Below are 112,344 nucleotides of genomic sequence, written 5' to 3'. Positions count from 1 at the left end.
CGCGCACATCACCATGAAGATTTCTTTTCTGCTCCACAACGCCTATGGCATCGGCGGAACCATCCGGTCGACCTTCAATGTGGCCGGGGCGCTCGCCGCCCACCACACCGTGGAGATCGTCTCCCTGATCCGCACCATCGAGACCCCGAACCTCCCCCTCCACCCCGCCGTGCGGCTCAGACCCCTGATCGACCTGCGCCCCCACGAGGACCCGCCCCGCGCCGGGCGCCGCGCCGCCGACCTCGGCCATCCGCTGCTGACCCGGCCCAGCGCCCACATCCCCGCCGCCGAGGCCAGGGGCACCACCAACTTCAACGCGCTCACCGACGAGCGCGTCGCCGAGTACCTCGGCCGCACCGACGCCGATGTCGTCATCGCCACCCGCCCCGGCCTGGTCATCTACCTCGCCGCGCTCGGCCGCGCCGGCCGCTTCCTGCGGATCGGCCAGGAGCACCGCCTCCACGGCACCCACCGCGCCGAGATCCGCGCCGCCTGCGACGCCGCCATCCCCCACCTCGACGCGTACACCTCCGTCTCCGAGGCCGACGCGGCCACCCACCGGGCCCACCTCCCCGGTGTCACCACCCGGCTGACCGCCCTGCCCAACGGGGTACCCGCCACTGGGATCGAACCCTCCGACGGCCGCGCCAAACTCGTCGTGGCCGCGGGTCGGCTGATCCCCGTCAAGCGCTACGACCTGCTGGTGGCCGCCTGGGAGACGGTGGCCGCCAAACACCCCGACTGGCGGTTGCGCATCTACGGCCGCGGCCCCCAACTCCCCGCGCTGCGCCGCCAGATCGACGAGCTCGGGCTGGCCGGCCAGATCACCCTGATGGGCGCCCACTCCCCCATCGAGACCGAGTGGGCCAAGGGCGCGATCGCCGCCGTCACCTCCCGCGAGGAGTCGTTCGGCATGACGATCGTCGAGGCGATGCACTGCGGGGTGCCCGTGGTCGCCACCGACTGCCCGCACGGTCCTGGCGAGATCATCACCGATGGCCGGGACGGTCTGCTGGTGCCGGTGGGCGACGCGGACGGGATCGCCAAGGGGCTGCTGACCCTGATCGAGGACGACGAACTGCGCCGCTCGATGGGCGCGGCGGCGCGGATCGCGGCGGAGCGGTACGCGCCCGAGCGCGTGGCGGCCAGCTACGAGCGGCTCATCGAGGAGCTCCACACCGCCCGCTCCACCGCCGCCCCGGCCCACCGGCGCCGTACGGCCGCGCCGCTACGGGGCCGGCCGGCCGGAGCGCCGCTGGCCGGCACCCTCAAGGACGCGGTCAAGCAGCTGATCCGCAAGCCCCTGCGGCCCGTCGCGTCCTGCCGGGTCACCGCCGAGGGCGATCTGTCGGTGCTGGTGGAGCCCGAGGGTCTGCACGGCGGGCAGCTCGGACTGACCGTCACCCGCCGCAAGAGCGACGAGCCCCCCATCCACGTACCGCTGCTGCCCCCGGCCGGCGCCGCGCCGTCCGCGCCCTGGACGGCCACCCTCGACCGCGCCACGCTCGATCTCGACGAGGGCCGCTGGGACCTGCATGTGGTCCGCCCCTCCGACGGCGTCCGCCGCCGGGTCGGCTGCCGCTTCGCCGAGGGGCGCGGGCTACTGGACCTGGAGCCGCTGCCCGGCTCCCCGTTCACCTGGTGGATCCCCTACTCCACCGTCGACGGCTATCTCGCGCTGCGCGCCTGGCGGCGCCCGGCCCACGCCGAGGCCCGGGTGATCCGCCTGGACGCCGAGGGGCTCGCCGTCGAAGGCACCCTGCACGGCGCGCGCTTCGGGCCCGACGCCACCCCGACCGCGGTGGCCACCCCGTCCAAGGGTCCGGCCCGGCCGTTCCTCACCGGGGTCACGGCGCTCGACGGCGGACGGTTCCGCTTCACCGTTCCGTACGAGCGGATCCGGGAGGCCCGGGACGGCGAAGAGGGCTCCGCGGGCTGGACCCTGACGCTCCATAAGTCCGCCCGGGGCGGGACCCCGATCCGGATCGGACGCATCGTCGGCGACATCGTGGACCGCGACAAAACGGACCTCTTTCCGATCACCCACGGTGTCCGACCCCACCTCACCCGCACCAATGACCTCGCCATCATCTCCGTCGCCACAGGGAATTGAGGGACTCGGCCCAAAGGTGCCGTGTTTGCCGCCGAGATCACCGGTAACACTCGGTGATACCAGCCTCGAGCGAGGAAAATCTCTGCGGAAGGCACGACGATGTCAACAGTCACGCTCATCATCCTGCTGGTGGCACTGGCCGCCATGGCCGGCCTTGTGATCGCCCCCTCGGTGCGGCAGGGCCGCAAGGGCGAACTGCCGGTCCGAAGCCTGCCCTCGGAAGCGAGGGAGCAGTACGCGGCGCGGTGGGCGGGCCTTCAGGAGCGGTTCGTGGACTCCCCCGGATGGGCCCTGCGCGAAGCCGACCGGCTGCTGGGCGCCTTGGCCGTGGACCGCGGCTATCCGGCCGAGTCCGAGGAGAAGCGGATGGACGCGCTGTCCGTCCGCCACCCCGGGGAGATCGACGGCTACCGCCGGCTGCACGCCATGGCGGCGCGGACGCACGAGGGCGAGACGGCCACCGAGCGGATGCGGGAAGCGCTGGTCGCGGCGCGTCCCCTGTTCGAGCAGCTGGTCCGTGCCCAGCCGCACGACGAGCGCCCGCTCCCGCCCCCGGTCCCCCGTCAGCGGGACCTCCGGCGGGGCCGTGTCCCGCGGCAGCGCCTCGGCCCGGCCGCCGATCACTGACCGGTGAGCCGCACCGCCAGCGCGAGGGTGTCATCCGGATGCAGGATCACCGTGTGCATATCCTCCGCGATGGCGCCGGGGACCTCCTCCGTCGGGCTCTGCAGATGCTTGTGCGCGGCCTCGATCAGGCGCTTCTCGCCCTCGATCGGGTCCCGGCGGCTCTCGGTGAGACCGTCGGTGTAGAGCAGGAGAAGGTCCCCGGGGGCCAGCCGCTCGGTCAGCGGGGTCTCGCTGCCGGGCAGCGGAAAGCCGATCCCGCGCCCCCGGGCCTCCAGATACCGGGCCGTCCCGTCGCGGCGCAGCAGCAGCGCGGGCGGATGGCTCCCATTGGCCAGCCACAGCTCACCGGTGGCCGGATCGATCCGGGCGAGCTGCACGGTGGCCATCACGGACCGGTCGAAGGGGCGCAGGATCTCGTCGGTACGGCCCACGATCGACTCGAGCCGATGGCCCTCCAGGGCCAGGGTGCGCACCGCGTGGGTGACGTTGAGCGCGCTGCGCGTACTGGTCACCCCATGGCCCAGGGCGTCCACGATGGTGATGTGGACGGTGCCGTCGGGCAGCACGAACCAGTCGTACAGATCCCCGCCGGTCGGCGCGTCGGTGCCGGCCGGTTCGTAGTGCACGGCGAGTTCCAGACCGTCGGCCTTGATGGGCGCCGGGCGCAGCGCGTCCTCCAGCTCCCGCAGGGTCTGGCCGTGCGCGGTGCGCAACTGCTTGTCCCGCTCGTCGAGCTGGACGTAGAGCGCGAGCACCCCGCTGTTGGTCTCCGCGAGTTCGTCCTTGAGACGGCGGTGCTCGGAGGTGAGCGCGTCGGTGGCGGCCACGACCGCGCGCAGCTCCTCCGCGGCGAGGGCGTTCTCGTCGGACGCCTCGTCCGCGGTGCCGGATGGGGGTGACGCCGGGAGGCGCCAGACCACCTCGCCCTCGGTCACCTCGTCGGGGGCCATCGGGAGATCCGCCACCACCGGACCCGTATCGCCCGCCGCCCCCGGACCCGTATCGCCCGGGGTCCGCAGCGCCACCGTGAGCAGTCCCTCGGCCGGGTCGTACGCCCACGCGAGGCCCGTCTCCCGCCCGGCGCGCAGCGCCGCCCCGGCGGCCTCGGCGGCGGACAGCACAAGGCGCGCCCGGACCGCGGGGTCCAGGGCGTGCTCCCGGGCCAGCGCCCGAACGGCCCGGCTGAGCCCCGCCGTCGTGGCGCAGCGGAGGTTCCTCGTCGTCATGGAAGCCTTAAGGGGGACCTGGCCGCGAGCACCGTGGCGTCGTCGCGGACGCGGCGATGGCCATGGGCGAGTGCGGCGGACAGCAGGGGCGGCGGGAGGCGGAGCACGGACGGGGGCGGGTCGAGCGACCAGCGGGCGTCGATACCGTCGCTGTGCAGCACCGCCGTACCGCCCTGGGGCAACGGGAAGTCGTGGACGCGGGGGGTGGGCATCCCCCAGCCGACGATACCGGGCTGCCCGGTCAGCCGGTGCCGAACCCTGTCGTGGGTCAGGGCGAGGGCGCGGATGTTGCCGACACCGCAGTAGTCGGCGTGCTCGGCGTGCAGCCGCAATACGCCCACGGCGGTCCCCCGGGTGTGCCGCAGGGCCCGGTTCATCCGGTTGAGCACCTCGGGCAGCGGCCGGTCGGGGTCGGCGTGGAAGGTCCGCAGCGCCGCCTGGGCCGCCTCGGCGGCGGGCTGACCGTGGCCCAGACCGTCCAGGACGACCGCGGTGCGGGCGGAGTCCGTGTCGACGACCGCGCAGGCGTCGCCGCAGTCCTCCTCCCCCTCGGCGGGCAGACAGACCGCCCCCACCCCCTGCCACTCCGGCCGCTGCTCGCCCGGCGCGGTGAGCCGGGCGCAGGCCCAGGTGCCCGCGTGGGTGCCGTCGGCGCTGCGCATCTGGAAGTGGGTCGCCATCCGTTTGACGGCGCCGAGCCCGACCCCCAGGGTTCCGGAAGTGGTGTAGCCGTCCGTCAGGCAACGCTCGGGGTCGTGCATCCCGGGGCCGCGGTCGGCGGCGAGGATCTCCACCCCGTGGCCCAGCGGCAGCGGCTGGACGTAGAGGGTGCCGTCGCTGGCGTGCTTGTCCAGGTTGGTCGCCAGCTCCGAGGCGATCACGGCCGCCTGGTCGGGCAGCGCCCCCGGCAGCTCGCACTCCCGGGCCACCGCACGCGCCGCCTCGGCGGCCAGGTGCACGGCGCTGTGATGGTCGACGCGCACCTGGACGGTGGGCGCCGTGAACGTATGGGTCACCGGACCGTCCAGCGGGTGGCGACCACCACCGTGCCCTCACCCGGGCCGGTGCGCACCGAGAACTCGTCCATCAGCCGCCGGGCGCCGCCCAGCCCGTGACCCAGGCCCGAGCCGGTGGTGAAGCCGTCGGTGAGCGCCGCGTCGAGGTCGGCGATGCCCGGCCCCTCGTCCTTGACGACCAGCCGCAGCCCTCGGCGTCCGCGGGGGTCGCGCGGGTACTCCAGGGTCACCGTGCCGCCGCCGCCGTGGACAAAGGCGTTACGGGCGAGTTCGCTGGCGGCCGTGACCACGCGGGTCTGGTCCACCAGGCCGAAGCCCACCTCGACGGTGGCCGCGCGCACGGCATGGCGGACCGTCAGCAGGTCCTCCTCCGTGCGCACCGGGTACGTGGCCGGCGCGGGCGGGCGCCGGCCATCCGTCCGTGAGGGCCGCTTGGGACCGCGGGAGGCGAGGGTGAATTCACCGGGCAGTGCCACGTCGGGCCCCTTCCAGGGGCAGTGGGGCCTGGCGCCACCCCAGCGCGGCCAAGCCCTGCTCCGGATTGAGTGCGGTCTCCACGCCGACGAGCTCGATCCCGAGCTCCACCAGGGTGATCGCCACCGGCGGTCGCATCCCGGCCACGATCACCCGCGCCCCCAGCAGCCGGGCCACCGTGGTCAGCTCCATCAGCGTCCGGGCCACGAAGGAGTCGATGACCTCCAGCCGGGAGATGTCGATGAGCACCCCACGGGCGCCCTCGGCCGAGATCCGCTCGGTCAGCTCCTCGGTGAAGGCGATGGCGGCCCGGTCGTCGAGTTCATTGAGCAGGCCGGTGACCAGGACGTCTCCCAGTCGCAGAATCGGAACGCCGGGCTGGCGATGGCCGGTCACCGACCGTCTCCTTCATCGCCGTCGGGACCGGGCCCGTCGATCAGCTTGATCGCGGCGGCCAGCGCGTCGGCCAGCGTCGCCCGCGTGAGGATGGTGGACAGATCGATGCCGAGCTGGGCGATGGTCTGGGCGATCGAGGGGCGCACCCCGCTGATCACACAGTCCGCGCCCATCAGCCGCACCGCGTTCACGGTCTGCATCAGATGCTGGGCGACGGCGGTGTCCACCGTCGGCACACCCGTGATGTCGATGATCGCGACCAGCGCCTCATGGTCCTGGATGGCCTGGAGCAGATTCTCCATCACCACCTGGGTCCGGGCGGTGTCCAGCGTGCCGATCAGCGGCACGGCCAGCACCTGCCGCCACAGCCGCACCACCGGCGTCGACTGCTCCATCAGCTGCTGGCTCTGCCGGCGGATGATCTCCTCCCGGCCCTCCACATACGTCTCGAAGGACAGCGCCCCGGCCACATCGAGCAGCCGGTTCATGAAGACGGCCGAGGCGAAGAGCTCCTCGGCGTCCCGGGTGTCCCGCTGCACCGCCTTCAGCAGCGCCTCCTTGAGGGCCAGCACCGCGAGCGAGGTCGCCGTCGGGGTGGCCCCGGCCCGCGCCCGGCGCAGCGAAAGACCGACCACGGCCTCGTGCAGCCCCGGGCTGGAGGTCACCACGCGGTCCATCGGCGCTCCGGTCTGCAGCCCCGGGACCAGCGCCTCGATCAAGGCGTCGGCCTCCTCGCGGAGTTCGGCCTCCCCGATGTCGGTGTCGAGCAGGGCCTGCTCCATCTGCAGCTCGACCCAGCGATCGGCGATCTCCTCGCCGCGTTCCTGGAGCGCCCTGGTCAGACGCTCTCGTACAGCGGCCTCGCTGGTACTCACGCGGTTCCCTTCGCGGTCGGCGACCGTTGTCGGTTGGCAAATTTTATCGATCTTCCGGGGGCCCCGGAAGCCGCATCATGCCGATCGCCGCCCCGCCGTGACCTGTTCTCGCCCCGCCGTTCGCACACGCCGCCGTTCGCACACGATGCGCGTGGCGAGTACCCCGTGATCGCCCGCCCACACCCACCCACGCGTCAGCAGCAGCCGGAACCGATCGCCGTCGCGCCTGGCAGGGAGCGCTTGTTGCGGGACTCGCGGTTACGGGCCGCGAGTTGGCCGTCGGCCGGGTAGCCGACCTCTTCCAGGGTCAGCCCATGGGGGCGTACGACATGGACGGCGGAGTCGCGCAGCCCCGCGGAGAGCACCTTGGCGGGCCAGTCCGGGGGACGGTGGCCGTCGCCGACGAAGAGCAGCGCGCCCACCAGCGAGCGCACCATGTTGTGGCAGAAGGCGTCCGCCCGCACCGTGGCCGTGATCACGCCATCCGCCCCGCGCAGCCAGTCCAGCCGCTGGAGGGTGCGGATGGTGGTGGCGCCGTCGCGCTTCTTGCAGTACGCGGCGAAGTCGTGCTCGCCCAGGAGCCGTTCGGAGGCCGCGTTCATGGCGTCCACGTCCAGCGGCCAGTCGTGCCACAGCACATGGCCGCGCAGCAGCGGGTCGACCCCGCCGGGGTGGTCGGTGACCCGGTAGGCGTAGCGCCGCCAGATCGCGGAGAAGCGGGCGTTGAACCCGGACGGGGCCTCGGCGACCTTCCAGACCCGTACGTCATGGGGCAGCCGTCCGGCCAGCCGCCGCGGCAGCCTGTCCCGGTGCTCGGCCCACAGCGCCTCGGGCAGATCCACGTGCGCCACCTGGCCGCGGGCGTGGACCCCCGCGTCGGTGCGGCCCGCGACGGTCAGCTCGAAGGTCTCCGCGGAGCGCGTCACCGTCCGCAGCGCGCTCTCCAGCTCGCCCTGTACGGTGCGCCGCTCGCGCTGCTTGGCCCAGCCCGAGAAGTCCTTGCCGTCGTATGCGAGATCCAGCCGGACCCGTACGAAACCGGGCGCCGCTTCGTCACTCACCCAACCGTTCCTCTCCATGCGGAACGGGCCCGCTCCCAGAATCTGGGGGCGGGCCCGTCCGTACGACGAAAGCCGTCGGAACGCCTCAGGCGTCCTTCGACTCCTCGGCCTCGGCCTCGGCCGGAGCCTCGGCGGCCTCGGCGGCCGGGGTCTCCTTCTTGAGGTCCGCGACGGCCTGGTCACCGGCAGCGTCCTTGGCGGTGCGCTTGGTGGCGGCCTCGGCCTCGCCCACGGCCTCCTGCTGCACGGTCAGCGCCTCGACCAGCTCGATGACCGCCATCGGGGCGTTGTCGCCACGACGGTTACCGATCTTGGTGATGCGGGTGTAGCCACCCGGCCGGTTCTCGTAGCGCGGCCCGATCTCGGTGAAGAGGGTGTGCACGACGCTCTTGTCGCGGATGGTCTGGAGCACCAGACGGCGGTTGTGAAGGTCGCCCTTCTTCGCCTTGGTGACCAGCTTCTCCGCGACCGGGCGCAGGCGGCGGGCCTTCGCCTCGGTGGTGGTGATCCGGCCGTGCTCGAACAGCGCGGTGGCGAGGTTCGCCAGCAGGAGCCGCTCGTGCGCAGCGCTGCCGCCCAGACGGGCGCCCTTGGTGGGCTTCGGCATGTGTATCTCCTAGATGTCTGCACCGGCCGTATGAGGTACCGGTGTCAGTGGACAAAATCCAGCCCGTCCGGCGATTGAGGACAAGCCCTCAGCCACAGCGGACCAGCAGGTTCTAGTACTGCTCGGTCTCCACGAAACCCGCGTCCGCGTCGTCGTCGGCGCCGAAGGCGTCCGCCGCGGCGGTCGGGTCGAATCCGGGCGGGCTGTCCTTGAGCGCGAGGCCCATACCGGCCAGCTTCGCCTTGACCTCGTCGATCGACTTGGCGCCGAAGTTCCGGATGTCGAGCAGGTCCGCCTCGGACCGCGCCACGAGCTCACCCACGGAGTGGATACCCTCGCGCTTGAGGCAGTTGTACGAACGAACGGTGAGCTCGAGCTCCTCGATCGGCAGCGCCAGATCGGCGGCCAGGGCGGCGTCCGTCGGGGACGGGCCCATGTCGATGCCCTCGGCGTCCACGTTCAGCTCGCGGGCCAGGCCGAACAGCTCGACCAGGGTCTTACCGGCCGACGCCATGGCGTCACGCGGCCGCATGGCCTGCTTGGTCTCGACGTCGACGATCAGCTTGTCGAAGTCGGTGCGCTGCTCGACACGGGTCGCCTCGACCTTGTACGTGACCTTGAGCACCGGCGAGTAGATCGAGTCGACCGGGATCCGGCCGATCTCCTGGCCGACCTGCTTGTTCTGCACGGCGGAGACATAGCCGCGACCGCGCTCGACGGTCAGCTCCATCTCCAGCTTGCCCTTGCCGTTCAGCGTGGCCAGGACCAGGTCGGGGTTGTGCACCTCGACACCGGCCGGCGGCGCGATGTCGGCGGCGGTGACCAGACCCGGGCCCTGCTTGCGCAGGTACATCACGACCGGCTCGTCGTGCTCCGAGGAGACGACCAGCTGCTTGATGTTGAGGATCAGGTCGGTGACGTCCTCCTTGACGCCCGGCACGGTGGTGAACTCGTGCAGGACCCCGTCGATCCGGATGGACGTGACCGCCGCACCGGGGATCGAGGAGAGGAGCGTACGACGCAGGGAGTTTCCGAGGGTGTAGCCGAAGCCCGGCTCCAGCGGCTCGATCACGAACCGGGAGCGGAATTCGTCGACGACCTCTTCGGTCAACGAGGGACGCTGAGCGATCAGCATGGGCATTGCCTCCAGTCTTCGGCGCCCGCTATTTGACGCCGAACCCTTCAATGGTACGGGCGGTACGTGCCAAACGGCTCCGTACCGCCCGAACCTCACATCAGCCGGCTACGCCGGCGAGCCTCGCTACTACTTGGAGTAGAGCTCGACGATCAGCTGCTCCTGCACCTGGGTGTCGATCACCTGGCGCTCGGGCATGGAGTGCACGAGGATCCGCAGCTGCGACGGAATGGCCTCGAGCCACGCCGGCACGGTGCGCTCGCCCGCCTCGGCCTGAGCCACCTGGAAGGGGGTCATGGTCCGGGACTTCGGACGAACCTCGACGATGTCGTTCACGGTGACCCGAGCCGACGGAATGTCGGTCTTGACGCCGTTCACGACGAAGTGGCCGTGGCGGACCAGCTGACGGGCGTGGTCGCGGGACTTGGCGAAGCCGGCCCGGTAGACCACGTTGTCGAGTCGGGTCTCGAGGATGCGAAGAAGGTTCTCACCGGTCTTGCCGGTCTTCTTGTTCGCCTCCGCGTAGTAACCACGGAACTGCTTCTCAAGGACACCGTAGATGCGGGTCGCCTTCTGCTTCTCACGGAGCTGCAGCAGGTACTCGCTGTCCTTGGTGCGCCCGCGACCGTGCTCACCCGGGGGGTAAGGACGGATCTCGATCGGGCACTTCGCGCTCTCGCACTTGCTCCCCTTGAGGAAGAGCTTCTGCTTCTCCCGACGGCAACGCTTGCAGTCGGCCCCGGTGTAACGCGCCATTGTTTCTGTTGTCTCCTACTTCAGCCGGTCAGACACGCCGACGCTTGGGCGGGCGGCATCCGTTGTGCGGAGTCGGAGTGACGTCCTGGATCGAACCCACCTCCAGGCCGGTGGCCTGGAGCGAACGGATCGCGGTCTCACGGCCGGAGCCCGGACCCTTGACGAACACGTCGACCTTGCGCATGCCGTGCTCCTGCGCGCGGCGGGCGGCCGACTCGGCGGCCATCTGCGCGGCGAACGGAGTGGACTTGCGCGAGCCCTTGAAGCCGACGTGGCCGGCCGAGGCCCAAGAGATCACATTCCCGGTGGGGTCCGTGATCGAGACGATGGTGTTGTTGAACGTGCTCTTGATGTGAGCGTGCCCGTGGGCGACGTTCTTCTTCTCCTTGCGGCGCACCTTCTTGGCGCCCGCCGTCCTGCTCTTCGGAGGCATTCTCGAAATCTCCCGTGGAGGTGGTCGGTCCTACAGCTCGGACCGCTTGTCAGCGTCCGGTGCGGACTACTTCTTGCCCGGCTTCTTCTTACCGGCGATCGCGCGACGCGGGCCCTTGCGGGTGCGGGCGTTGGTCGACGTGCGCTGGCCGTGGACCGGAAGGCCACGGCGGTGGCGCAGACCCTGGTAGCAGCCGATCTCGACCTTGCGGCGGATGTCGGCCTGGATCTCGCGACGGAGGTCACCCTCGGTCTTGATGTTGTTGTCCACGTACTCGCGGATCTTGACCAGGTCCTCTTCGCCCAGGTCCCGAACGCGGGTGTCCGGGCTCACACCGGTGTTGGCGAGCGTCTGCTGGGCAAGGGTGCGACCGATGCCGAAGACGTAGGTGAGGGCGACCTCGACGCGCTTTTCGCGCGGGAGATCAACGCCTGCGAGGCGTGCCATGAATCTGGCTCCAGATGATTGTCGGAGGTCTTCCGCAGCACCATTCCCGGCCGCCGTACGGGACGGCTCCCGGGTCCCCGGCCTCCGACCGGGGGTGTCGTCCCCGCGAGGCGGGAACGGGTGACTGCGTATGTACGAAAAGTTATGACGTCGCGCGAAGATACTGCGAGTGGTGCAGGATTCCGGCCGGTGTGCGTCAGCCCTGGCGCTGCTTGTGGCGCAGGTTGTCGCAAATGACCATGACCCGACCGTGGCGGCGGATCACCTTGCACTTGTCGCAGATCTTCTTGACGCTCGGCTTGACCTTCATGGGTGTGAGGTTCTCCGGGTCGTGAGATCTACTTGTAGCGGTAGACGATCCGTCCGCGCGTGAGGTCGTACGGAGACAGCTCCACGACCACCCGGTCATCGGGCAGGATGCGGATGTAGTGCATACGCATCTTGCCGCTGATGTGCGCGAGGACCTTGTGACCGTTCTGAAGCTCCACCTTGAACATCGCGTTCGGCAGAGACTCGATCACGGTGCCCTCGATTTCGATGGCGCCTTGCTTCTTGGCCATGTCCTGCTTTCGGGATCGGCTACCTTGATCGGCTCGCGACATGCGGGAGGGCATGCGAGAGCCGACGTGTCAGTCTACGTCAGGGCATCCCGAAACACGAATCCGGGGCATGATGCCCCGGAATCGAGATCTTTATGCCCACGGAGATCGTCAAACGGAGATCGTCAGGCCAGCGGGTCGGGCGCGGTCTCCACGCCCAGCTCGGCCAGCTTGGCCTTGCCGCCGTCCACGGCGGTCAGCACCAGCGGGCCCTCCTCGGTCAGCGCGACCGAGTGCTCCCAGTGGCTGGACCAGGTGCCGTCGTCCGTCTTGACCGTCCAGTCGTCGGCCAGCACATGCGTCTTCGCGGTGCCCAGGCTCACCATGGGCTCGATCGCGATGCAGAAGCCGGAGACCAGCCGGGGGCCCTTGCCGCGCTTCTTGGAGACGTAGTTCAGCAGATGCGGGTCCATGTGCATCTGAGTGCCGATGCCGTGGCCGCCGTAGTCCTCGATGATCCCGTACTTGCCGGAGGCCGGGCGGGGCTGGCGGCGGATGTAGCCCTCGATCGCCTTGGAGATGTCGACCAGCCGGTGGCCCTTGCGGACCGCCGCGATCCCGGCCCACATCGACTCCTCGGTGACCCGGCTGAGCTCGTACAGCTCCGGGTCGTGACCGGTGCCCACGAAGGCGGTGAAGGCGGCGTCGCCGTGCCAGCCGTCCACGATCGCGCCCGCGTCGATGGAGATGATGTCGCCGTCCTTGAGGACGGTCTCCCGGTCCGGGATGCCGTGCACCACGATGTCGTTCACCGAGGTGCAGATGGTGGCGGGGAAGCCGCCGTACCCCAGGAAGTTCGACTTGGCGCCATGGTCCGCGATGACCTTACGGGCGACATCGTCCAGATCCTTGGTGCTGGCGCCGGGGACGGCCGCCGCCCGCGTCGCCTCGTGAATGGCGGCGACGACCAGTCCCGCCTCACGCATCTTCGCGATCTGCTCGGGAGTCTTGATCTCCACCATGGGTGCCTTCCGGGTCAGTCTCTGGTGCGGCGGTATGTGCCGTGGCGTATCTGCTCAACAGTACGGCCGCGACGCCCCGGACGGGGCATCGCGGCCGGTGACAGCCTGCGTTCGCTAGGCCGCCTTGGCGGCCAGGGCGTCCATCGCCCGCTGGGTGACCTCGGACACCTTGCCCAGCGCCGAGATCGTCACGACCAGGCCCTTGGTCTTGTAGTAGTCGATGATCGGCTCGGTCTGGGTGTGGTAGACCTCCAGCCGGTCGCGGACCGTCTCCTCGCTGTCGTCCTCGCGCTGGTACAGCTCGCCGCCGCAGACGTCGCACACACCCGGGTCCTTCGACGGCTTGTACTCGACGTGGAAGGTGTGCGAGCTGTCATTGCGGCAGGTACGGCGGCCCGCGATGCGCTTGATCACCTCGGACTCGGGGACCTCCAGGTCCAGCACCGCGTCCAGCGAGACACCGCGCTGCCCCAGGTAGGTGTCCAGGGCCTCGGCCTGGAACTGGTTCCTCGGGAACCCGTCCAGCAGAAAGCCCGGCTGCGCGTCCTCCTGCTCCAGCCGGTCCTCCGCCATGCCGATGGTGACCTCGTCCGGTACCAGTTGTCCGGCCCGCATGTACTCCTGCGCCTGCTTGCCGAGGGGGGTGCCCTGGCTGATGTTCGCGCGGAACAGGTCGCCGGTGGAGATATGCGGGATGGACAGCTTCTCGGCGAGGTACGCGGCCTGCGTACCCTTGCCGGCTCCCGGAGGCCCGACGAGGACGATTCGCATCAGCGGAGGAACCCTTCGTAGTGTCGCTGCTGAAGCTGGCTCTCGATTTGCTTCACAGTCTCCAGGCCGACACCCACGATGATCAGGATGCTCGTGCCGCCGAACGGGAAGTTCTGATTGGCATTGAGCGTCACCAGCGCCACCGTGGGCACCAGGGCGATCAAGCCCAGATAGAGCGCACCGGGCCACGTGATGCGGTTCAGCACGTAGCTCAGATACTCCGCGGTGGGACGACCAGCCCGGATACCCGGGATGAACCCACCATACTTCTTCATGTTGTCGGCAACTTCTTCGGGGTTGAAGCTGATGGCGACATAGAAGAATGCGAAGAAGACGATCAGCAGGAAGTACGTGGCGATGTAGATCGGGTGGTCGCCCTTGACGAAGTTCTGCGAGATCCAGGTCGCCCAGCCGGCCTTCGAATTCGAGAACTGGACGATCAGCGCCGGGATGTACAGCAGCGATGAGGCGAAGATCACGGGGATCACACCCGCCTGGTTCACCTTCATCGGGATGTAAGTGGACGTACCGCCGTACGAGCGACGGCCGATCATGCGTTTGGCGTACTGCACGGGAATCCGGCGCTGGGCCTGCTCGACGAAGACCACCAGGCCGACCATGGCCAGACCACAGAGGATCACCAGGCCGAACTCCAGCCAGCCGTCCATGATCTTGCCCTGCTGCTTGATGCTCCACATCGCGCTCGGGAATCCGGCGGCGATCGAGACGAACATCAGGATCGACATGCCGTTGCCGATGCCGCGGTCGGTGACCAGCTCACCGAGCCACATGATCAGCGCGGTGCCCGCGGTCATCGTGATGACCATCACGGCGGTGGTGAAGATCGAGTCGTCCCGGACGATCTGACCGCCGACCGGGCAGCTCTGGAAGAGCGAGCCGCTGCGGGCGGTGGCCACCAGGCCGGTGCCCTGGAGGATCGCCAGCGCGATCGTCAGATAGCGGGTGTACTGGGTGATCTTTCCTTGACCGGCCTGGCCCTCCTTCTTGAGGGCCTCGAGGCGCGGGATCACCACGGTCAGCAGCTGCAGGATGATGCTCGCCGTGATGTACGGCATGATCCCCAGCGCGAAGATGGTGATCTGGAGCAGTGCGCCACCACTGAACATGTTGACCAGGCCGAACAGCCCCTGCTGGCCCTTGGCGAGGTCCATGCACGTCTGGACGTTCTTGTAGTCGATGCCCGGGATCGGGATATGTTGCCCGAGCCGGAAGAGCACGATGATGCCCAGCGTGAACAGCAGCTTCTTGCGCAGGTCGGGCGTCTTGAACGCCCGGGCGAACGCGGTGAGCACGGTGCCTCCTGCGCCCCCCGCGTCGCTTCGCGAGAGGTGACGGTCTTGAGGATCGACGGATACTTATCAGCCAGGACCCGCGCGGAGACGTACCGCGCGGAAGGTAACAACGCCAGCCACCTTACCGGCGACCCGGCCCCGCTTGGAACGACCAACCGGGGATGCCCCATATCTGGGGCACCCCCGGTCAGAAACGCACCGTGCTCAGACGAGCTCGGTGACGGTGCCACCGGCGGCGGTGATCTTCTCCTTGGCGGAGCCGGAGACGGCGTCGACCGTCACCCGCAGCGCCACGGAGACCTCACCGGAGCCCAGCACCTTGACGAGCTGGTTCTTGCGAACCGCACCCTTGGCGACCAGGTCGGCCACCGTGACCTCGCCACCCTCGGGGTAGAGCGCGGCCAGCTTGTCCAGGTTCACGACCTGGTACTCGGTGCGGAAGGGGTTCTTGAAGCCCTTGAGCTTCGGGAGCCGCATGTGGAGGGGCATCTGCCCACCCTCGAAGCGCTCCGGAACCTGGTAGCGGGCCTTGGTGCCCTTGGTGCCACGACCAGCGGTCTTACCCTTGGACGCCTCACCACGACCGACACGGGTCTTGGCGGTCTTGGCGCCCGGGGCGGGCCGGAGGTTGTGGACCTTCAGCGGGTTGTTCTCCGCCATGTCAGTCGACCTCCTCGACCGTCACGAGGTGCCGCACGGTCTGCGCCATGCCGCGGAACTCGGGGCGGTCCTCCTTGACGACCACGTCGCCGAGCCTCTTCAGCCCGAGCGAACGCAGAGTGTCGCGGTGGTTCTGCTTGCTGCCGATGTACGACTTCGTCTGCGTGATCTTGAGGCGGGCCATGCTCACGCACCCACCCCGGCACGCGCCCGCAGCAGAGCGGCGGGGGCGACGTCCTCGAGCGGCAGACCACGACGGGCGGCGATCTCCTCGGGCCGCTGAAGGCCCTGCAGAGCGGCCCGCGTGGCGTGCACGATGTTGATCGGGTTCGACGAGCCGAGCGACTTGCTCAGCACGTCGTGGATGCCCGCGCACTCCAGCACGGCACGCACCGGGCCACCGGCGATCACACCGGTACCGGGCGACGCCGGCTTCAGCAGCACGACACCCGCGGCCTCCTCACCCTGGATCGGGTGCGGGATGGTGCCGGCGATCCGGGGGACCTTGAAGAAGTGCTTCTTGGCCTCCTCCACGCCCTTGGCGATCGCGGCCGGCACCTCCTTGGCCTTGCCGTAACCGACACCCACGGTGCCGTCACCGTCGCCCACCACGACCAGCGCGGTGAAGCTGAAGCGACGACCACCCTTCACAACCTTGGCGACGCGGTTGATCGCGACAACACGCTCGACGTAAGCGGTCTTCTCGGCGGCAGCGCCACCGTCCCGCCGGTCCTTCCGGTCCCGCCGCTCGCCGCCACCGGCGCCGCCACCGCGGCGCTGGGGTCCAGCCATTGGATTTACCTCTCTCGTTTCCGTGCGTTGGAACCGGGGCTCAGAACTTCAGCCCGGCCTCGCGGGCGGCGTCCGCCAGGGCGGCGATGCGCCCGGCGTACTTGTTGCCACCACGGTCGAACACGACGGCCTCGATGCCCGCGGCCTTCGCCCGCTCGGCCACCAGGGCGCCGACCTGCTGCGCCTGGGCGCTCTTGTCGCCCTCGGCCGCCCGGATGGAGCCGTCCAGCGTCGACGCCGAGGCCAGGGTGTGGCCCGCGATGTCGTCGATGACCTGCGCCACCATGTGACGGTTGGACCGCGTCACCACGAGGCGGGGGCGGACCGGCGTACCGGAGACCCGCTTGCGGACGCGGATGTGACGCCGCTTGACGGCAGCGGCCTTGCGAGCGTTGCCCTTGGCAATCTTCACACCGTATGCCATGGCTTACTTACCAGCCTTTCCGACCTTGCGGCGGATGACCTCGCCCGCGTACTTCACGCCCTTGGCCTTGTACGGGTCGGGCTTGCGCAGCTTGCGGATGTTCGCGGCGACCTCGCCGACCTTCTGCTTGTCGATGCCCTCGACGCTCAGCTTGGTCGGGGACTCCACCTTGAAGGAGATGCCCTCCGGGGCCTCGACCAGGATCGGGTGGCTGTAGCCCAGGGCGAACTCCAGGTTGGAGCCCTTCGCCTGGACGCGGTAACCGACACCGCTGATCTCGAGCGCCTTGCTGTAGCCCTGGGTCACGCCGGTGATCATGTTCGCCACCAGCGTGCGCGACAGGCCGTGCAGGGCCTTGTTCTGACGCTCGTCGTTCGGGCGGGTGACAACGAGGACGTTGTCCTCACCCTTGGCGACCTCGATCGGCGCGGCGACGGTGTGCGAGAGAGAGCCCTTGGGACCCTTCACGGCGACCGTGCGGCCATCGATGGTGACGTCCACACCAGCGGGAACCTGGATGGGCAGCTTGCCAATGCGCGACATGTGCTTCCTCCGTTCCCTGGTTACCAGACGTAGGCGAGGACTTCCCCACCCACGCCCTTCTTGCCGGCCTGCTTGTCGGTGAGGAGCCCGTGCGACGTGGAGATGATCGCCACGCCCAGGCCGCCGAGCACCTTCGGCAGGTTGGTGGACTTTGCGTAGACCCGCAGGCCCGGCTTCGAGATCCGCTTGATGCCGGCGATCGAGCGCTCGCGGTTCGGTCCGAACTTCAGCTCGAGGGTGAGGTTCTTGCCGACCTCGGCGTCCTCGACCTTCCAGCCGGTGATGTAGCCCTCCTGCTGGAGGATCTCCGCGATATGCGACTTGATCTTGCTGTGCGGCATCTCGACGGTGTCGTGGTACGCCGAGTTCGCGTTTCGCAGACGCGTCAGCATGTCTGCGATCGGATCGGTCATGGTCATGATGGCCTTCGGCCTCTCTCGCCGGGGTTTCCTGTATGCGCCATCCCTCTCACCCGCTCAGTGGCGGGCACGGGTGCGGCGCGGGGACCTACGGCGTAGTAAGAATTCTGGGCGGCGAGCGCCCAACCGTTCCACTCTACGCGAGCGGGCGGGTGGGCCTCGCCATCCATTTGCTTACCGAGAGCCCGGTATCAACCCGTAAGGGTCGATTACCAGGAGCTCTTGGTCACGCCCGGCAGCTCACCACGGTGAGCCATCTCACGGAGGCACACGCGGCACAGGCCGAACTTGCGGTACACGGAGTGCGGACGTCCGCAGCGCTGGCAGCGCGTGTACCCACGCACGCCGAACTTGGGCTTGCGGGCGGCCTTGGCAATGAGAGCCTTCTTCGCCACGGCTCACGCCTCCTTGAACGGGAAGCCGAGGTGACGCAGCAGGGCACGGCCCTCTTCGTCGTTGGTCGCCGTGGTCACCACGGTGATGTCCATACCCCGGACGCGGTCGATCTTGTCCTGGTCGATCTCGTGGAACATGACCTGCTCCGTGAGACCGAAGGTGTAGTTGCCCCGGCCGTCGAACTGCTTCGGCGACAGACCGCGGAAGTCGCGGATACGCGGAAGCGCGAGCGACACCAGGCGGTCCAGGAACTCCCACATGCGGTCACCGCGAAGGGTGACGTGGGCACCGATCGGCTGGCCCTCACGCAGCTTGAACTGCGCGATGGACTTACGGGCCTTGGTGACGGCGGGCTTCTGGCCGGTGATCGTGGCGAGGTCGCGGATGGCGCCCTCGATCAGCTTGGAGTCGCGGGCGGCGTCGCCCACACCCATGTTGACCACGACCTTGGTCAGACCCGGGATCTGCATGACGTTCTCGTAGGAGAACTGCTCCTGCAGCTTGCCCTGGATCTCTTCGCGGTAGCGCCCCTTGAGGCGCGGTGCAGTGGTGGTGGCAGTCATCAGATGTCCTCACCGGTCCGCTTGGCAACGCGGATCTTGTTGCCCTCGTCGTCGAAGCGGTACCCGACGCGGGTGACGACCTTGTTACCGTCCTTCTCCACCACGAGCTGCACATTGCTCACGTGGATCGGGGCCTCGGTCGTCACGATGCCGCCGGTCTTCGAACCACGAGCGGTCTGTCCGGCCTTGGTGTGCTTCTTGACCCGGTTGACACCCTCGACCAGGACCCGGTCCTCGCGCGGGAAGGCCGCGATGACCTTGCCCTGCTTGCCCTTGTCCTTACCGGTGATGACCTGGACCAGGTCGCCCTTCTTGATCTTCATCGGTTACAGCACCTCCGGCGCGAGCGAGATGATCTTCATGAACTTCTTCTCGCGCAGCTCACGGCCCACCGGGCCGAAGATACGGGTGCCGCGGGGGTCGCCATCGTTCTTGAGGATGACGGCCGCGTTCTCGTCGAAGCGGATGTACGAACCGTCCGGGCGGCGGCGCTCCTTGACGGTGCGCACGATGACCGCCTTGACGACGTCACCCTTCTTCACGTTGCCACCGGGGATCGCGTCCTTGACGGTGGCGACGATGACGTCACCGATGCCCGCGTAGCGGCGACCGGAGCCACCGAGAACACGGATGCAAAGGATCTCCTTCGCGCCCGTGTTGTCGGCGACGCGCAGTCGCGACTCCTGCTGGATCACGTCTATCTCCTGATCGTCTGCCGGTTCCCGGCAGGGGCTGGATATATCCAGCCCCTGCCGAGCCTGGCGGAACTGGCCTGAGAGCTAATGCCCTCAGGGATTTACTTGGCCTTCTCGAGGATCTCGACGACGCGCCAGCGCTTGGTCGCGGACAGCGGCCGGGTCTCCATCAGGAGGACGCGGTCGCCGACACCCGCGGCGTTCTGCTCGTCGTGCGCCTTGAGCTTGTTGGTACGGCGGATGACCTTGCCGTACAGCGCGTGCTTGACGCGGTCCTCGACTGCGACGACGACGGTCTTGTCCATCTTGTCGCTGACGACCAGACCCTCACGGGTCTTGCGGAAGCCGCGGTTCTGCGTTGCGTTCTCAGTCACATTCGTCTCGCTCATCAGGCGCTCTCCACCGTCTCGATGCCGAGCTCGCGCTCCCGCATCAGGGTGTAGATCCGGGCGATGTCCTTCCGGACGGCCTTCAGCCGGCCGTGGTTCTCGAGCTGTCCGGTCGCCGCCTGGAAGCGGAGGTTGAACAGCTCTTCCTTGGCCTCACGAAGCTTGCCAACGAGGTCCTCGTTGTTCAGCTCACGCAGCTCAGACGCCTTGATACCGGCCGCCATCACGACTCACCTGCCTCGCGCCGAACGATCCGGCACTTCATCGGGAGCTTGTGAGCAGCGCGGGTGAGCGCCTCACGCGCAGTCTTCTCGTTCGGGTAGGACAGCTCGAACATCACCCGACCGGGCTTGACGTTCGCGATCCACCACTCCGGCGAGCCCTTACCGGAACCCATGCGGGTCTCGGCAGGCTTCTTCGTCAGCGGACGGTCCGGGTAGATGTTGATCCAGACCTTGCCGCCACGCTTGATGTGGCGGGTCATCGCGATACGAGCGGCCTCGATCTGACGGTTGGTGACGTACGCCGGGGTGACGGCCTGGATGCCGTACTCGCCGAACGCCAGCTCCGTACCGCCCTTGGCCATGCCGGACCGCTTGGGGTGGTGCTGCTTGCGGTGCTTGACCCTGCGAGGGATCAGCATGGGGTCAGCTCTCCTTTCCGGCAGCGCTGGGCTCGGCCGCGGCGGCGGGCGCCTCGGTCTTGGCGGCCTCGGGGGCGCCTGCCGACTGCTGCGGCTTGCGGCCGCGGCCACCGCGCTCGCCACCACGGCGCTGCGGGCGGTCGCTGCCGCCACCACGCGACGGGCGGTTACCGGCGCGGGCGGCGGCGTTCTCGGCACGGACCTCGGCGATGTTCTTCACGTCGCCCTTGTAGATCCACACCTTGACGCCGATGCGGCCGAAGGTGGTCTTGGCCTCGAAGAAGCCGTAGTCGACGTTCGCGCGGAGCGTGTGCAGGGGCACGCGGCCCTCGCGGTAGAACTCCGAGCGGGACATCTCGGCGCCGCCGAGACGGCCACCACACTGGATCTTGATGCCCTTGGCACCGGCCTTCATCGAGCTCTGCATCGACTTGCGCATCGCACGACGGAAGGAGACGCGGGAGGACAGCTGCTCGGCGACGGCCTGGGCCACCAGCTGAGCGTCCACCTCGGGGTTCTTCACCTCGAGGATGTTGAGCTGCACCTGCTTGCCGGTGAGCTTCTCCAGCTCGCCGCGGATACGGTCGGCCTCCGCGCCGCGGCGGCCGATGACGATGCCCGGCCGGGCGGTGTGGATGTCGACGCGGACGCGGTCACGGGTGCGCTCGATCTCCACCTTGGAGATACCGGCGCGCTCCATGCCCTTCGTCATCATCCGGCGGATGGCGACGTCTTCCTTGACGTAGTCCTTGTACAGCTTGTCGGCGTACCAGCGCGACTTGAAGTCGGTGGTGATGCCGAGCCGGAACCCGTGCGGGTTTACCTTCTGGCCCATTACCGGGTTCCTTCCTTGCTGCTGACGACCACGGTGATGTGGCTGGTCCGCTTGCGGATCCGGTAGGCGCGGCCCTGGGCACGCGGACGGAACCGCTTCAGAGTCGGGCCCTCGTCGACATACGCCTCGGAGATGACGAGGCTGTCGGCGTCGGTGTGGTCGTAGTTGTGCGCGGCGTTGGCGATGGCGCTGTCCAGCACCTTGCCGACCGGCACGCTCGCGGCCTGCGGGGCGAAACGCAGGACCGCCTGGGCCTCCGTGGCACTCATGCCACGGATGAGGTCCACCACGCGGCGGGCCTTCATGGGCGTGACGCGGATGTACCGCGCCTGGGCCCTGGCTTCCATGGTTGTCCCTTCAGTGTCTGTCATGAGTCTTTTCCGCTGATCAGCGACGACGCGACTTGCGGTCGTCCTTCTCATGGCCGCGGAAGGTGCGGGTCGGCGCGAACTCGCCGAGCTTGTGGCCGACCATCGACTCGGTGACGAACACCGGGACGTGCTTGCGGCCGTCGTGCACCGCGATCGTGTGGCCGAGCATGGCCGGGACGATCATCGAGCGGCGGGACCAGGTCTTGATGACGTTCTTGGTGCCTGCTTCGTTCTGCGTGTCCACCTTCTTGATCAGGTGGTCGTCGACGAAGGGCCCCTTCTTGAGACTGCGCGGCATCTAAACCCGCTCCTAGCGCTTCTTGTTCGTCTTGCGGCGGCGGACGATGTACTTGTTGCTGGCCTTCTTCGGCGAGCGCGTACGGCCCTCCTTCTGACCCCACGGCGAGACCGGGTGGCGACCACCGGAGGTCTTGCCCTCACCACCACCGTGCGGGTGGTCGACGGGGTTCATGACCACACCACGAACGGTCGGGCGGACGCCCTTCCAGCGCATGCGGCCGGCCTTGCCCCAGTTGATGTTCGACTGCTCGGCGTTGCCGACCTCGCCGACGGTGGCGCGGCAGCGGACGTCGACCAGGCGGATCTCACCGGACGGCATGCGCAGGTGGGCCATGGAGCCCTCCTTCGCCAGCAGCTGCACGGAGGCACCCGCGGAGCGGGCGAACTTCGCGCCGCCGCCGGGCCGCAGCTCGATGGCGTGGAGCGTGGTACCAACCGGGATGTTGCGCAGCGAGAGGTTGTTACCGGGCTTGATGTCGGCGCCGGGGCCGTTCTCGATCCGGTCGTTCTGCTTCAGGCCACGCGGGGCGAGGATGTAGCGCTTCTCGCCGTCGGCGTAGTGCAGCAGCGCGATGCGCGCGGTGCGGTTGGGGTCGTATTCGATGTGTGCGACCTTCGCCGGGACGCCGTCCTTGTCGTGACGGCGGAAGTCGATCACGCGGTACGCACGCTTGTGACCGCCACCCTGGTGGCGGACCGTGATGCGGCCGGCGTTGTTACGACCACCCTTGCTGTGCAGCGGGCGGACCAGCGACTTCTCCGGCGTGGACCGCGTGATCTCGACGAAGTCGGCGACGCTGGAGCCACGACGGCCCGGGGTCGTCGGCTTGTACTTGCGGATACCCATTTCTCAGTCCTCGGAAGATTCCGGACTTCTGGACGATTCCGGCCCCCGTCAGGAGGTCGGGCCGCCGAAGATGTCGATGCGGTCGCCCTCGGCGAGGGTCACGATGGCGCGCTTGGTGTCCTTGCGCTTGCCGTAGCCGGTCTTGGTCCGCTTGCGCTTACCCTGCCGGTTGATCGTGTTGACCCCGGTGACCTTGACCGAGAAGACCGCCTCGACGGCCTGCTTGATCTGGGTCTTGTTCGCGCGCGGGTCGACGATGAACGTGTACTTGTTCTCGTCCAGCAGCGCGTAGCTCTTCTCCGAGACCACCGGCTTGACGAGAACGTCGCGGGGGTCGGTGAAGGTCTTGCTGGTGACAGCGGTCGCCTCACTCATCAGGCGGCGCTCCCTTCGGTCTTCTCAGCGGCCTTGGGACCAGCCACGAAGGACTCGAAGGCGGCCTTGGTGAAGACCACGTCATCGGAGACGAGCACGTCGTACGTGTTCAGCTGGCCCGGCTCCAGGAGGTGCACCTGGGGCAGGTTGCGGGCGGACAGCCACGCGGCCTCGTCGCTCCGCTCGGCGATCAGGAGCACGTTCTTGCGCTCGCTGACCTTGCCCAGCAGGGCCTTCGCGGCCTTGGTGGAGATCTCGCCGTCCACCACGCCGGTCACGACGTGAATCCGCTCGTGGCGCGCCCGGTCGGAGAGGGCACCGCGGAGCGCGGCGGCCTTCATCTTCTTCGGGGTGCGCTGGCTGTAGTCGCGCGGCACGGGGCCGTGCACGACGCCACCGCCGGCGAACTGCGGCGCGCGGGTCGAGCCCTGGCGCGCGCGGCCGGTGCCCTTCTGGCGGTACGGCTTCTTGCCACCGCCCCGGACCTCACCGCGGGTCTTGGTCTTGTGCGTGCCCTGGCGGGCAGCGGCCAGCTGGGCGACGACGACCTGGTGGATCAGCGGAATGCTGACCTGCGCGTCGAAGATCTCCGCGGGGAGCTCGACGGTCCCGGCCTTGTCGCCTGCCGGCGAAAGGATGTCAATGGTGCTCATCGGTTACCTCAGGCCCCCTTGGCCGCGGTACGGACCAGGACGAGGCCGCCGTTCGGACCAGGAACCGCTCCCTTGATCAGGAGCAGACCCTTCTCCGCGTCAACGGCATGGACGGTCAGGTTCTGGGTGGTGACCCGCTCATTGCCCATGCGGCCGGCCATGCGCAGGCCCTTGAACACGCGGCCCGGGGTGGCGCAGCCACCGATGGAGCCCGGCGAGCGGTGCTTGCGCTGGGTGCCGTGGCCGGCGCCGAGGCCGGCGAAGCCGTGGCGCTTCATGACACCGGCGGTGCCCTTGCCCTTGCTGGTGCCGGTCACGTCGACCTTGACACCGGACTCGAACACCTCGGCCGTGACCTCCTGGCCGAGCGTGTACTCACCGGCGTCGGTGGTACGCAGCTCCACCAGGTGGCGGCGCGGGGTCACGTCCGCCTTGGCGAAGTGGCCCTTGAGCGGCTTGTTCACCTTGCGCGGGTCGATCTCGCCGAAGGCGATCTGGACGGCGTTGTAGCCGTCCGCGTCATCGGTGCGGACCTGGGTCACGACGCAGGGACCGGCCTTGACGACGGTGACCGGGACGACGCGGTTGTTCTCGTCCCACACCTGCGTCATACCGAGCTTCTCGCCCAGGACGCCCTTGATCTGCTTAGCCATCTCGCGCGTCACCTCAGAGCTTGATCTCGATGTCGACGCCGGCCGGCAGGTCGAGACGCATCAGCGAGTCAACCGTCTTCGGCGTGGGGTCGAGGATGTCGATGAGGCGCTTGTGCGTACGCATCTCGAAGTGCTCGCGCGAGTCCTTGTACTTGTGCGGCGACTTGATGACGCAGTACACGTTCTTCTCTGTGGGCAGCGGCACCGGGCCCGCGACCGACGCACCAGTCCGGGTCACCGTCTCGACGATCTTCTTCGCCGAGGAGTCGATGACCTCGTGGTCGTAAGCCTTGAGCCGGATGCGGATCTTCTGTCCCGCCATGGCTACTTCGTAGTCCTGTCTCTCGTAACGCTCTGGGACCCGATGGGATTCATGCCCTCCTCCACCTCACTCCCGACCCACGCGGTCGGGCGTGTCGCAGTCCTTCCCATAAATCTCCGCACGGAGATCCCTGATGAAGGGGGTTGCTGGGGGAGAAAGTCACCCACCGGGCGCCTGGCTGGGGCCCCGCTGACACTTCCCGGAAGATTCCCGTACTTCCGCCCCTGATCAGGGGCGACGAGTACTGTGGGACTCGCTTCCGGTCCTCCCGGCGGGAGGCGCGCAGCATCGGCACTCAACCGAGCAACCTGGCTAGTGTGCCATATCGGCTGCTCCGGACGCCAATCAGGGGCCCGGAAGCGTACCCCTCGCGAGGCGCACTTCAAACTCGGCGCGCACCGGAGGCCGGGGCACGGTGTCACGTGCGGGTGTGAGATGCGGGATGTCACCCAATGTGACGTCACCCAATGTGACCCCGCGCACAACACGGCACAAGCCCCAACCGGTCACCCTCGCCACACGTCTCCCTCCAGGGGAACACCCGACACACTCGCGCTCACTCCGGGGCACCGACATGCTCACGCGGCATGCGCGCGGCTGATTCAGCGGCTGATTCACCCGCCCCGCCGACACCCCCTGGAAGCGCCCCCATGACCTCCACCGCGCAGGCCCCCGGCCCAGCCACCTCACCCCCGGGACGACGGGGGCGCACCACCCGGGGCGCCCGCCCCCGGAAGGTGGCGGTGGCACTGGCCGCCGGAGTGGCCCTGATCGCCGGGGTCGTGTTCGCGTTACGCCACGACGACGGCGGCGGCAAGGACGCGGCCCGCGCCACGGACCCGGCGGCCCTGCCGCCCGACGCCATCTCGGCCACCTCCAGACCCCCTCGCCCGGGCTCCCCCGCCACCGCGAGCGGCGAGTTCGTCACCGCGAAGTCCTCCGGCGCGGTGATCGGCGAGGGAAGCGACCCGCGGCGGTTCAAGGTCATGGTGGAGAAGGGCACCGGCGTCGACGCGAAGCGGGCCGCGGCCGAAATCTCGGCGATCCTCGCCGACAAGCGCGGCTGGACCAACGACGGCAAGCACTCCTTCCAGCTGGTCGCCGACGGCCCCTCCGACTTCGAGGTGAAGATCGCCACCCCGGACACGGTCGACGAGATCTGCGGCGCCGTGGGCCTGGACACCCATGGCGAGGTCAACTGCGACGCCGGCTCCCAGATCATGGTCAACCTCAAACGCTGGAACACCGGCTCACCGGAGTTCTCCGGCCCCATCAGCGGCTACCGGGCACTGATCGTCAACCACGAGGTCGGCCACCGCATCGGCCACGGCCACGAGTCCTGCCCCGGGAAGGGCAAACGGGCGCCGGTGATGATGCAGCAGATATACGGGCTCAAGGGCTGTGTAGCGAACGAGTGGCCCTACAGCGCGAACGGCAGGTACATCGAGGGCCCGGCGGTCCCGTGACGACTACATGTGATCGATCTGGGTCAGGTCGATGTCGATCGTGAAGGGGACGGTCAGCTTCAGCCGCTCGTGATGAATGCCGGTGATCGCGTAGGACTTGGTCACGGGGTCCAGCTCATAGGTGCGCACGGCCGGGCGATCGTTCACCCCCGCGCCACAGGGCACCGGTCGGCGCCGTTCGCCCAGGGCCCGAAGCACCCGGCTCGCTAGCATGACTCGTAAGGCTTCCCGTCGCCCGACGCGGCCGCCGCCCGAGAGAGGAGCGAGCGCCATGACGATCGCCCCGGATCACGCCGACCGTGACGCCCTCCGCTATCAGTCGATGCGGGACATCGTCGAGCAGATACAGGAGAGCGTTCCCGGAAAGCTGGAGATCACCAAGGAAGGGATCGTTCACGACATGATGTCGCCGGGGGGGCCGCACGAGCTGACGGCGGCGCGTATCAGTCGCCGGCTGGAGAAGGTCATGCCGGACGGTCTGCTGGCCCATACCGGCACACCGGACGTCGAGGACCCGAACTCGGGCGTGCTGCGCCACCCCGACGTGATCGTGATCGCCGAGGCGGACATGGAGGTCGAAGGGGCCCTCGACCCGCATGCGCTCCTCGCCGCCATCGAGGTGGTGTCCCGGTCCAATCCGGACAATGACTGGGTGGGCAAGACACGGGATTATCCACAGCTGGGTGTCCCCGTGTACGTGATCTTCGACCCCCGCACGGGTGAGGGTGCCGTGCTGTCCGACATCCACCCCACCCCGCACGGTCCTCGCTACGCGACCCGAAAGGACTTCGTCTACGGGGAGGACATCACGATCGGCGAGTGGACCGTCTCCACCGAGAACCTGCCGCGCTACACATAGCGAAGCACGGCCCTCGGGAGGCACGGTGGTGCGGCGACCGCGCCCACGGTAGGTTCGGCGCGCCGGGACGAGGGGGGATCGGGATGGCCGGGGTGCCGCTGCGGGTGGAGATCTTACGGGCGGGCGAGGAACACGTGGAACAGATCGCCCGGCTCGCCGAGTCACGGAGCCTGAACAGGCCGGACGGCACCCAGGGCGCGGTGGAGGGCGGCTTCCTGGTCTCGGCGTACTCCGAGGCCGACTACCGCGCCCGGCTGGAGACCGCCGAGCACTTCTACGTGGCGGTCAAGGGCGGCAATGTGCTGGCGTTCCTGATGGCCTACAGCTCCGACCGGGTCGAGCCGGACGAATGGCTGAACCGCCGGATCAAGACGGCGCTGGGCAGCTTCCTGGTGATCAAGCAGATCTGCGTGTCCCACGAGGCGGCGCGGAGCGGCATCGCCTCGATGCTCTACTACCACGTCATCGACCAGTGGGACTTCAGCCCCGTGATCGCCGCCGTGGTCAACGATCCCCCCAACGACGCGTCCGCGCGCTTCCACCACAAGCTCGGCTTCCAGGAGCTGACCCGGCTGACGCCGCCGGACGGGCTGCCCCGGGTGGTGTGGGTGTGGCGCAAACCGCGTGAGGCGATGCTGCACGCGCAGTACGGGATCGCGGTGGACCTCTACAAGCACGAGGACAACCTCAACTGGCAGAAGCTGAACAACTTCTTCTACATCACCGCGGGCCTCGCGGCCGCCACCGCCTTCTGCCTCGGCAAGGAGGGTGCGGGCGGCTCCCTCGGCAAGGGGCTGGCGATGATCATCGCGGTCATCGGCATCGGAGTGTCGCTGGGCTTCTCGCTGATGCTGCGGTTCGGGCGCCAGTACCTCCTGGCGCGCAAGGAGGCCGTGATCGAGCTCGAGGAGTACATGGCCTGGCACGGCGGCGAGCGGATAGTGAACCGCCGCACCGACGACCCCGGCGCCGCCTATCTGAAGGTGTCCCCGACCGGCGCGATCATGATGCTGCTGCCGGTGCTGGTCGCGGCCTGCTGGCTCGCGGTGCTCGGGGTGCTGATCGCCGACTGACGTAGCCGGAAGGGCCGCCCGCCCCCGGCGGGATGCGTCGGCCCCGACGGGATGCGTCGGCCCCGTGACGGCGATGTGTCCGATCTGTGACCGATACCTCCCGGCCAACGGACAACCTGTCAAGATCACCAACCGTCCCTTCACTTGGAGCAGCCGGAGACTACGCGCTGCCGAAGTGACAGGGTCACCAAATTGAACAGTCGATGGACATCGCGGGGGGCGCGGACCACCCGCAGGCAGACGCTCGCCGCGCTGGCGGCGCTCACCGCCGGGGGAGCCGTGGGGGTTGCCGGGATCACCGGGATAGCCGGATGCGGGGCCGGGCATTCGCGCGGCGCGGAAGCCGGGCCGGCGCGGGCCAGTGAGCCCGGGGCGGCGGAGCCGTTCACCTCGACGGTGGGCGACAAGCAGGCGCTGATGCTGCAGATCATGGCGCACCCCGACGACGATCTGTACTTCATGAACCCGGACGCCGAGCATGTGCTGCGCTCCGGTGTCCCCGTGGTGTGCGTGTACGTCACGGCCGGTGAGGCCCGGGGGATCAACCATCGGGCGGGGACGCCGATCCCGCACGCCGACAAGGCCGCGTACTCCGCCTCCCGACACCAGGGGCTGCGGCAGGCGTACGCGCAGATGATGGGGCTGAACCAGTTCGCGCCCTGGCAGCGGTCGGTGCTGCGGCTGCCCGGCGGGGTCACGGCGGAGACCAACACCCTCGCCAACGGCACCCGCGGCGCCCGGCTGATCTTCCTCAACATCGCGATGCTGTCGGACGGCGGCGTACGGATCCCCGCGCTGTGGGACACCCTTGGCACCGTGATGCGCACCCTCCCGGCCGCCGGCTCCCCCGTGACGCACCCCAGCTCGTACGGCCATCGGACGCTGGTCGACGTGCTCGCCGGGATCATGGACCGCTATCGGCCCACGCTGATCCACACGCTGGACCCGGACCCCGACTTCCAGGTGCACGACGTGCTGCACCCCAAGGACAACGATCAGCCGGGCTGCTCGGACCACCGCGACCACACGCCGGTCGCGCTGTTCACCTGGAAGGCGATCGCCCAGTGGGTGGCCGCCGCCACGCAGCGCGACAAGCATGCCCCGCGCTTCACCACCACCGCGTTCCGCGGCTACTACAACCAGCGCTGGCCGCACAATCTGCCGCCCGCGGTGCTCGCCCAGAAGGCGCGGGCGATCAAGTCCTACGGCGGTGCGCCGGACTGGGACTGCGGCAACGCGGCCGGCTGCGGCGACTACAGCCAGGGCGGGGTGCGCCCGCTGCGGAACCGCAAGGGCTGGATCCGCTCCACCCACTACCGCTACCCCACCCCGCTGCCCGCCCCCACCACCGACACCCAGGGGCGGCTCGTGGCGTACGGCGTGCTGGGCACCCAGGCCGTGCGGTGGCACGAGACCGGGCCCGGCAGCGGGCGGTTCGGGGCGCCTCAGGGGCTCGGCGGCGGACCGCTCGCCCCGGCGATCGCCGCGGTGCGGGACAGCGCGGGACGGCAGGTGCTGTTCGCCCTGCGGTTCGCGGCGCTGGCCGGGCAGGGCGCGGGCGACCTGCGCGAGATCGTGGTGCTGGAGCAGCGCCGCCCGGACGGCCCGTTCCGCGCCTGGACGGGTCTCGGCACCCCCGAGACCGACCCCGAGCACGGCCGCCGGGTCGGCTGCCCGGCGGCGGTCGCCACCCCGGACGGCCGGGTGCACCTCTTCGTACGGACCGCGGACAAGAGCCTGGCCACCCGGGTACGGGACGCCGACGGCCACTGGGGTCCCTGGCAGCGGCTCGGCGGCGCCGAGATCCAGGACGGGCTGACCACGCTGCTGGACGCGGAGGGGCAGGTCCATGTCCTCGCCCCCGGCCGCGACACCGTCCACCACTGGGCCCAGGAGTGGGCCGGCGGCCCGGTCGCCCTGCGCCCGCCGTCCGGTCTGCCGCGCCCCGGCGGGGATCCGCTGGGCGCCGCGGTGGCGCCCGACGGCACGCTCGCGCTGATCTACCGCACCCCCACGGCCACCGTGCCCGCCGTCCACGGGGAAACCTCCCTCACGGTGCCGCACTTCGAGGGCTACGGGGCGATCGCCGCCCATACCGTGGCCGAACCGTCCGGCCGCCGCGAGGTGAAGACGCTGCTGCTGGCCGGGCGCGACCTGGGCGGAGAGGTCCAGGTCCAGTACGGCACCGGCCCGGACGCCAGACCGCTGCGCTCCCCCGGCCACCTGACCCCGGTGGGCGCCCCGGCCCTCCTGGCGGACGACGGCCACCAGGGCGTCTGCGTGGTGGGCCTGTCCCCCGACGCCACCCCCTGGATCTGGCGCCCCCGCCCCACGAAACGGGCCTGACGGCGCGGCTCACCACGGGGTGAGGCGGAGCCGGGGACACCGTCCCCAGCCCGCGTCATCCGGCCCACGCCCCGCGCCACATCCGGGTGGCGCCGGGTCCCCCTGCCAGGGGCGTCGCCACCGGCCGTCGTCCCCACCGGCCCGGCGGCCGGGCGCCGGGCCCGGCCGCGTCCCCTGCCCCGCCCGATTCGCGTTCGCCGTGCGGTTTCGCCGATGGGCGGGCGGCATGAGCGGGGCCCCACCCGGCGTCTTGCGGCCGGGTGGGGCCTCGTCGGGTCCGGCGGTCGCCGGAGGTGCTCAGCGGCGGGCCGCGGCGGTACGGGGTTCCTCCTCGAGCTCCTCCTCGGACCCCTCCTCGGGCTCCTCATACGCCTCGGCGTCCTCGGGCTCCTCCGGCTCTTCGGCCTCGTCCGGCTCCCCGGCGGCCTCCGGCTCCTCCTCGTACTCCTCGTCGTACTCCTCGGGCTCGGCGCCTTCCGGCTCCTCCTCGTACTCATCCTCAGCCTCAGCCGCCTCGTCCGGCTCATCGGCACCTCCCCCGGTCTCCTCGGCCTCCTCGGCCTCCTCGGCCTCGGCCTGCTCGCGCTCTTCCTCCTCCACGGCCGTCTCGTGGTCCCGCACGACCTCGCCGTCCCGGATCTCGCCGCGCCAGCCGTCCGTGGCCTCGCCGCGCATCATGATGAACTTCCGGTAGAGCTTCAGATCGAGCCGGGCCCGTCGGCCCTGGGCCCGCCAGATGTTGCCGGTCTTCTCGAAGAGGCCCTTGGGGAAGTACTCGAGAACCAGCAGCACCCGGGTGAGGTTGTCGCCGAGCGGGTGAAATGTGACGACGCCCTTGACGGTGCCCTTCGCGCCCTCCGTGGTCCAGCTGATCCGCTCGTCGGCCACCTGCTCGGTGACGTTCGCCCGCCAGCTGCGGGTGGACTTGGCGACCTTCACCTTCCAGTTGCTGCTGGTGTCGTCGGCCTTCTCGACGCTGACGACCCCCTTGGCGAAGGTGCTGAACTCCTGGAACTGGGTCCACTGGTCGTACGCCTCGCGGACCGGCACCCCTACGTCGATGTCCTCGACGACCGTCACGCTCTTGGACTTGCCGCCCCCGCTCCTGGACTTACCACCCTTGCCGAAGACCCCTTTGACCTTCTCCTTCAGCGACTCCTTGAGCGAGTCCTTCAGCTGGGACGTACCGGCCTTCATCAGGGCCTGCCCCGGAGACTTCCCCTCGGAGAGGGACTGCGCGCCCTTGGCGAGGCCCGAGCCGAGGCCGGAGATCGCATGGGTCGCCCGTGCCTGGACATAGTTCCGCAGCTCGTCCTTCAGACGGTCGGTGGCCGGATTCCTGACGATGTCGTCCTTGAGCCTGCCGAGCGTGTCAGCCATTGCGGCCCCCCGCGGTCCTGGCGGTCTTCTTCACCGCGGCCTGCTTCGCGGTGGCCTGCTTCGCGGTGGCCTTCTTCGCGGTGGTCGTCCTGGCCGCGGCCTTCTTCGCCGTGCCCGAACCGGACGCCGCGGCCTTCTTCGCCGGGCGGGCGGGTGCCTCGGCCTCCTCGCCCTCGCCCTCGCCCTCGTCTGCTTCGTCCCCGCCCTCGCCGCGCAGCAGCGCCGTGCGCTCATGCAGCGAGTCGGCGAGGCCGCTCACCCGGTTGGAGACGGCCTTGGTCGCGGCCTGCCGGGTGGCGTCGGCCAGCTCCTTGCGCACTTCCGAGTTGAGGCCGCTCAGCAGCGGCGCCTGGGCCAGGGACTTCTTCAGCTGCTGCGGATCCAGCGAGATCTTCTTGCCGGCCAGCAACATGCCCAGCCCGACAGCGAGTTTCGCCTTCTTCGTACGCCCGAGGAGGTAGCCCCCCACGACCGCGACCGCGATCTTGCCATTTGTCATCATCTGTTCGCTCCCGAAGTCGAACGCGGCTTCGATGTGGACGGCCGGGTACCCACATACGAAAGAGCCCCACCCGCCAAAGGCGAATGGGGCTCTTTGCTCCGGGGAGCGTCAGGTCACTTGTTGATCTTGGTGACCTGACCGGCGCCGACGGTCCGGCCACCCTCACGGATGGCGAACTTCAGGCCCTCCTCCATGGCGACCGGCTGGATCAGCGAGACGGACATCTCGGTGTTGTCGCCCGGCATGACCATCTCGGTGCCCTCGGGGAGGGTCACAACGCCCGTCACGTCCGTGGTACGGAAGTAGAACTGCGGACGGTAGTTGTTGAAGAACGGCGTGTGGCGGCCACCCTCGTCCTTGGACAGGATGTACGCCTGGGCCTCGAACTCGGTGTGCGGAGTGACCGAGCCCGGCTTGATGATGACCTGGCCGCGCTCGACGTCCTCGCGCTTGATGCCGCGGAGCAGCAGACCGACGTTCTCACCGGCCTGGCCCTCGTCGAGCAGCTTGCGGAACATCTCGATGCCGGTGACCGTGGTGGAGGTCTTCTCCTGCTTGATGCCCACGATGTCGACGTTCTCGTTGACCTTCAGCACACCGCGCTCGATACGGCCGGTGACGACCGTACCGCGACCGGTGATCGTGAAGACGTCCTCGATCGGCATCAGGAACGGCTTGTCGACGTCGCGCTCGGGCTGCGGGATCGACTCGTCGACGGCCTTCATCAGGTCGAGGACGGTCTTGCCCCACTCGGCGTCGCCCTCGAGCGCCTTGAGCGCCGAGACCTTGACGACCGGCAGGTCGTCGCCCGGGAAGTCGTACTCGGAGAGCAGCTCACGGACCTCGAGCTCGACGAGCTCCATGATCTCCTCGTCGTCCACCATGTCGGCCTTGTTCAGGGCGACAACGATGTACGGCACGCCGACCTGGCGGGCCAGGAGCACGTGCTCCTTGGTCTGCGGCATCGGGCCGTCGGTGGCGGCGACCACGAGGATGGCGCCATCCATCTGCGCCGCACCGGTGATCATGTTCTTGATGTAGTCCGCGTGACCGGGGCAGTCAACGTGCGCGTAGTGACGCGACTCGGTCTGGTACTCGACGTGCGCGATGGAGATCGTAATACCGCGCTGGCGCTCCTCAGGAGCCTTGTCGATCTGGTCGAAGGCCGAGGCCTCGTTCAGGTCCGGGTACGCGTCGTGCAGCACCTTGGTGATCGCAGCGGTAAGCGTGGTCTTACCGTGGTCGATGTGACCGATGGTGCCGATGTTGACGTGCGGCTTAGTCCGCTCGAACTTCGCCTTCGCCACTGGGGTCCTCCTGTGGAGTGGTTCTGTACGCATCCACGCTTTGCGGATGGGTTCAGGTGGTCTTACCGAACCGGCCAGGACCCCTAGGGGGATGCCCTTCGCCGTATTCGTCTGGGGAAACGGCGCCCGGGGCCCGCCATGGAACACGGTGAACGCGTTCCACGACGGAATGCCCCGATGCCTTGTGCTTCCAGCCTAAAGGGTGAGGAATGCGGATGAACCCGCCTTACTCGCCCTTGGCCTTCGCGATGATCTCCTCGGCGACGTTCCGCGGAACCTCGGCGTAGGAGTCGAACTGCATGGAGTAGCTGGCGCGGCCGGACGTCTTGCTGCGCAGGTCGCCCACGTAGCCGAACATCTCCGACAGCGGAACCAGGCCGGTGACCAGCTTGGCGCCGCTCCGGTCCTCCATGGACTGGATCTGCCCGCGACGGGAGTTGATGTCGCCGATCACGTCACCCATGTAGTCCTCGGGCGTGGTGACCTCGACCTTCATCATCGGCTCGAGCAGGGCCGGGCTGGCCTTGCGGGCGGCCTCCTTGAAGGCCATCGAACCGGCGATCTTGAACGCCATCTCGGACGAGTCGACCTCGTGGTAGCCACCGTCGAGCAGGGTGACCTTCACACCGGTCAGCGGGTAGCCCGCGAGCACGCCGAACTCCATGGCCTCCTGGCAGCCCGCGTCCACCGACGGGATGTACTCCCGCGGGATACGGCCACCGGTGACCTTGTTCTCGAACTCGTAGCCATCGCCCTCGAGCGGCTCCAGCGCGATCTGCACCTTCGCGAACTGGCCGGAACCACCAGTCTGCTTCTTGTGCGTGTAGTCGTACCGCTCGACCGGCTTGCGCAGCGTCTCGCGGTAGGCCACCTGCGGCTTGCCGACGTTGGCCTCGACCTTGAACTCCCGGCGCATGCGGTCGACCAGCACATCGAGGTGCAGCTCGCCCATGCCGGAGATGATCGTCTGGCCGGTCTCCTCGTCGGTCTTGACGCGGAAGGACGGGTCCTCCTCGGCAAGCCGCTGGATCGCGACGGCCAGCTTCTCCTGGTCGCCCTTGGACTTCGGCTCGATGGCCACCTCGATGACCGGGGCCGGGAAGTCCATGGACTCCAGGATCACCGGGTTCGACGAATCGGAGAGGGTCTCACCGGTGGTGGTCTGCTTCAGACCCATGACGGCGACGATGTCACCGGCACCCACCGACTCGATCTCCTCACGCTTGTTCGCGTGCATCCGGTAGATCTTGCCGATGCGCTCCTTCTTGCCCTTGACGGAGTTCAGCACCTGCGTGCCGGCCGTCATACGGCCCGAGTAGACCCGGATGAAGGTGAGCTTGCCGAGGTGCGGGTCGCTCGCGATCTTGAACGCCAGGGCCGACAGCGGCTCATCCTCGGAAGGACGGCGCTTGATGACCTCGTCGGGGTCCTTGACCGAGTGGCCCTCGATCGCCTCGATGTCGATCGGCGACGGCAGGTAGCGGACCACGGCGTCGAGCAGGGGCTGCACGCCCTTGTTCTTGAACGCGGTGCCACAGAACACCGGAGTGACGGTGGTGCCCTCACCCTTGCCGGAAGCGATGGTGATACGGCGGACCGCCGCGTAGAGCTGCTCCACGGTGGGCTCCTCGCCCTCCAGGTACAGCTCCATCATCTCTTCGTCGTTCTCGGCGACGGTCTCGAGCAGCTTGCCGCGCCACTCGTCGGCGGCCTCGGTGTGGGTGTCCGGGATGTCGACGGTGTCGTACATCTCGCCCTTGGTCGCCTCGGCGGACCAGACCAGCGCCTTCATGGTGACGAGGTCGACGACACCCTTGAAGTCGGCCTCGGTGCCGATCGGCAGCTGCATGACGATCGGGACCGCGCCCAGGCGGTCCGTGATCATGTCGACACAGCGGTGGAACTCGGCACCGGTGCGGTCGAGCTTGTTGACGAAGCAGATACGCGGAACGCCGTAGCGGTCCGCCTGACGCCACACCGTCTCGGACTGCGGCTCGACGCCGGCCACGCCGTCGAACACCGTCACGGCACCGTCGAGCACGCGCAGGCTGCGCTCCACCTCAACGGTGAAGTCGACGTGCCCCGGGGTGTCGATGATGTTGATCGTGTGGTCGACGTTCTCGAGCGGCCAGTGACAGGTCGTCGCGGCGGACGTGATGGTGATGCCACGCTCCTGCTCCTGCTCCATCCAGTCCATGGTGGCGGCGCCATCGTGGACTTCACCGATCTTGTAGCTCACGCCGGTGTAGAAGAGGATCCGCTCGGTGGTGGTCGTCTTGCCCGCGTCGATGTGGGCCATGATCCCAATGTTGCGGACCTTGGCCAGGTCAAGTGAAGTGGTGGCCATATGGCTCAGTCTTCTCTCGGTTCTCGATGGGGTAGCGACTACCAGCGGTAGTGCGCGAAGGCCTTGTTGGACTCGGCCATCTTGTGGGTGTCCTCGCGACGCTTGACGGAGGCGCCCAGACCATTGCTGGCATCCAGCAGCTCGTTCATCAGGCGCTCGGTCATGGTCTTCTCACGACGGGCGCGGGAGTAACCGACCAGCCAGCGCAGCGCGAGGGTGGAGGAGCGGCCGGGACGGACCTCGACCGGCACCTGGTAGGTGGCGCCACCGACACGGCGGGAGCGGACCTCGAGGGTCGGCTTGACGTTCTCCAGCGCGCGCTTGAGGGTGATGACCGGGTCGTTGCCGGACTTCTCGCGCAGGCCCTCCATGGCGCCGTAGACAATGCGCTCGGCAGTGGAGCGCTTGCCGTTCAGCAGGACCTTGTTGATGAGGGACGTCACCAGAGGAGAGTTGTAGACCGGGTCGATGATGACCGGACGCTTCGGGGCGGGACCCTTACGAGGCATTCTTACTTCTCCTTCTTGGCGCCGTAGCGGCTGCGAGCCTGCTTGCGGTTCTTGACGCCCTGCGTGTCGAGGGAGCCGCGGATGATCTTGTAACGAACACCCGGCAGGTCCTTCACACGACCGCCACGCACGAGCACGATGGAGTGCTCCTGCAGGTTGTGCCCCTCACCCGGGACGTAGGCGGTGACCTCGATCCCACTGCTCAGCCGGACACGCGCGACCTTGCGGAGCGCCGAGTTCGGCTTCTTCGGCGTCGTGGTGAACACGCGGGTGCATGTACCACGGCGCTGCGGCGACCCCGCGAGGGCGGGGGTCTTGTTCTTCTCGACCTTGTCCTGGCGGCCCTTGCGGACCAGCTGCTGGATCGTAGGCACCGTTTCTCCGGTTTCTGTGTGCCAGTCTCGATAAAGCTAACCTGGAGTTTCGCCGACCCACGCGGTCGGGTGTGTCGCGCACCGCAGCCCTCTGCGAAAGTCAGAGAGTGCAGATTGTTGGTGTCGACACCTCGGGCCCCCGAGCGGTCTGGAAGCGCGCACAGGAGCCCAGGGACACCCCAGGCACAAGGTCAGAGCGTACCTATAGCATCGGCTCCGGTCAAAACAAATGCACACGCGCTGGACACACCAACCCGGAGCATAGCCGCAGGGCGGCCACCCCCGCCATGGGGTGACCGCCCTGTGAACGTTGACCAGCCGTCCGCGGACCTACTGGTTGTACGGACCGTAGTCGTAGTCCTCCAGCGGAACCGCCTGGCCGGAGCCCGTGCCGAAGGGCGAGTAGTCGATGTCGTCGTAGCCGACGGCCGAGTACATCGCGGCCTTCGCCTCCTCGGTCGGCTCGACCCGGATGTTGCGGTAGCGGGACAGGCCCGTACCGGCCGGGATGAGCTTACCGATGATCACGTTCTCCTTGAGGCCGATCAGGGAGTCCGACTTGGCGTTGATCGCCGCGTCGGTGAGCACCCGGGTCGTCTCCTGGAAGGACGCCGCCGACAGCCAGGACTCGGTCGCCAGCGAGGCCTTGGTGATACCCATCAGCTGCGGACGGCCGGAGGCCGGGTGGCCGCCTTCCTGGACCACACGACGGTTCTCACCCTCGAAGCGCGAGCGCTCCACGAGCTCGCCCGGCAGCAGCTCCGCGTCGCCGGACTCGATGATCGTCACACGGCGCAGCATCTGCCGGATGATGATCTCGATGTGCTTGTCGTGGATCGACACACCCTGCGAGTTGTAGACCTTCTGGACCTCGCCCACCAGGTGCACCTGGACGGCGCGCTGGCCGAGGATGCGCAGCACGTCGTGCGGGTTGACGGCACCCACGGTCAGCGGCTGGCCGACCTCGACGTGGTCGCCCTCGCCCACCAGCAGACGGGACCGCTTGGAGACGCCGTAGGCCGTCTCGTCGGAACCGTCGTCCGGGGTGACGACGAGCTTCTTGGTCTTCTCGGTCTCCTCGATCCGGACACGGCCGGCCGCCTCCGAGATCGGGGCGACGCCCTTGGGCGTACGGGCCTCGAAGAGCTCGACGACACGCGGCAGACCCTGGGTGATGTCGTCACCGGCCACACCACCGGTGTGGAAGGTACGCATCGTCAGCTGGGTGCCGGGCTCACCGATGGACTGGGCGGCGATGATGCCGACCGCCTCACCGATGTCCACCAGCTTGCCGGTCGCCAGCGAGCGGCCGTAGCACATGGCGCAGGTGCCGACGGCGGACTCGCAGGTGAGCACCGAGCGGGTCTTGACCGTCTCCACGTTGTGGCGGACCAGCTCGTCGATGAGCACATCGCCCAGGTCGGTACCGGCCGGGGCCAGGACCTTCCCGTCCACGACGATGTCCTCGGCGAGGCAGCGCGCGTACACGCTGGTCTCGACGTCCTCCGTCTTGCGGAGCACGCCGTCCGCACCCTTGGACGCGATCGCCAGCTTGAGGCCGCGGTCGGTGCCGCAGTCCTCCTCGCGGATGATCACGTCCTGCGAGACGTCGACCAGACGACGGGTCAGGTAACCCGAGTCGGCGGTACGCAGGGCGGTGTCGGCGAGACCCTTACGGGCACCGTGGGTGGAGATGAAGTACTCCAGCACGGAGAGACCCTCACGGAACGACGCCTTGATGGGCCGCGGGATGGTCTCGTTCTTCGCGTTGGACACCAGACCACGCATACCGGCGATCTGACGCATCTGCATCATGTTTCCGCGCGCGCCCGAGTTGACCATCATGAAGATCGGGTTGGTCTTCGGGAAGTTCGCGTTCATCGCCTCGGCGACCTCGTTGGTCGCCTTGGTCCAGATCGCGATCAGCTCCTGGGTGCGCTCGTCCTTGGTGATCAGACCGCGCTCGTACTGCTTCTGGACCTTCTCGTCCTGCGCCTCGTAGCCCGTGATGATGTTCTTCTTGGCCTCGGGCACGACGATGTCGGAGATGGCGACGGTGACACCGGAGCGGGTGGCCCAGTGGAAACCGGCCGCCTTCAGGTTGTCCAGCGTCGCCGCGACGATGACCTTGGGGTAGCGCTCGGCGAGGTCGTTGACGATCTCGGAGAGCTGCTTCTTGCCCACCGAGTAGTCGACGAACGGGTAGTCCTCGGGCAGCAGCTCGTTGAAGAGCGCGCGGCCCAGCGTGGTGCGCAGCCGGAAGCTGTCACCGGGCTGCCAGACACCGCCCCCGACGCCGTCGTCCCCTTCCTCCGCCACCGGCGGGGTCCAGCCACGGGGCGGGACGGTGCCGATCGGGAAGCGGATGTCGATCTTCGCCTGGAGCGAGAGCTCCCGGGCGTCGAACGCCATGATCGCCTCGGCGGTGGAGCCGAAGAACCGGTTCTCACCGACGACCTCGCGCTCCTCCTCATCGGTGGTGAGGAAGAACAGGCCCAGCACCATGTCCTGGGTCGGCATGGTCACCGGACGGCCGTCGGCCGGCTTGAGGATGTTGTTCGAGGACAGCATCAGGATGCGGGCCTCGGCCTGCGCCTCCGCGGACAGCGGCAGGTGCACGGCCATCTGGTCACCGTCGAAGTCCGCGTTGAACGCGGTGCAGACGAGCGGGTGAATCTGAATGGCCTTGCCCTCGACCAGCTGCGGCTCGAACGCCTGGATACCGAGGCGGTGCAGGGTCGGCGCACGGTTCAGCAGCACCGGGTGCTCGGCGATGACCTCTTCGAGCACGTCGTACACGACCGTGCGGCCGCGCTCGACCATGCGCTTGGCCGACTTGATGTTCTGCGCGTGGTTCAGGTCCACCAGGCGCTTCATCACGAACGGCTTGAAGAGCTCCAGCGCCATGGCCTTGGGCAGACCGCACTGGTGCAGCTTGAGCTGCGGGCCGACGACGATGACCGAACGGGCCGAGTAGTCGACACGCTTACCGAGCAGGTTCTGACGGAACCGGCCCTGCTTACCCTTCAGCATGTCGCTGAGGGACTTCAGCGGACGGTTACCGGGGCCGGTGACCGGGCGGCCACGGCGGCCGTTGTCGAAGAGGGCGTCAACGGCCTCCTGAAGCATGCGCTTCTCGTTGTTGACGATGATCTCGGGGGCGCCGAGGTCAAGGAGACGCTTGAGGCGGTTGTTCCGGTTGATCACACGGCGGTACAGGTCGTTCAGGTCGGAGGTCGCGAAGCGGCCACCGTCCAGCTGCACCATCGGACGCAGGTCCGGCGGGATCACCGGGATGCAGTCCAGCACCATGCCGTTGGGGCTGTTCCGGGTCTGCAGGAAGGCGGAGACGACCTTCAGGCGCTTGAGCGCACGGGTCTTCTTCTGGCCCTTGCCGGTCCGGATGATCTCGCGGAGCTTCTCGGCCTCCTCGTCGAGGTCGAAGGACTCCAGGCGCTTCTGCAGCGCCGCGGCGCCCATGCCGCCCATGAAGTACGTGCCGAAGCGGTCACGCAGCTCGCGGTAGAGCAGCTCATCGCCCTCCAGGTCCTGGACCTTGAGGTTCTTGAAGCGGTTCCACACCTCGTCGAGACGGTCGATCTCGCGCTGGGCGCGGTCGCGCAGCTGCTTCATCTCGCGCTCGGCGCCCTCGCGCACCTTACGGCGCACATCGGCCTTGGCGCCCTCGGCCTCGAGCTCGGCGAGGTCCGCCTCCAGCTTCTTGGCGCGGGCCTCGAGGTCCGCGTCGCGGCGCTGCTCGATCTGCTGACGCTCGACGGAGACATGGGCCTCCAGCGAGGGCAGGTCGCGCGTGCGGCGCTCCTCGTCCACCCACGTGATCATGTAGGCGGCGAAGTAGATGACCTTCTCGAGGTCCTTCGGGGCGAGGTCGAGCAGGTAGCCCAGACGGCTGGGCACGCCCTTGAAGTACCAGATGTGGGTGACGGGAGCGGCCAGCTCGATGTGGCCCATCCGCTCACGGCGCACCTTGGCGCGGGTGACCTCGACACCGCAGCGCTCACAGATGATGCCCTTGAAGCGGACGCGCTTGTACTTCCCGCAGTAGCACTCCCAGTCCCGGGTCGGACCGAAGATCTTCTCGCAGAAGAGTCCGTCCTTTTCGGGCTTGAGGGTGCGGTAGTTGATGGTTTCCGGCTTCTTGACCTCACCGTGGGACCACTGACGGATGTCATCAGCGGTGGCGAGGCCGATCCGCAGCTCGTCGAAGAAGTTGACGTCGAGCACTTGTCGTCAATCCCTCTTTCAGGGTCGTGTCTTCGGGTCTGACTGGGGGTCCGGGGAGAGGCCGGGACGCTCTGTGGCGAGTGCCCCGGCCAGACCCGTCAGACCTCTTCGACGCTGCTCGGCTCGCGCCGGGACAGGTCGATACCGAGCTCCTCCGCAGCGCGGAAGACGTCCTCGTCGGTGTCGCGCATCTCGATGGACATGCCGTCGGACGACAGCACCTCCACGTTGAGGCACAGGGACTGCATCTCCTTGATGAGCACCTTGAAGGACTCGGGGATGCCGGGCTCGGGAATGTTCTCGCCCTTGACGATGGCCTCGTAGACCTTCACGCGGCCGGTCACGTCGTCGGACTTGATGGTCAGCAGCTCCTGGAGGGCGTACGCGGCGCCGTAAGCCTCCAGCGCCCACACCTCCATCTCGCCGAATCGCTGGCCACCGAACTGAGCCTTACCGCCCAGCGGCTGCTGGGTGATCATCGAGTACGGACCGGTGGACCGGGCGTGCAGCTTGTCGTCCACCAGGTGGTGCAGCTTGAGGATGTACATGTAGCCGACCGAGATCGGGTCCGGGAACGGCTCACCGGAGCGGCCGTCGAACAGCCGGGCCTTACCGGACGACTGGACCAGGCGGTCGCCGTCGCGGTTCGGGATCGTCGAATCGAAGAGACCGGCGATCTCGTCCTCACGGGCGCCGTCGAAGACCGGGGTCGCGACGTTGGTACCGGGCTGGACCTCGTCGGCACCGATCGCCTGCAGCCGCTGCATCCACTCCTCGGAGCCCTCGACCTTCCAGCCCCGGGAGGCCAGCCAGCCGAGGTGGATCTCCAGGACCTGCCCCGGGTTCATCCGGGACGGGACACCCAGCGGGTTGAGGATGATGTCGACCGGGGTGCCGTCCTCCAGGAACGGCATGTCCTCGACCGGAAGGATCTTGGAGATGACGCCCTTGTTGCCGTGGCGGCCGGCGAGCTTGTCACCGTCGGTGATCTTGCGCTTCTGCGCCACGTAGACGCGGACCAGCTGGTTCACGCCCGGCGGGAGCTCGTCGCCCTCCTCGCGGTCGAAGACGCGCACGCCGATGACCTTGCCGATCTCGCCGTGCGGCACCTTCAGCGAGGTGTCACGGACCTCACGGGCCTTCTCACCGAAGATCGCGCGCAGCAGGCGCTCCTCCGGGGTCAGCTCGGTCTCACCCTTCGGGGTGACCTTGCCGACCAGGATGTCCCCGGCCACGACCTCGGCGCCGATGCGGATGATGCCGCGCTCGTCGAGGTCGGCCAGGACCTCCTCGGAGACGTTCGGGATGTCCCGGGTGATCTCCTCCGGGCCCAGCTTGGTGTCCCGGGCGTCGACCTCGTGCTCCTCGATGTGGATCGAGGAGAGGACGTCGTCCTGCACCAGACGCTGGCTGAGGATGATCGCGTCCTCGTAGTTGTGGCCCTCCCACGGCATGAACGCCACCAGGAGGTTCTTGCCGAGCGCCATCTCGCCGTCCTCGGTGGACGGACCGTCGGCCAGCACCTGGCCGGCGACCACCCGGGCGCCCTCGTCCACGACGACCTTCTGGTTGAAGGAGGTGCCCTGGTTGGAGCGGGAGAACTTGGCCACCCGGTAGGTGGTGTAGGTGCCGTCGTCGTTGGCCACCGTCACGTAGTCGGCGGAGACCTCCTGGACGACACCGTCCTTCTCGGCCTTGATGACGTCGCCGGCGTCGACCGCGCAGCGGTACTCCATGCCGGTGCCGACCAGCGGGGACTCCGCCTTGATCAGCGGCACGGCCTGGCGCATCATGTTCGAGCCCATGAGCGCGCGGTTGGCGTCGTCGTGCTCCAGGAACGGGATCATCGCGGTCGCGACCGACACCATCTGGCGCGGCGAGACGTCCATGTAGTCGACGTCGTCACCGGGGATGTAGTCGACCTCACCGCCACGGCGGCGGACCAGGACGCGGTTCTCGGCGAAGTGCAGATCGTCCGTCAGCGGCGCGTTGGCCTGCGCGATGACGAAGCGGTCCTCCTCGTCGGCCGTCAGGTAGTGCACCTCGTCGGTGACGACACCGTCGACCACCTTGCGGTACGGGGTCTCGATGAAACCGAACGCGTTGACCCGGCCGTACGAGGCGAGCGAGCCGATCAGACCGATGTTCGGGCCTTCGGGCGTCTCGATCGGGCACATGCGGCCGTAGTGCGAGGGGTGCACGTCACGGACCTCGAAGCCCGCCCGCTCACGGGAGAGACCACCGGGGCCGAGCGCGTTCAGACGGCGCTTGTGGGTCAGACCCGACAGCGGGTTCGTCTGGTCCATGAACTGCGACAGCTGGCTGGTGCCGAAGAACTCCTTGATGGAGGCGACGACCGGCCGGATGTTGATCAGGGTCTGCGGCGTGATCGCCTCGACGTCCTGAGTGGTCATGCGCTCGCGGACGACGCGCTCCATACGCGCCAGACCCGTGCGGACCTGGTTCTGGATCAGCTCGCCGACGTTACGGATGCGGCGGTTGCCGAAGTGGTCGATGTCGTCGGTCTCGACGACCACGGACTGGCCGTTGTCCCCGACGGTCTCGGTCTCACCGGCGTGCAGCTTCACCAGGTACTTGATCGAGGCGATGACGTCCTCGACCGTCAGGACGCCCGCGTCCAGCGGAGCGGCCGAACCCAGCTTCTTGTTGACCTTGTAACGGCCGACCTTCGCCAGGTCGTAGCGCTTCGGGTTGAAGTAGAGGTTCTCCAGCAGCGTCTGCGCGGCCTCCCGCGTGGGGGGCTCGCCCGGACGCAGCTTGCGGTAGATGTCGAGCAGCGCGTCGTCCTGGCCCTGGGTGTGGTCCTTCTCCAGGGTGGCGCGCATGGACTCGTACTCGCCGAACTCCTCGAGGATCTGCTCGGTGGTCCAGCCGAGCGCCTTCAGGAGGACGGTGACGGACTGCTTGCGCTTGCGGTCGATGCGGACACCGACCATGTCGCGCTTGTCGATCTCCATCTCCAGCCAGGCACCACGGGAGGGGATGACCTTGACCGAGAAGATGTCCTTGTCGGACGTCTTGTCGATGGAGGAGTCGAAGTAGACACCCGGCGAGCGGACCAGCTGCGAGACGACGACACGCTCGGTGCCGTTGATGCAGAAGGTGCCCTTGTCGGTCATGAGCGGGAAGTCGCCCATGAAGACCGTCTGGGACTTGATCTCGCCGGTCTCATTGTTGGTGAACTCGGCCGTGACGAAGAGCGGAGCGGCGTAGGTGAAGTCACGCTCCTTGCACTCGTCGATCGAGTTCTTCGGCGGCTCGAAACGGTGATCACGGAAGGTCAGGGACATCGACCCGGAGAAGTCCTCGATCGGGGAGATCTCCTCGAAGATCTCTTCCAGACCGGACTTGGTGGGGACGTCCTGACCGCTGTCCAGCGCAGCCTCGACGCGAGCCTTCCACGCGGCATTGCCGAGCAGCCAATCGAAGCTCTCGGTCTGCAGCGCGAGGAGGTTCGGAACCTCGAGAGGCTCCTTGATCTTCGCAAAGGAGATGCGCAGCGGGGCGGTGCTGGCGCCATTGTTCGTATTGGCAGTCGAGGCGTTGCGCGAGGCGGCCAAGAGGGGGTCCTTCCGAGGGCTCGGACTCACTACGCGCGTACCGGTCCCACCGAGAGCCCATGGATGAAATCCCTGGTCAGGGAGTGTTCATCGGTAGTGCTCGAAGGTAGGTATGCCCCTGGTGACGGGCAGGGAGCAGCTAACAGGCAGCGCAAAGGGTCAGTGTAGCCACTTGGCACACTGATGTCCAGCGCCGAGTTCCTGAGACCGGCAGTGCCAATCTCTCCCTCCGGTGAGGGGCGCGCCCCTCGTTGTCTTCTCACGCCCTGTCGGCAGCCCGCGCTGTCGATGCGCATATCGATACTGCCCGCTCCGCCGACGATCCATGCCTCGGACTTTCGGATCGGTGTGACGTCGCGTCCTGAGAATTGCGCGCTGCGTGCCGTTCGTCAAGGCCCCCCACTCCGGCGAGATCGTCACAGGGCGTGGCGACGGGCAACGAAGATCACCCTACCTCCACAAACCCATAAGGCAATGTAACCGTCACGGGAACGCCGAAGGGCGACCACCCGAACGGGTGATCGCCCCTGGCGTGGAACCGGGCCGCGCCGCCGGGCGTCCTACGGGCGTGTGGCGGCGGGCCGCGAGGTCATCCGACCTCGAGGGGTCACTTGACCTCGACGGAGGCGCCGGCGCCCTTGAGGGACTCGGCGGCCTTCTCGGCGGCGTCCTTGGCGACCTTCTCGAGAACGGGCTTCGGGGCGCCGTCCACGAGGTCCTTGGCCTCCTTCAGACCCAGGGAGGTCAGCTCACGCACGACCTTGATGACCTGGATCTTCTTGTCGCCGGCGCCGGTGAGGATGACGTCGAACTCGTCCTTCTCCTCCTCGGCCTCGGCACCGGCGCCCGGGGCACCCGGGGCGGCGGCGACGACGGCGGCCGGGGCGGCGGCGGTGACGTCGAACTTCTCCTCGAAGGCCTTCACGAACTCGGAGAGCTCGATGAGGGTCATCTCCTCGAACTGCGCGAGCAGGTCGTCCTGGCTGAGCTTCGCCATGGTGGCGGTCCTTCCACTAATTCGGCAGGTGGTGCCGGATGTACATGTCGGCGGGCTTCCGGGCCCGCTGCGACCGGGGCCTGATTACTCGGCGGCCTCGGCCTCGGCGGGAGCCGGGGTGTCGGCACCGCCCTGCTCGGCCTGCTTCTGCCGGAGCGCCTCGGCGGTCCGGACGAACTTCGACAGCGGGGCCTGGAAGAGCGCGGCAGCCTGGGACTGCTTGGCCTTCATCGCACCCGCCAGCTTGGCGAGCAGCACCTCGCGGGACTCGAGGTCCGCGAGCTTCTTGATCTCGTCGGCGGACAGCGCCTTGCCATCAAGGACACCGCCCTTGATGACGAGAGCGGGGTTGTCCTTGGCGAAGTCACGGAGACCCTTCGCCGCCTCGACCGGGTCACCGGTCACGAAGGCGACGGCCGACGAACCCGCGAACAGGTCGTCGAGCTGGTTGATCCCGGCCTCGTTGGCCGCGATCTTGGTCAGCGTGTTCTTCACCACACGGTACTGAGCGTTCTCACCGAGCGAACGGCGCAGCTCCTTCAGCTGCGCGACGGTGAGACCGGTGTACGCGGTTACGAGAGCCGCGTTGGAGTTGCGGAACTTCTCCCGCATCTCGTCGACGGCTGCGACCTTGTCAGGACTCGCCATGAGCCTCGGCCTCCTTCCGGGTGATGAGGACCGCTTCGGTCTGAAGGAAGGAGACTGAGAGAATGCGAAAACGCCCCGGCGCAGGCGCTCGGGGCGTAACTCGACCGGCACGGACCCACGGCCCGTTCGGGAGTTCAACCTCAATCACCTACGCAGGTCGCCCGCAGCTAGCGGATCCTTCAGCCACCGGATCCCTTGCGGGACACGGCGACAACCAGCGGTCTTTGGCTTCTTAAGGAGATTACGCGAACGGGCCGCGGCCAGGCAAATCGGCTCTACTGCTGGAGCATGTCCTGGAAGTCCACGGTGTCCGAGGAGGACGGCTCGGTGACGGTCACACTGGTGCCGTAGTCCGAGTAGAAGACCGTGGAGTCATAGGCGCCGTTGTTGCTCTGCGCCTGCTCACGCTTCTTGACCAGCAGGTTCTCCCCGTCCACCCACAGGTCGATGGTCTCGGTGTCCATACCGGAGGACTCCAGCTGCTTCTGCAGGGCGTCCAGGTCCGACTGGCTGAGCTCCTTGGACTGCATCTTGGCGATCTCGGAGACCTTGACCGTGCCCGTGTAGTGGGTGGCCTTGACGCCCTTCACGTCCTCGCTGCCCACGGCCTTGACCTTGCCCGTGGCGAGCAGCAGCTCCACCGAGCGCGAGGGGTTGTTGTTCTGCATCTGGTCCTTCAGAAAGGCGCCCGAGGGGCCCGCCTTCTGCGCCAGCACGTCGTAGTCGTACTTCACCCAGTGCTTGCCGCCGCCCGCCTGGGCGGCGAACTGGTCGCCCATGTTCAGGAACATGGCGTCGGGGGTGTACTTGGCGTCCATCGGCTTGCCCGCGATCGGGGAGGAGGCGATGGCGCCACCGTTCTGGGTGATGGACATGTTGGCCCGGATGCCGTTGGCCCAGTCCATGTCGCCGGACATCTGCGAGTTCTGCTCGCCCATCTTGGTGGTGCCCTCGACCTTGGCCGAGTTCTTCTTGTCCGTCTGCTGCGAGGCGAGCTTGAGCGCCGCCAGCGGGCTCATCGCGGACTGCCCGGACTTGTCGCCGCCGGTCTTGTCGCCGGCCTTGTCGTCACCGGACTTCTCGCTCCCGCACGCGGTGAGGCCGACCATCAGGACGAGACTTCCAGCGGCTATCGCCCATCGCGCACCGACATGAGTACCGCGCACGGCTTCCCCCTAGTTTTTATTTCTCTTTTACGTCTTGTGCAGGCTGACTCTAGCGGAGGGGGCCGACAACGGAAGACGCCGGGCCCCCGCACCTTCGACGCGGTGCGGGGGCCCGGCGGTTGCACACCATGGTGCGCTGATCAGGGGCTGCCTCAGATGGCGTCTTCCTCGACCAGCAGGTTGCGGGTGCGGTTGGCGTCCAGCGGGATGCCGGGGCCCATCGTGGTGGTCAGGGTCGCCTTCTTGATGTAGCGGCCCTTCGCGGCGGACGGCTTGAGACGGTTGATCTCCTCGAGCGCCGCGGCGTAGTTCTCCACCAGCTTCGTCTCGTCGAACGAGAGCTTGCCGATGATGAAGTGCAGGTTCGAGTGCTTGTCGACGCGGAACTCGATCTTGCCGCCCTTGATCTCCGTGACGGCCTTGGCCACGTCGGGGGTGACGGTGCCGGTCTTCGGGTTCGGCATCAGACCACGCGGACCGAGCACCCGGCCGAGACGGCCGACCTTGCCCATGAGGTCCGGGGTGGCGACGACGGCGTCGAAGTCCAGGCGGCCCTTGGACACCTCGTCGATGAGCTCGTCGGAGCCGACGATGTCGGCGCCCGCGGCCTCCGCGGCCGCAGCACGGTCACCGGTCGCGAAGACCAGGACCCGGGCGGTCTTACCGGTGCCGTGCGGCAGGTTCACGGTGCCGCGGACCATCTGGTCGGCCTTGCGCGGGTCGACGCCCAGGCGCATGGCGACCTCGACGGTCGCGTCGAACTTGGTGGCGGAGGTGTCCTTCGCCAGACGGACGGCCTCGAGCGGGGCGTATGCGCGCTCCCGGTCGATCTTGGCGTCCGCAGCGCGGAGGGTCTTGCTGCGCTTGCTCACTCTTGCTCCTGATGTCTGTGGAGTGCGTGGTCCGGGCCAGCGCTTGGCCCTGCCACAGGTGGCCGCGGGGGCCGTCGGCCCTCGCGCGTGAGGTGTCAGCCCTCGACCGTGATGCCCATGGAGCGGGCGGTGCCGGCGATGATCTTCTCGGCGGCGTCCAGGTCGTTGGCGTTCAGGTCGGGCATCTTGGTGGTGGCGATCTCACGCACCTGGTCGCGGGTGATCTTGGCGACCTTGGTCTTGTGCGGCTCGCCGGAGCCCTTCTCCACGCCCGCGGCCTTGAGGATCAGCTTGGCGGCCGGCGGGGTCTTGGTCACGAAGGTGAAGGAGCGGTCCTCGTAGACCGTGATCTCCACCGGCACGACCATGCCGCGCTGCGACTCGGTCGCGGCGTTGTAGGCCTTGCAGAACTCCATGATGTTGACGCCGTGCTGGCCCAGCGCGGGGCCGACCGGCGGGGCCGGGTTCGCGGCGCCGGCCTGGATCTGGAGCTTGATCAGCCCCGTGACCTTCTTCTTCTTGGGAGGCATGCTCTCTCCGGGTCCTAGTGAGAGGGTGTTCGCCTCCGAACCGGATCATCCGGATGGAGGCATACCGCACAACGATAACGGGTATAGCTGCGCGCCTTAAAACCGAGCAGGTCAGACCGGCTGCAGAAGCCCGTCTGACCTGTCGGAAGTTCTCGTGAAGAGACTCAGTTCTGAAAAGACTCAGTTCTTCTGGATCTGGTCGAAGCTCAGCTCGACCGGTGTCTCCCGGCCGAAGATCTCCACCAGGCCCTTGACCTTCTTCGAGTCGGCGTTGATCTCGTTGATCGTCGCCTGCAAAGTCGCGAACGGACCGTCGGTGACCGTGACCGAGTCGCCCACCTCGAAGTCCAGCACCTGGACCTCGACCTTGCGGCTCGGCGCCGGCACACCGCTCTCCTCGGCGGCGGCCTTGGCGGCCTTCTCCTCGGCCTCGGGGGCGAGCATCTTGACGATCTCGTCCAGGGTCAGCGGGTACGGGTCGTAGGCGTTGCCCACGAAGCCGGTGACGCCCGGGGTGTTGCGGACGACACCCCACGACTCGTTCGTCAGGTCCATCCGGACGAGCACATAGCCGGGCAGCTTGTTCTGCCGGACGTTCTTGCGCTCACCGTTCTTGATCTGGACGATCTCTTCCTCGGGGACCTCGGCCTGGTAGATGAAGTCCTCGACGTTCAGCGAGACGGCACGCTGCTCCAGGTTGGCCTTCACGCGCTTCTCGTAGCCCGCGTAGGTGTGGATCACGTACCACTCACCGGGCAGCCCGCGCAGCTCCTCGCGGAGCGCCTCGACCGGGTCGACGACCTCGGCCTCGGCCTCAACCTCGGGCTCGACCGCGTCGTCCGCCTGGGCCGCCTCGGTCTCGAGGGCGTCTTCGTCCTCGTCCTCGTCCTCGACGTGCAGCGCCTCCTCCTCGGCGGGAACGCCCGCCGCGGCGTCGGCCGCTTCAGCCTGGTCGGAGTCCGCCGCCTCGACGATGTCGAGCTCGTCCTCACGGGACTCGACGGGCTCGGCGGCGTCGTTCACGTTCGGGTCAGACACTGTGGCTGCTTCTTCCTGGCTTCAAAGGGGTGGAACGTGCGAAAGAGGCGACGCCGGGACAGCGGTCGCCTTTCGCGAGGGTCTCAGCCAAAGACGTACTTGATGGCGTTGTTGAACCCATAGTCAATCACGGTCACGATGCCAATCATGATGACGACGAAAACGATCACCACGCTGGTATACGTCGACAGCTGGTTGCGCGTCGGCCAGACGACCTTCCGCAGCTCAGCGATGATCTGGCGGTAGAAAAGCGCGAGCCGGCCGAAGGGCCCCTTCTTCGCGCGTTTGCCACCACGACGACCCCGCTTGGCCGTCTCCTCATCCTCGGGACGGCCGCTCTCAGGCGTCGCGGTGGAGCCAAGGGCTTCCGTCACTCGTCCTCACCTGAATCCGGGTCGTGGCCGTGCCGCGTCCGGCCCGGCCGCACAGCGGTGCTTGTCCTTGCGTACGCATGCACGCACCCTCATCACAGTGCGTGTAGCAGGGCCGGAGGGACTTGAACCCCCAACCGCTGGTTTTGGAGACCAGTGCTCTACCAATTGAGCTACGACCCTTTGCGGCACTCCCAACCTACCGCATACATCCGGCTGCACGGAGTGTGCGGTCGGATCCGGCTGTTGATCGGCCAACGACGAGTGAGTGTACGTGCTTGACGGCCGGGCGTCGAACGAGAAGCGCGCGAAGTCTCCGCAAACCCGTGTGCCACCCATTTCGCCCGTCTGCGACGATGCATCTATGACCGCTGCTACTCCCCCCGTACAGTCCCCGACCGACCGGCGGGTATCGGCCCGGATCGGCTCGATCTCCGAGTCCGCGACCCTCGCCGTCGACGCCAAGGCCAAGGCCCTCAAGGCCGCGGGCCGTCCGGTGATCGGCTTCGGCGCCGGTGAGCCCGACTTCGCCACGCCCGACTACATCGTCGACGCCGCGGCCGCGGCCTGCCGCGACCCGAAGTACCACCGCTACACCCCGGCCGGCGGCCTCCCCGAGCTCAAGGCCGCGATCGCCGCGAAGACGCTGCGTGACAGCGGGTACGAGGTCGAGGCGGCCCAGATCCTGGTGACCAACGGCGGCAAGCAGGCGATCTACGAGGCGTTCGCCGCGATCCTGGACCCGGGCGACGAGGTCATCGTCCCCGCGCCCTACTGGACCACCTACCCGGAGTCGATCCGGCTGGCCGGCGGTGTCCCGGTGGAGGTCGTCGCCGATGAGACGACCGGCTACCGGGTCTCCGTCGAGCAGCTGGAGGCGGCCCGCACCGAGAACACCAAGGTGCTGCTCTTCGTTTCCCCCTCGAACCCCACCGGCGCGGTCTACAGCCGTGAGCAGGTCGAGGCGATCGGCCGCTGGGCCGCCGACAACGGGCTGTGGGTGCTGACCGACGAGATCTACGAGCACCTGGTCTACGGCGACGCGGAGTTCCACTCGCTGCCGGTCGTGGTGCCCGAGCTGCGCGACAAGTGCATCGTGGTCAACGGTGTCGCCAAGACGTACGCGATGACCGGCTGGCGGGTGGGCTGGGTCATCGGCCCCAAGGACGTCGTCAAGGCCGCGACCAACCTCCAGTCGCACGCCACCTCCAATGTGAGCAATGTCGCTCAGGTCGCCGCCCTGACCGCCGTCTCGGGCGACCTCGACGCGGTGGCCAAGATGCGCGAGGCGTTCGACCGCCGCCGCCGCACCATCGTGCGGATGCTGAACGAGATCGACGGCGTCGAGTGCCCGGAGCCGGAGGGCGCCTTCTACGCCTACCCCTCGGTCAAGGGGCTGCTCGGCAAGGAGATCTGCGGCAAGCGGCCGCGGACCACCGTCGAGCTGGCCGAGATCATCCTGGAGGAGGCCGAGGTCGCGGTGGTGCCGGGCGAGGCGTTCGGCACCCCGGGCTATCTGCGGCTGTCCTACGCGCTGGGCGACGAGGACCTCGTCGAGGGCGTCTCCCGGCTACAGAAGCTGCTGGGCGAGGCGGCCGCGTAAGGCGGCTGGCTTTCGTACGCACGACCCGAACGCGCGATCCGTAAGGACGACGCGGAACGGGCCGGAGTCCGCGGAGGCGGATTCCGGCCCGTTCCGCGTGCGCGCGCCGCCCCGTTCGGGGAAAGCGGTACCGGCGGGTCCGGACGTGCGGCAGTATCTGCAGATGGCACGCGATGTACTCCTGCTCCCCAAAGCGCATCTGCATCTTCACTTCACCGGCTCCATGCGCCCCGCGACCCTCCTGGAACTCGCCGACAAGTACGGCGTCCATCTCCCCGAGGCACTGAGCGGCGGTGAGCCGCCGAAGCTGCGCGCCACCGATGAGCGCGGCTGGTTCCGCTTCCAGCGGCTGTACGACATCGCACGCTCCTGTCTGCGGGAGGCCGACGACATCCGGCGGCTGGTGCGCGAGGCGGCCCAGGAGGACGTGCGGGACGGGGCCCAGTGGCTGGAGATCCAGGTCGACCCCACCTCGTACGCCCCGCGTCTGGGCGGGCTGATCCCGGCGATGGAAGTCATCCTGGACGCCGTCGAGAGCGCCTCCGCGGACACCGGACTGGGGATCAGGGTCCTGGTCGCCGCCAACCGCATGAAGCATCCGCTGGAGGCCCGCACCCTCGCCCGGCTCGCGGTGCGCTACGCGGACCGCGGCGTCGTCGGCTTCGGCCTCTCCAACGACGAACGGCGCGGATTCGCCCGCGACTTCGACCGGGCCTTCGCCATCGCCCGGGAGGGCGGACTGCTGGCGGCGCCGCACGGCGGTGAGCTGTCGGGCCCCGGCAGCGTGCGGGACTGCCTGGACGACCTCGGCGCGGCCCGGGTCGGCCACGGGGTGCGCGCGGCGGAGGACCCGCGGCTGCTCGCCAAGCTCGCCGAGCGCCAGGTGACCTGCGAGGTGTGCCCGTCGTCCAACGTGGCGCTCGGGGTCTACGAGAAGCCGGAGGACGTCCCGCTGCGCACGCTGTACGACGCGGGGGTGCCGATGGCGCTCGGGGCGGACGACCCGCTGCTCTTCGGCTCGCGGCTGGCGGCGCAGTACGAGCTGGTGCGCGAGCACCACGGCTTCACGGACGCCGAACTGGCCGAGCTGGCACGTCAGTCGGTGCGCGGCTCGGCCGCGCCTGAGGAGGTCCGGCGGCGGATGCTGGCGGAGATCGACGACTGGCTGGCGGGCTGAACCACAGCGTCACGTGACACCGTGCCGGTGGGTCTCAGATGCTCACGCCGACCGTCACCGGCTCGTTGACCAGCCGGATCCCGAACGCCTCCTCGACCCCGGCCACCACCTCGCGGGCCAGCGCCAGCAGGTCCTCGGTCGTGGCCCGGCCCCGGTTGGTGAGGGCGAGCGTGTGCTTGGTGGAGATCCGGGCCGGGCCGGTGCCGTAGCCCTTGGTGAAGCCCGCCCTGTCGATCAGCCAGGCCGCGGAGGTCTTGATCAGGCCGTCGCCCGCCGGGAAGGCGGGCGGCACGATGTCCGGGCCCAGGCGTTCGGCGACGCGGGCCCGGAAGGCGGCGTGGGTGTCCTGGTCGAGCACCGGGTTGGTGAAGAACGACCCCGCGGACCAGGTGTCGTGGTCCCCGGGGTCGAGCACCATGCCCTTGCCCGCGCGCAGCCCCAGGACGGTCTCGCGGGCGACGGCGGCCGGCACCCGGTCCCCGACCTCGACGCCGAGCACCCGCGCGGTCTCGGCGTACCGGACGGGTGCGGAGAGCCCGCCCGCGTCCTCCAGCTCGAAGCGGACCCGGAGCACCACATGGCGGTCGGGGTCGGCCTTGAAGCGGCTGTGGCGGTAGGAGAAGGCGCAGTCGGCGTTCGGGATCGTGACGACCTCGTCGGCGCGGCGGTCGTAGGCGATCACCTCGGTGATCGTGGCGGAGACCTCCTGGCCGTAGGCGCCGACGTTCTGTATCGGCGTCGCGCCCGCGGAGCCGGGGATTCCGGCGAGGCATTCGATACCCGCGAGCCCCGCCTGGACCGTACGGGCCACGGCGGCCGACCAGTTCTCGCCCGCGGCGAGCTCCAGGCGGGTGCCGTCGAGCGTGACGCCGCTGGTGGCGATGTGCAGGGCGGTGCCGTCGAACCCCTTGTCGGCGATGACCAGATTGCTGCCGCCGCCGATCACCAGCAGCGGGGTCCCGGCCGCGTCGGCCGCCCGGACCGCGGCGATGACCTCGTCGTCGGTCGTGGCCGTGAGCAGCCGGTTGGCCGGTCCGCCGAGACGGAAGGTGGTGAGGGGCGCGAGAGGGGCGTCGTGGAGTTCCTGCACGCGCTCAAGAGTACGGGGGCGCCCCCTGGGCTCCTGGGGCGGCCGCCCCCGGTGTGGGGAGTCCGGGGGCCGGCGGGCCTGCGGGCCGTAAGAGGCTCGGACGGGCCGCACGCGCTCCGGCGTGCTCTCATCCGCCCGGGGGCCGCATCGGGCGCGGTCGGGGGCTCAGACGAGCCGTACCACGGCGCGGGCCCGGCCCAGCACCTTCTGGCCGGCGCTGGTCGCCGTGATGTCGAGGCGCACCGTACGGGCCTCGTCGTCCAGCTTGGCGGTCACCTTGGCGCCGATCTCGATGACCGCGCCCTTGTCGTCGTTGGGGACCACGACCGGCCGGGTGAAGCGGACGCCGTACTCGACGAGGGCGCCGGGGTCGCCGGCCCACTCGGTCACCACCCGGGCCGCCTGGGCCATGGTGTAGGCGCCGTGCGCGATGACGTCGGGGAGACCGACCTCTCTGGCGAACTTCTCGTTCCAGTGGATCGGGTTGAAGTCGCCCGACGCGCCCGCGTAGCGCACGAGGTCGGCGCGGTTCACCCGGAACTCGCGCGTCGGCACCTCGGTGCCGACCTCCACGGCGTCATACGAGATCTTGGCCGTCATCTGCTCTCCTCCACCTCTGCGTCAGCGGCGCGGGCCACCAGCGTCGTGAACGACGTCGCTACATGATCACCCGCCTCGTCGTGGACCTCGCCGCGGACGGACAGGATGTCGTTCCCGGCCAGCGACTTGATCGAGTCGATGATCGAGGTGACCCTCAGGCGGTCCCCCGCGCGGACCGGGCGGGTGTACTCGAACCGCTGGTCGCCGTGGACCACCCGGCTGTAGTCCAGTCCCAGCTGGGGGTCCTCGACAACCTGCTTCCCGGCCGCCTTGAAGGTGATCGTGAAGATGAACGTCGGCGGAGCGATCACATCGGGGTAGCCGAGGTCCCGGGCCGCCCCGGGGTCGGTGTAGACCGGATTGGTGTCACCGAGGGACTCGGCGAATTCCCGGATCTTCTCCCGGCCGACCTCGTACGCGGCGGTGGGCGGGTAGGTCCGCCCCACGAAGGACTGGTCGAGCGCCATCGGCGCACACCTCCTGCGATTGAATTACCAACGAAACGAGGCCGCCCCCCGCGAGTGGGGGCGGCCTCGAATGAGAGTTTATTGCTATCGCGTCTCACGGTGCGCGGTGTGCGCGTTGCAACGCGGGCAGTGCTTCTTGATCTCAAGACGATCCGGGTCGTTGCGCCGGTTCTTCTTGGTGATGTAGTTCCGCTCCTTGCACTCCACGCAGGCCAGCGTGATCTTCGGGCGGACGTCGGTGGCAGCCACGTGAGTGCTCCTTGACGAACAGGCTAGGGGATGAACGCAGAAAGAGTAGCCGATCGAAGGACCGACCCCACAATCGGCTACTGTCAGTAGCGGTGACCGGACTTGAACCGGTGACACAGCGATTATGAGCCGCTTGCTCTACCGACTGAGCTACACCGCTGTGATGCGAGTGACTCCCCGCTCAACCAGCGTAGCGGAACGAGAAGCCTCACACATCAGAGCCCCAATACGGAATCGAACCGTAGACCTTCTCCTTACCATGGAGACGCTCTGCCGACTGAGCTATTGGGGCGAGCGATGAAGACATTACACGGTCGGCCGCCGAAGGTGAAATCCGTATCGGCCCCTCGTCACCCTGGACTCATGCACCACACCGGTACGACTATTCGGCTCCTCCACGAGGCCGCCCCCACCTCGTCCTAGGCTTCGCTTCGCACCCGCGTGATCTTGGCTGCGCACGCACTCCGACGCGTGCCCGGCGCGTCACCCGTCGCGTGCCCGGCGCGAATCCCAGGAGCGCGATGCCCGAGAGCCAGCAGCAGCCGCAACAGCCGCCCAGGAACGGCGGAGCGGCCCCCGGCGAGCCCACCGCCCTGGTGCTCGGCGGCGTCCGGCTCGCCGACGGGCGCACCGTGGACGTCCGGCTCAGCGGCGGGCGGATCGAGGCCGTGGGCACGGCGGGCAGCCTCGCCCCCGGCACCCGGCTGGACCTCGGCGGCTATCTGCTGCTGCCCGCCCCCGCCGAACCCCACGCCCACTGCGACACCGCCCTTACGGCCGACATGGCGGGGCCGGTCCCGTACGCCCCCGTGGACGTCCAGCGCCGCACCGTCGAGGCCGCCCTGCTCCAGCTCGGCCACGGCGCGACGGCGCTGCGCACCCATGTCCGCATCGGCGGGGTGCACGGACTGCGCTCCCTGGACGCGGTCCTGGAGGCCGGCCGGGCGCTGCGCGGGCTCATGGAGCTGAGCGCGGTGGCGGTGCCCCGGGTGCTGACCGGCACCGCCGGGGCGGACGGTCTGGCGATGCTGCGGGACGCGGTGGGGATGGGCGCGTCGGTCATCGGCGGCTGCCCGGACCTCGACCCGGATCCGACCGGCCACGCCGAGGCCGTCCTCGACCTCGCCGCCCGCCACGGGTGCGCCGTCGATCTGCACACGGACAGTGACGACCCGGCCCGGCTCGCCCGGCTCGCGGCGATGGCCGGGGGCCTGCGGCCGGGCGTCACCGTCGGCCCCTGTGGCGGGCTGTCCCGGCTGCCCGCGGAGATGGCGGGGAGAGTCGCCGAGCGGCTGGCGGCGGCCGGGGTGACCGTCGTCTGCCTCCCCCAGGGCGACTGCGCCGGGCTGGAGCACCAGGGCATGCGGGGAGCGCGCATCCGCGCCTGCGCGCCGGTGCGGCTGCTGCGCGCCGCGGGCGTCCGGGTGGCCGCGGGCAGCGGGGCGCTGCGGGACGCGGTGAACCCCGTAGGACGCGGCGATCCCCTGGAGGCCGCCTTTCTGCTGGCGTCCCGGGGCGAGTCGCGGCCCGAGGAGGCCTACGAGGCGGTGTGCGCGCGGGCGCGGGCCGCGATGGGGCTCGCCGAGGTGCGGGTGGAGGCCGGGTTTCCGGCGGAGCTGCTCGCGGTGCGCGGGGACGGCCTCGCGGGGGTGCTGTCGCTCGCGTACAGCAGGGTCGTGGTGCACCGGGGGCGGGTGGTGGCGCGTACCAGCGCGGTGCGGGAGTACTGCGACTCGGCGGCCGCGGCGGCGCTGGACCTGCCCCGGCAGGCGCGGCCGCAGAGCGGCGGCGAGCAACAGTAGGCCGCACGGCGTACGGTCGGGATCATGCGCATTGTCATCGCTGGTGGACATGGACAGATCGCGCTGCGGCTGGAGCGGCTGCTCACCGCGCGCGGAGACGAAGTGGCGGGCATCGTCCGCAAGCCGGAACAGGCGGGCGACCTGCTGGCGTCGGGCACCGAACCGGTCGTCTGCGACCTGGAGTCGGCCTCGCTGGAGGACGTGGTCAAGCATCTGGAGGACGCGGACGCGGCCGTCTTCGCGGCCGGAGCGGGCCCCGGCAGCGGTGTCGCCCGTAAGGACACCGTCGACCACCGGTCGGCGGTGCTCTTCGCGGACGCGGCCGAACGGGCCGGGGCCCGGCGGTTCCTGATCGTCTCCTCGACGGGCGCCTCCCACGAGCCGCCGCCGGACACCGACCCGGTCTTCGCCGCCTATCTGCGCGCCAAGGCCGCGGCGGACGACGACATCCGCGCCCGGGACGGCCTCGACTGGACCGTGCTGCGCCCGGGCCGGCTGACGAACGACCCGGGCACGGGGCGGGTGAAGCTGGCCGAACGCACCGGCCGCGCCGAGATCACCCGTGACGATGTGGCCGCGGTCCTGGTCGCGCTCCTGGACGAGCCCCGTACGGCGGGCCGCACGCTGGAGCTGATCAACGGCGACACGGCGGTGGCGGACGCGGTGGGGGCGGTCGCCGAGCGGGGGTGAGGGGCCGGTCGCCGAGTGGGGTGAGGGGCCGGGCCGGCACGACCGCCTCGGCGGCCGCGGCGGCGCTGGACCTGCCCTGGCCGAGAGGCCGGGCCGGGCCGACCGCTCAGAAGTCCACCCGGGCCGGGGCGTCGGCCCGGGCCACGGACTCTTGGGCGTACTGGCGCTCGTACGCCGTCCGGATCCGTTCGATCCGCGGGTCCTGTGCCCCCGCCTCGGACACCGGGTAGAGCAGGACCACCTCGTACGAGCGCTCCCGCTCGATCGTCCCGTTCTGGTCCCGCCACTGCCCCCGGCCGTCGTGGATCGTCAGACCGGCGGGGAAGCGCGGGGTGATCCGCCGGTCCACGAAGGCCAGGAACTGCTTCTCGGTGACGGGCGGCCCGCCGTCGGGGCGCTCGGTGCCGAAGAAGAGCCGGGTCTCGACGTACGGCTTGCCCCGGCCCACGGCGCCGGAGGCCGCCGCGGCGGGCGGATCGTCCAGCGCGGCGTACGCGGCGACGGGGGTGGCGGCGGCGAGGGCGAAGGCCGCCCCGACGGCGGCGAGACGGACGCGTGGCTTCATGGTCGGCATCGTCCGATCGTCCCGGCGCCGGGGACCCTCGGGAAGGGCGCCTTACGGTGCACATCCGTGCGAGGCGCGGGGCGCGAGGCGCATTCGCGCGAGGCACGAGGCACAACCGCGCGAGGCACAACCGCGAGACGCGGGGCACATCCGCGCGAGGCGCGAGGCACAACCGCGAGACGCGGGCCGCATCCGTGCGAGGCGCCGGGCGCATCCGCGCAAGGGGCGGGGGCTGGCCCGACCCAGTGTCAGGCGGCAGCGGCCCGGCCCGACCCGGTGTCAGGCGGCAGCGGCCCGGCCCGGGGCCATCCGGCCCACGACGTCGTTCAGACCCTGCGCCACCGGGCCATCGCGAACGAGAACACCCCGAAGAGCGCCAGCCCCAGCGCCACCGCGATCAGCAGCCAGGGCCCCGCCGCCGTTCCGGCGAAGGTCCGCAGGGTGTCGTCGATGCCCTTCACCCTGTCCGGGTCGTAGCGCACCGCCGCCGTGAGCGCGAAGCCGCCCGCCACCGCGAACACCGCCCCGCGGGCCACCCCGCCGCAGATCCCGAGCGCGTCCACGGCCCGCCGCGTCCGCCGGGACATCGCGTTCGCCTTGAGGTGCTTGCGGAAGCCGCACCGGATGGCCCGTACCGCGATCCACACCCCCGCCACGGCCACCGCGGTCCCGGCGGCGGCGACCAGCCACCGGCCGTACGGCAGGTCGAGCGCGCGTGCCGTCACGTCCTTCGACTGCCGGTCGCTGGAGCCGCTGCCCTGTTCGCCGGTGGCGAAGGAGAGCACCGAGTACGCGACGACGCCGTAGAAGACCGCGCGGGCCGCCCCCGCCAGCCGCTTCCGTGCCGCGCCCCCGTCCGGCCCCGCGGCCCCGAAGGCCGCCTCGGACAGCCGCCACAGCGCCATGCAGGCCAGCCCGATGCCGACCGCCCAGACCAGCGCCGCGCCGAACGGCTGCTTGGCGAGGATCTGGAGCGCCCCGCCCCGGTCGGCCTGTTCGCCGTGGTGGCCCGAGGCGATGCGCAGCGCCAGGACGCCGATGAGCAGATAGAGCACGCCCCGGGTGGCCAGCCCCCAGCGGGCCGCCGCCTCGATCGCCCGGGTGCCCGCCCGGCGCGGGGTGCGGGTGCGCGTTGCCGAACCCGATCCGCGTGCGATCGACGATGCGTTCACCGTTTCCTCCCCAGTTGTCGCTCATCGTTTGCCCTGGACGTACACGCGGAAACGGGACTTTCTCTTGTTGGTTGAAGCGATCCGCCCTACGCTGCCGCCACCGAATCTGACGAACCGTCAGATCGAAGGAACGGACAGGAACCACCACGAGGAGACCGGGGAGAGATGGCGAGATGACCGGCGAGACGAACGGCACCACCGAGCTGCCCCTGGTCATCAGCGTCGATGACCACGTGATCGAGCCCGCACACCTCTTCGAGACCTGGCTCCCGGCCAAGTACCGGGACCGCGGCCCCAAGCCCCTTACGGCCGGCATCGGCGAACTGGCCTACATCGGCGGCAAGTACAAGTTCACCACCGACCCGGAAGGCCAGCTGACCGACTGGTGGACTTACGAGGGCGACCTCTTCCCCTACAAGCGGATCATCGCCGCCGTCGGCTTCTCCCGCGACGAGATGACCCTCGACGGCATCACCCGCGAGCAGATGCGCCGCGGCTGCTGGGACCCCAAGGACCGGCTCGCCGACATGGACCTGAACCATGTCGAGGCGTCACTGTGCTTCCCGACCTTCCCCCGCTTCTGCGGCCAGACCTTCGCCGAGGCGAAGGACAAGGAGGTCGGGCTGGCGTGCGTCCGCGCGTACAACGACTGGATGGTCGAGGAGTGGTGCGGCGACAGCGGCGGCCGCCTCATCCCGCTCTGTCTGATCCCCCTGTGGGACGTCGACCTCGCCGTGCAGGAGATCCGCCGCAACGCGGCCCGCGGCGTCCGCGCGGTGACCTTCAGCGAGATCCCCACCTACCTCGGGCTCCCCAGCATCCACAGCGGCTACTGGGACCCGTTCTTCGCCGAGTGCGAGGCCACGGGGACGGTCGTGTGCATGCACATCGGCTCCTCCTCCCAGATGCCCGCCGCCTCCCCCGACGCCCCGCCGGCCGTCCAGGCCGCGCTGAGCTTCAACAACGCCATGGCGTCCATGATGGACTTCCTCTTCAGCGGCGTCCTGGTCTCCTTCCCGCGCCTGAAGCTGGCCTACGCCGAGGGCCAGATGGGCTGGATCCCCTACGCCCTGGAGCGCGCCGACGACGTCTGGGAGGAGCACCGCGCCTGGGGCGGCGTCCGCGACCTCATCCCCGAGCCGCCGTCCACGTACTACTACCGGCAGATCTTCTGCTGCTTCTTCCGCGACAAGCACGGGGTCGCCTCGCTGGACACGGTCGGCGTGGACAACGCCACCTTCGAGACCGACTACCCCCACGTCGACTCCACCTGGCCGCACACCCGCCGCATCGCCGCCGAGCATGTGGCCGACCTCTCCCCCGAGACCACGTACAAGATCCTCCGCGGCAACGCGATCCGCATGCTGGAGCTGGACCTCGACCGGGGGCGGCGACGGACGTAGGCGAGCCGGACGTCGTGGCGTAAAAGTCAGTGTCGGGGAGCTGTGCCGCCTGGCAAGATCCGCTACCGACCATGCGCACACAAGTACGTCCAAGGGGGAACATGAAGTTCAGGTCAGCGGTCATCGCGTGCCTGGCCACGTCGGTGGTCGCAGTCGGCCCGGCGGTGACCGCTCACGCGGACGCCAGTCAGGCGAATGCCGGCTGCACATCGAACATGTGCTACTGGTACGGCGACAACTATCACGGGAACATCGTGTCCTCGGGAGTGAACCGAGGCATTTGCTACCGGCCCAACGACCTGGTGGCATCGGCCAAAATCCGGATGTCCCACAAGGTGAGGTTCTGGGCTCTGCCGGGCTGCCGCGGGCAGCACCGCGATCTGGGGCGGGGCAACTATCCCAACATGGATACGAAGATCGGGTTCTCACCCCAGAGTTACCGCAGGGTCTAGCGCCCTTCGAGGGGCCGGCCGGCGCCGGTTGCCCGAACGCCGACGGCCCCTGGCCTCGCCACCGCGCCCAGGGGCCGTCGCGCGCACGCCGCCCGGCGACACCAGGGCACGGCGGCCAGAGGAATACCGCGGCCCCGGACGGGTGCGGGGTCAGGCGGACGGTGCGGCGCCACCACTCGGGCGCGGCTGGGCCGAGCCGCAGTAGCGGCACTTGCGCGCCGCCTCGGGGATGTCCTCGGCGAGGCACTCAGGGCAGGTCTTGAGCGGGCCCGGCTCCCCGAAGACCTCCGCGCCGCGGCGGCGCTGGGTGTACTTGTACGGCACGACGATCAGGAAGTAGATGACCGCCATGAAGATGATGAAGTAGATCAGGGCGGAGATGAACGACCCGATGTTGACGTAGGTCGAGGTGTTCCCCTGGGCGCCGAGCTGCCAGCCCAGCCCGACCGATTTGCCGCCCTGGAGCCGGGCGATGACCGGGTTGATCACGGAGTCGGTGAACGCCTTGATCAGCGTCGAGAACGCCAGCGCTGTGACCAGGCCGACGGCGACAACGATGACATCACCGCGCATGAGGAAGTTCTTGAAGCCCCTGAGCACGATCCGCCCTCTCTGTCCTGATACGGGGGAATCACCACCCTAGGAGCGCCCTTACGGAGCCCGGGGTACGCCACGACGGACGGCCGCCCGTACGGCGGCAGACCCCCGCGCGCGCACGCGAGCGGAAGGCCGACGGTCCACGGGCCGTGACGCGCACTCCGGGGCAGCACTCTCGGGCGCGGGACCACCCTCGGCGGACGGCTTCCCGAATCACTTAAGCCATGCAATGAAATAAGCCCCGCCGCGAGGATTGACGCCCTTCGTCGGGCCTTGAATCATTTAGTCACCGAACATCGTGACCACACCGGTGCTCCGGCGCGAGATGGCCGTGAACACGCCGGTCACCGGGCTCGCCCTTCCCTCCTCACGGCCGTGACCGCACCGGCCGTTCCTGTCCGCACAGGAAGGCATCGACTCTTATGAAATCTGTCAGGCCCATGACAAGACCCACGCCCCGCTCCACCCTGGTGGGCGCCCTCGCCGCGGTCGCCGTGGCCGTCGGCCCCTGGCTGACCGCTCCAGCGGACGCCCAGGCGACCCACACCGGCCCGGCCTCGGCGGGCGAGACCGTCAACGTCTACCTGACCACCACCTCGGGCTCCGACGGCCGCACCGTCGTCAAGGGCCTGGAGCGGCAGACGCCCGTCACGTTCGCGACTGGCGGCGGGGGCAATGTCACGGTCGACGAGTCCCGGACATACCAGGAGTTCTCGGGCGCAGGCGCATCGTTCACGGACACCGCGGCATGGCTGTTCAACAGCAGCGGCGCGCTGAGCCAGGGCACCCGCGACGAGGTGATGCGCAAGCTCTTCTCCCCCACCGACGGCATCGGCGTGAGCTTCCTGCGCAACCCGATGGGCGCCTCCGACCTCGCCCGCTTCGGCTACACCTTCGACGACGTACCGGCCGGACAGACCGACCCCGGCCTCACCAGATTCTCGATCGACCACGACCTGGCCGACGTCCTGCCGCTGACCCAGCGGGCCAGGCAGCTCAACCCGGCCCTGAAGGTCATGGCCTCGCCGTGGACCGCCCCCGCCTGGATGAAGGACAACGACCAGCTCAACCAGGGTTGGCTGGAGGCGCAGTACTACGGCACCTACGCGGACTACTTCGTGAAGTACCTCCACGAGTACAAGAACCGCGGGGTGCCGATCGACTACGTGACCGTGCAGAACGAGCCCACCTGCTGCGGCGGCTACCCGTCGATGCAGTGGAACGGCTCCGGACTCAACTACTTCACCAGGAGCGAGCTGCTGCCCAAGCTGGCGAACGCGGGCCTGAACACCAAGGTGCTCGCCCTCGACTGGAACTGGGACCAGTGGTCGGGCTACGGCGCGCCCGTCGTGGACGACGCCGCCATCCGCGACCACCCCAACTTCGGCGGCATCGCCTGGCACGGCTACGGCGGCGACGTCCGCCAGCAGACGACCGTCCACAGCCAGTACCCCGGCGTGGACGCCTTCGACACCGAGCACTCCGGTGGCACCTGGATCGCCAACCAGCAGAAAGAGGACATGCACAACCTGATCGACTACACCCGCAACTGGGGCAAGAGCTGGATCAAGTGGAGCCTCGCGGTCGACCAGAACAAGGGCCCCCACAACGGCGGCTGCTCCACCTGCACCGGCCTGGTCACCGTGCACAACGGCGACAGCCAGAGCGGCAAGGTCGACTACACCGTCGAGTACTACACGATGGGCCACCTCACGAAGTTCGTGAAGCCGGGCGCCCGCCGCATCGACTCCACCGCCAGCTCGACGGTCCCGAACGTGGCCTGGAAGAACCCCGACGGCTCCAAGACGCTGATCGCCTACAACGACACCGGCGGCCAGCAGACGCTGAAGGCCAACTGGGGCAACCAGTCCTTCACCTACCAGCTCCCCGCCGGAGCCTCCGCCACCTTCACCTGGACCGGCAACCAGTCGTAAGCGCGGCGCCGGTACCCGGACCCGCTCGCAGGGCGATGGCCCCCGACCGCGCCACCGGCCGTATGCGGGCGACGACCGCCGCGGGAGATGGATCGCCTATGGCGGGCGTGATCCCTATCCGCCGACGAGAACGGCCCCTGGCCGCGTTTCCGCAGCTCAGGGGCCGTTTCCCACGTGTGGCGGCGCCAGGATTCGAACCTGGGTAGGCTAAGCCGACGGATTTACAGTCCGCTCCCATTGGCCACTCGGGCACACCGCCTGGGATGTGGCCAGGTGCCCCGCTCTCGCGGTGCTGCTCCCTGGCAACGACGTAAACAATACCTGATGTGCGGGGGTGCTTCGCCACCCGGTTGATCGCCGCTCGATCATGGCCGAGATCGCTAGGCTGGCCGGAGCGGTCCGCTGGGCCGTGCCACTGACGGATCTACGTACGAGGAGCCAACTCAAGATGGCCGACTCCAGTTTCGACATCGTCTCGAAGGTCGAGCGGCAGGAGGTCGACAACGCTCTGAACCAGGCGAGCCGCGAGATCTCCCAGCGTTACGACTTCAAGAACGTCGGCGCCTCGATCGCGTGGTCGGGCGAGCGGATCGAGATGCGAGCCAACTCCGAGGAGCGGGTCAAGGCGATCCTCGACGTCTTCCAGTCCAAGCTGGTCAAGCGGGGGATCTCGCTGAAGGCCCTGGACGCGGGCGAGCCGCAGGCGTCGGGCAAGGAGTACAAGATCTTCGCCTCGCTGCAGGAGGGGATCTCGCAGGAGAACGCGAAGAAGGTCGCCAAGATCATCCGCGATGAGGGGCCCAAGGGTGTCAAGGCGCAGGTGCAGGGCGAGGAGCTGCGGGTGACGTCCAAGAGCCGGGACGATCTGCAGGCCGTGATCGCCCTGATCAAGGGCAAGGACCTGGACTTCGCGGTGCAGTTCGTCAACTACCGGTAGGCGGCGCCCGGACCGGTACGGCAGGGGCGGTACGGCAGGGGCGGTGCGGCAGGGCCGTGCCGCCCCTGGTGTTGTCGGCGCCCCCGGTCAGCGGTGGGCGAAGGGCTGGTCGGTGGGGACGATGTCGACGCCGAGGGGGGCCAGCGAGATCGGGATGAGCTTGAAGTTGGCCAGGCCCAGCGGGATGCCGATGATCGTGAGGCAGAGGGCGACGCCGGTCACGAGGTGGCCGAGCGCCAGCCACCAGCCCGCGAGGATGAGCCAGAGGACATTGCCGACGCAGGAGGGGGCTCCGGCGTCGCGGCGGGGGACGACGGTGCGGCCGAAGGGCCACAGGGCGAAGCCGGCGATGCGCCAGGAGGCGATCGCGAGGGGGATGCCGATGATCGTGAGGAAGAGCAGGACCCCGGCGAGGAGATAGAGGATCGCCATCCAGATGCCGGAGAAGATCAGCCAGATCAGGTTCAGAAGGATTTTCACGGTCGGCGGCCTCCTGCCATCTGCTCGAGGCGGGCGATGCGCTCCCGCATGGGTGGGTGGGTGGAGAAGAGCTTGGCCATGCCCTCACCGGCGCGGAAAGGGTTGGCGATCATCAGGTGGCCGGCGGTCTCCAGACGGGGCTCGGGCGGCAGCGGAAGCTGCTTGGTGCCCGCTTCCAGCTTGCGCAGGGCGCTGGCGAGGGCCAGGGGGTCACCGGTGAGCTGGGCGCCGGAGGCGTCCGCCTCGTACTCGCGGGAGCGGCTCACGGCGAGCTGGATGATGGCCGCCGCGAGCGGGCCCAGGATCATGATCAGCAGCATGCCGAGGAAGCCGGGGCCATCGTCGTCGTCGGACCGGCCCATGGGGATCAGCCAGGCGAAGTTCACCAGGAACATGACGACGCTGGCGAGCGCGCCCGCGATCGAGGAGATCAGGATGTCGCGGTTGTAGACATGGCTGAGCTCATGGCCGATGACCCCGCGCAGCTCGCGCTCGTCCAGCAGCCGCAGGATGCCGTCGGTGCAGCAGACCGCCGCGTTACGGGGGTTGCGGCCGGTGGCGAAGGCGTTGGGGGCCTCGGTCGGGGAGATGTAGAGCCGGGGCATCGGCTGGCGCGCGGCCGTGGAGAGCTCGCGCACCATCCGGTACAGCCCCGGTGCCTCGAACTCGCTGACGGGGCGGGCGCGCATCGCGCGCAGGGCCAGCTTGTCACTGTTCCAGTAGGCGTACGCGTTGGTCCCGAGCGCGACGATCACCGCGATGATCAGTCCGGTACGGCCGAAGAGGCTGCCGATGACGATGATGAGCGCGGACAGACCACCGAGGAGTACGGCGGTCTTCAGCCCGTTGTGCCGGCGGTGCACGGTGTGCCCTCCCGATGTGCCGCAGGGGAACCCTTTGCCTGGTGTCTCCACCTTCCAGTGGACCCTCCTGAAAAAGTCAACGCCAGGCGAAGGGCACCAGTTCCCTTGTGCACATGGGCGCGGACCCGCGGGGCCCGCGGGGCCCGCGGGGGTGCCTACAGCAGGGTGCTCGAGGCGAACCGGAGGACGAGTTGCGGGGCGCGATGCCGACGAACGCGGCGAGGTCTGGGGCGACCGTAAGGCGCGCGCGGCGCGCGGCGGACCGGGCGCGCGGCGCCCGCGAGTGGGGCGGCGCCCGCGAGTGGGGCGGCGCCCGCGAGGACGGTTACGCCGTACGCGGCTACAGCAGGGTGCTCGAGGCGAACCGGAGGACGAGTTGCGGGGCGCCGGAGAGGGCGATGCCGGCGGCCGCGGTGAGGGCGATGGCGGCCGTAAGGGGGACGGCGCGGGGGCGGGTGATGGCCGGCCCGGCGGCGGGCACGGGCTCCGGCTCCGCGGCGGGCTCCGGGGCGCGGAAGAGCACCGTCGTCCACTGGAGGTAGTAGTACAGCGCCACCACCACGTTCAGCGCCATCACCACCGCGAGCCAGCCCAGCCCCGCGTCCACGGCCGCCGAGAAGACGGTCACCTTGGCGAAGAGGCCGATGACGCCCGGGGGCAGCCCGGCCAGGCACAGCAGGAAGAAGCCGAGGGCCAGGGCGGCGGCCGGGCGGGCCGCGTACAGGCCTCGGTAGTCGGTGAGCCGGTTGGCCGGGCTCGTACGGGCCACCAGGGCGGCCACGGCGAAGGCACCGAGGTTCACGACCGCATACATCAGGGCGTACGCGACCGTGGAGCCGATGGCGCGGGACGCGTCCTGGCCGGAGTCGGCGTAACCGGCCGCGGCGATCGGGACCAGCAGATAGCCCGCCTGCGCGACGGAGGACCAGGCGAGCAGCCGTACGGCGCTGAAGGAGCGCTCCGGGCGCTGGCGCAGCGCCGCGGCGTTCCCCGCGGTCATGGTGAGGGCGGCCAGGACCGCGACGGCCGGGCCCCACACATCGGCGTACGAGGGGAAGGCGAGGACGGTCACCAGGATGAGGCCGGAGAACCCGACCGCCTTACCGACGACGGACAGATACGCCGCGACGGGCACCGGCGCGCCGACGTAGGTGTCGGGCACCCAGAAGTGGAAGGGCACGGCGGCGGTCTTGAAGGCGAAGCCGACCAGGGTGAGCACGGCGCCCGCCTGGGCGAGCGTGTCCAGCCGCGGGTCGACATGGGTCAGGGCGTCGGCGATCCGGGACAGGTGGAGGCTGCCGGTCGCGGCGTAGACGAAGCTGACGCCGAGCAGCATCACGGCGGTCGCGGTGACCGAGGAGAGGAAGAACTTCAGCGCGGCCTCGGAGGAGAGGCGGTCGCCGCGGCGCAGGCCCACGAGGGCGAAGGCCGGGAGCGAGGCCACTTCGAGGGCGATGACCAGGGTGGCCAGATCGCGGGAGGCGGGCAGCAGGGCGGCCCCGGCGGCGGAGGACAGCAGCAGGAACCAGAACTCGCCCGCGGGGAGTTTGAGGTCGTCGAGAGAGCTGAAGGACAACAGCGCGGTGAGCAGCGCCCCGCCGAGCACCAGGAACTGGATGACGAGCGCGAACGTGTCGGCCGTATAGCTGCACGCGTGGGCGCCGCTGGTCAGGCAGAAGGTGGAGCGGTCGCCGTCCAGCAGCGGCAGCAGGGCGAGCGCGGCCAGGGCCAGTCCCGCTATCGCTCCCCAGCCCAGCAGGTGCTTCCTGCGCTCGGGCAGGAAGAGGTCCGCGACGAGGACGGCGAGGCCGGCCAGGGCCGCGATGGTGGGCGGTGCGACGGCGAGCCAGTCGACGGACTGGACGAGGCTCGTGGCGAGGCTCGAGGCGTTCGGAGTCATCGGGTGCCTCCCGCGAGGAGCTGCTGCACGGCCGGGTCGGTGAGGCCGAGGAGGGCCGCGGGCCACAGTCCGGCGAGGACGGTGAGGGCCACCAGGGGGCTCCAGGCGGCGAATTCATGGCCGTGGACGTCGGCCAGGGCGGGCCGCTGGGCCTCGGTCCCGGTGCCGGGCTCGATCGGATGGTCGCCCATGCAGACGCGCCGTACGACGATGAGCATGTAGGCGGCGGTGAGCAGGGTGCCGAAGGCGGCGAACGCCATATAGGTGAGATACGCCGGGCGGCTGAGCCCGTCGGCGGGGTCGAAGGCGCCGAACATGGCGAGCATCTCGCCCCAGAACCCGGCGAGTCCGGGCAGCCCCAGGGAGGCCACGGCGCCGAAGGCGAGCAGTCCGCCCAGGCGCGGCGCCCTGCCGTACAGGGCGGCGCCGCTGGTGCCCGCGAGCTGGTCGAGGTCGGTGGTGCCGGAGCGGTCCTTGAGTGCGCCGACGAGGAAGAAGAGCAGTCCGGTGATCAGGCCGTGGGCGATGTTGGCGAAGAGCGCGCCGTTCACCCCGGTGGGGGTGAGGGTCGCGATGCCCAGCAGCACGAAGCCCATATGGCCGACGGAGGAGTAGGCGATCAGGCGCTTGAGATCGCCCTTGGCGCCGGTGCGGGCCAGAGCCAGGCAGGCGAGGGATCCGTAGATGATGCCGACCACGGCGAACGCGGCGAGGTAGGGCGCGTAGGTGTGGGCCGCGTCGGGGGTCATCGGCAGCACGATCCGGACGAGGCCGTACGTGCCCATCTTGAGCAGCACGCCCGCCAGCAGCACCGAGCCCACGGTGGGGGCGGCGGTGTGGGCGTCGGGCAGCCAGCTGTGCAGCGGCCACATCGGGGCCTTGACGGCGAGTCCGACGATGATGGCGAGGGCCGCGATGAGCTGGGTGGTGTGGCTGAGCTTCGCGCCGTTGTCAGTGGCGAGTGCCACCATGTCGAAGGTGCCGCCCTTGAGCCCGACGAGGAGGAGGCCGAGCAGCATGACGACGGAGCCGAGCAGCGTGTAGAGGATGAACCGCCAGGCGGCGCGCTCTCGTTCGGCGCCTCCCCACCGGTTGATGAGGAAGTACATCGGGATGAGGACCATCTCGAACGCCAGGAAGAACAGCATCAGGTCCAGCACCGCGAAGCTGGCCAGGGTGCCGGACTCCAGGAGGAGCAGCAGCGCGACGAAGGCCTTGGGGGACGGCCCGGAGGGCCGGTTGAAGTAGGCGTAGAGCGCGCTGAGGAAGGTCAGCAGCGCGGTCAGCACGAGCAGCGGCAGCGAGACGCCGTCCACGCCGAGGTGGATGCGGATGTCCAGGGCCGGGATCCAGCCGATGTCGGTCTGGGCCTGCATCCTGGCCGGGTGGTCGTGGTCGAATCCGGCGGCCAGGGCGATGGCGGCGGCGAGCACCACACCGGTGACGGTCACGCCGTGGCGCATGACGGCCTGGTCGGGCCCACGGCCGCGCAGCCCGGGCGGGGCCGGGAGCAGGGCGGCGACGGAGCCGAGCAGGGGGAGCACGACCACGGCGGCGAGGAGGAGTTGCTGGACGGTGTGGTTCACGGGTCAGGCTCCCGCTGCGACGAGGACGGCGGCCACGGCCAGGACGAGCGAGCCCGCGAGCAGCGCGCCGAGGTAGGTCTGCACATTGCCGGTCTGGGCGCGGCGGACGGCCGCGCCGAGCAGCCGGGGCGCACCGCCCGCGCCGCGTACGTACGTCTCCACGACCTCGCGGTCGAGGAAGTGGACGAGCCGGGCGGCGGCCCGCACGGGCCGGACGAACAGAGCGCTGTAGACGGCGTCGAGGTGGAAGCCGACGGCCGCGTGGCGGTGCAGCGGGCCCAGGAGCAGCCGCCCGGGGTCGGCGGGGTCGCTGGCGCCCGCGATGGAACCGTAGGCCGCCTCGTGGGTGGCGATGGCCTCGGCCTCGGAGACGGCGTCGGCGGCCTCGGGGTGGGCCGCCACCGCGCCGAGCGGGACCCGGCGGGCCCGTGCCGAGCCGTGCCGCCAGGCGCCGTACATGACGAGGGCGCCGCCGAGGGCCAGCCCGGTGCCGAGGACGGAGGTGGTGAGGGTCGGGGTGAGGGACTCGCCGTCGAACCAGTCGGGCAGCCTGCCGTAGGCGAGGCCGAGGGCAGCCGTGGGGAGGAACAGCACCCACAGGACGACGTTCATGGCCACCGGCTGCTTGCCGTGGTCGGGGACGGGCTCGCCCTGGCCGCGGAAGGCGAGCAGCCACAGCCGGGCCGCGTATCCGGCGGTCAGGAGCGCGGTGAGCAGTCCGGCGAGGAGCACGGTCCAGCCGACGCCCGCCGGGACGCCGGAGGTGTGGCCGGTGGCGGCGTGCTCGGCCGCGCCGAGGACGGCCTCCTTGGAGAAGAAGCCCGCGAAGGGCGGGATGGCGGCGAGCGCGAGCAGCGCGACCGTCATCGTCCAGAAGGCGTCGGGGATGCGCTGGGCGAGGCCGCTCATCCGGGACATGGCGGCCAGGGAGTTGCTGCCCGCGGCGTGGATCACCACGCCCGCGCCGAGGAAGAGCAGCGCCTTGAACGCGCCGTGGGTGATGAGGTGGAAGACGGCGGCGCCTCGGTCGTCGACGGCCAGCGCGCCCGTCATATAGCCGAGTTGGCCGACGGTCGAGTAGGCGAGGACGCGTTTGATGTCGTCCTGGGCGAGCGCGGCGAGCGCCGAGCCGACCATCGTCACGGCCGCCATGACGGCCAGTACGGCGAGCGCGGCGGCGGAGGAGGCGAAGACGGGCAGCAGCCGGGCCACCACATAGACACCGGCGGCGACCATGGTGGCCGCGTGGATCAGCGCGGAGACCGGGGTGGGACCGGCCATCGCGTCCGGCAGCCAGGTGTGCAGCGGGAACTGCGCGGACTTGCCCGCGACCCCGGCCAGCAGCAGCAGCGCGATCAGGGTGGGGTGGTCCAGCGGCACCCCGGCGGTCTCGGAGGTCAGCCGGGTGTGGATCTCGCTGATGCGGAACGTGCCGGTGTCGCCCGCGAGCGCGAAGATGCCGATCAGGAACGGGACGTCGCCGAGCTTGGTGACCAGGAACGCCTTGAGGGACGCGGAGCGCGCGGCCGCGGTCTCCCAGTAGTGGCCCACCAGGAAGTACGAGCAGATGCCCATGATCTCCCAGCCGACGAGCAGCACGATCAGGTCGTCGGAGTAGACGACGAGGAGCATCGCGGCGGTGAAGAGGGAGACGAGCGCGGCGTAGGAGGGGTATCGGGAGTCGTCCCGCAGATAGGCGGTCGAGTAGATCTGCACACAGCAGGCGACGACGGCGACGAGAACCGCGACCAGGGCGGCGAAGCCGTCGATCTGGACGGCCAGGTCGACGGGGACCGAACCGGTGTCGGCGAGCCGGGTCGCGGCGGTGAGCGGGGCCGTGCCGCCACCCGCCCCGCCGCCCTGCCGTACGGCGACGAGCACGGCGAGCCCGGCCGCGGCGAGGGTCGGCAGCACCGCGAGGGGGCGGACGAAACCGGGGGCGCGGCGGCCGAGCAGAAGCCCGGCGACGGCGCCGAGGAACGGCAGGAGGGGGACGAGAACGGCGGCGGTCGTGGTCGTCACGCGGTCTGCCTCCGGGCGCGTCGTGCCTGGTCGGCGGCGTTGTCAGTGGGGGCTGCCATGCTGTCGTCCATCGGGTCCTGGCCGGCCGACGGGGGGTCGGCCAGGTCCCGCAGCCGGTCGACGTCGGAGGTGCCGCGGTTGCGATACACGAGCAGGACGATGGCGAGGCCGATGCCGATCTCGGCGGCGGCGATGGCGATGGTGAAGAGGGTCAGCGCCTGGCCCGCGTGCAGGGTGTCGCGAAGCCAGACGTCGAAGGCGACGAGGTTGAGGTTGACGGCGTTGAGCATCAGCTCGACCGACATCAGCATCAGGATCGCGTTGCGGCGGGCGAGGACGCCGTACAGACCGGTGCAGAAGAGGAGGACGGCGAGCACGGCGGGGTAGGCGAGGTGCATCAGCGCTTCTCCTTGCCGTGGCCGGCGCGGGGGCCACTGTCGTGGCCGGTTCCGGGGCCGCTGCGGTGTCCGGCGCCAGGGCCGCTGCGGTGGCCGGTGCCCGGGCCGCTGCGGTGGTCGGCGCCCGGGCCGCTGTCGGCGCCGGTCTTGCGGGAGAGGACGATCGCGCCGACGAGCGCGGCGAGGAGCAGCACGGACAGCGCCTCGAACGGCAGCACCCAGTGACGGAAGAGGCTCTCACCGGAGACGGCGGTGGAACCCTGCACGCCCTTGTCGAGCTCGATCCAGGTGGTCCGGAAGGCGTCCACGACCACCCACACCAGGACGCCCGCGGCGGCCACGGCCACGGCGAGCGCGGCGGGGCGGTTGCCCGAATCGGCGTCCGGGGAGCGGCCGATGGGCGCCTTGGTGAGCATCAGACCGAAGAGGAGGAGGACGACGACGGAACCGACGTAGATCAGCACCTGCACCCAGGCGATGAACTCCGCCGTGAGCAGGAGGTACTCCACGGCGAGACCGCCGAGCGCCACCACCAGCCACAGGGCGGCGTGCACCAGCTGTTTGGTGGTGACGGTGACGACGGCCGCGCCGAGGGTCGCGATGCCCACCAGCAGGAAGGCGATCTCGACGCCGGTCGGCGACAGGAACCCGTGGCCGGTGGCGGCCAAGTGGACCGCGGGGCTCACGAGGCGGCTCCGTTCCCGTTCTCGCTGCCGTTCTCAGTCCCGTTCTCGGTCCCGTTCTCGTTGCCGTCGGTCCCGGCGGATCCGCGCTCGGCCTCGGCCTGCGCGGCCTCGGCGGCCTGCGCGGCCTCGGCGGCGGCGAGCTTGTCGGCGGCCTTACGGGCGGCGGCGAACTCCTTGGGCTCCTCGGCGCGCGGGTCGAGCGCGGGCGGCGCGGGCACCGTCCACATCCACTCGCGGAGCTTGTCCCGCTCATGGGTGAGATCGCGGATGTCCTCCTCCGCGTACTCGAACTCCGGCGACCAGAACAGCGCGTCGAAAGGACACACCTCGATGCAGATACCGCAGTACATGCACAGCGCGAAGTCGATCGCGAACCGGTCCAGCACATTGCGGCTGCGCTCGCGCCCGCCCGGGGCGGCCGGGGGCACGGTCTCCTTGTGCGAGTCGATATAGATGCACCAGTCCGGGCATTCGCGGGCGCACAGCATGCAGACCGTGCAGTTCTCCTCGAACAGCCCGATCACCCCGCGGGTGCGGGGCGGCAGCTCGGGCTGCGCGTCCGGATACTGCGCGGTGTGCGACTTCCGGGTCATCGTGCGGAGGGTGACGGCCAGGCCCTTGGCCAGACCGGATCCGGGGATGCCCATCAGGAGATCACCACCTTGACGACGCCGGTGAGGGCGATCTGGGCCAGTGAGAGCGGAATGAGGCAGGTCCAGGCGAACCGCTGGAGCTGGTCCTCGCGCAGCCGCGGATAGCTGACCCGCAGCCAGATCACGACGAAGGCGAGGACGGCCGTCTTCAGCAGGGTCCACAGCCAGCCGAGGCCGTCGGCGGACGGACCGTGCCAGCCACCGAGGAAGAGGACGGTGGTCAGCCCGCACAGGACGACGATGCCCGCGTACTCGGCGAGCAGGAAGAGCGCGAACCGGAGGCCCGTGTACTCGGTGTACGCACCGAAGATGATCTCGGAGTCGGCGATCGGCGCGTCGAACGGCGGGCGCTGGAGCTCGGCGAGACCGGCGGTGAAGAACACCACCCCGCCGACGATCTGCCACGGCACCCACCACCACTCGAACGCGTCGAGGATGCCGGGCAGCGAGACCGTGCCCGCCGCCATCGCCACGGAGGCGGCGGTGAGCAGCATCGGCAGCTCGTACGCCATGAGCTGGGCGGCCGTGCGCAGGCCGCCGAGGAGGGAGAACTTGTTCGCCGAGGCCCAGCCCGCCATCAGCGAACCCAGCACCCCGACGCCCATCACGGCGAGCACGAAGAAGATGCCCGCGTCCACGACCTGGCCGACCGCGCCCTCGGCGGGGCCGATCGGGATCGCGACGAGGACGAGGAGGTACGGCAACAGGGCGACGGCGGGCGCGAGCTGGAAGATCCGCCGGTCGGCCCCGGCCGGTACGACGTCTTCCTTCTGCGCGAACTTCACGCCGTCCGCGACCAGCTGGGCCCATCCGTGGAAGCCGCCCGCGTACATCGGCCCGAGGCGGCCCTGCATATGGGCCATGACCTTGTGCTCGGTCTGCCCCACGACCAGGGGCAGCACGAGGAAGGCGAGCAGGAGGGCGAGCAGTCGCAGCGCGACGTCGAGGACGTCGTTCACGCGGCGCCTCCTGGCTGGTCGTCGGTGTGGTTGCCGTTGTCGGGGGCGGCGTCCGGGTTGGCCGGGGTGCCGGGGGCGTCGGGTGCAGGCTCGGGTTTCGCGCCGGGTCCGTCTCCGGCCGCCTCGGTCTCCGCTTCCGGTTCCAGTTCCGGTTCCGATTCCCGTTCCGGTGCCTGCGGCTCACGCGGGGACTCGGCGTCCTCGTCCCGCGCGGGGCGCGCGTGGCGCCAGGGGGCGTCGGACGAGCGGCGCTGCGGCGCGGGGCGCCGCGGGCGGGCCGGGGCTTCGGGCTCTGTCGGCTCGGCGGAGGCCGCGGCCTGCCCACCGGCGGCCGTGTCCGTGGCCGAGGCTTCGGCCGCGGCCTCCGCACCCGCCGAACGCTGACTCGCCGAGCCCTCGCCCACGCTGCGGGAGCGCCGAGCCGGGCGTTCGGCGGCCGGGGCGGGAGTCTCGCCCACAGTCTCCGCCGGGCGCTGGCTCGCGGAACCTTCGCTCGCGCTGCGGGAGCGCCGTGCCGGGCGCTCGGCCGCAGAGGCGGGCGTCTCCCCCACCGCATCCGCCGTCTCCGCCGCACCCGCCGAACGCTGACTCGCCGAGCCCTCGCCCGCACTGCGGGAGCGCCGTGCCGGGCGTTCGGCCGCAGAGGCGGGGGTCTCCCCCACCGCATCCGCCGTCTCCGCCGCACCCGCCGGGCGCTGGCTCGCGGAACCCTCGCCCGCACTGCGCGCGCGCCGGGCCGGGCGCTCGGCTGCCGGGGTCTGACCCTCCGCAGCCTCCGCCGACGCCTCCGCGCCCGCCGGACGCTGGCTCGCCGAGCCCGCCGTCGCGCTGCGGGTGCGGCGTGCGGGGCGCTCGCCCGCAGCGGCGCCCGCCGCGCGGGCGCCCCGCGCCGGGCGGGCCGGGGCGGGGGGCAGCTGGCCCTTGAGCGGGCCCCACTCGTTGGGGTCGGGGACACCCGGCGGCAGCATCTGGCGCCGCTTGGGGCCGCCGTGTTCGGACTCCCCCGGCTCCTTCGCGCCCGGCCACGCCTTGACGACCCGGGCCGCCAGTACGAAGTCCTTGCGCAGCGGATGCCCCTCGAAGCCGTCGGGGAGCAGCAGCGGCGCGAGACCGGGGTGGCCGGGGAAGCCGATGCCGAACATCTCGTGGGTCTCGCGCTCATGCCAGGCCGCCCCGGCGTAGACGCCGGTCGCGGTCGGCAGCGCGGCCGCCTCGTGCGGCACGGTGGTGCGCAGCAGCAGACCGCGCACCGCGGGCCCGGCCCCGGGCCCGGGTCCAGCCCCAAGCGTGGCCCCGGGGGTTCCCAGGGCGACGACGCGCGCGGCCACCCGGAAGCCGGTGCCCGGCTCGTCGACCGCGCTCAGCCAGTCGAAGTAGGTGCAGCCGAGGGTGTCGCGGGCCGTCTCCAGCGCCGCGATCCAGGAGTCGGCGGGGACGTCGACCGTGAGCAGGCCGTACGACTCCTCCGCCGTGGCGCCCTCGCCGAACAGCTCGGCGGCGGAACGCGGCAGCCAGCCCACGGGCGGCCCTGCCTCTACGGCCGCGGCCTCCGCCTCGGAGACCTCGACCTCCGGGACCTCCGCGCCCTCCGCCGTCCCGCTCGGCCCCGCCGTCTCGTTCCTCGGCTCGTTGGCCTCGTTCCGCTCGGTCATCGCGTGTCTTCCCGCCCCGGAGGCGTGACCAGCCCGCTGCGCAGCGCGGCGGCCGACGGACGGCTCGCGGCCGTGGGCGTGGGCGCCGTGCCGGGCCCGGAATTGCCGTAGCGCTCGCCCAGCGACTCGCGCGCGATCTTCTCCTGCAGTTTGAGGATGCCCTGCAGCAGCGCCTCGGGCCGGGGCGGGCAGCCGGGGACGTAGACGTCGACGGGGATGATCTGGTCGACGCCCTTGGTCACGGCGTACGAGTCCCAGTAGGGGCCGCCGCAGTTCGAGCAGGCCCCGAAGGAGATCACGTACTTCGGCTCCGGCATCTGCTCGTACAGCCGCTTCACCGCGGGCGCCATCTTGTCCGTGACCGTGCCGGAGACGACCATCAGGTCGGCCTGGCGCGGCCCCGGCGCGAAGGGGATCACGCCGAGCCGGATGAAGTCGTGGCGGGCCATCGACGCCGCGATGAATTCGATCGCGCAGCAGGCGAGCCCGAAGTTGAAGACCCACAGGCTGTAGCGGCGGCCCCAGTTCAGGACCACCTTCATCGGCTCGGGGGCCAGCCGGGCCAGCGGGCCGAGACGGCGCGGCTCCGGCAGGTCCACCGGGGCGGGCGCGGGGACCGGCGGTCCGGAGGCCGTCGTCGGCGTCGGGTTCGGTGTCACGTCCACTCCAGGACGCCCTTCTTCCATGCGTACAGCAGACCTACGGCGAGGAACCCGAGGAAGATGAACATCTCCACCAGCGTGGCGGCCCCGAAGCCGGGCGCCGCGAAGACCGTCGCCCACGGGAACAAGAAGATCGAGTCCACCGCGAAAATCACATACAGAAAAGCGTAGACGTAGTAGCGGACCTGGGTGTGGGCCCAGCCCTCGCCCACGGGATCCACTCCGCACTCGTAGGTCAGCAGCTTCTCGGGCGTGGGCACGACGGGCCGCAGCAGCCGCCCGGCCCCGAAGGCCACGGCGACGAAGATCACGCCGATCGCCGCCAGCAGTCCGACCACCGTATAGCCGTGGAAGTAGTCGGCCGCGAGCTGGACGCTGGTGACGCTGGTGGTGCGTACGGTCGTCGCCTCCGGCACGTCCGCCCCTCGCTCCCTGGTCTCGTGGTGCTTGCCCGCTCCTCGTCGACCTCGCGTGTTCGACGATCCGTACGGACGGGAAGTCTAGGCCCTGCCGCCACCCGGCCGGGCGGCCCGTCCGCCATGCGGTGGGGGTAGCCCCATGGCGGAGCCCCCGTGGGGCCGGGCAGTCTTGCTGTCATGACCTCCAGTTCCCCCGTCGACGGGCCCGTCGACGGCCCCGATGGCGGCGGCTACGGCGGCGGCTACGGCGGCGGCTACGGCAGCGGCCGTGCCCGCGCCGACGAGCGGCCGCCGCGTCCGCCGGCCGAGCGGCTGCCGCGTCCGCCCGCGTTCGCCTTTCCCGCGCAGACCTGGAAGGAGATCGCGTATCTCCTGGCCAATCTGCTGGTGGGCATCGTGTGCTTCGTCTTCACCCTGGTCTGGCTGGCCGTGGGCCTGGGACTGGCCGTCACGGTGGTGGGCCTGCCCCTGCTGGCCCTGGGGCTGCGGTTCAGCCGGCTGCTCGGCCGGTTCGAGCGCAACCGCGCCAGGGCGCTGCTCTCGGTGCACATCGACGAGCCCAGCCCGCTGCCGCACCAGCCGGGCAGCAGCTTCCTCGGCAGGCTGTGGACGAGTCTGCGGGACCCGGTCGGCTGGCGGGCCATGCTCTACGCCCTGATCCGGCTGCCGTGGTCGGTGGTCACCTTCGCGATCACCCTGACCTCGCTGTTCGCCGCCTGGCCGGTGCTGCCGTGGATCGCCCGGGGGCTGACGCACGTGGACCGGGCGATGGTGCGCGGGCTGCTGTTCCCCTCCGACGAGCTGGAGCGGCGGATCGCCGAGCTGGAGTCGGACCGGGGCACCGTGGTGGACACCGCCGCCGCCGACCTGCGCCGGATCGAACGCGACCTCCACGACGGCGCCCAGGCCCGGCTGGTCGCCCTCGCCATGGGGCTCGGTCTGGCGAAGGAGAAGCTGGAGGAGGACCCGGAGGCCGCCGCCAAGATGGTCGACGAGGCCCACGGCGAGGTGAAGCTCGCCCTCCAGGAGCTGCGCGACCTCGCCCGCGGCATCCACCCGGCCATCCTCACCGACCGCGGCCTCGGCCCCGCCCTCTCCGCGCTCTCGGCCCGCTGCACGGTGCCCGTGAAGGTGGCGGTCGAGCTGCCCGAACGCCCGGCACCAGCGATCGAGGGCATCGCCTACTTCACCGTCTCCGAGCTGCTCCAGAACATCAGCAAGCACAGCCGCGCCCGCACCGCCGAGGTCGAGCTGTGGCGCACCGAGGACCGGCTGCTGATCCAGGTGCGGGACGACGGGCGCGGCGGGGCGTCCACCGGCGGGGGCACGGGGCTCGCGGGCCTGGCGGAGCGGCTGGGCTCGGTGGACGGGCTGTTCGTGGTGGACTCGCCGTCCGGTGGGCCGACCGCCGTGACCGCCGAGCTGCCCTGGCGCCACCGGACCGGGTCGGCGGCGGGCGCGGCGGTGGCACGGCCCCGGCGAAGGGCCTGAGCACGGCCCCGGCGAAGGGCTTGAAAGCTGACACCGACCCGACACCTGCCCTGACACCGACCTGACACCTGCCCTGACACCGACCCGCCCCTGAACTGCCCCGCCCAGCCCCCGCCCTCACCCCTCGAGGTAGGGCTAACCCCCCGGTGAAGAGGCCGACCCACCCGATGGCCGGGCCGACTCCGCTCCGGGACTCTTGGGGATACGCAGACGCGCGACCGAACAGGCCCCCGGAGGACGGACGAGACGATGGCCACCGCATACCGCCCCTACGAGCCCTACGAGCCGGGGACCGAGCCCCGTGGCCATCTGGTGCCCGCAGTGCTGAAGGCGCCGTTCCAGGGCCGCGTGTGGTGTGAGTTCCTCTACGTCCTGATCAGCCTGCCGATGGCCATCCTCACCTTCGTCTACGCGGTCACGATGATCGCGCTGGGCGCCGGGCTGCTGATCACCTTCCTCGGCGTCCCGGTGCTCGGCGCCGCCCTCGCGGGCTGCCGGGGGTTCGGCGTGGTCGAGCGGGCCCGCGCCCGTGCGCTGCTGGGGCTGGAGGTGGCCGAGCCCGAGCCCGTGCTCGGCCGGAGGGGCGGCCACGGGGGCAGGCGCGGACCGGTCGCCTGGGTGGGCGCGCTGCTCAGGAGCGGCACCTCCTGGCGTCATGTGATCTACGCGCTGATCCATCTGCCGTGGGCGGTGCTCTCCTTCGGCTTCGCGGTGGCGTTCACCTTCTACGGCTGGGGCTTCGCGACCTATCCGCTGTGGCGCTGGGTCTTCCCCCGGTACCTGGACGAGCCGGGTCTGCAGGTCTTCGGGGACGACCGCGGGCACAACTTCTATCTGGACACCCCGTTCGAGATCGCCGTGACCTGCGCCGCCGGAGTGCTGGTCCTGTTCCTGACCCCGTGGCTGATGCGGGGGCTGACCTCGGTCGACCGGATCATGGTGAGCGGGCTGCTCGGCCCGTCCCGGCTGGCGAGCCGGGTCTGGGAGCTGGAGTCGGACCGGGGGACGGTGGTGGACACCGCCGCCGCCGATCTGCGCCGGATCGAACGCGACCTCCACGACGGCGCCCAGGCCCGGCTGGTCGCCCTCGCCATGGATCTGGGCCTGGCGAAGGAGAAGCTGGAGGAGGACCCGGAGGCCGCCGCCAAGATGGTCGACGAGGCCCACGGCGAGGTGAAGCTCGCCCTCCAGGAGCTGCGCGACCTCGCCCGCGGCATCCACCCGGCCATCCTCACCGACCGCGGCCTCGACCCGGCCCTCTCCGCCCTCGCCGCCCGCTGCACCGTGCCGGTGAAGGCGACCGTGGACCTTCCGCAGCGGCCCGCGCCCGCGATCGAGGGCATCGTCTACTTCACCGTCTCCGAGCTGCTGCAGAACATCAGCAAGCACAGCGGCGCCCGCACCGCCGAGGTCGATGTCTGGCGTACCGAGGACCGGCTGCTGGTCCAGATCACGGACGACGGGCGGGGCGGGGCCGACACGTCCACCGGTTCGGGTCTCGCCGGTCTTGCCGAGCGGATCGACGCGGTGGACGGGGTCCTCGTCGTCCACTCCCCGGCGGGCGGCCCGACCACGGTGACCGCCGAGCTCCCCTGGCGCTGACGGCGCACACCCCTCCACTTGTACGCGGCTCGTGCGCGACCGGTTGTGCGCAACTGGACGCGGCCGGTTCTGCGCGACGCGAGCGGCCGAACCCTGGGATGCTGGTCTCGACGAACCGAGTGAAACGGGGGCCGAGCATCGTGGCGGACAGAGTACGGGTGGTCATCGCCGAGGATTCGGTGCTGCTGCGGGAGGGGCTGACCCGGCTGCTGACCGACCGGGGCCATGACGTGGTCGCGGGCGTCGGGGACGCGGAAGCGCTGATCAAGTCGGTGCGGGAGCTGGCCGACGAGGGCGCGCCACCGGATGTGGTGGTGGCCGACGTCCGGATGCCGCCCACGCACACCGACGAGGGGGTGCGGGCGGCCGTCCGGCTGCGCCGCGACCACCCTGGTCTGGCGGTGCTGGTCCTGTCGCAGTACGTGGAGGAGCAGTACGCCACCGAGCTGCTGGCCGGGAACAGCCGGGGCGTGGGCTATCTGCTCAAGGACCGGGTGGCCGAGGTGCGCGAGTTCGTGGACGCGGTGGTGCGGGTCGCCCAGGGCGGCACGGCGCTCGACCCGGAGGTGGTCGCCCAGCTGCTGGGCCGCAGCCGCAAGCAGGATGTGCTGGCCGGGCTCACCCCGAGGGAGCGGGAGGTCCTGGGGCTGATGGCCGAGGGCCGTACCAATTCGGCCATCGCCCGGCAGCTCGTGGTGAGCGACGGCGCGGTCGAGAAGCATGTGAGCAACATCTTCCTGAAGCTCGGTCTGTCGCCGAGTGACGGGGATCACCGTCGGGTGCTCGCCGTCCTCACTTATCTCAATTCCTGAGACTCTCAATTCCTGAAAGCAGGCTCCCGCGCACCAAAGCGGGGCCAAAGGCTGAACGGGGGATCAGCGGAAATGACAGCACGGGGGGAGGGACACGTCGTGCCAAACCAGTACATATATGGTTCTTCTTTCGGCGTCCACCATGTGATCCGGCCAAGGAAGGCCACCCTTACCGACGTACGATGGTCATGGGACAACAACCGGTCGGCACCGACTGTCCAGGAGCGCCGCCTCAAGGGAGGTCCGAAGCAGTGACCAGCCAGGTCAGTAGCCCGGCCGAGCAGGCCGAACCAGCCGATCAGCGGGGCGGGCAGCCGCCCGCCGGGGGGCAGCGATCAGCAGACGGTGGTAAGGAGGTCCGCCGTCTGGACCGGGTGATCATCCGGTTCGCGGGGGACTCCGGTGACGGTATGCAGCTCACGGGTGACCGATTCACCTCGGAGACGGCGTCGTTCGGAAACGACCTGTCGACCCTGCCGAACTTCCCGGCGGAGATCCGCGCCCCCGCCGGCACCCTGCCCGGAGTGTCGAGCTTCCAGCTCCACTTCGCCGATCACGACATCCTCACACCAGGTGACGCGCCGAACGTACTGGTGGCGATGAACCCGGCCGCGCTGAAGGCCAACCTCCCCGATGTACCGCGTGGGGCGGAAATCATCGTCAACACCGACGAGTTCACCAAGCGCCCCATGGCCAAGGTCGGCTATGACCAAAGCCCCCTGGAGGACGGCTCGCTGGACGGCTATCGCGTCCACCCGGTGCCGCTCACCACGCTGACCATCGAGGCGCTGAAGGAATTCGGCCTGTCCCGCAAGGAGGCCGAGCGCAGCAAGAACATGTTCGCGCTCGGGCTGCTGTCGTGGATGTACCACCGTCCGACCGAGAACACCGAGAAGTTCCTGCGCCAGAAGTTCGCCAAGAAGCCGCAGATCGCCGAGGCGAACGTGGCCGCCTTCCGGGCGGGCTGGAACTTCGGCGAGACCACCGAGGACTTCGCCGTCTCGTACGAGGTCGCCCCGGCCAGCACCGCGTTCCCCACCGGCACCTACCGGAACATCTCCGGAAACCTGGCGCTGTCGTACGGGCTGATCGCGGCCTCCCGCCAGGCGGATCTGCCGCTGTTCCTGGGGTCGTACCCGATCACCCCGGCCTCGGACATCCTGCATGAGCTGTCCAAGCACAAGAACTTCGGCGTGCGCAGCTTCCAGGCCGAGGACGAGATCGCCGGGATCGGCGCCGCGCTGGGCGCGGCCTTCGGCGGCTCCCTCGCCGTGACCACCACCTCCGGCCCCGGTGTGGCGCTGAAGTCGGAGACCATCGGGCTCGCGGTGTCGCTGGAGCTGCCGCTGCTGGTGATCGACATCCAGCGCGGCGGCCCCTCCACCGGGCTGCCCACCAAGACCGAGCAGGCGGACCTGCTCCAGGCCATGTACGGGCGCAACGGCGAGGCCCCGGTGCCGATCGTGGCCCCGAAGACCCCGGCCGACTGCTTCGACGCCGCGCTCGAAGCGGCCCGGATCGCCCTGACCTACCGCACCCCCGTGTTCCTGCTGTCGGACGGCTATCTGGCCAACGGCTCGGAGCCCTGGCAGGTGCCGGACGTCGACAAGCTGCCCGATCTGCGCGTCCAGTTCGCGGCCGGCCCCAACCACGTACTGGCCGACGGCACCGAGGTCTTCTGGCCGTACAAGCGCGACCCGGAGACCCTGGCCCGCCCCTGGGCCGTGCCCGGCACGCCCGGTCTGGAGCACCGGATCGGCGGCATCGAGAAGCAGGACGGCACGGGGAACATCTCCTACGACCCGGCCAACCACGACCACATGGTCCGCATCCGCCAGGCCAAGGTGGACGGCATCGCGGTGCCGGACATCGAGGTGGACGACCCGACCGGCGACGCCCGCACCCTGGTCCTGGGGTGGGGTTCCACGTACGGCCCGATCACCGCGGCGGTGCGCCGCGTCCGCACCGCGGGCGACCGGATCGCCCAGGCCCATCTGCGCCATCTCAACCCCTTCCCGGCCAACCTCGGCACGGTGCTGGAGGGTTACGAGAAGGTCGTGGTGCCGGAGATGAACCTGGGTCAGCTGGCGACGCTGCTGCGCGCCCGCTATCTGGTCGACGCCCGCTCCTTCACCCAGGTCCGCGGACTGCCCTTCAAGGCCGAACAGCTCGCCACCGCCCTCAAGGAGGCCATCGATGACTGACACCATCGCCGAGGGCGCGGCATCGGCTCGGCACGCGCTCTCCCTGGTGCCCAAGACCGACACCAAGCAGACGATGAAGGACTTCAAGTCCGACCAGGAGGTCCGCTGGTGCCCCGGCTGCGGTGACTACGCGGTCCTCGCCGCCGTCCAGGGCTTCATGCCCGAACTCGGCCTGGCGAAGGAGAACATCGTCTTCGTCTCCGGCATCGGCTGCTCCTCGCGCTTCCCGTACTACATGAACACCTACGGGATGCACTCCATCCACGGCCGCGCCCCGGCCATCGCCACCGGCCTGGCCGCCTCCCGCCGCGATCTGTCGGTGTGGGTCGTCACCGGTGACGGCGACGCGCTGTCGATCGGCGGCAACCACCTGATCCACGCGCTGCGCCGCAATGTGAACTTGAAGATCCTGCTCTTCAACAACCGCATCTACGGCCTGACCAAGGGGCAGTACAGCCCCACCTCCGAGGTCGGCAAGATCACCAAGTCGACCCCGATGGGCTCCCTGGACGCGCCGTTCAACCCGCTGTCGCTCGCGCTCGGCGCCGAGGCGGGCTTCGTGGCCCGCACCGTCGACTCCGACCGCAAGCACCTGACCGAGGTGCTGCGGCAGGCGGCGGCCCACCCGGGCACCGCGCTGGTGGAGATCTACCAGAACTGCAACATCTTCAACGACGGCGCCTTCGAGGCCCTGAAGGACAAGGATCAGGCCCAGGAGGCCGTGATCCGGCTGGAGCACGGGCAGCCGATCCGCTTCGGCGCCGACCAGTCCAAGGGCGTCGTCCGCGACCAGCGCACCGGCGACCTCGAAGTGGTCACCGTCACCGCCGAGAACGAGCACCAGGTGCTGGTGCACGACGCCCACGCGGCCTCGCCCACCACGGCGTTCGCGCTGACCCGGCTCGCCGACGCCGACACCCTCCACCACACCCCCATCGGGGTGCTGCGCGATGTGGAGCGCCCGGTCTACGACACCCAGATGTCCGACCAGCTCGACAACGCCGTGGAGCTCAAGGGCAAGGGCGACCTCGGCGCGCTGCTCGCGGGCGGCGACACCTGGACCGTCGTGGGCTGACCCCGGTAAGGCGCCCAGCGGGCGCGTTCGTACATACGGGCACAGGCGGGTGCCCGGCCGGAGCGTCTGACCGCGCCCCGGCCGGGCACCCGTTCTGCTATCCGCATGGCCGACACCGCCGCCCCGCTCCAGCCGCCCGACCGCCCCGGCTACCGCCTCAAGCGGCTGCTGCTCGGCCCGCCCCTGGTCACCGAGCGGATCCGGCGCGAGAAGCTGAGCAATCCGGCCGCGCTGGGCGTGCTGGCCTCCGACTGCATCTCCTCGACGGCGTACGGCAGCGAGGAGATGCTGCGGGTGCTGGTGCCGGTCATCGGGGTCGCGGCGTTCACCCTGATCCTCCCGGTGACCGGGGCGATCCTGCTGGTACTGCTGGTGGTCACGCTCTGCTACAGCGATGTGGTGACGATCTACACCCGGGCCGGCGGCTCGTATGTGGTGGCGCGGGAGAACTTCGGCCCGGACATCGCCCAGATCGCGTCCGTGGCACTGCTGGTGGACTACATCGTCACCGTGGCGGTCCAGGTCTCGGCGGGCACCAACGCGATCATCTCGTTCGCCCATCTCGTCGGCGGCACCTGGACCGGTATCGACCATCTCCAACTGCCGCTGAGCGCCCTGGTGATCCTGATCCTCGCCTACGGCAATCTGCGCGGACTGCGGGAGGCCGGGCGGGTCTTCATGGTGCCCGCCTACCTGTTCATCCTCGCCGTCGGCCTGATGCTGGTGGTCGGCGTGATCCGCGGACTCACCGGGACGCTGCCGCACGCCGATGTGCACGCCGCGGGCGCCGTGCCGCTCGGTACTCCGGGCAATGGCTGGCTCTACGGCGCCTCGCTCTTCATCGTGCTGCGCTCGTTCGCCAACGGGGGCTCCTCGCTGACCGGTCTGGAGGCGATCTCCAACAGCGTCTCGGTCTTCCGCGACCCCAAGGGCCGCAACGCCCGCCACACGCTGGTCACGATGAGCTGCGTCCTGGGCACGCTGGTCCTCGGGGTCTCCGCCCTGGCCCACTTCACCCACGCCATCCCGTACCGGGACGGCACCCCGACCGTCCTCGCGCAGGAGGCCCATCTGGTCTTCGGCGGCGGGGTGCTGGGCGCCCTGGGGCTGGCGTTCGTCCAGCTGGCGACCGCGCTCATCCTCTACACGGGCGCCAACACGCCCTTCACCGGCTTCCCGTTCCTGGCCAGCTTCGTGGCCGAGGACCGCTTTCTGCCCCGGCAGCTGACCCGGCGCGGCCACCGGCTGGCCTTCTCCAACGGGATCGTGTCGCTGGCCGTGGTGGCGCTGGCGCTGCTGGTGGTCACCGAGGCCAATGTGGACCGGCTGGTGGCGCTGTACGCGATCGGGGTGTTCACCGCCTTCACCATGGCCGGGTCCGGGATGACCGCCTATCACCTGCGGCGCCGGGAGCCGGGGCGGACGTGGAAGGCCGCGGTGAACCTCATCACCGCGGTGGTCTCCGCGGCCGTGGTGCTGATCTTCGGGATCACCAAGTTCACCGAGGGCGCCTGGCTGGTCGTGGTGGTCTTCCCGCTGGGGGTCTGGGCGCTGATCCGGATCAACCGCGAGTACCGCGCGGAGGCGGCCGCCCTGGAGGCGGTGGAGCGCCCCGGGGACGACGTCCCGCGCTGGCGGCGCCATGTGGTCTTCGTCCTGGCGGACAGCATCGACCTCGCGACGGTCAAGGCGCTGCGGTACGCGCATGAGCTGCGGCCCGACGAGGTCCGCGCGGTGCACTTCATGGTGGACGAGACCCATGCCCGGCGGCTGATGGCGCGGTGGGAGGCCACGGCGGGGGTGACGGTGCCGCTGGAGGTCGTGGAGTGCCCGGACCGGCGGCTGCGCCACGCCGTGATGGAGCTGGCGGCCCGTACCACCGAGGACGGGCGGACCGCGCTGACCCTGCTGGTGCCGCGCCGCACCTACGCCTCCCCACTGGGCAAGCTGCTGCACAGGGGCACGGCGGAGTCGCTGGCCAAGACGCTGGAGCGGCTGCCGGGGGTCGCGGTGACGATCCTGCCGTTCGCGGTCAGCCTCGCGGCACGGGAGCGGGAGCCGCGGGAGGCCGGGGGGCGGGAGGCCCGGGAGCCCGGCGAGCGGGAGCCCCGGGAGCGGCCCGGCCCCGAATGAACACACTTACTTAACCGGAAGTACCTTTCTTTTGGTTAGCGCTTCCCTTATGGTGGGTGTGCCGATCCCGAACCAGGAGAGTCACACATATGAGCATCGTCGTCACCGGAGCCACCGGCCACCTCGGCCGCCTCGTCGTCGAGGGGCTGCTGGAGAAGGTTCCCGCCGACCAGATCACCGCGGTCGTGCGCGACACCGCGAAGGCCGCCGACCTCGCCGACCGCGGGGTGCGGCTGCACGTGGCCGACTACAACCGGCCCGAGACGCTCGCCGGCGCCTTCGCCACCGGCGACAAGGTGCTGCTGATCTCCGGCAGCGAGGTCGGGCAGCGGGTGCCGCAGCACCAGGCCGTGATCGACGCCGCCAAGGAGGCCGGTGTCGCGCTGCTCGCCTACACCAGCATCCTGGGCGGCCCCGCCGCCGACTTCTCCCTGGCCGATGAGCACAAGGTCACCGAGCAGGCGATCACCGGCTCGGGCCTGCCGTACGCGCTGCTGCGCAACGGCTGGTACAACGAGAACTACACCGAGAACCTCTCCACCGTCCTGGAGCACGGCGCCGTCGTGGGCGCCGCGGGCGAGGGCCGGGTCGCCTCCGCCGCGCGCGCCGACTACGCGGCGGCCGCCGTCGCCGTTCTGACCGGTGAGGGCCACGAGGGCAAGGCGTACGAGCTGTCCGGCGACACCGCCTGGGGCTTCGCCGAGTACGCCGAGGTGGTCGCCCGGCAGTCCGGCAAGGAGATCGTCTACGGCGCCGTCTCCCCCGCCGAGTACCAGTCCATCCTCACCGGCGCGGGCGTCCCCGAGCCGTTCGCCGTGATCCTCTCCGATGTGGAGGCGGCCATCGGGCGCGGCCGGCTGGACGCCACCCCGGGTGAGCTGTCCCGGCTCATAGGCCGTCCGACCACCCCCATCGCGGACTCGGTGGCGGTCGCGCTCAAGGGCTGACCCGCCCCGTACGCACCACGGCCCGCCTGTCATCACCGTATTCCGGTACGGGAATGACAGGCGGGCCTCACCGGCGCTACCTTCGGACCCTCGGAACGGGCCCGCCGGGGGCTCGCCATGCCGTCGGGGAGGGTGCCGTGACGCCGCAGGACCAGCAGGACCGCGTCGATCGCGCCGGTCTCCTCTACGGCTTCGCGGCGTACGGCATGTGGGGTCTGGTGCCGCTCTTCTGGCCGCTGCTGGAGCCCGCCGCGGCGGTGGAGATCCTGGCCCACCGGATGGTGTGGTCGCTGGCGGCCGTCGGTCTGGTGCTGCTGGTGCTGCGCCGCTGGAGCTGGATACGGCCGCTGCTCCGGCAGCCCCGGCGGCTGGGCATGATCGCGCTCGCCGCGACCGTGATCTCGGTCAACTGGGGTCTGTACATCTGGGGCGTCAACAGCGGGCATGTGGTGGAGACCGCGCTCGGATACTTCATCAACCCGCTGGTCAGCATCGCCTTCGGGGTGCTGCTGCTGCGTGAGCGGCTGCGGCCCGCACAGTGGGCGGCGGTCGGTGTCGGGGTAGTGGCCGTGGCCGTGCTGACGGTGGGCTACGGCAAGCCGCCGTGGATCGCGCTCACCCTCGCCTTCAGCTTCGCGACGTACGGGCTGGCCAAGAAGCGGGTCGGTCTCGACGGGCTGGAGTCGCTGGCCGCCGAGACCGCCGTGCAGTTCCTGCCCGCGCTCGGCTTCCTGATCTGGCTCGGGGCGGACGGCGGCAGCACGTTCGCGAGCGAGGGCGCCGGGCACGCCGCGCTGCTGGCGAGCTGCGGCTTCGTCACGGCGCTGCCGCTGATCTGCTTCGGGGCCTCGGCGGTGCGGCTGCCGCTGTCGACGATCGGGATGCTCCAGTACGTGGCGCCGACCTTCCAGTTCGCCCTCGGGCTCGCCGTCTTCCACGAGTCGATGCCACCCGAACGGTGGGCGGGCTTCGCCCTCGTCTGGCTCGCGCTCGCGCTGCTGACCTGGGACGCGCTGCGCACCGCCCGGCGGGCGCGGCGGGCGCTGGCCGACGCCGCCGCGCGGGCGGGGGTGCTGTCGGCGACAGTGGAGGCCGATGTGATTCCGGGGGCTGATGTGGTTCCGGAGGCTGTTGTGCCGGAGGCCGTTGTTTCGGAGGCCGTTGTTTCGGAGGCGGTCGTGCCCGAGGCGGTCGTGCCGGAGGCCGTTGTGCCGGAGGGCGCCGCATCGGACGCCGCCGTACCCGATACTCGGCCGGGACCGATATCCGGCGGGTGATGTCCGGTTTCCGCCCTTGACGCGGAGTCAGCCACGCCCCGAGCATCAGCACGTTCACCGCTCCATCGCCCCCACGGGCACGTGCACCACACAGCGTCACGTCATTCCGTCCTGTCCTCGTTCGGAACCGGAGCCCCCCATGTCCTCATGCGCGCAAACCCGCGCCCGAAGATCCCTGATACGGCGTACGGCCGCCATGGCCGCCGCCGGTACGGCGGTCGCCGCCCTGGTCTCGGCCGCCCCCGCGACCTCCGCCGCCGCATCGGCACGGCACCCGGCGGACGCCCGTACCACCCTCGCGGCACCGGACATCTCGGTGGCCAATGTGAAGGCCCATCTGGCCCAGCTGCAGTCCATCGCCACCGCCAACGGCGGCAACCGCGCCCATGGCCGCCCCGGCTACAAGGCGTCGCTCGACTACATCAAGGGCAAGCTGGACGCCGCCGGATACACCACCACCGTGCAGCAGTTCACCTCCGGCGGTGCCACCGGCTACAACCTCATCGCCGACTGGCCCGGCGGCGACACCAACAACGTGGTGTTCTCCGGCGCCCACCTCGACTCCGTCACCGCGGGCCCCGGGATCAACGACAACGGCTCGGGCTCCGCCGGAACCCTGGAGACCGCGCTCACCGTGGCCCGCCAGGGGGCGAAGCCCACCAAGCATCTGCGGTTCGCCTGGTGGGGCGCCGAGGAGCGGGGGATGGTCGGCTCCACCTACTACATCAACAACCTGCCGTCAGCCGAACGGGCGAAGATCGACGGCTATCTCAACTTCGACATGATCGGCTCGCCCAACCCCGGCTACTTCGTGTACGACGACGACCCCGGGATCGAGTCGGTCTTCAAGGCGTTCTTCTCCGCCAAGGGTGTGCCCACCGAGATCGAGACCGAGGGCGACGGCCGCTCCGACCACGCGCCGTTCAAGAACAAGGGCATCCCGGTGGGCGGTCTCTTCAGCGGCGCCGACTACACCAAGACCGCCGCCCAGGCGCAGAAGTGGGGCGGCACCTCCGGTCAGGCGTTCGACCGCTGCTACCACCGCTCCTGCGACACCTCGGCCAACATCGACGACACCGCCCTGGACCGCAACAGCGACGCCATCGCCTACACGGTCTGGACGCTCGGCGGCGCCTGATCCCGGACGGATGACGACGTGCCGTGTTCGGCTCAGGTCGCCCAGGCCGCTCAGGTCACTCCGGTCGCTCAGGCCGTGATGTCCTTCGCGGTGAACCGGGCCCAGGCCGCCGAGCCGAACACGGCCACGTACAGCCCCTGCAGCCCCAGATTCTTGACCAGCTCGTCCCAGTAGACCGGCTCGCGGAGGAGATCGGCGAAGCTGAGCCAGTAGTGCGGGAAGAGGTACGGGTGGATCGCGTGCAGCTGCGGGATGGTGTCGAGGATCTGCGCGGTGATCACCAGCCCCACGGTCGTGGCCATGGCCGCGATCCCGCTGTTGGTGAGGGTGGAGATGAACAGCCCCACCGTGGCGATCCCCACCAGCGACAGGGCCACCAGGGCGGCCACGCCGAGCGCCCGGAGCAGCGCCTCCTCGAACGAGACGGTGATGCCCGAGATCAGCGTGACATCGCCGAGCGGGAACAGCAGCGCCCCCGTCACCAGGCTCGAGAGGGCCACCACCAGGGTCGCGATCAGGCAGAAGGCCATGGTGGTGGTGAATTTGGCCAGCAGCAGACGGGTCCGCCCGGCGGGGGCGACCAGCAGATAGCGCAGCGTCCCGGAGCCCGCCTCACCGGCGATGGCGTCACCGGCGATCACGCCGATCACCATCGGCAGGAAGACCGGCAGGGTCGCCGCCAGTGACGCGAAGACCAGGAAGATCCCGTTGTTGGTGATCTGGGGGAAGAAGGCGGGGCCCGCCCCCTCTCCCCCACGGCCGCCGCCGAAGCTGCCGCCGTCGCTGGTCTCGATCTTCACCGCGACACCGATGAGGATCGGGATCAGCGCGAGCACCCCGAGCAGGGCCAGGGTGCGCCAGCGGCGGAGGGTGGTGGTCAGCTCGGAGCGGAAGAGCGCCAGGGCCCACAGAGGGCTCGGGCGGGGCGGGTTCGCGGCCCTCCCGGCCAGTGCGCCGGTGTCGGCCGTCTTGGGTACGCCGGTGCCGGCCACCCTCGTTTCGTCAGCTCGCGACGTTTCGTCAGCCCGCGACATCGAAGCCCTCCCCGGTTAGCGCGACAAAGGCGTCCTCGAGCGAGGCACGTTCGGCCCCGAAGGCCCGGACCCGCACCCCGGCGCGTACGAGGGCGGCGTTGAGATCGGCCAGCTCCAGCGGTGCGTCGTCCACGCCGGGGCCGGGCACCGGCAGTTCGCCGGAGACACGCTCGTCCAGGACCACCAGATCCGTCACCCCGTGCTCCTTGAGCACCCGGACCGCGTCCACCGGGTCCGGGGTGGTGACGGCCAGCCGGCCGCGGCTGCCCGCCGCCAGCTCGGCCACCGTGCCCTGGGTGATCAGACGGCCCTGGGCCATCACGGCGGCGTGCGTGCACACCTGTTCGATCTCGTCGAGGAGATGGGAGGAGAGGAAGACGGTGGTGCCCTCCTCGGCCAGCTCGCGCACCAGGGCGCGGATCTCGCGCATGCCCTGCGGATCGAGGCCGTTGGTCGGCTCGTCCAGCACCAGCAGCTCTCGGGGCTGGAGCAGCGCGGCGGCCAAGCCCAGGCGCTGCTTCATGCCGAGCGAGTACGCCCGGGCCTTCTTCCCGGCCGCGGCGGCCAGCCCGACCCGGTCCAGGGCGGCCGCCACGCGGGGGGCGCGGGTGCGGGGGTCGGCGGTGGGGTCGGCCGCGTCGTAGCGCAGCAGATTGTCGCGGCCGGTCAGAAAGGGGTACAGGGCGGGGCCCTCGATGAGGGCACCCACCCTGGGCAGCACGCTCCGGGCGGCGCGCGGCATCGGCTCGCCGAGCAGCCTGGCCCCGCCCGAGGTGGGCTCGATCAGGCCCATGAGCATGCGGATGGTCGTCGTCTTCCCCGAGCCATTGGGCCCGAGGAAGCCGAAGACACTGCCCCGCGGCACGGACAGATCCAGCGCGTCGACCGCGAGCTGTCCGCCCCGGTAGCGCTTGGTGAGCCCGCGGGTCTCCACCGCGGCGTCGTCCCCCTCGGTGGACCGCTGCTCCACGGGCTCCCCTTCGTTCTGCGTCGTATCCGCGCCCTACGTCATCCGTCACCGCGCCTTATGCGCCCAGTGGGCTCACTTGGCCGCGTTGGCGGCCTTGACCAGGGCGTCCTTGTCGACCGCGCCGACGAACACCTTGCCGTCGTCGGTGATCAGCGCGTTCACCAGCCGGGTGCTGACCACAGTGCCGGAGCCGAACTTCCCCTTGACCTCCTTGCCGAAGCCGCCGAGGAGGCCGGACGCCGCGCCCGGGCCGCTGTCGCCGCCGGGTGTCGTGGGCGCCGCGGCGCCGCCGGGGGTGTCGAGCCGGGCGACCGAGTCCCAGCCCTCACCGACGACCTTCAGCCCGGACAGGGCGCCCTGGGCGTCCTTGAAGTCCTTGGAACCCTTGAAGTCCTTGAAGTCCTTGGAGTCCTTGAACTTCTTGAAGTCCTTGGAGCCGAAGTCCTTCGGGACGTCCTTGTGGTCGGCCTTGGGCCCTTCGGTGACCTTGGCGCCCTTGGGCGGGTGGAAGTCAAAGGTGCTGGCCTTGGGCTTGCCGAAGTCCACCTTGGTGAAGCCCACGTCGACGATCGCCTTGCCGCCGCTCTTCGGGGAGAGCGTGAACTTCAGCGGGACACCGTTGTCCGCGTCCACCGCGATACGGACGGATCCGATCGTGGAGTCGCTGTTCTGCTTGGGCTTGATCAGCAGGTCGTACGCGTCCCGCCCGGCGACCCGGGAGGTGCCGTCGACCGTCACATCGGTGGTGTCGTCCACGGAGGAGAGCAGCGTCTTGGCCATCTCCTGGGGCGTGGCGTCCCGCAGGTCCTTCGGCATCTCCCGCCGGTGGTCGCCCTTGGCCTTCGCGTCCTTCGGGGCGGTCGCGTGGTAGGCGGAGTTGCTCCCGCTGTCGTACGCCCAGATCTCGTCGCCGTTGTGGACCATGCTGTACTCGGCGGCGTTCTCGACGATCGACACCCGCTGCTTGTCGGGGCCGTCGGTGGCCACCCGCAGGGTGTGGGAGCCGGAGATCAGCTCCATCAGCTTGGACTCGGGAGCGGCGGACGCGTCGCCGCCCTGCGCCCCGCCGAGATCGGCGAGCGAGCCGCCACCGGGGAGCGAGGGGATGCCCAGATCGGTGGTGATCTTCACCGAACCGGACATCTGCTGGGCGTCCGATGCCGCCATCTTGCTGATGAGCTCTTGCGCCGAGATCTTCGGCAGATTGGGGTCGCCGGTGCTGGCGAGCGCCGGGACCAGTCCTATGGTCGCCGCCGCGATGCCCGCGACGGCGACCGGGGCGGCGTACCGGGCGGCCTTCTTCCCTCGTGATGGCCGCTCTTCATCCCAGAAGCCGTCGTCGGCGACCTGTGTCGGTCGGATCCGTGCCATGTGTGCTCTACCTCCGTCGTCGGCGGCGGTTCGTCAGCTTGCACTCGTCCACCTCTCGGGCCATTGTCACCCGATCCCGCCATGTGGTGGTCTTTTCATCCCACCAAATCGTTCGACGTGGCGCGTCAGCCCGCAGGATCACCTCGGCGTAATGCTCGGGTATGACGCCGCTCCACCGGGAGTCAGGGTCCTACTCCCCCGGGAGTCACCGGCGGGCACCCCGGGACCGGGGGCCGGGCGGGGTGGAACGGGCGCCGGGCGGGGGTCATCCGGCCCGGTGGACCACCGCGTCGCACAGCCCCTCGAGGGCCGCCTTCGCCGGGCCCTCGGGCAGCGGCGCCAGCATCGAACGGGCCTCCGCCGCATAGCGGACCGTGACCCGGCGGGCCCGCTCCAGCGCCGGATGGGCGCGCAGCCGCCGCAGCACCTCGGCATGGCGCGCGTCATCGGTGAGATCGCCCGCGAGCAGCTCGCACAGCTCGCGGTCCGCGGCCGAACCGGTTGCCTCGGCCTGCTCCCGCACATAGAGCACGGGCAGGGTGGCCACGCCCTCGCGCAGATCGGTGCCGGGGGTCTTACCGGACTCATGGCTGTCACTCGCGATGTCCAGTACGTCGTCGGCGAGCTGGAAGGCCATGCCGAGCCGCTCGCCGTACTGGGTGAGGATGCTGACGATGCTCTCGTCGGCGCCCGCCATCATCGCGCCGAACCGGCCGGAGACGGCGATCAGCGAGCCCGTCTTGCCGGCCAGCACATCCAGGTAGTGCTCGACCGGAGCACGGCCGTCGCGGGGGCCCGCCGTCTCCAGGATCTGACCGGTGACCAGCCGCTCGAACGCCTCGGCCTGGATCCGCACCGCCTCGGGGCCGAGGTCGGCCAGGATGTGCGAGGCACGGGCGAAGAGGAAGTCGCCGGTGAGGACCGCCACCGAGTTGCCCCAGCGGGCGTTGGCGCTGGAGACGCCGCGCCGCACCTCCGCCTCGTCCATCACATCGTCGTGGTACAGCGTCGCCAGATGGGTGAGTTCGACGACCACCGCCGAGGGCACCACTCCGGGTGCGTGGGGGTCACCGAACTGCGCGGCCAGCAGCACCAGCAGGGGCCGGAACCGCTTCCCCCCGGCCCGCACCAGATGCTGGGCGGCCTCCGTGATGAAGGGCACATCGCTTTTGGTGGCCTCCAGCAGGCCCTCTTCGACCGCCGTCAGCCCGGCCTGGGTGTCGGCTTCCAGAGTCCGGTCCCGCACGCTCAGCCCCAAGGGCCCGACGAAGCTCACGGGGTACTCCTGTCTGCCTACGAATGACGCGAATGTCGATGTGTCGCTGCCTCCACCAACAGGCAGCGTATCCGGTCGGGTATCGATCACTGTTGGCGCCTTCCCGCCTTGTGCGCCTCTCACCGTTCTCTCCCGAACCGACCGCTTCACATCGAAGTACCGCGATCGCAGCAGATCATTCATGCCCCGGACCCCACCCGGCCGCCCGGCCGGATCCCACCCGGCCGCCCGGCCGATCCCACCCGGCGGCCCGGCCGGACCGCCGGACGGTCCGCCGAACCGGCCGCCGAACCGGCCGTCGAGCGGGGCCGGTCACCGGCCGGTGCGGGCCGACGCCCGCGGGCGGGGCCCGCGGGTGGAGCCCGCTCATCCGTGCATGGCGGCCACCGCCTTCGCCAGCCGCGGCGACGCGTACTCCGTACCGCGGACGAACCGCATCACCGGGCCGAAACTCGCCGCCGCGGGCAGCCCGGTGAAGTACAGCCCCGGGACCGAGGAGCCGTAACCGGCATCGGAGCCAGGGGCCCCCGGCTCCGATGACCAACTCGGAGCAGAGCCCGGGCCCGAGGAAGTCCAGCGCCGCGACGCTCATCCGGTAACCGGTCGCGGCCATCACATGGTCGGCGGCCGGCTCACCGACCCGGCCGCCCCCGCGCGGGGTGAGCACCGGCCGGCCGTCGGCCCCCACCGTGACCCGGCTGATCCGCCGCCCCTGGGTGACCCGCACCCGCCCGGCGAACCGGTCCCTCAGCCACCAGGCGCCCTTGGGCCCCAGCACCCTGCGGACCAGATACTCCCGGGCCGGTGCGGGCAGCCGCCGAAAGCCCACGGCGTGGTGCGACAGCGCGTACAGCGACCAGGCGCGGCCGAACGGCGACTCGGGCCGCAGCCTGGACTGGCGGTCCGGCGGGGTGCCGAAGGCGACCGCGCGCGGCCCGCAGGCCACCACCCGCACCGCGGCCGCACCGGCCTCGGCCAGCAGCACCGCACTCTCCAGCGCCGACTGCCCGGCCCCGACGACCACCACCTCACACCCCCGGAGGCGGCCAAGGTCGCGATGGTGCGAACTATGGGAGACGGGGCCGCCCGGAGCGGGTCCGTCCGGTACGCCGGCGGCCGGCTCCCGGGCGAGGTGGGCGAGCCCGCTGAGCCCACTGGCGACGACGACGGCGCGCGCGGTGAACTGCTCCCTCGAGTCCAGCTTCAGCTCGAACCGGCCGCCCCGCCGGTCCACCGCCACCACCCGCACCCGCTCCAGCTCCAGCCCCGGCACCAGCCGCTCCTGGAACCACGGGCCATAGGCCGAGAAGGTCTCCACGGGGATGAGGTCCCCCAAGGTGTCGCGTTCACTTGGCGCGCCACAGCCGGTACAGCTGTGCCGCGCCGGGCCGCAGTGAGCGGGCCAGCATGGTGAGGAACGGCCTCATGTCGTCCCGCGCCGCCCAGGCGAGCTCGGTCCCGCTCGCCCGCGCCGGGGCGTGCGGAGTGGTGTAACCACTGCGGCGGTAGGCGAACAGCGCGGGCAGGTCGATGTTCTCGACCAGGAACCGCCGGGCCGGCCGCTGCCGGGCCCCGGGGACCGCGCGTCCGGTCAGATCGAGATGCTGGGCCCGTACGACATCGATCCGCGCCGCGTTCTCGAAGAGCCGGAACTGGGCGCCCATCCGCGGATTGAAGTCCAGCAGCTTGTACCGTCCGTCACGCCGGTCGAAGCGCCAGTCCAGATCGACGATGCCGCTGAAGCCGATCCGCTGGACGAACCGGGCCGTCATCCGCGCCAGTTCCTCGTTCTCCACCACATAGGCGCACGCCGTCATGCCCGCGTGCGGCGGCCAGGACCGCACCTTGACCCCGGTGAACATCGCCAGCGGTGTGCTCCGGGCGTCGAAGTACGCGTGCACGATCCAGTCCTCGGCCTCCTCTCTCGGCAGATACTCCTGCAGCACCACCCCCGGCCGCGGCCCCCACCGCCGCGCCAGCTCCATCAGCTCCCGCGGGCCCTCGATCCGGGTGGTGCCGCACACCGCGGGCTTCTTCCGCCGCTCGAACGCCTCCCGGTTCTTGGCGACCACCGGAAACCGGGCACTGGCCGCGAACGCCTTGACATCGGCATAGGTGTACGGGAAGACACCCTCGGGCGTGGGCACCCCGTGCTTGGCACACAGCTCGTGCAGCCCCTGCTTGTTCGCCAGCCGTCTGGGCAACTCGGGCTCGGTGCGCGGGAAGAGAAAGCGGCCCTCCCCGGCGAGCCGATCCGCGTGCTCGGCGATCAGCACCGCCGCCTCCTCGTCGGTGGGCAGCAGCACCGTCGGCCGGCCGATCGCCCGCCCCATCCGCAGCAGCCCCTCCACCAGCCGCTCCGGCCGCTCCTCGCCGGTGGTCGGCCAGACGAAGGCCTTCCTCAGATGGCGCGAGAGCGCCGCCGGGGTCCAACGGTCCTCGGTGACCGCGTACATGGGGACACCGAGACGCCCCAGAGACCGGATGGCGCCGACGCCGCCGTGATGCAGCGGATAGTGGCCGATCTTCACGATGAGAGCGGGCACGGAACGGTCCACCGCGAACGGCACGGCACTGCTCGCCACGAGTCCCCCTTGGTCACCGCAGCGCAGTGGCCCCCCCACTGTGCGTGACCCCAATGAAGGACGCTACTTCGGAATCTCCACCTCCAGCAAGGATTTTCCGGACATTGCCATATCTTTAGGGAGTAGCCGACACAACGCCATCTTCCTTTCTTCCCTTCTCTCTCCGCGCCTTAGGGTGTGCTGCGTCCCACAGTGACGAGGAGAAGGCGAGGCAGCCCCGATGCCGCAGCGATCCCCGCTGGACCTGCCCGAAGGCGACCCCTTCGGCCCGCACAACCTCCCCTATGGCGTCTTCACCGCGCCGCACGCTCCTCATCTGCGGAAAATCGGGGTGCGCTACGGAAACCATGTGCTCGACGTGGGCGCCGCCGCGGCCGCCACCGCCTCCCCGCACGCCGAGCCGCTGGGCGCCGGCACCCTCAACCCGCTGATGGCCACGGGCCGCCCGGTCTGGCAGGCCGTCCGCGCCGAGGTGCTCGACTGGCTGACCGACCCGGCGCACCGCTCGACCATCGAGCCCCTGATGCACCCCCTCCCCACGGTGGCGCTCCACCTCCCCTTCGAGGTGGCCGACTACGCCGACTTCTATGCGAGCGAGCACCACGCCACCAATACGGGCAGGATCTTCCGCCCCGACGGCGAGGCGCTCACCCCCAACTGGAAGCACATGCCGATCGGCTACCACGGCCGGGCCGGCACCATCCTCGTCTCGGGCACACCCATCGTCCGCCCGCAGGGCCAGCATCTGCCCCCGGCCGATACCTCCGCACCACACGCTTCCTCCCCCACTCCGGTCTTCGGCCCCTCCCTGCGCCTCGACTTCGAAGCGGAGGTGGCCTTCGTCGTCGGCGCCCCTTCCACTGTTAATACACCGGTGCCGCTCTCCGGGTTCCACGACCACGTCTTCGGCGTCTGTCTGCTCAACGACTGGTCCGCGCGCGACATCCAGGCGTGGGAGTACCGCCCGCTCGGCCCCTTCCTCGGCAAGTCCTTCGCCACCTCGCTCGCCGCCTGGGTCACCCCGCTGGACGCCCTCGCCGCCGCCCGTACCAGCCCTCCCGCCCGCGACGTCCCGCCCCTTCCCTACCTGGACGACAGCGCCGCCGAGCCCGGCGGGCTCGATCTGCGCCTGGAGGTCGCGCTCAACGGCCACACGATCTCCCGCCCGCCCTTCTCCGCCATGTACTGGACCGCCGCCCAGCAACTCGCCCATCTGACGGTGAACGGCGCCTCGCTGCGCACCGGCGACCTCTTCGCCTCCGGAACGGTCAGCGGTCCGCGCCCGGACGAACTCGGCTGTCTCCTCGAACTCACCTGGGGCGGCCGCGAATCCCTGCGGCTCCCCGACGGCACCCGGACCTTCCTGGAGGACGGCGACGAGGTGACCGTCACGGCCTGGGCCCCGGGCCCGCAGGGGACCCGTATCGGCCTGGGCGAGGTGACCGGCCAGGTGGTCCCGGCCACGCCCTGACGCGGCTGCTAATTTGTCGTGCTCCTGCCCTGACGATCCCGGACGACCGAGGAGAAGCACGTGAAGAAGGCAGTGAGCATCGCCGGCACGGCGGTGGCGGCCGCCCTGTTGCTGACCGCATGCGGCAGTGACGGTGGCGACGACAAGAAGGACACTTCCAAGGACCCCTCCTCCGAGTCGAGCGCCCCGGCGGAGGGGGGCGCGGACACGAAGGTCTCCGGCACCTATGTGGCGAAGGCCGGTGAGGGGGCCGTCATCCTGTCCATCAGCGGCAAGAAGGCCGTCCTGATGGCCGACAAGCACATCTGCAACGGCGAGTACGCCGACATGGGCGGGAAGATGCTCATGCTCAAGTGCGCCGACGGCAACACCGACCGCAGCGCGGGCAAGGTCACCGCCGGCGCGGACGGCAAGACCCTCACGGTCGACTGGGACGCGCTCGCCAAGAACGACACGTTCATCAAGACGACCTCGCCCAGCGACCTCCCCTCGGGCCTTCCGACGTCGCTGCCCTCCGGCCTCCCGACCGATATCCCGACCGATCTGGCGACCGGCCTCCCGACCGGCTGAACCACGGCGCCGGACCCCACCGGCGTCCCGGGCCCCTGGCGCGCCCGCGCGCCGGGGGCCCGCCGCGCACAGTGGCAGATCTTGCCGCCGCGGACACGAAACCGCAGGCAGAAGCGGTAGGGAAGCCGCCGTCAGGTGGCGCAATACTTCGGCAACACCATCGGCCCGGCCCCGTCGGTATGGTCCCGATACGACCCCCCGACCAGCACACCCCCGGAGCCGGCCGATGCCAGCCGAACGCCCCCGCGAGCACGCCCCGCCGGTCGCCGCCGCGCGCCGCCGCCGGCTCCGTGCCGACCGGGCACGGCAACTCGCCGATCTGCTCCGCCACCAGGTCCTCACCGGCGGCTTCCCCGGGGGCGTGCTCCCCCTGGAGGACGCGCTCGGCCAGGACTACGGCGCCTCCCGCAACACCGTGCGCCAGGCGCTCGACCTGCTGCGCTCCGAACGCCTGGTGGAGCGGCAGCCGGGAGTGGGCACGGTCGTGGTCGCGGAGAAGTACCCGCACGGCCTGGACCGGCTGATGGGCCTGGCCGAGACCCTCCACGAGCACGGCCGGGTCAGCAATGAGGTGCGCACCGTCGGCCCCGTCCCCGCGCCCGCCTGTGTGGCGGACCGGCTGGGCGTCCCCGCCCGTTCCGACGTCCTCTACGTCGAGCGGCTGCGCCGACTCGGCGGACTCCCGCTCTCCCTCGACCTCACCTACCTCCCGATGGACATCGGCGCCGACCTCATCGGCGCCGACCTGGAGAACACCGATGTCTTCCGGCTGATCGAGAAGATCACCGGACAGCCCCTGGGCACCGCCGAGATCACCCTCGAGGCCGTCAACGCCGACGCCCACTCGGCCGCCGTTCTGCAGGCCCCGCGCGGTGCGGCGGTCCTGATGCTGGAGCGGCTCACCCATCTGTGCGATGGACGCCCGGTGGACCTGGAGTTCATCCGGTTCCGCGGCGACCGGATCACCATGAGCGGCCAGTTGCGCCGCACCGCCTGAGACCCACCCACCACAACACCCTCTGCCCCTTCACGCCCTTCCCTGGAGACAGCCATGCCTCTGGCGCCCCAGCGTGCCGATGTGCCGGTGACGATCGACGAGTCCAAGTGCATCGACGGCTGCACCCTGTGCGTGGACATGTGCCCCCTCGACTCCCTCGCGATCCACCCCGACAGCGGTAAGGCGTACATGCACGTCGACGAGTGCTGGTACTGCGGCCCGTGCGCCGCCCGCTGTCCCACCGGCGCGGTCACGGTCAACATGCCCTATCTCCTGAGGTGAAAGGCCCCTCGATGCAGCGCACGACCCTCCCCGCGGCCCTCGCCGCCGGCGCCCTGCTGCTGTCCCTCACCGGCTGCGGCGGCGACGCGGACGCGGACGGCAAGACCGTGACCGTCACCGTCGGCTACCAGTCCAAGACCATCAACACCGTGACCGCGGGCACCCTGCTGCGCTCGCTCGGCGCCTTCGAACGCGAGCTGCGCGCCCTGGGCCGCCGCGACGGCCATACGTACAAGGTGAAGTGGGAGGACTACGCCACCGGAGCGCCCATCACCGCGCAGATGGTCGCCGGTAAGGTCGACATCGGATCGATGGGCGACTTCCCGCTCCTGATCAACTCCGGTCGCGGCACCCAGCTGAACGCGCCGACCCGCCTCGTCTCCGTCACCGGCTACAACCTGCGCGGTGGCCTCAATACGGTCCTCACCGCGCCCGGTTCCACCCTGCGCGCCCTGTCCGGGCTGCGCGGCAAGAACGTCTCCACCAGCGTCGGCTCCGCCGCGGACGGCACGCTCGTACGCGCCCTGCAGCAGGCGGGCATCGACCCCGAGGGCGGCATCCACAAGCTCAACCAGCAGCCCGCCGTGGGCGCCTCGGCCCTCGAGGCGGGCAGCGCGGACGCCCTCTCGCAGTTCGTGGCCTGGCCGGGGCTGCTCGCCTTCCAGGGCAAGGCCAAGGCGCTGTACGACGGCGCCCGGCTGAACCTCCCCACCTTCCACGGGGTCACCACGCGCAAGGCGTTCGCCGACGAGCACCCGGCCGTCGTCCAGGCGTTCCTCGCCGCCCAGATCGACGCCACCCGCTATCTGCGCGCCCATCCGCTCGACGCCGCCCGTAAGGTCGCCACCGCGACCGGGCTGCCGCCCGAAGTGGTCTACCTCTACAACGGCACCGGGGGCATCGCGACCTTCGACCCGACCCTCAAGCCGCGGCTGACCGCCGCGCTCAAGAAGGACGTCCCGGTGCTGCGTGACGCCAAACTGGTCGGCCCGGTCGACGTGTCGTCCTTTGTCGACGACCGCTATCTCAAACGGGCGTACGGAAGCGCGGACGCCTACGCCAAGGCGCTGCGCGCCACCCCGCCCGCCTCCCCGAACCAGCTCTGGCTCAAGGGCGAGGACCGGCTCCGCACCTTCGCCACCCCCACCGAGCTGCTGCGCTTCGCCGGAAGCCACCGCGACCGCGTCCGGGCCGGCTACGTACCCGACGCGGCCACCGGCACCCGGTGGTTCGCGAACCGGGCGATCTGGGTCCGCGACGGCCGCGATCTGCGCGCCTTCGTCACCCCGGACAACGCCCGCGGCTGGATCGCGGGTCACCCCGGCGCCCGCACCGTCGGCTACCCGGCGGCCCTGGCGGCGGCCCGATGAGCGCGCCCACCGGCCCGATGAGCGCGCCCACCTCGTCCGTACGGTCCCGCCCGGCTCCGGATGCCTCCGGAGCCGGAGCCCGCGCCGCCGCGCCCCGGCCGCTTCGGCGCCGCCCCTGGGTCCGCCACACCCTGCGGGCCGGTTCGCTGCTGGCCGCGCTCGGCCTGTGGCAGCTGCTCACCGCCCTCGACGTCAACCTGTGGCTGCGTTTCGCTCAGTTCCCGTCCGCCACCGATGTGGTCCGGGAGTTCGCCGACCGCCTCGGCACCGGCGCCTACTGGCAGGATCTGACCGATTCCCTCAGCCGCATCCTCACCGGGTTCGTGCTCGCCGCCGTCCTGGGCATGGCGGTCGGCACCGCCATCGCCCGCTCCCCGCTCGTATCCGATCTGCTCGGCCCCGTCCTCGAGGTGTGCCGACCGATCCCGGCCATCGCGCTGGTGCCGGTGGCGATCCTGATGTTCCCCAGCAATGAGCAGGGGATCGTCTTCATCACCTTCACCGCCGCCTTCTTCCCGGTCATGGTGAGCACCCGGCACGCGGTCCGCGCGCTGGCGCCCGTCTGGGAGGAGGCGGTGCTGACCATGGGCGGCGGGCGCGGACGCGTCCTGGTGTCCGTCGTCCTGCCCGGGGCGCTGCCGGGAATCCTCGGCGGGCTCTCCGTCGGCATCGGCGTCTCCTGGATCTGTGTGATCTCCGCCGAAATGATCTCCGGGGCCTACGGCGTCGGCTACCGCACCTGGCAGGACTACACGATCGTCGACTACCCGGGCGTCTTCGTCGGCATGACCACGATCGGCGTGCTCGGCTGGCTCACCTCCACGGCGGTCGAGCTGGCCGGACGGCGACTGACCCGGTGGCTGCCCCGTACGGAGACCACGGGCCGGCCGGCGCCCACGCGCAAGGAGGCGGCCACCCCGTGAGCACATCCGACGTCACCACCACCTCGGCCACCTCGGCCACCCCGGCCACTCCGGCCACCGAAGCCGCCCCGCCGGGCGTGCGGCTGCGCCTGGAGGACGCCGCCCTCGGCCGCCCCGGCGCACCCGTCCTCCACGGCCTCGACCTGGAGGTCCCGCCCGGTGACATCCTTACGGTCGTCGGCCCGTCCGGATGCGGCAAATCCACCCTGCTGCGCACGCTCGCCGGGCTGCTGCCGGCCCTCGGCGGGCGGGTCACCCAGGACGGCACCGCGATCACCCGGCCGCACGCCGACCGGGCGCTGATCTTCCAGGAGGACGCGCTGCTGCCCTGGCGCACCCTGCGCGCCAACGTCGAACTCCCGCTCGCCATACGGGGCGTACCGCGCGCCGAGCGCCGCGGCCGGGCCGAGGCGTGGCTGGAGCGCGTCGGGCTCGCCGAGCACAGCGGGCGGCTGCCGCACCTGGTCTCGGGCGGCCAGCGGCAGCGGGCCCAGCTCGCCCGGGCGCTCGTCGGCGAGCCGCGCGCCGTCCTGATGGACGAGCCGTTCGGCGCGCTCGACGCACAGACCCGCGCCGGGATGCAGCGGCTGCTGGTCCAGGTGCTCCAGGGCACCCGCGCCACCGTCGTCTTCGTCACCCACGACGTGGACGAGGCGCTGTTCCTCGGCGACCGGGTGGCGCTGCTGGGCGGTGCGGAGGGCGGCGGCCGGGTGCTGGACATCCCGCATCCGCGCGAGCGCGCCGCCCATGACGCCGCGGCGACCGTCGCGCTGCGGCGTCAGGTCCTCGAATCCCTCGGCATGTGAAAGGCCCAACTGGCGTGAACAACAGGGAGCGCAGCGAGCACAGGGAGCACCCGGAGAGCGGGGAGCACGTGGAGAAGGGGGAACACGTGGCGGACGGGGAACACATGGCGGACGCCGCGACCGCGGAGATCCCCGCCCTCGCCGCGGCCGAGGAGCTGACCTGCGACGTCCTCGTCATCGGCGGCGGCACGGCCGGCACCATGGCGGCGCTCACCGCCGCCGAGCACGGCTCCTCCGTCCTCCTCCTCGAAAAGGCACACGTCCGCCACTCGGGCGCGCTCGCCATGGGCATGGACGGCGTCAACAACGCCGTCATCCCCGGCCGGGCCGAACCCGATGACTACGTGGCCGAGATCACCCGCGCCAACGACGGCATCGTCGACCAGTCCACCGTGCGGCAGACCGCCACCCGCGGCTTCTCCATGGTCCAGCGGCTGGAGCGGTACGGGGTGAAGTTCGAGAAGGACGAGCACGGCCAGTACGCGGTCCGCCGGGTGCACCGCTCCGGCTCGTACGTACTGCCGATGCCCGAAGGCAAGGACGTCAAGAAGGTCCTCTACCGGCAGTTGCGGCGGCGCGAGATGCGCGAACGGATCCGCATCGAGAACCGGGTGATGCCGGTCCGGGTGCTCACCGCGGGCGGCCGGGCCGTCGGCGCCGCCGGATTCCACACCCGCACCGGCCGGTTCGTCACCGTGCGCGCCGGGGCGGTGATCCTGGCCACCGGCGCCTGCGGGCGGCTCGGACTGCCCGCGAGCGGCTATCTCTACGGGACGTACGAGAACCCCACCAACGCGGGCGACGGCTACGCCATGGCGTATCACGCGGGCGCCGAACTGACCGGGATCGAATGCTTCCAGATCAACCCGCTGATCAAGGACTACAACGGCCCGGCCTGCGCCTATGTCGCCAATCCCTTCGGCGGCTACCAGGTCAACCGGCACGGTGAGCGGTTCGTCGACTCCGACTACTGGTCGGGGCAGATGATGTCGGAGTTCGCGGCGGAGGTGGCGAGCGAGCGCGGCCCGGTCTACCTCAAGCTCAGCCATCTGCCCGAGGAGTCGGTGGCCGCGCTGGAGTCCATCCTGCACTCCACCGAACGCCCCACCCGTGCCACCTTCCACGCCGGGCGCGGCCATGACTACCGCACCCACGACGTGGAGATGCACATCTCCGAGATCGGGCTGTGCGGCGGCCACTCGGCCTCGGGGGTGCGGGTCGACGCCCACGCCCGGACCACGGTCCCCGGGCTGTACGCGGCCGGTGACCTGGCCTGCGTACCGCACAACTACATGATCGGGGCCTTTGTCTTCGGCGACCTGGCGGGCGAGGACGCCTCCCGCCAGTCGGCGTACCAGGGCGAACTGCCCCCGGAGCAGCTCGCCGAGGCGCATGAGCTGATCTACGCCCCGCTGCGGAACCCCGGAGGGCCGCCGCAGCCGCAGGTCGAGTACAAGCTCCGGCGCCTGGTCAACGACTATGTGGCCCCGCCCAAGAGCGGCGCCCGGCTCTCACTTGCCATCGAGGCGTTCGAGCGGATGCGCGGGGACATCGCCGAGATGGGCGCCCACACGCCCCACGAGCTGATGCGCTGCGCCGAGGTGAGCTTCATCCGCGACTGCGCGGAGATGGCCGCGCGCTCCTCGCTGGCCAGGACGGAGAGCCGGTGGGGGCTTTACCACGAGCGCACCGACCATCCGCTGCGCGACGACGAGGGCTGGCTGCACCATCTGGATCTGCGCAAGTCGGCGTCGGGGGCGATGGAGTTCACCGTGCGTCCCGTCGCCCCGTATCTCGTCCCGGTGGCGGAGTACGCACCCGCGGGCGGGCCATCTCGCCCGCTCGGCGAGGTGCGGCCGGAGCAGGTGGCCACGGCGGGGCCGCGTGAGAGTGCGCCGCGGGCGGGGGCGGGGACGAGGGCGGGACGGGCGGATGAGGACCGTAAGGAGGGGACGGGCGTCCCGTCCGCCGGCACGGGCGTCTCTGCCGCCTCTGGCGTCTCTGGTGTCTCTGCCGCCTCTGGCATCTCTGCCGTCTCTCCTGTCTCTGCCGCCTCTCCTCGCATCCTCGAACTGCTCGCCGTCGCCGAGGAGCAGCCCGAACTCGCCGCGCTCCGGCCCTATCTGGCCGACCCCGACCCCGCGGTGCGCCGTGCCGCCGTCGCCGCGCTGACCGAGACCGCGCCACCGGGCACCGGCCCGGCCCTCGCGGCGGCCCTGGCCGACACAGACGCCGACGTACGCGCCGATGCCGCGGCCTCGCTGCGCGAACTGGTCGAGGTGCTGCCCCCGGAGCCCGCTCTGCGCGAACCCCTGGTCGGCGGGTTGGACGTGGCCGATCCGGTGGTGCGGGCGGCGGCGCTGGACGTCCTGCGCGCGCTGGGCCTCGGCGACGCGGAACTGTTCGCGCGGGCGCTGGCGGACGCGGCGATCGCGGTCCGTATCCAGGCCGTACGGGGGCTGGTGTCGGTGGACGCCCTCACCGCGCTGGAGCCGGGTGTCGCGGACGCGTCGCGTGAGGTGAGGGTGGCGACGGCGGGGGCGCTGGGGACCCTGGCGCCCGGTGGCCGGGCGGCGGACGCCCGCCGGCTGCTCGCCCCGCTGCTGCGGGACCCGGACGTCCTTGTCCGGGCCGCCGCCCTGGAGGCCCTGGCCTCGGCCGGATGCCCGGCGCCACTGGACGCCGAGGCGGTGGCGGCGCTGGGCGATGCCGCCTGGCAGGTGCGCAAGGGGGCGGCGACGGCGCTGTCCGCCGCGGCGCCGGGGCTCGGCGTCCCGGCGTTGGCCGGTGCCCTGGGTGACCCGCACGCTGACGTCCGTAAGGCGGCGGTGCTGGCGCTGCTGCCGCTGGCGGAGCGGGAGCCGGGTGCGCGGGAGGCTCTGTCCTCGGTCCGGTCCGACCCGGACGCGGATGTCCGCGCGTACGCGGCCAAGGCGACGGCCTAGCGTCGCGCCTGCGGCGGGCTTGCCCCCGCCCCGCCCCTTCCCGAACCAGGGGGCTCCGCCCCCTGCCCCCGCCGGGGCTCCGCCCCGGACCCCGCTCCTCAATCGCCGGAGGGGCTGGATTGGTGTCCTAGCCAGGGCGGGGTCCAGGGCAGCCCCTGGTTCGGGAAGGGGCGGAGCTGGGGAATGGCTCCGGCCGGGCGCGGGCACCGTGGTGGTGTCCGGGCCCGGCCGGGGTCAGGGGGCGGAGCCCCGTGGGTTCGGGTGGGGGCTGGGTGGGATGGCTAGCGGACGAAGACTCCCGCCTGGCTCGCGAGGTCCAGGAAGTACTGCGGGGCGACGCCCAGGACCAGCGTGACCGCCACGCCGATCGCGATGGCCGACGAGGTCAGCGGGGACGGCACGGCCACGGACGGGCCGTCCGTGCGCGGCTCGCTGAAGAACATCAGCACGATCACCCGGATGTAGAAGAACGCGGCGACCGCCGAGGAGATCACACCGATCACCACCAGCGCGCCCGCCCCACCGTCGGCCGCCGCCTTGAAGACCGCGAACTTCCCGGCGAAGCCGCTGGTCAGCGGGATACCGGCGAAGGCCAGCAGGAAGACCGCGAAGACGGCGGCCACCAGGGGCGAACGGCGGCCGAGACCGGCCCACTTGGACAGGTGGGTGGCCTCGCCGCCCGCGTCCCGCACCAGGGTGACCACCGCGAAGGCGCCGAGGGTCACGAAGGAGTAGGCGGCGAGGTAGAAGAGGACGGAGGAGATGCCCTCGGGCGTGGTGGCGATGACACCGGCGAGGATGAACCCGGCGTGGGCGATCGAGGAGTACGCCAGCAGCCGCTTCACATCGGTCTGGGTGACGGCCACGATCGCGCCGCCCAGCATGGTGACGATGGCGACGCCCCACATCACCGGCCGCCAGTCCCAGCGCAGCCCCGGCAGCACGACGTACAGCAGCCGCAGCAGCGCGCCGAAGGCCGCGACCTTGGTGGCCGCCGCCATGAAGCCGGTCACCGGGGTCGGTGCGCCCTGGTAGACGTCGGGGGTCCACATGTGGAACGGCACGGCGCCGATCTTGAACAGCAGCCCCATGAGCACCATCGCCCCGCCGATCAGCAGCAGCGCGTCATTGCCCATGGTCCCGGCGAGCGCCGGGGTGACGTTCCTGACCTGGCCGTCGACGACGTCCGCGATCCCGGAGTAGGCGACGGTGCCCGCGTAGCCGTACAGCAGGGCGATGCCGAAGAGCAGGAACGCCGAGGAGAAGGCGCCCAGCAGGAAGTACTTGACCGCGGCCTCCTGCGACAGCGCGCGATGGCGCCGGGCCAGCGCGCACAGGATGTACAGCGGCAGGGAGAAGACCTCCAGCGCCACGAAGAGCGTCAGCAGATCGTTGGCGGACGGGAAGACCAGCATGCCGCCGACCGCGAAGAGGACCAGCGGAAAGACCTCGGTGGTGGTGAACCCCGCCTTGACGGCGGCCTTTTCGGCGTCCCCGCCGGGCACGGCGGCGGCCTGGGCCGCGAAGGAGTCGACGCGGTTGCCGTGCACCACCGGATCCAGCCGCCGCTCGGCGAAGGTGAACACCGCCACCAGCGCCACCAGGAGAATGGTCCCCTGTAGGAAGAGGGCCGGTCCGTCGACCGCGATCGCGCCCATGGCCGCGACACGGGCCTTGCTGGTGCCGTAGTCACCGGCGGCGAGGCCGATCACGGCGGCGAAGGCCGCGGCCAGGGCGACCACGGAGACGAACAGCTGCGCCACGTACCGCTGGCGGCGCGGGAGGAACGCCTCGATCAGGACGCCGACGATCGCGGCGCCGAGCACGATCAGCGTGGGCGACAGCTGCCCGTACTCGATATCGGGCGACGGGATCTTGTCGGGCGCCGCCGCCGCTGTTGTCCACAGGCTGTGGACAGTGGCCGCGTGGGTCACTTGGCACCTCCGGAAGGACCGTCGTGGGAAGCACCGTCGGACTTCGGGCTGTAGCTGAACCAGCCCGCGTCGGTGACGGGGTGATCGGGCTTGGGATCCTTCTTGTCCACCACGGACATGGTGTGGTCGACCGCCGGGTTGACGATGTCGGCCAGCGGCTTCGGATAGACCCCGAGGAAGATCAGCAGCGCGATGAGCGGGGCCACGACGACCAGCTCACGCACCCGCAGATCGGGCATGGACCGCACCTCGGCCTTCACCGGACCGGTCATGGTGCGTTGGTAGAGGATCAGCACGTAGAGCGCCGCCAGCACTATTCCGACGGTCGCGATCACGCCGAACGCCGGGTAGCGGCTGAACGTGCCGACCAGGACCAGGAATTCGCTGATGAACGGCGCGAGTCCGGGCAGCGAGAGGGTGGCGAGCCCGCCGATCAGGAAGGTGCCGGCGAGCACCGGGGCGACCTTCTGCACCCCGCCGTAGTCGGCGATGAGCCGCGAACCGCGCCGCGTGATCAGGAACCCGGCCACCAGCATCAGCGCGGCCGTGGAGATGCCGTGGTTGACCATGTAGAGGGTGGCGCCGCCCTGGCCCTGGGTGGTCATCGCGAAGATGCCCAGGATGATGAAGCCGAAGTGGGAGATCGAGGCGTAGGCGATCAGCCGCTTGATGTCCCGCTGGCCGATCGCCAGCAGCGCCCCGTAGATGATGCTGATGAGCGCCAGGATCATGATCGCCGGGGTGGCCCACTTGCTGGCCTCCGGGAAGAGCTGGAGGCAGAAGCGGAGCATCGCGAAGGTGCCGACCTTGTCGACCACCGCGGTGATCAGCACGGCGACCGGGGCGGTGGACTCCCCCATCGCGTTGGGCAGCCAGGTGTGCAGCGGCCACAGCGGCGCCTTCACCGCGAAGGCGAAGAAGAAGCCGAGGAAGAGCAGCCGCTCGGTGCTGGACGCCATGTCCAGATGGCCGCCCGCCCGCGCCTGGACGATCTCCTGGAGCGAGAAGGTGCCGGTGCCGAGCTGATCGGCGGTGACCGCGTACAGACCGACCACCGCGGCGAGCATGATCAGCCCGCCCGCCAGGTTGTAGAGCAGGAACTTCACCGCGGCGTACGAGCGCTGAGTGGCCGTCTCCTCCTCGGAGCGGCCCCCGGCCCGGTCCCCGAAGCCCCCGATGAGGAAGTACATCGGGATCAGCATGGCCTCGAAGAAGATGTAGAAGAGGAAGACATCGGTGGCCTCGAAGGAGATCACCACCATCGCCTCGACCATCAGGATCAGCGCGAAGAAGCCCTGAGTGGGCCGCCAGCGGCTGTTGGGGCGGGCGCCCTCCAGCGGATCGGCGTCATGCCAGCCCGCCAGGATGATGAAGGGGATGAGCACCGCGGTGAGCGCGATCAGCGCGACCGCGATCCCGTCCACGCCCAGTTCGTAGCGGACGCCGAAGTCCTTGATCCAGGCGTGGGATTCGGTGAGCTGGAAGCGGGCGCCGCCGGGGTCGAAGCGGACCAGCACGACCGCGGCGAGGGCGAGCGTGAGCAGGGAGAAGCCCAGCGCCACCCACTTGGCGGCGGCGCGCTGGGCGGCGGGCACGGCGGCGGTGACGACCGCGCCGAGCGCGGGCACCACGGCCGTGGCCGTCAGCAGGGGAAATGACATGACTCAGACCGCCCTCATCAGCAGGGTCGCGGCGATGAGCACCGCCGTACCGCCGAACATCGAGACCGCGTACGTACGGGCATAGCCGTTCTGCAGCTTTCGCAGCCGGCCGGAGAGCCCGCCGACGGAGGCCGCGGTGCCGTTGACCACCCCGTCGACCAGCTTGTGGTCGACATAGACCAGACCGCGGGTCAGGTACTGGCCTGGTTTGACGAGTGCGACATGGTTGAAGTCGTCCTGGAGCAGATCCCGCCGGGCGGCCCGGGTGAGCAGGGATCCGCGGGGGGCGGTGCGCGGCACCGGCCGACGCCCGTACTGCGCCCAGGCGAGGGCGACACCGATCAGCAGCACCACCATCGTCCCGCCGGTGACCGCCGCGGCGCTGAGCGGGGAGTCGCCGTGGCTGTGGCCGGTGACCGGCTCCAGCCACTTCAGGAACGCGTCGTTGACGCTGAACAGCCCGCCCGCGAAGACCGATCCCACGGCCAGGACGATCATGGGGATGGTCATGGACGAGGGCGACTCGTGCGGATGCGGCTCGTGGCCCTCCTCGTCCGGCACCCAGCGCTTCTCGCCGAAGAAGGTCAGCAGCATCACCCGCGTCATGTAGTACGCGGTGATGGCCGCGCCCAGCAGGGCCGCGCCGCCGAGGATCCAGCCCTCGGTGCCGCCCTTGGCGAACGCCGCCTCGATGATCTTGTCCTTGGACCAGAAGCCGGACAGCCCGGGGAAGCCGATGATCGCGAGATAGCCGAGCCCGAAGGTGATGAAGGTGACCGGCATGTACTTCCGCAGACCACCGTACTTGCGCATGTCGACCTCGTCGTTCATGGCGTGCATGACCGAACCGGCCCCGAGGAAGAGCCCCGCCTTGAAGAAGCCGTGGGTCACCAGGTGCATGATCGCGAAGACATAGCCGATCGGGCCGAGCCCGGCGGCCAGGATCATGTAGCCGATCTGGGACATGGTGGACCCGGCCAGGGCCTTCTTGATGTCGTCCTTGGCACAACCGACGATCGCACCGAACAGGAGCGTGACCGCGCCGACCGCGACCACCGCGGCCTGGGCGTCCGGCGCGGCGTTGAAGATCGCGCCGGAGCGGGTGATCAGATACACGCCCGCGGTCACCATGGTCGCCGCGTGGATCAGGGCCGAGACCGGGGTCGGGCCCTCCATCGCGTCCCCGAGCCAGGACTGCAGCGGCACCTGGGCCGACTTGCCGCAGGCCGCGAGGAGCAGCATCAGCCCGATCGCGGTGAGCTTGCCCTCGCTCGCGTGGTCCGCGTTCGTCAGCACTGGGGCGAAGGTGAAGGTGCCGAACGTCGTGAACATCAGCATGATCGCGATCGACAGGCCCACGTCGCCGACGCGGTTGACGATGAACGCCTTCTTCGCCGCCGTGGCCGCGCTGGGCTTGTGCTGCCAGAAGCCGATGAGCAGGTACGAGGCGAGGCCGACGCCCTCCCAGCCGACGTACAGCAGCAGGTAGTTGTCGGCGAGGACGAGCAGCAGCATGGCCGCGAGGAAGAGATTGAGATAGCCGAAGAAGCGGCGGCGGCGCTCGTCGTGCTCCATATAGCCGATCGAGTAGATGTGGATCAGCGTGCCCACACCGGTGATCAGCAGGACGAAGGTCATGGACAGCTGGTCGAGCTGGAAGGCGACGTCCGCGCGGAAGCCGCCCACCGGGATCCAGCTGAAGACCTTGCTGTGCAGGGCCCGGTCGTGCTCGCCGCGGCCGAGCATGTCGGCGAAGAGCACCGCGCCGATGGCGAAGGAGGCGGCGGCGAGCACGGTGCCGATGTAGTGGCCCTTGCCGTCCAGCCGCCGCCCTCCGCACAGCAGCAGGGCCGCGCCGAGCAGCGGGATCGCGACAAGCAATCCGATGAGGTTCTCCACTTGAACGCGACCCCTTCTAGAGCTTCATCAGGCTGGCGTCGTCGACCGAGGCCGAGTGGCGGGAGCGGAAGACGGTCACGATGATCGCGAGACCGACCACAACCTCCGCCGCGGCCACGACCATCGTGAAGAAGGCGATGATCTGGCCGTCGAGATTGCCGTGCAGCCGGGAGAAGGTGACGAACGCCAGGTTGCACGCGTTCAGCATCAGCTCGACGCACATGAAGAGGACGATCGCGTTCCGCCTGATG

At 70.1% G+C, this 112,344-nt stretch carries 112 protein-coding genes, 4 tRNA genes and 1 pseudogene (1 of these 117 cut by a window edge); 31 read left to right on the top strand and 86 right to left on the bottom strand.

Features of this window, described 5'->3' with window-relative positions; translation table 11 throughout:
• The first annotated feature begins 13 nt into the window (after positions 1–13).
• On the top strand, positions 14–2,113 hold the full coding sequence (locus JK364_RS15650) for a glycosyltransferase family 4 protein (protein WP_201851678.1): 2,100 nt from the start codon (positions 14–16) through the stop codon (positions 2,111–2,113).
• A 99-nt stretch (positions 2,114–2,212) separates the two neighbouring features.
• A complete protein-coding gene (locus JK364_RS15645; protein WP_201851677.1) occupies positions 2,213–2,740 on the top strand; it encodes a hypothetical protein in 528 nt (175 codons plus the stop codon).
• On the opposite strand, the gene JK364_RS15640 is transcribed toward JK364_RS15645, so the two are convergent.
• The 37 genes from JK364_RS15640 to rpsJ form a co-directional block, all read right to left on the bottom strand.
• Positions 2,734–3,966: a PP2C family protein-serine/threonine phosphatase gene (locus JK364_RS15640; protein WP_201851676.1), complete on the bottom strand. Its 1,233-nt coding sequence runs from the start codon at positions 3,964–3,966 to the stop codon at positions 2,734–2,736. The two genes, JK364_RS15645 and JK364_RS15640, sit on opposite strands and share 7 nt — an antisense overlap.
• Positions 3,963–4,982 carry a SpoIIE family protein phosphatase gene (locus JK364_RS15635; RefSeq protein ID WP_201851675.1) on the bottom strand — a complete coding sequence of 340 codons (1,020 nt, stop codon included), beginning with the start codon at positions 4,980–4,982 and terminating at the stop codon, positions 3,963–3,965. Before JK364_RS15635 ends, JK364_RS15640 begins: the two co-directional genes overlap by 4 nt.
• Entirely contained in the window at positions 4,979–5,458 is a 480-nt protein-coding gene (locus JK364_RS15630; RefSeq protein WP_201851674.1) for an anti-sigma regulatory factor, read from the bottom strand. The genes JK364_RS15635 and JK364_RS15630 overlap by 4 nt, the downstream gene beginning before the upstream one ends.
• Positions 5,442–5,852 carry an STAS domain-containing protein gene (locus JK364_RS15625; protein ID WP_201851673.1) on the bottom strand — a complete coding sequence of 137 codons (411 nt, stop codon included), beginning with the start codon at positions 5,850–5,852 and terminating at the stop codon, positions 5,442–5,444. Before JK364_RS15625 ends, JK364_RS15630 begins: the two co-directional genes overlap by 17 nt.
• A complete protein-coding gene (locus JK364_RS15620; RefSeq protein WP_201851672.1) occupies positions 5,849–6,727 on the bottom strand; it encodes an STAS domain-containing protein in 879 nt (292 codons plus the stop codon). Before JK364_RS15620 ends, JK364_RS15625 begins: the two co-directional genes overlap by 4 nt.
• Before the next feature lie 194 nt (positions 6,728–6,921).
• Entirely contained in the window at positions 6,922–7,788 is an 867-nt protein-coding gene (truA, locus tag JK364_RS15615) for a tRNA pseudouridine(38-40) synthase TruA (RefSeq protein ID WP_201851671.1), read from the bottom strand.
• Positions 7,789–7,873: 85 nt separating this feature from the next.
• Positions 7,874–8,395, bottom strand: coding sequence for a 50S ribosomal protein L17 (gene rplQ / locus JK364_RS15610; RefSeq protein ID WP_044571643.1), 522 nt, complete (start codon positions 8,393–8,395; stop codon positions 7,874–7,876).
• 112 nt (positions 8,396–8,507) lie between these two features.
• Positions 8,508–9,530: a DNA-directed RNA polymerase subunit alpha gene (locus JK364_RS15605; RefSeq protein ID WP_009715858.1), complete on the bottom strand. Its 1,023-nt coding sequence runs from the start codon at positions 9,528–9,530 to the stop codon at positions 8,508–8,510.
• A gap of 129 nt (positions 9,531–9,659) precedes the next feature.
• On the bottom strand, positions 9,660–10,286 hold the full coding sequence (gene rpsD, locus JK364_RS15600) for a 30S ribosomal protein S4 (RefSeq protein ID WP_201851670.1): 627 nt from the start codon (positions 10,284–10,286) through the stop codon (positions 9,660–9,662).
• Positions 10,287–10,314: 28 nt separating this feature from the next.
• Positions 10,315–10,719, bottom strand: coding sequence for a 30S ribosomal protein S11 (gene rpsK / locus JK364_RS15595; protein WP_009715860.1), 405 nt, complete (start codon positions 10,717–10,719; stop codon positions 10,315–10,317).
• 66 nt (positions 10,720–10,785) lie between these two features.
• Positions 10,786–11,166, bottom strand: a complete 381-nt coding sequence (rpsM, locus tag JK364_RS15590; protein WP_201851669.1) for a 30S ribosomal protein S13 — start codon at positions 11,164–11,166, stop codon at positions 10,786–10,788.
• A gap of 196 nt (positions 11,167–11,362) precedes the next feature.
• Positions 11,363–11,476: a 50S ribosomal protein L36 gene (rpmJ, locus tag JK364_RS15585; RefSeq protein WP_003956441.1), complete on the bottom strand. Its 114-nt coding sequence runs from the start codon at positions 11,474–11,476 to the stop codon at positions 11,363–11,365.
• Positions 11,477–11,504: 28 nt separating this feature from the next.
• On the bottom strand, positions 11,505–11,726 hold the full coding sequence (gene infA / locus JK364_RS15580) for a translation initiation factor IF-1 (protein ID WP_003956442.1): 222 nt from the start codon (positions 11,724–11,726) through the stop codon (positions 11,505–11,507).
• A gap of 164 nt (positions 11,727–11,890) precedes the next feature.
• A complete protein-coding gene (gene map, locus JK364_RS15575; protein ID WP_201851668.1) occupies positions 11,891–12,727 on the bottom strand; it encodes a type I methionyl aminopeptidase in 837 nt (278 codons plus the stop codon).
• Positions 12,728–12,841: 114 nt separating this feature from the next.
• Positions 12,842–13,498, bottom strand: coding sequence for an adenylate kinase (locus JK364_RS15570; protein ID WP_201851667.1), 657 nt, complete (start codon positions 13,496–13,498; stop codon positions 12,842–12,844).
• Positions 13,498–14,811, bottom strand: coding sequence for a preprotein translocase subunit SecY (gene secY / locus JK364_RS15565; RefSeq protein ID WP_020869246.1), 1,314 nt, complete (start codon positions 14,809–14,811; stop codon positions 13,498–13,500). Before secY ends, JK364_RS15570 begins: the two co-directional genes overlap by 1 nt.
• A gap of 204 nt (positions 14,812–15,015) precedes the next feature.
• Positions 15,016–15,471 (bottom strand): 50S ribosomal protein L15, encoded by a 456-nt coding sequence (gene rplO / locus JK364_RS15560; protein ID WP_201851666.1) that lies wholly within the window; start codon positions 15,469–15,471, stop codon positions 15,016–15,018.
• Between the two features lies 1 nt (position 15,472).
• The gene (gene rpmD, locus JK364_RS15555; protein ID WP_044571656.1) at positions 15,473–15,655 is read right to left on the bottom strand and encodes a 50S ribosomal protein L30; all 183 of its coding nucleotides are present in this window, start codon (positions 15,653–15,655) and stop codon (positions 15,473–15,475) included.
• 2 nt (positions 15,656–15,657) lie between these two features.
• The gene (gene rpsE, locus JK364_RS15550; RefSeq protein WP_201851665.1) at positions 15,658–16,263 is read right to left on the bottom strand and encodes a 30S ribosomal protein S5; all 606 of its coding nucleotides are present in this window, start codon (positions 16,261–16,263) and stop codon (positions 15,658–15,660) included.
• A gap of 40 nt (positions 16,264–16,303) precedes the next feature.
• Positions 16,304–16,687: a 50S ribosomal protein L18 gene (gene rplR / locus JK364_RS15545; RefSeq protein WP_201851664.1), complete on the bottom strand. Its 384-nt coding sequence runs from the start codon at positions 16,685–16,687 to the stop codon at positions 16,304–16,306.
• A gap of 3 nt (positions 16,688–16,690) precedes the next feature.
• Positions 16,691–17,230 (bottom strand): 50S ribosomal protein L6, encoded by a 540-nt coding sequence (gene rplF, locus JK364_RS15540; RefSeq protein WP_201851663.1) that lies wholly within the window; start codon positions 17,228–17,230, stop codon positions 16,691–16,693.
• A 20-nt stretch (positions 17,231–17,250) separates the two neighbouring features.
• Positions 17,251–17,649 carry a 30S ribosomal protein S8 gene (rpsH, locus tag JK364_RS15535; RefSeq protein WP_044571663.1) on the bottom strand — a complete coding sequence of 133 codons (399 nt, stop codon included), beginning with the start codon at positions 17,647–17,649 and terminating at the stop codon, positions 17,251–17,253.
• Positions 17,650–17,858: 209 nt separating this feature from the next.
• A complete protein-coding gene (locus JK364_RS15530; protein WP_003948630.1) occupies positions 17,859–18,044 on the bottom strand; it encodes a type Z 30S ribosomal protein S14 in 186 nt (61 codons plus the stop codon).
• Positions 18,045–18,047: 3 nt separating this feature from the next.
• Positions 18,048–18,608 carry a 50S ribosomal protein L5 gene (gene rplE / locus JK364_RS15525; RefSeq protein ID WP_201851662.1) on the bottom strand — a complete coding sequence of 187 codons (561 nt, stop codon included), beginning with the start codon at positions 18,606–18,608 and terminating at the stop codon, positions 18,048–18,050.
• Positions 18,608–18,931, bottom strand: coding sequence for a 50S ribosomal protein L24 (gene rplX, locus JK364_RS15520; protein ID WP_014054173.1), 324 nt, complete (start codon positions 18,929–18,931; stop codon positions 18,608–18,610). Before rplX ends, rplE begins: the two co-directional genes overlap by 1 nt.
• 3 nt (positions 18,932–18,934) lie before the next feature.
• Positions 18,935–19,303, bottom strand: a complete 369-nt coding sequence (rplN, locus tag JK364_RS15515) for a 50S ribosomal protein L14 (RefSeq protein ID WP_003998823.1) — start codon at positions 19,301–19,303, stop codon at positions 18,935–18,937.
• Positions 19,304–19,404: 101 nt separating this feature from the next.
• The gene (gene rpsQ, locus JK364_RS15510) at positions 19,405–19,692 is read right to left on the bottom strand and encodes a 30S ribosomal protein S17 (RefSeq protein ID WP_014054172.1); all 288 of its coding nucleotides are present in this window, start codon (positions 19,690–19,692) and stop codon (positions 19,405–19,407) included.
• Entirely contained in the window at positions 19,692–19,916 is a 225-nt protein-coding gene (gene rpmC / locus JK364_RS15505) for a 50S ribosomal protein L29 (RefSeq protein ID WP_201851661.1), read from the bottom strand. Before rpmC ends, rpsQ begins: the two co-directional genes overlap by 1 nt.
• Positions 19,916–20,335: a 50S ribosomal protein L16 gene (rplP, locus tag JK364_RS15500; RefSeq protein WP_014178774.1), complete on the bottom strand. Its 420-nt coding sequence runs from the start codon at positions 20,333–20,335 to the stop codon at positions 19,916–19,918. The genes rpmC and rplP overlap by 1 nt, the downstream gene beginning before the upstream one ends.
• 4 nt (positions 20,336–20,339) lie before the next feature.
• Positions 20,340–21,170: a 30S ribosomal protein S3 gene (gene rpsC, locus JK364_RS15495; protein ID WP_201851660.1), complete on the bottom strand. Its 831-nt coding sequence runs from the start codon at positions 21,168–21,170 to the stop codon at positions 20,340–20,342.
• Entirely contained in the window at positions 21,170–21,517 is a 348-nt protein-coding gene (rplV, locus tag JK364_RS15490; protein WP_014054168.1) for a 50S ribosomal protein L22, read from the bottom strand. The genes rpsC and rplV overlap by 1 nt, the downstream gene beginning before the upstream one ends.
• Before the next feature lie 40 nt (positions 21,518–21,557).
• Positions 21,558–21,839 carry a 30S ribosomal protein S19 gene (rpsS, locus tag JK364_RS15485; RefSeq protein ID WP_020869258.1) on the bottom strand — a complete coding sequence of 94 codons (282 nt, stop codon included), beginning with the start codon at positions 21,837–21,839 and terminating at the stop codon, positions 21,558–21,560.
• A 12-nt stretch (positions 21,840–21,851) separates the two neighbouring features.
• The gene (gene rplB / locus JK364_RS15480; RefSeq protein ID WP_069865209.1) at positions 21,852–22,688 is read right to left on the bottom strand and encodes a 50S ribosomal protein L2; all 837 of its coding nucleotides are present in this window, start codon (positions 22,686–22,688) and stop codon (positions 21,852–21,854) included.
• 48 nt (positions 22,689–22,736) lie between these two features.
• Positions 22,737–23,063, bottom strand: a complete 327-nt coding sequence (gene rplW / locus JK364_RS15475) for a 50S ribosomal protein L23 (protein WP_201851659.1) — start codon at positions 23,061–23,063, stop codon at positions 22,737–22,739.
• The gene (gene rplD, locus JK364_RS15470; RefSeq protein ID WP_201851658.1) at positions 23,063–23,716 is read right to left on the bottom strand and encodes a 50S ribosomal protein L4; all 654 of its coding nucleotides are present in this window, start codon (positions 23,714–23,716) and stop codon (positions 23,063–23,065) included. The genes rplW and rplD overlap by 1 nt, the downstream gene beginning before the upstream one ends.
• An 8-nt stretch (positions 23,717–23,724) precedes the next feature.
• Positions 23,725–24,369 carry a 50S ribosomal protein L3 gene (gene rplC, locus JK364_RS15465; protein ID WP_201851657.1) on the bottom strand — a complete coding sequence of 215 codons (645 nt, stop codon included), beginning with the start codon at positions 24,367–24,369 and terminating at the stop codon, positions 23,725–23,727.
• Positions 24,370–24,382: 13 nt separating this feature from the next.
• On the bottom strand, positions 24,383–24,691 hold the full coding sequence (gene rpsJ, locus JK364_RS15460; RefSeq protein WP_003948644.1) for a 30S ribosomal protein S10: 309 nt from the start codon (positions 24,689–24,691) through the stop codon (positions 24,383–24,385).
• 650 nt (positions 24,692–25,341) lie between these two features.
• Here rpsJ and JK364_RS15455 point away from each other — a divergent pair.
• The gene (locus tag JK364_RS15455) at positions 25,342–26,157 is read left to right on the top strand and encodes a DUF3152 domain-containing protein (protein ID WP_201851656.1); all 816 of its coding nucleotides are present in this window, start codon (positions 25,342–25,344) and stop codon (positions 26,155–26,157) included.
• Between the two features lie 3 nt (positions 26,158–26,160).
• Here the strand turns inward: JK364_RS15455 and JK364_RS15450 are convergent, their stop codons facing one another.
• The gene (locus JK364_RS15450) at positions 26,161–26,304 is read right to left on the bottom strand and encodes a hypothetical protein (protein WP_230991992.1); all 144 of its coding nucleotides are present in this window, start codon (positions 26,302–26,304) and stop codon (positions 26,161–26,163) included.
• A 124-nt stretch (positions 26,305–26,428) separates the two neighbouring features.
• Between JK364_RS15450 and JK364_RS15445 the strand changes: the two genes are divergently transcribed.
• The 3 genes from JK364_RS15445 to JK364_RS15435 all read left to right on the top strand — a co-directional run bounded on the left by JK364_RS15445 (position 26,429) and on the right by JK364_RS15435 (position 30,435).
• A complete protein-coding gene (locus JK364_RS15445) occupies positions 26,429–27,016 on the top strand; it encodes a Uma2 family endonuclease (protein ID WP_201851655.1) in 588 nt (195 codons plus the stop codon).
• Between the two features lie 83 nt (positions 27,017–27,099).
• Positions 27,100–28,089 carry a GNAT family N-acetyltransferase gene (locus JK364_RS15440; protein ID WP_201851653.1) on the top strand — a complete coding sequence of 330 codons (990 nt, stop codon included), beginning with the start codon at positions 27,100–27,102 and terminating at the stop codon, positions 28,087–28,089.
• A 192-nt stretch (positions 28,090–28,281) separates the two neighbouring features.
• Complete coding sequence (locus tag JK364_RS15435; RefSeq protein WP_201851651.1) at positions 28,282–30,435, top strand: PIG-L family deacetylase; 2,154 nt, start codon at positions 28,282–28,284, stop codon at positions 30,433–30,435.
• 297 nt (positions 30,436–30,732) lie between these two features.
• On the opposite strand, the gene JK364_RS15430 is transcribed toward JK364_RS15435, so the two are convergent.
• From JK364_RS15430 to JK364_RS15355, 16 genes are all read right to left on the bottom strand, one after another.
• Positions 30,733–31,815, bottom strand: coding sequence for an SRPBCC family protein (locus JK364_RS15430; RefSeq protein ID WP_201851649.1), 1,083 nt, complete (start codon positions 31,813–31,815; stop codon positions 30,733–30,735).
• Positions 31,808–32,317, bottom strand: coding sequence for a hypothetical protein (locus JK364_RS15425; RefSeq protein WP_201851647.1), 510 nt, complete (start codon positions 32,315–32,317; stop codon positions 31,808–31,810). The genes JK364_RS15430 and JK364_RS15425 overlap by 8 nt, the downstream gene beginning before the upstream one ends.
• A 113-nt stretch (positions 32,318–32,430) precedes the next feature.
• Entirely contained in the window at positions 32,431–33,624 is a 1,194-nt protein-coding gene (tuf, locus tag JK364_RS15420; protein WP_014054156.1) for an elongation factor Tu, read from the bottom strand.
• Between the two features lie 226 nt (positions 33,625–33,850).
• Positions 33,851–35,971 carry an elongation factor G gene (fusA, locus tag JK364_RS15415; protein WP_201851645.1) on the bottom strand — a complete coding sequence of 707 codons (2,121 nt, stop codon included), beginning with the start codon at positions 35,969–35,971 and terminating at the stop codon, positions 33,851–33,853.
• Between the two features lie 38 nt (positions 35,972–36,009).
• Entirely contained in the window at positions 36,010–36,480 is a 471-nt protein-coding gene (gene rpsG, locus JK364_RS15410) for a 30S ribosomal protein S7 (RefSeq protein WP_014178748.1), read from the bottom strand.
• Positions 36,481–36,482: 2 nt separating this feature from the next.
• Positions 36,483–36,854: a 30S ribosomal protein S12 gene (gene rpsL / locus JK364_RS15405; protein ID WP_014054153.1), complete on the bottom strand. Its 372-nt coding sequence runs from the start codon at positions 36,852–36,854 to the stop codon at positions 36,483–36,485.
• 330 nt (positions 36,855–37,184) lie between these two features.
• Positions 37,185–41,099, bottom strand: a complete 3,915-nt coding sequence (locus JK364_RS15400) for a DNA-directed RNA polymerase subunit beta' (RefSeq protein WP_201851644.1) — start codon at positions 41,097–41,099, stop codon at positions 37,185–37,187.
• Between the two features lie 98 nt (positions 41,100–41,197).
• The gene (gene rpoB, locus JK364_RS15395) at positions 41,198–44,680 is read right to left on the bottom strand and encodes a DNA-directed RNA polymerase subunit beta (RefSeq protein WP_201851642.1); all 3,483 of its coding nucleotides are present in this window, start codon (positions 44,678–44,680) and stop codon (positions 41,198–41,200) included.
• A gap of 607 nt (positions 44,681–45,287) precedes the next feature.
• Positions 45,288–45,677 carry a 50S ribosomal protein L7/L12 gene (gene rplL / locus JK364_RS15390; RefSeq protein ID WP_201851640.1) on the bottom strand — a complete coding sequence of 130 codons (390 nt, stop codon included), beginning with the start codon at positions 45,675–45,677 and terminating at the stop codon, positions 45,288–45,290.
• An 84-nt stretch (positions 45,678–45,761) separates the two neighbouring features.
• On the bottom strand, positions 45,762–46,325 hold the full coding sequence (rplJ, locus tag JK364_RS15385; RefSeq protein WP_037952871.1) for a 50S ribosomal protein L10: 564 nt from the start codon (positions 46,323–46,325) through the stop codon (positions 45,762–45,764).
• Between the two features lie 275 nt (positions 46,326–46,600).
• The gene (locus tag JK364_RS15380) at positions 46,601–47,491 is read right to left on the bottom strand and encodes an SCO4651 family lipoprotein (protein ID WP_504941609.1); all 891 of its coding nucleotides are present in this window, start codon (positions 47,489–47,491) and stop codon (positions 46,601–46,603) included.
• 152 nt (positions 47,492–47,643) lie between these two features.
• Complete coding sequence (gene rplA / locus JK364_RS15375; protein ID WP_201851638.1) at positions 47,644–48,363, bottom strand: 50S ribosomal protein L1; 720 nt, start codon at positions 48,361–48,363, stop codon at positions 47,644–47,646.
• Between the two features lie 95 nt (positions 48,364–48,458).
• On the bottom strand, positions 48,459–48,893 hold the full coding sequence (gene rplK, locus JK364_RS15370; protein WP_020869305.1) for a 50S ribosomal protein L11: 435 nt from the start codon (positions 48,891–48,893) through the stop codon (positions 48,459–48,461).
• Positions 48,894–49,073: 180 nt separating this feature from the next.
• Positions 49,074–49,931, bottom strand: coding sequence for a transcription termination/antitermination protein NusG (gene nusG, locus JK364_RS15365; protein WP_201851637.1), 858 nt, complete (start codon positions 49,929–49,931; stop codon positions 49,074–49,076).
• 83 nt (positions 49,932–50,014) lie between these two features.
• Positions 50,015–50,305, bottom strand: coding sequence for a preprotein translocase subunit SecE (secE, locus tag JK364_RS15360; protein ID WP_201851636.1), 291 nt, complete (start codon positions 50,303–50,305; stop codon positions 50,015–50,017).
• A gap of 107 nt (positions 50,306–50,412) precedes the next feature.
• Positions 50,413–50,485 (bottom strand) — tRNA-Trp (locus JK364_RS15355).
• Between the two features lie 181 nt (positions 50,486–50,666).
• Between JK364_RS15355 and JK364_RS15350 the strand changes: the two genes are divergently transcribed.
• Complete coding sequence (locus tag JK364_RS15350; RefSeq protein WP_201851635.1) at positions 50,667–51,905, top strand: pyridoxal phosphate-dependent aminotransferase; 1,239 nt, start codon at positions 50,667–50,669, stop codon at positions 51,903–51,905.
• A 163-nt stretch (positions 51,906–52,068) separates the two neighbouring features.
• Positions 52,069–53,082: an adenosine deaminase gene (locus JK364_RS15345; protein ID WP_201851634.1), complete on the top strand. Its 1,014-nt coding sequence runs from the start codon at positions 52,069–52,071 to the stop codon at positions 53,080–53,082.
• 34 nt (positions 53,083–53,116) lie between these two features.
• On the opposite strand, the gene JK364_RS15340 is transcribed toward JK364_RS15345, so the two are convergent.
• The 6 genes from JK364_RS15340 to JK364_RS15315 all read right to left on the bottom strand — a co-directional run bounded on the left by JK364_RS15340 (position 53,117) and on the right by JK364_RS15315 (position 55,780).
• A complete protein-coding gene (locus JK364_RS15340) occupies positions 53,117–54,172 on the bottom strand; it encodes a UDP-N-acetylmuramate dehydrogenase (protein WP_201851633.1) in 1,056 nt (351 codons plus the stop codon).
• A gap of 165 nt (positions 54,173–54,337) precedes the next feature.
• Positions 54,338–54,772: a MaoC family dehydratase gene (locus tag JK364_RS15335; protein WP_201851632.1), complete on the bottom strand. Its 435-nt coding sequence runs from the start codon at positions 54,770–54,772 to the stop codon at positions 54,338–54,340.
• A complete protein-coding gene (locus JK364_RS15330) occupies positions 54,769–55,239 on the bottom strand; it encodes a MaoC family dehydratase N-terminal domain-containing protein (protein WP_201851630.1) in 471 nt (156 codons plus the stop codon). Before JK364_RS15330 ends, JK364_RS15335 begins: the two co-directional genes overlap by 4 nt.
• Positions 55,240–55,323: 84 nt before the next feature.
• Complete coding sequence (gene rpmG / locus JK364_RS15325; RefSeq protein ID WP_009715907.1) at positions 55,324–55,488, bottom strand: 50S ribosomal protein L33; 165 nt, start codon at positions 55,486–55,488, stop codon at positions 55,324–55,326.
• Between the two features lie 87 nt (positions 55,489–55,575).
• Positions 55,576–55,648 (bottom strand) — tRNA-Met (locus JK364_RS15320).
• Between the two features lie 59 nt (positions 55,649–55,707).
• Positions 55,708–55,780: transfer RNA gene (locus JK364_RS15315), tRNA-Thr, on the bottom strand.
• Positions 55,781–56,009: 229 nt separating this feature from the next.
• On the opposite strand from JK364_RS15315, the gene JK364_RS15310 reads away from it, so the two are divergent.
• Together JK364_RS15310 and JK364_RS15305 are read left to right on the top strand one after the other, a co-directional pair.
• Positions 56,010–57,290, top strand: a complete 1,281-nt coding sequence (locus JK364_RS15310) for an amidohydrolase family protein (protein ID WP_201851628.1) — start codon at positions 56,010–56,012, stop codon at positions 57,288–57,290.
• Positions 57,291–57,314: 24 nt separating this feature from the next.
• A complete protein-coding gene (locus JK364_RS15305; RefSeq protein WP_201851626.1) occupies positions 57,315–57,980 on the top strand; it encodes an NAD(P)H-binding protein in 666 nt (221 codons plus the stop codon).
• Between the two features lie 106 nt (positions 57,981–58,086).
• Here JK364_RS15305 and JK364_RS15300 read toward each other — a convergent pair whose 3' ends face one another.
• A complete protein-coding gene (locus JK364_RS15300; protein ID WP_230991990.1) occupies positions 58,087–58,545 on the bottom strand; it encodes a DUF3574 domain-containing protein in 459 nt (152 codons plus the stop codon).
• A 326-nt stretch (positions 58,546–58,871) separates the two neighbouring features.
• Positions 58,872–59,717: a DUF1206 domain-containing protein gene (locus JK364_RS15295; RefSeq protein ID WP_372461950.1), complete on the bottom strand. Its 846-nt coding sequence runs from the start codon at positions 59,715–59,717 to the stop codon at positions 58,872–58,874.
• Positions 59,718–59,890: 173 nt separating this feature from the next.
• Between JK364_RS15295 and JK364_RS15290 the strand changes: the two genes are divergently transcribed.
• Both JK364_RS15290 and JK364_RS15285 read left to right on the top strand, forming a co-directional pair.
• Positions 59,891–61,120 carry an amidohydrolase family protein gene (locus JK364_RS15290; RefSeq protein ID WP_201851624.1) on the top strand — a complete coding sequence of 410 codons (1,230 nt, stop codon included), beginning with the start codon at positions 59,891–59,893 and terminating at the stop codon, positions 61,118–61,120.
• 101 nt (positions 61,121–61,221) lie between these two features.
• Positions 61,222–61,572: a hypothetical protein gene (locus JK364_RS15285; protein ID WP_201851623.1), complete on the top strand. Its 351-nt coding sequence runs from the start codon at positions 61,222–61,224 to the stop codon at positions 61,570–61,572.
• Between the two features lie 150 nt (positions 61,573–61,722).
• On the opposite strand, the gene JK364_RS15280 is transcribed toward JK364_RS15285, so the two are convergent.
• On the bottom strand, positions 61,723–62,172 hold the full coding sequence (locus JK364_RS15280; RefSeq protein ID WP_201851622.1) for an MscL family protein: 450 nt from the start codon (positions 62,170–62,172) through the stop codon (positions 61,723–61,725).
• A 419-nt stretch (positions 62,173–62,591) separates the two neighbouring features.
• Here JK364_RS15280 and JK364_RS15275 point away from each other — a divergent pair, with 419 nt between their 5' ends.
• Complete coding sequence (locus JK364_RS15275) at positions 62,592–64,103, top strand: glycoside hydrolase family 30 protein (protein WP_201851621.1); 1,512 nt, start codon at positions 62,592–62,594, stop codon at positions 64,101–64,103.
• Positions 64,104–64,280: 177 nt separating this feature from the next.
• Here the strand turns inward: JK364_RS15275 and JK364_RS15270 are convergent.
• Positions 64,281–64,362: transfer RNA gene (locus JK364_RS15270), tRNA-Tyr, on the bottom strand.
• Positions 64,363–64,551: 189 nt separating this feature from the next.
• On the opposite strand from JK364_RS15270, the gene JK364_RS15265 reads away from it, so the two are divergent.
• On the top strand, positions 64,552–65,040 hold the full coding sequence (locus JK364_RS15265; RefSeq protein WP_037963620.1) for a YajQ family cyclic di-GMP-binding protein: 489 nt from the start codon (positions 64,552–64,554) through the stop codon (positions 65,038–65,040).
• An 87-nt stretch (positions 65,041–65,127) separates the two neighbouring features.
• On the opposite strand, the gene JK364_RS15260 is transcribed toward JK364_RS15265, so the two are convergent.
• From JK364_RS15260 to JK364_RS15205, 12 genes are all read right to left on the bottom strand, one after another.
• Complete coding sequence (locus JK364_RS15260; protein ID WP_201851620.1) at positions 65,128–65,520, bottom strand: YccF domain-containing protein; 393 nt, start codon at positions 65,518–65,520, stop codon at positions 65,128–65,130.
• The gene (gene htpX / locus JK364_RS15255; protein WP_201851619.1) at positions 65,517–66,383 is read right to left on the bottom strand and encodes a zinc metalloprotease HtpX; all 867 of its coding nucleotides are present in this window, start codon (positions 66,381–66,383) and stop codon (positions 65,517–65,519) included. Before htpX ends, JK364_RS15260 begins: the two co-directional genes overlap by 4 nt.
• 340 nt (positions 66,384–66,723) lie before the next feature.
• A complete protein-coding gene (locus JK364_RS15250; protein ID WP_201851617.1) occupies positions 66,724–68,283 on the bottom strand; it encodes an NADH-quinone oxidoreductase subunit N in 1,560 nt (519 codons plus the stop codon).
• Positions 68,280–69,869, bottom strand: a complete 1,590-nt coding sequence (locus JK364_RS15245; RefSeq protein WP_201851615.1) for a complex I subunit 4 family protein — start codon at positions 69,867–69,869, stop codon at positions 68,280–68,282. Before JK364_RS15245 ends, JK364_RS15250 begins: the two co-directional genes overlap by 4 nt.
• A gap of 3 nt (positions 69,870–69,872) precedes the next feature.
• Entirely contained in the window at positions 69,873–71,891 is a 2,019-nt protein-coding gene (locus tag JK364_RS15240) for an NADH-quinone oxidoreductase subunit 5 family protein (protein WP_201851613.1), read from the bottom strand.
• Positions 71,888–72,289, bottom strand: a complete 402-nt coding sequence (nuoK, locus tag JK364_RS15235) for an NADH-quinone oxidoreductase subunit NuoK (protein ID WP_201851611.1) — start codon at positions 72,287–72,289, stop codon at positions 71,888–71,890. The genes JK364_RS15240 and nuoK (JK364_RS15235) overlap by 4 nt, the downstream gene beginning before the upstream one ends.
• Positions 72,289–72,975, bottom strand: a complete 687-nt coding sequence (locus JK364_RS15230) for an NADH-quinone oxidoreductase subunit J family protein (RefSeq protein WP_201851609.1) — start codon at positions 72,973–72,975, stop codon at positions 72,289–72,291. The genes nuoK (JK364_RS15235) and JK364_RS15230 overlap by 1 nt, the downstream gene beginning before the upstream one ends.
• Positions 72,972–73,622, bottom strand: a complete 651-nt coding sequence (locus JK364_RS15225) for a NuoI/complex I 23 kDa subunit family protein (RefSeq protein ID WP_230991989.1) — start codon at positions 73,620–73,622, stop codon at positions 72,972–72,974. Before JK364_RS15225 ends, JK364_RS15230 begins: the two co-directional genes overlap by 4 nt.
• Positions 73,622–74,587, bottom strand: coding sequence for a complex I subunit 1/NuoH family protein (locus tag JK364_RS15220; RefSeq protein WP_201851607.1), 966 nt, complete (start codon positions 74,585–74,587; stop codon positions 73,622–73,624). Before JK364_RS15220 ends, JK364_RS15225 begins: the two co-directional genes overlap by 1 nt.
• Complete coding sequence (locus JK364_RS15215; protein ID WP_201851605.1) at positions 74,584–76,239, bottom strand: NADH-quinone oxidoreductase subunit C; 1,656 nt, start codon at positions 76,237–76,239, stop codon at positions 74,584–74,586. The genes JK364_RS15220 and JK364_RS15215 overlap by 4 nt, the downstream gene beginning before the upstream one ends.
• Entirely contained in the window at positions 76,236–76,904 is a 669-nt protein-coding gene (locus JK364_RS15210) for an NADH-quinone oxidoreductase subunit B (protein ID WP_201851603.1), read from the bottom strand. The genes JK364_RS15215 and JK364_RS15210 overlap by 4 nt, the downstream gene beginning before the upstream one ends.
• Positions 76,895–77,317: an NADH-quinone oxidoreductase subunit A gene (locus JK364_RS15205; RefSeq protein WP_044571740.1), complete on the bottom strand. Its 423-nt coding sequence runs from the start codon at positions 77,315–77,317 to the stop codon at positions 76,895–76,897. The genes JK364_RS15210 and JK364_RS15205 overlap by 10 nt, the downstream gene beginning before the upstream one ends.
• 180 nt (positions 77,318–77,497) lie before the next feature.
• On the opposite strand from JK364_RS15205, the gene JK364_RS15200 reads away from it, so the two are divergent.
• The 9 genes from JK364_RS15200 (at position 77,498) to JK364_RS15160 (ending at position 89,999) form a co-directional block, all read left to right on the top strand.
• Positions 77,498–78,811 (top strand): sensor histidine kinase, encoded by a 1,314-nt coding sequence (locus JK364_RS15200; RefSeq protein WP_201851601.1) that lies wholly within the window; start codon positions 77,498–77,500, stop codon positions 78,809–78,811.
• A 249-nt stretch (positions 78,812–79,060) separates the two neighbouring features.
• The gene (locus JK364_RS15195; protein WP_201851599.1) at positions 79,061–80,413 is read left to right on the top strand and encodes a sensor histidine kinase; all 1,353 of its coding nucleotides are present in this window, start codon (positions 79,061–79,063) and stop codon (positions 80,411–80,413) included.
• 98 nt (positions 80,414–80,511) lie between these two features.
• Positions 80,512–81,225 (top strand): response regulator transcription factor, encoded by a 714-nt coding sequence (locus JK364_RS15190; RefSeq protein ID WP_201851597.1) that lies wholly within the window; start codon positions 80,512–80,514, stop codon positions 81,223–81,225.
• 251 nt (positions 81,226–81,476) lie between these two features.
• Complete coding sequence (locus JK364_RS15185) at positions 81,477–83,429, top strand: 2-oxoacid:acceptor oxidoreductase subunit alpha (RefSeq protein WP_201851596.1); 1,953 nt, start codon at positions 81,477–81,479, stop codon at positions 83,427–83,429.
• Positions 83,422–84,504 (top strand): 2-oxoacid:ferredoxin oxidoreductase subunit beta, encoded by a 1,083-nt coding sequence (locus JK364_RS15180; protein WP_201851595.1) that lies wholly within the window; start codon positions 83,422–83,424, stop codon positions 84,502–84,504. The genes JK364_RS15185 and JK364_RS15180 overlap by 8 nt, the downstream gene beginning before the upstream one ends.
• A gap of 105 nt (positions 84,505–84,609) precedes the next feature.
• Positions 84,610–86,637, top strand: coding sequence for an APC family permease (locus tag JK364_RS15175; RefSeq protein WP_230991986.1), 2,028 nt, complete (start codon positions 84,610–84,612; stop codon positions 86,635–86,637).
• A gap of 89 nt (positions 86,638–86,726) precedes the next feature.
• Positions 86,727–87,584 (top strand): SDR family oxidoreductase, encoded by an 858-nt coding sequence (locus JK364_RS15170; RefSeq protein ID WP_201851594.1) that lies wholly within the window; start codon positions 86,727–86,729, stop codon positions 87,582–87,584.
• 206 nt (positions 87,585–87,790) lie between these two features.
• Positions 87,791–88,861: an EamA family transporter RarD gene (rarD, locus tag JK364_RS15165; RefSeq protein WP_230992026.1), complete on the top strand. Its 1,071-nt coding sequence runs from the start codon at positions 87,791–87,793 to the stop codon at positions 88,859–88,861.
• Positions 88,862–89,000: 139 nt separating this feature from the next.
• Entirely contained in the window at positions 89,001–89,999 is a 999-nt protein-coding gene (locus JK364_RS15160; protein ID WP_201851592.1) for a M28 family metallopeptidase, read from the top strand.
• A 68-nt stretch (positions 90,000–90,067) separates the two neighbouring features.
• Here JK364_RS15160 and JK364_RS15155 read toward each other — a convergent pair whose 3' ends face one another.
• From JK364_RS15155 to JK364_RS15130, 6 genes and pseudogenes are all read right to left on the bottom strand, one after another.
• Complete coding sequence (locus JK364_RS15155) at positions 90,068–91,033, bottom strand: ABC transporter permease (RefSeq protein WP_201851590.1); 966 nt, start codon at positions 91,031–91,033, stop codon at positions 90,068–90,070.
• Positions 91,020–92,003: an ABC transporter ATP-binding protein gene (locus JK364_RS15150; protein WP_201851588.1), complete on the bottom strand. Its 984-nt coding sequence runs from the start codon at positions 92,001–92,003 to the stop codon at positions 91,020–91,022. The genes JK364_RS15155 and JK364_RS15150 overlap by 14 nt, the downstream gene beginning before the upstream one ends.
• 72 nt (positions 92,004–92,075) lie before the next feature.
• Positions 92,076–93,374 (bottom strand): LolA family protein, encoded by a 1,299-nt coding sequence (locus tag JK364_RS15145; protein ID WP_201851586.1) that lies wholly within the window; start codon positions 93,372–93,374, stop codon positions 92,076–92,078.
• Between the two features lie 265 nt (positions 93,375–93,639).
• On the bottom strand, positions 93,640–94,650 hold the full coding sequence (locus JK364_RS15140) for a polyprenyl synthetase family protein (protein ID WP_201851584.1): 1,011 nt from the start codon (positions 94,648–94,650) through the stop codon (positions 93,640–93,642).
• Between the two features lie 366 nt (positions 94,651–95,016).
• Positions 95,017–95,983, bottom strand: a pseudogene (locus JK364_RS15135) (FAD-dependent oxidoreductase); the annotation flags it as partial.
• A 13-nt stretch (positions 95,984–95,996) separates the two neighbouring features.
• A complete protein-coding gene (locus tag JK364_RS15130) occupies positions 95,997–97,235 on the bottom strand; it encodes a carboxylate--amine ligase (protein ID WP_307841292.1) in 1,239 nt (412 codons plus the stop codon).
• Positions 97,236–97,455: 220 nt separating this feature from the next.
• Between JK364_RS15130 and fahA the strand changes: the two genes are divergently transcribed.
• The 8 genes from fahA to JK364_RS15090 all read left to right on the top strand — a co-directional run bounded on the left by fahA (position 97,456) and on the right by JK364_RS15090 (position 106,599).
• Positions 97,456–98,706, top strand: a complete 1,251-nt coding sequence (fahA, locus tag JK364_RS15125) for a fumarylacetoacetase (RefSeq protein WP_201851582.1) — start codon at positions 97,456–97,458, stop codon at positions 98,704–98,706.
• Positions 98,707–98,766: 60 nt separating this feature from the next.
• Positions 98,767–99,276 carry a hypothetical protein gene (locus JK364_RS15120; protein ID WP_201851580.1) on the top strand — a complete coding sequence of 170 codons (510 nt, stop codon included), beginning with the start codon at positions 98,767–98,769 and terminating at the stop codon, positions 99,274–99,276.
• Positions 99,277–99,502: 226 nt separating this feature from the next.
• The gene (locus tag JK364_RS15115; RefSeq protein WP_201851579.1) at positions 99,503–100,273 is read left to right on the top strand and encodes a GntR family transcriptional regulator; all 771 of its coding nucleotides are present in this window, start codon (positions 99,503–99,505) and stop codon (positions 100,271–100,273) included.
• Between the two features lie 54 nt (positions 100,274–100,327).
• Complete coding sequence (locus JK364_RS15110) at positions 100,328–100,555, top strand: 4Fe-4S dicluster domain-containing protein (protein WP_014054080.1); 228 nt, start codon at positions 100,328–100,330, stop codon at positions 100,553–100,555.
• Positions 100,556–100,566: 11 nt separating this feature from the next.
• Positions 100,567–101,925: an ABC transporter substrate-binding protein gene (locus JK364_RS15105; RefSeq protein WP_201851577.1), complete on the top strand. Its 1,359-nt coding sequence runs from the start codon at positions 100,567–100,569 to the stop codon at positions 101,923–101,925.
• Complete coding sequence (locus tag JK364_RS15100) at positions 101,922–102,848, top strand: ABC transporter permease (protein WP_230991985.1); 927 nt, start codon at positions 101,922–101,924, stop codon at positions 102,846–102,848. The genes JK364_RS15105 and JK364_RS15100 overlap by 4 nt, the downstream gene beginning before the upstream one ends.
• A gap of 77 nt (positions 102,849–102,925) precedes the next feature.
• On the top strand, positions 102,926–103,654 hold the full coding sequence (locus tag JK364_RS15095; RefSeq protein WP_201851887.1) for an ABC transporter ATP-binding protein: 729 nt from the start codon (positions 102,926–102,928) through the stop codon (positions 103,652–103,654).
• A gap of 104 nt (positions 103,655–103,758) precedes the next feature.
• A complete protein-coding gene (locus JK364_RS15090) occupies positions 103,759–106,599 on the top strand; it encodes a fumarate reductase/succinate dehydrogenase flavoprotein subunit (protein WP_201851885.1) in 2,841 nt (946 codons plus the stop codon).
• Positions 106,600–106,880: 281 nt separating this feature from the next.
• On the opposite strand, the gene nuoN is transcribed toward JK364_RS15090, so the two are convergent.
• The 4 genes in view from nuoN to nuoK (JK364_RS15070) are tightly spaced (at most 16 nt apart) and all read right to left on the bottom strand, a layout consistent with a single transcriptional unit that may run on beyond the window.
• Complete coding sequence (gene nuoN / locus JK364_RS15085; protein ID WP_201851575.1) at positions 106,881–108,533, bottom strand: NADH-quinone oxidoreductase subunit NuoN; 1,653 nt, start codon at positions 108,531–108,533, stop codon at positions 106,881–106,883.
• The gene (locus JK364_RS15080) at positions 108,530–110,194 is read right to left on the bottom strand and encodes an NADH-quinone oxidoreductase subunit M (RefSeq protein ID WP_201851573.1); all 1,665 of its coding nucleotides are present in this window, start codon (positions 110,192–110,194) and stop codon (positions 108,530–108,532) included. Before JK364_RS15080 ends, nuoN begins: the two co-directional genes overlap by 4 nt.
• A gap of 3 nt (positions 110,195–110,197) precedes the next feature.
• The gene (gene nuoL, locus JK364_RS15075) at positions 110,198–112,093 is read right to left on the bottom strand and encodes an NADH-quinone oxidoreductase subunit L (protein WP_201851571.1); all 1,896 of its coding nucleotides are present in this window, start codon (positions 112,091–112,093) and stop codon (positions 110,198–110,200) included.
• Between the two features lie 16 nt (positions 112,094–112,109).
• Positions 112,110–112,344, bottom strand: partial view of an NADH-quinone oxidoreductase subunit NuoK gene (gene nuoK, locus JK364_RS15070; protein ID WP_009715954.1) — the 3' portion only. 65 nt of this gene lie beyond the right edge of the window; only the last 235 of its 300 coding nucleotides appear in the window; its start codon lies off the right edge, out of view; it ends in the stop codon at positions 112,110–112,112.

It is taken from the genome of Streptomyces endocoffeicus (genome assembly GCF_016741935.1).
Taxonomy (GTDB): domain Bacteria; phylum Actinomycetota; class Actinomycetes; order Streptomycetales; family Streptomycetaceae; genus Streptomyces; species Streptomyces endocoffeicus.
This window is presented reverse-complemented; position numbering and strand designations above follow the sequence as displayed.

Excerpts from the sequence above, each read along its gene's own strand:
- JK364_RS15650 (WP_201851678.1), top strand. The coding sequence starts at position 14 with ATGAAGATTTCTTTTCTGCTCCACAACGCCTATGGCATCGGCGGAACC.
- JK364_RS15645 (WP_201851677.1), top strand. The coding sequence starts at position 2,213 with ATGTCAACAGTCACGCTCATCATCCTGCTGGTGGCACTGGCCGCCATG.
- JK364_RS15640 (WP_201851676.1), bottom strand. The coding sequence starts at position 3,966 with ATGACGACGAGGAACCTCCGCTGCGCCACGACGGCGGGGCTCAGCCGG.
- rplQ (WP_044571643.1), bottom strand. The coding sequence starts at position 8,395 with ATGCCGAAGCCCACCAAGGGCGCCCGTCTGGGCGGCAGCGCTGCGCAC.
- JK364_RS15605 (WP_009715858.1), bottom strand. The coding sequence starts at position 9,530 with ATGCTGATCGCTCAGCGTCCCTCGTTGACCGAAGAGGTCGTCGACGAA.
- rpsD (WP_201851670.1), bottom strand. The coding sequence starts at position 10,286 with ATGGCGCGTTACACCGGGGCCGACTGCAAGCGTTGCCGTCGGGAGAAG.
- rpsK (WP_009715860.1), bottom strand. The coding sequence starts at position 10,719 with ATGCCTCCGAAGAGCAGGACGGCGGGCGCCAAGAAGGTGCGCCGCAAG.
- rpsM (WP_201851669.1), bottom strand. The coding sequence starts at position 11,166 with ATGGCACGCCTCGCAGGCGTTGATCTCCCGCGCGAAAAGCGCGTCGAG.
- rpmJ (WP_003956441.1), bottom strand. The coding sequence starts at position 11,476 with ATGAAGGTCAAGCCGAGCGTCAAGAAGATCTGCGACAAGTGCAAGGTG.
- infA (WP_003956442.1), bottom strand. The coding sequence starts at position 11,726 with ATGGCCAAGAAGCAAGGCGCCATCGAAATCGAGGGCACCGTGATCGAG.
- map (WP_201851668.1), bottom strand. The coding sequence starts at position 12,727 with ATGGTGGAGATCAAGACTCCCGAGCAGATCGCGAAGATGCGTGAGGCG.
- JK364_RS15570 (WP_201851667.1), bottom strand. The coding sequence starts at position 13,498 with ATGCGAATCGTCCTCGTCGGGCCTCCGGGAGCCGGCAAGGGTACGCAG.
- rplO (WP_201851666.1), bottom strand. The coding sequence starts at position 15,471 with ATGGCGGAGAACAACCCGCTGAAGGTCCACAACCTCCGGCCCGCCCCG.
- rpmD (WP_044571656.1), bottom strand. The coding sequence starts at position 15,655 with ATGGCCCGCCTCAAGATCACGCAGACGAAGTCGTACATCGGCAGCAAG.
- rpsE (WP_201851665.1), bottom strand. The coding sequence starts at position 16,263 with ATGGCTGGACCCCAGCGCCGCGGTGGCGGCGCCGGTGGCGGCGAGCGG.
- rplR (WP_201851664.1), bottom strand. The coding sequence starts at position 16,687 with ATGGCATACGGTGTGAAGATTGCCAAGGGCAACGCTCGCAAGGCCGCT.
- rplF (WP_201851663.1), bottom strand. The coding sequence starts at position 17,230 with ATGTCGCGCATTGGCAAGCTGCCCATCCAGGTTCCCGCTGGTGTGGAC.
- rpsH (WP_044571663.1), bottom strand. The coding sequence starts at position 17,649 with ATGACCATGACCGATCCGATCGCAGACATGCTGACGCGTCTGCGAAAC.
- rplE (WP_201851662.1), bottom strand. The coding sequence starts at position 18,608 with ATGACTGCCACCACCACTGCACCGCGCCTCAAGGGGCGCTACCGCGAA.
- rplX (WP_014054173.1), bottom strand. The coding sequence starts at position 18,931 with ATGAAGATCAAGAAGGGCGACCTGGTCCAGGTCATCACCGGTAAGGAC.
- rpsQ (WP_014054172.1), bottom strand. The coding sequence starts at position 19,692 with ATGAGCGAGACGAATGTGACTGAGAACGCAACGCAGAACCGCGGCTTC.
- rpmC (WP_201851661.1), bottom strand. The coding sequence starts at position 19,916 with ATGGCGGCCGGTATCAAGGCGTCTGAGCTGCGTGAGCTGAACAACGAG.
- rplP (WP_014178774.1), bottom strand. The coding sequence starts at position 20,335 with ATGCTGATCCCTCGCAGGGTCAAGCACCGCAAGCAGCACCACCCCAAG.
- rpsC (WP_201851660.1), bottom strand. The coding sequence starts at position 21,170 with ATGGGCCAGAAGGTAAACCCGCACGGGTTCCGGCTCGGCATCACCACC.
- rplV (WP_014054168.1), bottom strand. The coding sequence starts at position 21,517 with ATGGAAGCCAGGGCCCAGGCGCGGTACATCCGCGTCACGCCCATGAAG.
- rpsS (WP_020869258.1), bottom strand. The coding sequence starts at position 21,839 with ATGCCGCGCAGTCTCAAGAAGGGGCCCTTCGTCGACGACCACCTGATC.
- rplB (WP_069865209.1), bottom strand. The coding sequence starts at position 22,688 with ATGGGTATCCGCAAGTACAAGCCGACGACCCCGGGCCGTCGTGGCTCC.
- rplW (WP_201851659.1), bottom strand. The coding sequence starts at position 23,063 with ATGAGTGAGGCGACCGCTGTCACCAGCAAGACCTTCACCGACCCCCGC.
- rplD (WP_201851658.1), bottom strand. The coding sequence starts at position 23,716 with ATGAGCACCATTGACATCCTTTCGCCGGCAGGCGACAAGGCCGGGACC.
- rplC (WP_201851657.1), bottom strand. The coding sequence starts at position 24,369 with ATGGCTAAGCAGATCAAGGGCGTCCTGGGCGAGAAGCTCGGTATGACG.
- rpsJ (WP_003948644.1), bottom strand. The coding sequence starts at position 24,691 with ATGGCGGGACAGAAGATCCGCATCCGGCTCAAGGCTTACGACCACGAG.
- JK364_RS15455 (WP_201851656.1), top strand. The coding sequence starts at position 25,342 with ATGACCTCCACCGCGCAGGCCCCCGGCCCAGCCACCTCACCCCCGGGA.
- JK364_RS15445 (WP_201851655.1), top strand. The coding sequence starts at position 26,429 with ATGACGATCGCCCCGGATCACGCCGACCGTGACGCCCTCCGCTATCAG.
- JK364_RS15440 (WP_201851653.1), top strand. The coding sequence starts at position 27,100 with ATGGCCGGGGTGCCGCTGCGGGTGGAGATCTTACGGGCGGGCGAGGAA.
- JK364_RS15430 (WP_201851649.1), bottom strand. The coding sequence starts at position 31,815 with ATGGCTGACACGCTCGGCAGGCTCAAGGACGACATCGTCAGGAATCCG.
- JK364_RS15425 (WP_201851647.1), bottom strand. The coding sequence starts at position 32,317 with ATGATGACAAATGGCAAGATCGCGGTCGCGGTCGTGGGGGGCTACCTC.
- fusA (WP_201851645.1), bottom strand. The coding sequence starts at position 35,971 with ATGGCCACCACTTCACTTGACCTGGCCAAGGTCCGCAACATTGGGATC.
- rpsG (WP_014178748.1), bottom strand. The coding sequence starts at position 36,480 with ATGCCTCGTAAGGGTCCCGCCCCGAAGCGTCCGGTCATCATCGACCCG.
- rplL (WP_201851640.1), bottom strand. The coding sequence starts at position 45,677 with ATGGCGAAGCTCAGCCAGGACGACCTGCTCGCGCAGTTCGAGGAGATG.
- rplJ (WP_037952871.1), bottom strand. The coding sequence starts at position 46,325 with ATGGCGAGTCCTGACAAGGTCGCAGCCGTCGACGAGATGCGGGAGAAG.
- rplK (WP_020869305.1), bottom strand. The coding sequence starts at position 48,893 with ATGCCTCCCAAGAAGAAGAAGGTCACGGGGCTGATCAAGCTCCAGATC.
- JK364_RS15350 (WP_201851635.1), top strand. The coding sequence starts at position 50,667 with ATGACCGCTGCTACTCCCCCCGTACAGTCCCCGACCGACCGGCGGGTA.
- JK364_RS15345 (WP_201851634.1), top strand. The coding sequence starts at position 52,069 with ATGGCACGCGATGTACTCCTGCTCCCCAAAGCGCATCTGCATCTTCAC.
- JK364_RS15335 (WP_201851632.1), bottom strand. The coding sequence starts at position 54,772 with ATGACGGCCAAGATCTCGTATGACGCCGTGGAGGTCGGCACCGAGGTG.
- JK364_RS15330 (WP_201851630.1), bottom strand. The coding sequence starts at position 55,239 with ATGGCGCTCGACCAGTCCTTCGTGGGGCGGACCTACCCGCCCACCGCC.
- JK364_RS15310 (WP_201851628.1), top strand. The coding sequence starts at position 56,010 with ATGCCCGAGAGCCAGCAGCAGCCGCAACAGCCGCCCAGGAACGGCGGA.
- JK364_RS15305 (WP_201851626.1), top strand. The coding sequence starts at position 57,315 with ATGCGCATTGTCATCGCTGGTGGACATGGACAGATCGCGCTGCGGCTG.
- JK364_RS15300 (WP_230991990.1), bottom strand. The coding sequence starts at position 58,545 with ATGAAGCCACGCGTCCGTCTCGCCGCCGTCGGGGCGGCCTTCGCCCTC.
- JK364_RS15290 (WP_201851624.1), top strand. The coding sequence starts at position 59,891 with ATGACCGGCGAGACGAACGGCACCACCGAGCTGCCCCTGGTCATCAGC.
- JK364_RS15285 (WP_201851623.1), top strand. The coding sequence starts at position 61,222 with ATGAAGTTCAGGTCAGCGGTCATCGCGTGCCTGGCCACGTCGGTGGTC.
- JK364_RS15275 (WP_201851621.1), top strand. The coding sequence starts at position 62,592 with ATGAAATCTGTCAGGCCCATGACAAGACCCACGCCCCGCTCCACCCTG.
- JK364_RS15265 (WP_037963620.1), top strand. The coding sequence starts at position 64,552 with ATGGCCGACTCCAGTTTCGACATCGTCTCGAAGGTCGAGCGGCAGGAG.
- JK364_RS15250 (WP_201851617.1), bottom strand. The coding sequence starts at position 68,283 with ATGACTCCGAACGCCTCGAGCCTCGCCACGAGCCTCGTCCAGTCCGTC.
- nuoK (WP_201851611.1), bottom strand. The coding sequence starts at position 72,289 with ATGCACCTCGCCTACCCCGCCGTGCTCGCCGTCCTCCTCTTCTGCACC.
- JK364_RS15225 (WP_230991989.1), bottom strand. The coding sequence starts at position 73,622 with ATGGGCATCCCCGGATCCGGTCTGGCCAAGGGCCTGGCCGTCACCCTC.
- JK364_RS15215 (WP_201851605.1), bottom strand. The coding sequence starts at position 76,239 with ATGACCGAGCGGAACGAGGCCAACGAGCCGAGGAACGAGACGGCGGGG.
- JK364_RS15200 (WP_201851601.1), top strand. The coding sequence starts at position 77,498 with ATGACCTCCAGTTCCCCCGTCGACGGGCCCGTCGACGGCCCCGATGGC.
- JK364_RS15195 (WP_201851599.1), top strand. The coding sequence starts at position 79,061 with ATGGCCACCGCATACCGCCCCTACGAGCCCTACGAGCCGGGGACCGAG.
- JK364_RS15190 (WP_201851597.1), top strand. The coding sequence starts at position 80,512 with ATGCTGGTCTCGACGAACCGAGTGAAACGGGGGCCGAGCATCGTGGCG.
- JK364_RS15180 (WP_201851595.1), top strand. The coding sequence starts at position 83,422 with ATGACTGACACCATCGCCGAGGGCGCGGCATCGGCTCGGCACGCGCTC.
- JK364_RS15175 (WP_230991986.1), top strand. The coding sequence starts at position 84,610 with ATGGCCGACACCGCCGCCCCGCTCCAGCCGCCCGACCGCCCCGGCTAC.
- JK364_RS15170 (WP_201851594.1), top strand. The coding sequence starts at position 86,727 with ATGAGCATCGTCGTCACCGGAGCCACCGGCCACCTCGGCCGCCTCGTC.
- rarD (WP_230992026.1), top strand. The coding sequence starts at position 87,791 with ATGTGGGGTCTGGTGCCGCTCTTCTGGCCGCTGCTGGAGCCCGCCGCG.
- JK364_RS15160 (WP_201851592.1), top strand. The coding sequence starts at position 89,001 with ATGTCCTCATGCGCGCAAACCCGCGCCCGAAGATCCCTGATACGGCGT.
- JK364_RS15155 (WP_201851590.1), bottom strand. The coding sequence starts at position 91,033 with ATGTCGCGGGCTGACGAAACGTCGCGAGCTGACGAAACGAGGGTGGCC.
- JK364_RS15145 (WP_201851586.1), bottom strand. The coding sequence starts at position 93,374 with ATGGCACGGATCCGACCGACACAGGTCGCCGACGACGGCTTCTGGGAT.
- fahA (WP_201851582.1), top strand. The coding sequence starts at position 97,456 with ATGCCGCAGCGATCCCCGCTGGACCTGCCCGAAGGCGACCCCTTCGGC.
- JK364_RS15115 (WP_201851579.1), top strand. The coding sequence starts at position 99,503 with ATGCCAGCCGAACGCCCCCGCGAGCACGCCCCGCCGGTCGCCGCCGCG.
- JK364_RS15110 (WP_014054080.1), top strand. The coding sequence starts at position 100,328 with ATGCCTCTGGCGCCCCAGCGTGCCGATGTGCCGGTGACGATCGACGAG.
- JK364_RS15105 (WP_201851577.1), top strand. The coding sequence starts at position 100,567 with ATGCAGCGCACGACCCTCCCCGCGGCCCTCGCCGCCGGCGCCCTGCTG.
- JK364_RS15100 (WP_230991985.1), top strand. The coding sequence starts at position 101,922 with ATGAGCGCGCCCACCGGCCCGATGAGCGCGCCCACCTCGTCCGTACGG.
- JK364_RS15090 (WP_201851885.1), top strand. The coding sequence starts at position 103,759 with ATGGCGGACGCCGCGACCGCGGAGATCCCCGCCCTCGCCGCGGCCGAG.
- JK364_RS15080 (WP_201851573.1), bottom strand. The coding sequence starts at position 110,194 with ATGTCATTTCCCCTGCTGACGGCCACGGCCGTGGTGCCCGCGCTCGGC.